We start from the raw sequence: 115,343 nt of genomic DNA, 5'->3' as shown, positions 1-115,343 counted from the left end.
TGCTCAAATGCCATGAAGTCTCGGACGCTTGATGGATTCGGAAGAGGGGCAAGGAGACGGACTTCTTCCAACCCATACGATTGAACGTCTTTACCCAGCTCTTCCAATGCGGACAATGCCTTGCCGCTATGGCGAATGAAATCCAGCATGGTGGTGATTTCTGTTCCATTCAAGTCCAGGGATATGGGATAGACCTTCCCGCCCTCAATGTATCCGGCCTGTTGTTGATTGTCTTGGTATACAAAGGTAACGAACTTCAAATGTGTTCTCCTCCTATTGTGTCACTGTACTTCCTGAAGGGCAGGGGCTGGCCCTGAAATACCGCTGTATTTTTGAAGGATCCCGTTGCCCTGGGGACTCAAGATCACCTGGCGTCTCCATAGCCCCTTTTCAATCAAGAAGCCCTGTTTGATGAGTTTCGACAATATTGCAGATGCATGCAGAGAATCAAACCCGGTCTCGCGAATATATTGATTCAGCGCTCCCATCCCATGTCGGAGCTTTTGCAGGAAGATAAAGTCTTCTCCGGTCAGCTGATCATCAGAATAATGCAGGCTGGAGCCTTTCAAAAATAATTCTGGAGCCAGGCCCTTCTGGATGTGGAATGTATAGAATCCGGGACCCGAGTATTTTTTCCGTCCGATCAGGTGCCGCTTGTCCAGATTTTCGATGATTTTATTGCTGACAGACGAATCCACACCGAGCATGTCACTGATCTCAGCCATTGTGTCATATCCGTAATGAATCAGGGTCATGACCTTCTTCTCTTCTTCGGTCAATGTGCCCGTCGGACCGACCGGGCCATCAAATCCTTTCAAAGCATAATAATCAGGTTTTGTCAGGAGGCTGATGATCACCGTGGTCAGTACAGTGGCGATGAGCCCGACCACCCCGACATGGGTATAAGCTCCAAGTGGAAAGACTTTCGTCAAGTCCAGCACGGTGAATACAGCGGTTGCGGAAATCCCGACGACTGCTCCATAGAAAGCGCCTGTCTTCGTCGTCCGCTTCCACCACATTCCAAGAAATACAAGAATGGAAGGAGCTCCAAGCCAGGCAGTGGAAAACGCAAAGAGATAGAGCGGCCCGCCCGGATAGAAGCACAGAAGCCACACGATCAACCCCAAAGCGAGCGTGATCAATTTGGACGGAACAGTCAGCTCTTTAGAGGTTGCGTTCGGTCGGACATACCGCTGATACAAGTCACGGACTGCAGTACTGGAAGCCCCTATCAGCGCAGTTGTTGAAGTGGAAATCGAGGCAGCAAGCGCTCCGAGTAAAGCGAATGCAGCCACTACGATTGGCAGCGCTTTCAAAACTACGCCGAAAGCGGCTGTCGGATCGACGGTTCCGTAGGGGAGGAATTGATCACCCATTGCGGAACCCGCATACAAACCGGTGAATGCCAGAATGAGAATGGGAACGAAAACGAGCAGCAGTGCTCCGTAGACGAACGAAAGCTTGGCAGTCCGTTCACTTCTGGTTGAAGATACACGCAGCCAATAATAATTGTTCCCCCACACTAGGAAGCAGGCGAACAGAATACCAAACGTCAGGACACTCGGATACTGCAGGGACAAGACCGGCAACTGGCCGCCGCCAATCCCGCTCGTCCAGTAACTTCCGGGACCTGCCCAATTTGACCCGATGAAGGACATGCCGCCAAATTTCGATATGATGGTGATCAACATAACCGGCAATGCAATCAGACCGATGCACATCTGGACAAAGTCTGTCAGAGTGACTGCCCAGAACCCGCCGATGTACGTAAACAGAAGGAACATGGCAAAGATTGCGGAGAGTGTCCCAATTAATGACCAGCCCGTAAAGCTGGTGGTTACGATCGCCATGGACATGACGTTGTTCGCCATGATGCCCAGGAGACCCAGAATGGTCGCCACTGTGACGAGCGTCCTCGTCCGTTTATCAAACCGCATTTCCAGCCACTCGGACAACGTATGGGCTCCGGAGCGGCGGATGTATGGCGCAAACAGCAAGCCATAAAGAGCCAGCCCGCCAATACCATAGATCAGTCCGAAACCAAACGATCCCCAGAAACCGGTCATGATGGCGAGCCCCGGGCCAAGTGTGATGATTGTGCCGGCGAATCCGATGGCGGCCACCCCGAAGATATTTACGAGGAGCCCAACTTCCCGGCCGGCGATAAAGTAGTCATTTGAACCGGTCACCCATTTGCGTGTCACCCATCCTCCCGCCAGAAGAACGGCGATGAAGGCAACGAAGAAGAGCAAGAACACACTGTTGAAGCTCATTCAAATCCCCCTTTATTCGAATATCGCAACCGGTCTGGCCCATCCTGCACTGGCATTTTTAATATTGATGGGGAAGGCAGCCACCTTGAAACCATGTTTTTTTGGCAGTTGATCCAAGTTTGCCAGCTTCTCGATTTGGCAGTATTCGGCTTCCTTCCCGACGAAGTGTGCGGCCCAAAGAATATCATCTTGCGGGTTCTCCCGGTACTGCTGAGCCTGCAGGGGGAGGGGGATATCCCAGCCCCAAGCGTCAATCCCCATCACTTTAATTCCCTCGCTTATCAACCAACGGGTCGCATCTGCGGAAACACCTGCGTGGCAAAACGCATAGTCTTCCTCGTAGAAACGTTTGTCGGCGTCTGTCCGAACCAACACGATGTCATAGGGTTTCAAAGCATAATCCATCTCTGCCAGCCGCTCTTTAAAGTCACTTACTTGAAGTTCGTAACCGGCCGCTTTATCACTGAAATCGAATAGGACCCCGTCTCCATAAAACCAATCCAGCGGCAGCTCATCGATTGTGCGTGAGCGTTCACCTGCCGTTTGATCTGCATAATGCCAAGGTGCGTCCACATGTGTACCGGTGTGGGTCGTTAGCGTCAGTGTTTCAACCGCCCAGGCCTTACTATCCGGGAAATTGCTTTTCTCCAGTCCCAGAATGGCTGCAGCCTGTTCCGCACCCCTTTCGTGTGCCTCGTACTCAATTTTCGGCGGGAACGGCTCCTTCGCGTTTGCGTCCATCGGAACGCTTAGATCAATCACTTTTCGTTTGTTCTCCCCCATTGGATAATCCCCCTTTGAGTAATGGTGTTGAAGATTCGGCCCTCCTTGTTCTTTAGTTCTATAGAAGTCAGTCATTGATGCCGATTAAAAACGATTCAGCAGTCTTTCAAATTGATCGCCGTATTGTTTAACGAGCTCCTTCGGGAAGTCTTTGACAACCTGATTGATGTAGATGTCATGCCTAATATAGTTAATGGTTGTCCGGATCAAGGCGGCATGGCTGGAGATGATCGAATGGGTGTCCGCTCCGGCAGAATGGAGAATGAATACTCTCCGGTCATCGACTGCGCAAGAGAGCTCTCCGATATGACGTTTATCGGAAAATGCACCTACATGGTGATGATAGTGATGCCACGTAACGGGAGCTTCGGGCTGATCAAATGAAATGGAGACCACTTTGACGCCACGGCTTTCCGCCTCTTTCAATTCATGCATCAGATGGATTAACTCCTCATTCCAGCAACTAATGTAAATGTTGTCGGCAGCCCCGTTGATCAACTCCTTTAAAGCTTCAAGAGAAGCTGCATACCCCGAAATATGATAAAGCTCGGACCAGTCTACATTGTTTTTTGTGGAGAGATTTTTGAAATAATCATCCAGCAGTTCATGGTCTTCCTCGAATTCTGCTTTCAATGACTGAAGCAATTCATCATAGGGAAGCGGCGAATATAGTTTCTTGTTCACCACCGTACCTTCCGAAACGTTAAATATGACGTTTCGATCGGTCAGGCGCTTTAACGCTTCATATACTTTGGGATTTGGAACGCCTGACTGAGTGGCGATTTCGTTCCCGTTAAGGGGGTGCCGCTCAAGCAATGCCATGTAAATCTTTGCTTCATATTCAGTAAAACCGTATTTTTTCAGTGTCGATAAAGCCTTATCAGTTTTCATTTAACTCCTCCTGAACTAAATTTACTACCTGGGTAGTAGTAAGTCAATGAGTGTTTTAAATTTTCCGTTTACTTTTTAGCGTGATCATCAATCAAATCAAAAAGCGCCCGCAGCAGGACGCTTTTTGCTGCTTATTCATCAATCTCATCATCGTTTCGCCTGAAGACTCATGACAGGGCTACCAGGAGGAGGTAGTGACTCAGAGGAATTAGGTAGCGATTCAGGTGTGTTAGGTAGCGACTAAAGGCCCGGAGGTAGGGATTCGAAGGGGATGGGTAGGGACTCGTCCCTCGATCGTAGGGTTTCACCGGAACTGCCAAATTTCAATTTTGCTCCACAACCCAAACGGCCTCCGAATCCGTTTATCCGCGAGAACTTGAAGCGAAACAATCAAAAATTCACACACCATCCGAGCGTCCCGAAATTCAATTTCCGGGTAAATTCCGTACTCAAATTCAAAAATTGCCGGTTGGCCCACTTCACCAGTCCCTTGCTATGCTGGGGGGCAAGGGGGGATGGCATGTTCGTGGCGAGGGGAAGGTCGGTTGAGTTGCATGCGCTGGAGCGGCTGCTGGTTTTGCTGCCCGATTCCCATGAGAAGCAGAATGAGATTCAGGATGCAGTGTATCGGGCGAAAGCCGGCAGGGCCGGTGAGCGCATGGTCGATAAGTATGTGAGGCTGACGCGAATCCCGGGACCGGCCAAGGTATTGACCGATTTGGAGCTGGAAATCGGGCCGGACCATATCGTGCAGATCGATACGGTGATCTTGACCCCAAGGGGAGCCTGGATTCTGGAAGCGAAGCTCTACAAAGGGATTCTGCGCTATCGGCACAATCCCCGCAGACTGGAGCGAGTTGACCAAAACGAAGAAATCACCCCGTTTCCGTGCCCGATTATGCAATTGGACACACAAATGAAGGGACTTGAACGATGGCTCACAGATCGGGGGATTGTGCTCCCGGTGAATGGAAAAATCGCGTTTGTCTCGAACAACCTGTGGGAGGGGCTGCCTGATGAGGCGCCGATCATTCCGGTCCGCGAAGTGTCACTCTATCTTCAGCAATCGTTTGACCACATGCGGGACTCGATGAACGTTTCCGAGTTCAATCATTTGGTCAGCTTGCTGGCGGAGGAGAAATACCGCTTCAATCCATTCCCGCTCTGCAAGCGTTTCGGGATCAATCCGAACGACTTGAAACGGGGATTCCTCTGCCCGGTCTGCCACGCTCGGATGCGGTTTGTCACTGAGCGCACCTGCCGCTGTGACGACTGCAGCGTCCAGACAGCCCCCGACTATGGCCGGGCCATCCTCGACTGGTTCCTTCTCATCCATCCGACGATCAATAACCTGCAGTTAAGGAAATTCCTCGGCCTCAAAGATAAATATGCCGCCACCCGCATCCTGGCGCTGTTCGACCTGCAACGAGTCGGCACTTCCGTGAACACAGCTTATACCATTGACCCATTCCGGGGATTAACCAACATGCAGCTGAGGCGGCGGGTGAAGGTGGGAGGGACGGACGGGAGGTAGGGACTCGGAAGTGATAGGTAGAGACTCAACAGCAAAAGGTAGCGACTCACAGGGGAAAGGTAGGGACTCGAGTGCGAATGGTAGGGATTCGACCGCAATAGGTAGGGATTCGTATCACTCATAGTAAGCGGAGCCCATCCCTCCGGATGGGCTTTATACATTCTCGCTCTTTCTAGAAAGGTAGGGATTCGGGAGGAAAAGGTTGTGATTCATCGATGAAAGGTAGCGATTCGACCTCAAATAGTAGCGATTCAAACTTGATAGGTAGGGATTCGACCGCAATAGGTAGGGATTCATATCACTCATAGTGAGAGGAACTCATTCCTTTTGGGATGGGTTCTGGTTTTTCTTTATTGTAAAGGTAGGGACTCGGAAGGGAAAGGTAGGGGCTCGAGCACAAAAGGTAGGGATTCAACCGTGATAGGTAGGGATTCGGAGGCGTTTGGTAGGGACTCGCCGCCTCGCCTATATAAAAGCCCATAAAAAACAAGCACAGAGCGCACTCTGTGCTTGTTTCTGGCACATTGATCTCAAAACACACTCCGCACCAGTCCGCCGTCGATCCGCAGGGCGGAGCCGTTGACGGCGGAGGAGAGAGGGCTGCTCAGGTAGGTGACGAAGTGGGCGATTTCTTCCGGACGGATGAGTCGCTGGATGATCGAGGTGGGCCGGTTTTCTTTCATGAAGTGTGTTTCGGCTTCTTCGATCGACAGGTGTTCATCCGGGTACAGAGTCTCCAACATCGTTTCCACGCCTTCTGTCAGGGTGGAGCCCGGCATCACCGTGTTGACCGTCACTTTCGTTCCCTTTGTCAGTTCGGCGAGGCTGCGGGATAGGGAGAGCTGCATCGTTTTGGTGGCGCTGTAGTGCGCCATTTCCAGGGAAGGCATGATGGCGGCTTCGCTGGCGATGAAGATGACGCGGCCGTCGCCTTTTTCAATCATTTGCTTCAGGTAGCGGCGGGTGAGCCGGACGCCGCTCATGATATTCGTTTCAAACATGCGGAACCACTCTTCATCCGGGATGTCGAAATACTCGGCAGGCTCGAAAATCCCGAGGTTGTTGACCAGAATATCGACTTCGGGATACGCTTCAAAGATTTCCTGGCATCCTTGTTCCGTCGCGAGATCGGCGATGGCCGGATGAAGGACCGCCTCGGGATGTTCGGCTTGGATGTCCCGGATGGTTTCGGTCACTTTTTCTTCGCGCCGCCCGTTAATCAGCACGTGAACCCCTTCCGCCGCCAATGACGTCGCGATGGCTTTGCCGATCCCCGATGTGGAGCCCGTGACCAATGCGGTTTTTCCGTTTAAGTAAAGTTCCATGCAAGTCCCTCCCTGGTTTGTTCGTTTATTAATAGGACGGGCAGCCCCACATCAAGCGGGACTGCCCGGTATTTCACTACAGATTAAAAGTCGAAGTTGTCCGGATCCGGCCCGACGCGGTGGTCCTGGTTCAGTCCGTCGATGGTCTCCATTTCCTCTTTCGATAATTCGAAGTCAAACACATCCGCATTCTCTACGATGCGGTGCTCTTTCGTGGATTTCGGAATGACCACAACGCCTTGTTGCAGATCCCAGCGCAAAATCACCTGTGCAACCGACTTGCCGTGCTTGTCGGCAATCCCCTGAAGGACATCATTGTCCAGGAGCTGACCTTGCATAAGCGGGGACCACGCTTCAAGCTGAATCCCGTGCTCTTGGCAAAATGCCTGCAGTTCTTTTTGCGTCAGACGCGGATGGCGCTCAACCTGATTGACCATCGGTTTGACTTCAGCGTCTTTCATCAGATCCTCCAGATGATGGATCTGGAAGTTGCTCACGCCGATCGATTTGACGCGGCCTTCTTTGTAGAGGGTTTCGAGGGCTCTCCAAGCGTCTTTGTACTTGCCTTCAACCGGCCAGTGGATCAAGTACAGGTCCAGATATTCGAGGCCGAGTCTCTCCAGGCTCGCTTCATATGCGGCAATAGTCGACTCATAACCAAGGTCGCTGTTCCATACTTTCGACGTGACAAACAGGTCTTCTCTTGTAATGCCGGCTTCTTTCAGGCCTTCCTGAATCCCTTGGCCGACGCCTGTTTCGTTTTCATAAATCGCGGCGGTGTCAATGCTGCGGTAACCGTGTTTAATTGCGGTTTTGACTGCATTCACCAGTTCGGGGCCTTCCTCAACTTTAAATACGCCAAGGCCGAACCAAGGCATGTTGACGCCGTTGTGCAATGCTGTCGTGTCTTTCAAATTAGATGCTGTCATGTGTAGTCCCTCCAAAATGTTTGATCGTTTCTTGATCTTTCCGTTCCAGGATCCGGCTCCAGCCGGTCAGGACGGCCGCTGCCGCAACCATGATCGCGCCGACCCAGGTGGTATGAATCAGACCGATCGAGTGCGTGATCAGTCCGCCTAAATAAGAGCCTAACGCAATTCCGGCATTAAATGCAGCAATATTGATCGCAGATGCCACATCGGTCGCGCTGGGAACATAGCGCTCAGCAAGCATGACCACCGATACTTGCAGGCCGGGCACGTTCATGAAGGCCAGCAGTCCCATGAAGAAGATCGTGATGAGACCGGCGATCTTGAATGGAGCCGTGAACATCAGGATCAGCAAAACAACCGCCTGTACGATGAACATATAGAACAGAGCGCGGATCGGATCATGGTTCGACAGTTTCCCGCCGACCGTATTCCCGATCGCGATGGCGATTCCGTAGGCAAATAGGATAATGGCCACCGTTCCCTCTTTGAACCCGGTGATGTTCTGGAGCAACGGGGATAAGAAGGTGAACACGACAAATGTTCCGCCGTAGCCGAGTGCCGTAATGATGAACAGGAGCAGCAGCCGGCTGTTCGTCACCAGTTTAAACTGATCACGGAATGATGACTTGGCCCCTTTGCGCAAATTACCGGGAAGCAATACGCTGTTTGCGATGAAGGCAATCACGCCGATCACCACGATCGTGGCAAACGCAGCCCTCCAGCCGAACTGCTGTCCGATGAAGGTACCGAACGGGACACCGGTGACCGTGGCCACGGTCAGGCCTGTAAACATTATTGATATCGCGCTCGCTCTCCGGTTTTCCGGGACCAGGTCTGCTGCGATGGTCGAACCGATCGACATGAAGACCCCGTGAGAAAGGGCGGAGATGACGCGTGCGGCCAGCAAGACCCCGATTGTCGTGGACAATGCGGCGAGCGTATTACCGACAATAAAGACGACCATAATCCAAAGCAGCAATGTCTTGCGTGACATTTTGGATGTCAGGGAAGTCAATACAGGCGCCCCGAATGTGACGCCCAGGGCATACAGGGAAACGGTCAGCCCCGCGGTGGTCACCGGGATATTTAAGTCGCCTGCAATCAAAGGCAGCAGGCCGACGCTGATGAATTCAGTTGTGCCGATGGCAAATGCACTGACTGCCAAAACAATCAATGCCAACGTGCTTTGTTTCTTTCCAATATCCATGTTCTACCCCCTTTTCTGTGTTGTATTCTGCAGCACAAATGTTATTATGATATCTACAAGCGGATATGGAAAGTACGCACTTTAAAGTGATATAGGAACACAAAAGTAACATAGGTACTTTTTAGTGCCTATGACAGGAGGAATTATGGATGCACAGAAAAAAATACAATATTTCCGTTGAGGCCACATTGGAAGTGATCGGCGGGAAGTGGAAATGCGTGATTCTCTGCCATCTGACCCACGGAAAAAAACGCACGAGCGAGCTCAAGCGGCTCATGCCGAACATCACCCAAAAAATGCTCACCCAACAGTTGCGTGAGCTGGAGGAAGACGGGGTCATCAACCGGATCGTCTACAATCAGGTCCCCCCGAAAGTCGAATACGAGCTCAGCGAATACGGACAAAGCCTGGAAGGCATCCTGAACTCGCTTTGCACATGGGGAGAACAACATCTGACGAAAGTATATGGAGACAAGTCCTCTGTATTGGAAGAAAGCGTGTTGAACGAACCGTCGGTGTGAGGGAGAGAGACACAAAAGCGAGCCGGGACATCCGTTACCCGGCTCGCTTTCTCGATTACCTTCTATAATAGTTCGACACTGTTAGACTTCGAAAGAGACTTGCCCGCACAGTAAAAAGAAATTTTTATAGTCCACCTTAATTGAGCTCAGCCCAAGCCTGACTGGCATCAGCCACACCTTAACGAAATCACAATCCAGAATATTAATTAAATTTTTTGCGCCATTTTAGGTGAAATGGATTATAATGTAGGAGATTCTACAGAGAGAGACAAAAAACGATGGGAATAGGGGAATAGCAAATGGCAGAAAAAAGAAGGGGCCGTCGCAAGAAAAAGCGGATCTGGCCGTGGATTGTCGGGCCGATTGTCCTCATCTTGCTGGCGGTCGGCGTGTATGCCGGACTGGTATACAAAGAGTTGACGGATACCGCAAAGGAGATCCATTCACCATTGGAGCGGAAGGCCTCCGATAAGCGGCAAAAAGCAGTGGAGCTGGACAAAAAAGAGCCGTTTTCGGTTCTTGTCCTTGGTGTGGATGAGCGTGAAGGAGACAAAGGCCGTTCGGATACGATGATTGTACTTACAGTCAATCCGAAAGAGAAAAAGACGACGATGGTCAGTTTGCCGCGGGATACATACACTGAGATCGTCGGGAAGGGCGTCAAGGACAAGATCAACCATGCGTTCGCGTTCGGCGGAGTGGAAATGTCCATGGCGAGTGTTGAAAATCTGCTCGACATTCCGATTGATTACGTCGTCCAGGTGAACATGGAGAGCTTCAAAGAGATTGTCGATGCGGTCGGCGGGATTACGGTGGATAACGACCTTGCCTTTTCTCAGGGACAGTACACATTCCCTGAGGGCCCTGTCCAGATCAACGGGGATGAGGCACTGGCCTATGTGCGAATGAGGAAACAGGACCCGCGTGGAGACTTCGGACGCCAAGATCGGCAGAAAGACGTCATCCAAGGCGTGATCAAAAAAGGCGCTTCGCTCGACAGCCTGATGAATTACCGCTCGATTTTCGGGGCGATCAGCAAAAACGTCCGGACCAATCTGACGTTCGACGAGATGAATGACCTGCAGAAGAACTACCGGGATGCGACGCGCAACGTTAATCAGATTATCGTGGAAAAAGGCCAGGGCCAGAAGATGGACGGCATCTGGTATTACCTGATGAACGACGAGGAACTTGATTCGATTTCCTCTCAACTGAAACAGCAGCTCGAAATCACATCATGAAACAGCAACAGCCGGCCCATTTGATGGCCGGCTGTTTTGTATCTTCATCTTTATTTACCCGTGAAATAGTTGATCAGTGCGCCAGACCATGTGTCAATTCCTTTTTCGGTCAGTTTGTAGTCGGCATCCACATACTCAAGGATTTCATCTTTTCCGGCGTCCGGCCACTCTTCCCAATGGTCGATATAAGCAATCTTCTGGTCGTCGGCAAACTTCTGCAGAGCATTGATCTGAGTTAGATAGTAGTTCGGATTATGAATCGCCTGCGGCGGGGTGATGAAGAACGCTGCATCGTCCACTTCTTCCTCGGCCCGGTTTTTCACCGTCAAGATGTCCTGATGCTCCTCTTCAATGATCACCTGACCGTTATTGTTCAGTGTAAACGGTTCATAGACGACAAGGTCATACCCTTTCTTCCAATCGACCGCGTCCAGTTCCGACTCAATGAACTGTTCCGACGTCCCGTCAAAAGTGTAAACGTCCGGCTCGATGAAACCTCCATAGGCCTGCTGAACCTCTGACGTGAATTGACTCGCCGGTGCATCAAACGAAGATGAGCCAATCACAAGCAACTGAGCTTGCTCTCCGTTGTCCAGCCGATCGGCAAGCATGGCCGCAGCACTCTTCGGCAAGTTGGCAGTCAACTCCTCCAGCTGCCCGGCGGACAGATCCGATCTCGCACTGACATCTTCTTGCTCACCTTCTTGCTCATCCTGGACGTCATCATTCGATGATGCTTCTCCTGAACCTGATTTGATCACTTGCTGGGCGGCACCCTGTTCGACTCTGGACGTCCATGCGTAATAGCTAAAGCCAAGAATGAGTGCACAAATAATAGCCACCGGCAATAACAATTTCAGTCTCATTCGCTTTCACTTCCCTTCTGATATAGACTTATCAAATTATCACATAAGTAGACTTATTCTAATCTATTTTAACAGAGAGTTGTAATAATCGACACAATTCTTACCAAACTCATGCTATACTGAGGGAGTGAGTGTTAGATATACAGTTATTAACAAAGTAAAGGGGCACAATGGATGGAAGAGACAATCAGTTTGCAGGACCTGTTCAAAACACTGCGGAAACGGCTGACCTTAATCCTGCTCAGTGTTTTACTGACGGTGACGGCGGCGGGGGTCATCAGCTTCCTGGTCATGACGCCAATCTACCAGGCCTCCACCCAGATCTTGGTGAACCAGACGGAAAGAGAAGCATCCCAGTTCACTTCTCAAGATATCCAGACGAACCTTCAGCTCATCAATACATACAATGTCGTCATCAAAAGCCCCGCGATCTTAAACAAAGTGATTAAAGAATTGAACCTGGATGAGACTGCCTCTTCGCTCAACAGCAAGATCTCGGTGAGCAGTGAACAGAACTCCCAGGTGATCACAGTGGCCGTGCAAGATCCGAGCCAGCAGCGTGCGGTGGAAATTGCCAACACGACGGCCAATGTTTTTGAACATGAAATTCCGACATTGATGAATGTGGATAACGTCAATATCCTGGCTCCTGCTGTCATGCCCGCGTCTCCTGCTCCGGTGAAACCGGATCCGATTTTGAATATGGCGATCGGCGCTGTGATCGGTCTCATGCTTGGAGTGGGTCTGGCGTTCCTCTTGGAGTATCTGGATACGACCGTGAAAACAGAAAATGATATCGAAGAGCTGACCGGCCTGCCGATCATCGGCCTGATCAGCCCGATTCCGGATTCTGATGTGAACCTCTCGAACGTTGTCCGATCACAAAGGAGGCGCAAATGATGCTGAAGAGAAAAAAGAGGAAAAACCAGCTTGAGCAGCGCGCCCGAAAACTAGTGGTTTCTGCAAGTCCCCGTTCCGTCGTATCCGAGCAATTTCGTACGCTCAGATCGAACATCATCTTCTCTACGGTGGATGACGAGCTGAACACCCTTCTCGTCACATCGGCGACTCCCGGAGACGGGAAATCGACCGTGTCAGCGAATATCGCGACTCTTTTTGCGCAGGACGGCAAGCGTGTCCTTCTCATTGATGCGGACATGCGCAAGCCGACTGTGCACTATACGTTCAACCTGGTTAATAGTGCCGGTCTTTCCAGTGTCCTGACGCAGCAACAGACTGCCAATGAGGCGATCCGCCAAACAGAAATCTCGCCGAATCTACATATTATGACGAGCGGTCCAATCCCTCCGAATCCTGCAGAGCTGCTCGGTTCCAGGGCAATGACCCGGCTTGTGGATTCGTTGAAGCAACAATATGAAATGATTGTTTTTGATGCGCCCCCAACTCTTTCGGTGACAGATGCGCAGATTCTGGCAAACCAAAGCGACGGGACTATTTTCGTGGTGAATTCAGGCGCTACGGAGAAGGAAAACTTGGAAAAGGCTATTTCCCTTTTGGAAAAAGCACGCGCACGCGTTCTTGGCACGGTTCTCAATAACTATCAGATCGACAAAGACGGATATTACCAATATTACGGAACACAGGAGTAAGAAGAGCGGGCCTTCTTGCTCTTTTCCTGTATCTACAGAAGGAAAGGAAAGGGAAACATGATCGATATCCATACGCATATCATTCCCGACGCGGATGATGGGCCGACAGACCTGAAAACTGCGGTCGACATGCTGAAACAAGCAGAGAAGGAAGGCATCACTCATTTAATTTCCACTTCCCATGTTTGCCATCCCCAGTTCCATGTATCAAAAGAAGCAGTGGAAGATGGACTCGGAAAGCTGAGGGCGGCTGCAAAAGAAGAGAGCCTTCAGATCGAGCTTTCATCAGGCCATGAAATCAGGCTTTGTGACGATCTGGTTGACCGGCTAAAGAGAGGAGAGTTCTGGACACTCGCAGAATCCCAATATCTTCTGCTGGAACTCCCGTCCCAAAGCATCCCGAATTATACAGTGGGAGTGATCCAGGGGTTGATGAACCACAAAATCACCCCAATCATTGCTCATCCGGAGAGGAACAAGGCGATTGTTGAAAAGCCTGAGCGCCTGTTGCGACTTGTCAACCATGGTGCGCTTTCCCAAGTGACGGCAGGAGCCGTCAACGGTTCATTCGGCTCCACGATCAAGGAAGCTGCCCTCCGGCTGATTGATGCTAAACTCGTTCATTTCTATGGTTCTGATGCCCATAACACAGAAAAACGGAAGTTCTACTTTGATGCAGGTCTTACCTACCTGGAAAAGAGGGGCCGGGCAGATTTTGTCGATATAGCACTGGAAAACAACGCCAGGGTAATAGAGAAAAGAGACGCCATTGTGTTGGAACCGGAGGTATTGGAAAAGAAGAAAAAATGGTTTATTTTCGGGTGAACTGTCGGATTTTGCAATTAAATATACCAAAGGTTACTAGTTGAGAGGTATAATAGACTCAAGTGTTGCTATGGCTTTCGAATTAAGAGGAGGTATTGGCAAATCAATGAGTTACCCTAAACGACTTGCAGGTTTGGCAACGATCGATTCATTTATTGTGTTTTTGTCGATTTATGTAAGTTTTCTACTTTTAAATCCGACACCTGGCATCATCCAGTCTAAAACCTTGCTCATCAGTGCCCTAACCATTTTTGTCGCGCACCATGTGACTGCGTCGTTTTACGGTCTGTACAAAAAAGCGTGGGCTTACGCTTCGGTCGGAGAGCTGAAGGCAATTATAAAGTCAGTAACCATTACGATTGCCGTAGTGTCTGTCGTTCAATTGATTGGTGTCCAACACATCTATTTCCGGGCACTGATGATTACATGGATGCTTCACCTAATGTTGATCGGCGGCTCTCGGTTCGTATGGCGGATGTATAGAGACTCAAAAGTCAAGCGGACGAACGGGGAATTCAAGCCAACGATGGTCGTCGGAGCCGGTCAAGCCGGTACAATGGTTGTCCGACAAATGAACCAAAACCCGGAGAACGGCCTCAAACCGATCGTTTTCGTGGATGATGATCGGACAAAACAACAACTCGATATATACGGTGTCAATGTCGCCGGGGGCCTCAAAGACATTCCCAGGTTAGTTAAAGAACATCAAATCGAGAATATTGTCATCGCTATCCCGTCGATGCCCAAAATGGATACAGCCGAACTGACAAAGCTTTGCATCGACACAGGTGCCCGTACTCAGACGATTCCGCGTATCGAGGACCTTATGACCGGGAAAGTATCGGTGAATGACATTCGTGACGTGAAGATTGAAGACCTGCTCGGCCGCGAAGAAGTTGAACTCGATATGAAAGCCATCGCGGACAAGCTTGAGAATAAAACGATATTGGTGACCGGTGCAGGAGGCTCGATCGGCTCGGAAATTTGCCGACAAGTCATGAGATTCCAGCCAAAGAAGCTTGTTCTGGTCGGTCACGGAGAGAACTCGATTTATCTCATTGACCGTGAACTCAAAGGAATGGGACAAAACACAGAGATCATCCCGGTTATCGCAGACGTCCAGGACCGCAACCGGATCTTCGACATCATCTCTGAACTAGCGCCGGACGTGATCTATCACGCAGCTGCACACAAGCACGTCCCGCTCATGGAAGCGAACCCGTTTGAAGCGGTGAAGAACAACATCTTCGGCACGAAAAATGTTGCAGAAGCCGCCGACACATTTGGTGTTGGCTACTTTGTCCTCGTCTCGACAGACAAAGCCGTCAATCCGCCGAATGTCATGGGCGCAACGAAGCGCTTTGCCGAAATGGTCGTTCAAAACCTTGCGAAGACGAGCAACACAAAATTCGCCGCTGTCCGGTTCGGCAATGTCCTCGGCTCCCGAGGCTCGGTCGTTCCGTTGTTCAAAAAACAAATCGCGGCAGGCGGCCCGGTCACCGTCACCGACGAGCGCATGACCCGCTACTTCATGACGATCCCGGAAGCATCTCGGCTCGTCATCCAGGCCGGCACACTCGCAAGTGGCGGGGAAGTATTCGTCCTCGACATGGGCGAACCCGTCAAAATCACCGACCTCGCCCGCAACCTCATTAAGCTGTCCGGCTATGAGGTAGAAGACATCGGCATCGCCTACTCTGGCATCCGGCCGGGCGAGAAACTGTATGAAGAACTTCTGGATACTTCTGAAATCCAACAAGAGCAAGTCTTTCCGAAAATCCATATAGGACGCGCGACGCCAATTGCGGAATCAGAACAACTTTACGTCCTTAGCACGCTATCTACGATGAAGGAAGAAGAATTAAAGCTAACGCTCATCTCTCTCGCAAATCGAAAAATTCCTGAGTCTCCGTCCAAATCACTTACAAAAGTATGATCTAGAACTTTAGATCCTTGAAAAGATTTAGGAGATGAAAATAACTTTAGATTTAAAGAAGAATATTCCTTAGTGAGAATAACTTTAAAATCGGACAGAAATGGATAGTTAAGTTATTTAAGAAAGAGACTGTTTTGATGAAATCTATAATGAAAAAAATGAGCTGGATATTTATAGCAAATGTTATTTCCGCATTTTCGAAATGGCTTATTATTATTGTGATTGCTAAGCAATTATCAGCAGTTGAAGTAGGACTCTATTCTTTAGCGCTTGCGGTAACAGCACCAATTTCTTTGCTGGGTAACATGAAATTGAGATCCCTCTTTATCACGGAACAAAACAACAATGTTGGGAACTATTTAAGAACTAGAAGCATTACTAGCTTACTCTCTTTAACTATTATGCTTTTTGTTATTATGGTTTTTTACAAGGAATACTTTTTCTTAATGTTTTTCGTAGGACTAATAAAGATATTAGATTTACAGTCAGACATGTATTACGCGATTCCGCATAAAGAAAACAACTTGAAGTTAGTAGCAAAACTAATTATTTGGAAACAGGTCGTTCTTTTATTGGTATTTTCCATCTCATTATTTTCTGTTAAAAATATTCTCATTGCTTTATTTATACAAGTGATAGTCCAATTTATGTTCTATATGTTTATTGAGAAGGTTCTGATGAAAAGGAAATATCACCCACTTTATACGACGTCAATTAACCTATCAACGGTTAAAGATATTATTAAGTTAGGAATTCCGTTGGGGATCGTTCAGTTCTTGTTTTCACTTAATGCAAATATTCCTAGATACTTTTTAGAGCTCTTTACCACTCCTGTCAAGTTAGGGATTTTTTCAGCCATAGTATTTTTACTGAACATATCTAATACATTTATGAACTCAATGACGCAAGTGTTTCTTCCAAAACTTTCAAATTTGTATAACGAAAATCAAAAAAAAGAATTTAGGAAAGTATTATTTGGTCAATTAACAATTATATCAATAGCAATTAGCTTATTGATGCTTGTAATTGTATTCTTCTTTGGAGAGTGGATATTAGGGGCTATTTACGGAAAGGAATACTCTGATTATAAAAACTTGTTTATTCTTATAACTTTATCCGTTTCAATTAATTCCATTAGTTGGAACATGGATAATGGTCTTATGGCTGCCAGGTGTATAAGAGTTCAACCAATTATCACCCTCATTAGCTTAGTAATAAATATAATTACGAGTATGTGGCTTATTAGAAAATACGATATTATGGGAGCGGGAGTTGCATTGATTATTTCGTCGAGTGTGTTGCTAACTCTAAGGATAGTGTTTTTAAGTAGGGAATTAAAGAGAGAAAAAGAATGAACATTAGAAGTATTAGTGCCAGAAAGATTTTCTACCCCCTTTTAAGTTTTTTTATATTTGGCGTATCCCTCCTTGTTGCAATATATATAGCTTATACTCCTATCCAAGCAGGATACGAGAAGTTATATTATCTCCCGTTACTATTCGGCAGTTTGTACTTTGTGTCAATATTAATTTTGAGAGAAAAAATAATTAACTTGTTCATGTTTGTTTTTTTGGGAACTAGTTTTCTTAGATATGTAATCCTTCCATTTTTGATCACTAGTACATCGTACTATGGAGGGAGGTCAAACATCCCGCCTACCTCAAGCTCTCTTGATTATGCTTTGCAGTTAATGGTTTATGAATTAGTTATAGTTTGGCTATTTATAACAATATCATTTAAAGTGTTTCTGAAATTAGGGAATGTAAACTTAACCTATCCTAAAAATCATTTCGTTTATATTTTATTCATTGGCGTTTCGATCGTTAGTGCCTTTCTTTTTCCTTCTTCATTGAATGGTTTCTCTTTTGGAAAAATAATTGTGTCAAAAACAAATATTTATGATTCAGCTATGGGTAATTTAATTACTTACGTGCTTGTAATTTCTAAATACTTGGCTTTTGTTTTAATCATGTCTTATTTAAGTAATTTGTATAACAAAAGAAAACAAAAAAAAGTAATTCTCATAGCTTTTATGGTGGTTATAGTTAGTATTTTATTGGTTTTTGGAAACAATCGGATGGATTATGTAATAACAACAATTGTTACTGTTGTATTTTTCTATAAATTATTTTCGAAAAGAACTTTGATTTTTATATTACCGCTCATTTTTGTAGGAATATTCATCACAAGTTCTATCACTGAACAACGTAATTATATGACAGCAACGAACGGCCAAGACCCACTTACAGACTTAGCCGAAACATTACAAGTATATTTAGCTGGCCCGTATAATGTTGCGATAGCAATTGAGGCAAAGAAAGTATTTAGTCAAGAAATTCATGACATGAATATTTTCTATGAGATTTTTCGTTCCACAATAGGTTTTAATGTCTTTTTAAAAAATATGGAACTAAAGACTGGTAGCGAAATATTTAACGAAAGAATTTATTATAGTGATCATGTTTCTCAAATACTTCCAATGATTGGGCAAGGCGTAATTTATTTAGGAATTGTTTTATCCCCTCTACTATCCTTAATGTTCATTTCTTTAGCTATTTGGCTCATGAACATTCGCAATGGTAGTAGCAGAGTAGAACTTCTGTTTTTTTTGAGTATAGCTATTGCACGGTTAGGATTAGTCAACGCACAGAACGGGGCAATCTTGGCTAATGACATTTCATTTTTCTTATTTCTGTTTTTAATAATTTACTTTTTGAATGATAAAGTTTCTTGGAGGTGAATTCATTGAGATTATTATACGCTCATGATGTAAGAATAATAAAGAATAATCAATTATATTATAGTTATACATTTGATTACTCACTTTGGAAAAGATACTTGAAAGAATTTGAAAGTATGATTGTAGCTTCAAGACAGATTGAACTAGATCAGTTGCAGCACGAAGTACCCCTTTCTAGCGGAGAGAGGGTTGAGTTTATAGAAATACCATCGCTAAATAATAATTTCTCTAAATATTTCTGGAATAGAAATAGAGGAAAAAAAATAATCAATGATATCTTAAATAAAGTTGACTGCGTGATTGTTCGTTTGCCTAGTTCAGTTGGGTTATTAACTTATCAATTGGCTAAAAAGAAGAATATCCCTGTTGCGGTTGAATTAGTGGGATTTCCTAATGATGCTTTTCGGTATCATGGAAGTTTACTTGGAAAAATGTATGCACCATTAGCAACATTTAAATATAAAAGAGTATTAAAAAATGCAACGCATGCAATTTATGTTACTGAGTATGCTCTTCAAAAGAAGTTTCCGACTTTAGGATTTACTTATTCTGCATCTAATGTTGTTATAAATCGAGAATATCAGAATCGCTATTTGGACAGCCTAGATAAAAGAATACCAGAGCGAGAAGAAATTAAAATAGGTTTAATTGGACAAGTAGATATTTATTATAAAGGTGTTGATACTGCATTATTAGCGCTGAAGAGAATAATAAAAAAAATGCCTAACCTAAATATCAAATTGGAAATAATCGGAGGGGGCGATTTATCAAAATGGAAACAATGGATTGAGAACAATAAAATGAAAAACAATGTTACTTTCCTTGGAAAATTAACTAAAAATGAAATAGATAAATGGTTTGAAAGTATCTATATCTATATCCAACCTAGCAGGACAGAAGGGCTTCCTAGATCGGTAATAGAAGCTATGAATTTTGGTCTGCCGATTGTGGCTACAAATGTGGGTGGTATTCCTGAGTTAATTGATAGTCGATTTTTACATAATTCGGGCGATTATAAAGCATTAGCAACACTTATACTGGACTTGCTGAATAATGAAGATTTAAGGATTGATCAATCGAAAAGAAACTATAACCGGGCTGGAGAGTTTATGGTTGATCACTTAGATAGAAAAAGAAATGATTTTTATCATGATTTCAAGGAATTCATCAAAAAATAAAAACTGAGGAGTTTTTAATTTGAAGGTAATGATTACTGGGGTTGCGGGATTTATTGGGTTCAACTTGTCGAAGCGGCTTTTAAAGGGAGGATATGAAGTAGTTGGGGTTGATAATTTAAATAATTACTATGATATCAAACTTAAACAAGATAGGTTAAAAGAAATTGAGAGTCATGAGAAGTTTGAATTCTATAATATTGATTTGATTGATGAGAAGAGATTAACTCTTATTTTTGAAGAACATGAAATTGAGACAGTGATTAATTTAGCAGCTCAGGCCGGAGTGCGATACAGTCTGGAAAATCCCCGAGCATATGTTGATTCAAACATAGTGGGATTTATGAATGTCTTAGAAGTCTCGCGAAACTACAAAGTACAACATTTACTTTATGCATCATCTAGTTCTGTATATGGGGCAAATGAGACATTGCCGTTTTCTGTACAGGATAATGTTGACCACCCACTCAGCCTCTATGCTGCTACAAAAAAAACAAACGAACTCATGGCACATACATATAGCAGTCTTTATACTATTCCTACTACTGGTCTACGTTTCTTTACAGTTTACGGCCCTTGGGGACGTCCTGACATGGCGCTCTTCAAGTTTACAAAGAACATCATTGAGGGGAAGCCAATTGATGTTTATAACAATGGAAACATGCTGCGCGACTTTACGTATGTAGATGATATCGTCGAAGCGATTTCACGTCTTGTTGATAAGCCGGCAAAGCCGAATCCTTACTGGACAGGAAAGAATCCAGACCCGGGGACAAGTTATGCACCATATCGGGTTTATAATATCGGGAATAACAGCCCTGTTAAGTTGATGGATTTTATTACAGCTATTGAGGATAAGTTGGGGATCGAAGCGAAGAAGAACTTCATGCCTCTCCAGCCCGGTGATGTGCCTGAAACTTATGCAGATGTTGAAAGCTTATATAGAGACATTGATTTTCGACCGCAAACGTCCATTAAAGAGGGCATCGGTAAATTTATTGATTGGTATTTGGATTATTATCAAATCAAGTTATAAGGGGTTTTTGAGATGGAGCTTAAAATTGCAGTTGTAGGTCTCGGATATGTCGGGTTGCCGGTAGCTGTTGCTTTCGGCAAGAAGCATCCTATTACAGGATTTGATATTAGCTCTCGCCGTATTGAAACTCTTAAGGCGGGAATTGATTATACAAATGAAGTGGAACCGAAAGATCTTAAGAAGGCAGAGATTGATTTTACGAATGAAGGAGAAAAACTTAAGGCGGCTGATTTCATTATCGTTGCTGTTCCAACACCGATTAATCAGCATAATCAGCCTGATTTAACTCCCCTTTTGAATGCTTCTGCAATGGTGGGTCGAAACCTATCGAAGGGAACAATCGTTGTCTTCGAATCTACCGTATACCCGGGAGTAACCGAAGATGAATGTGTTCCCGTTTTAGAAAAAGCATCAGGCTTGAAGGCTGGAGAAGATTTCTTCGTGGGTTATTCTCCTGAACGGATTAATCCAGGAGATAAGGAGCATACGTTTACAAAAATTTTAAAGGTCGTTTCCGGCCAAACGCCCGAAGTATTGGATACAATTGCAGAGGTTTATAGTAGCGTTGTTGAAGCAGGTGTACATAAAGCGAGTTCAATCAAAGTGGCAGAAGCAGCCAAGGTAATTGAGAATACACAACGAGATGTAAATATCGCGCTTATGAATGAATTGGCGTTGATCTTTGACCGGATTGGCATTGATACAACAGAGGTATTAGAGGCAGCGGGCACTAAGTGGAATTTCCTTAAGTTCTCCCCTGGACTCGTTGGTGGTCACTGTATTGGCGTGGATCCTTACTATCTTACACATAAAGCGGAATCGGTGGGCCATTACCCGGAAGTCATACTTGCAGGTCGTCGGATCAACGACGGAGTCGGCCGTTATATAGCACGCACGGTCGTCAAGAAACTTATTCATCACGGTGTAGTCATCCAAGGAGCAACTGTGACTGTGCTCGGTCTAACATTCAAAGAGAATGTACCCGATCTCCGCAATTCGAAAGTGATAGATATCATCCGGGAGCTCAAAGAGTTTGGTGTCTGCATTCAAGTGGCTGATCCTCAGGCAGACGCAGACGAAGCGTATCGTGAATATGGAGTGAACCTCATTCCGTTCAATGAACTTGAGAAATCAGAGGCCGTCGTTATAGCGGTGCCACATGATGAGTACAGAGATTTAGATTGGGAGGGTATCTGCCAGCTACTGAAAGAAGATACGAGTGTTATAGCGGATATCAAGAGTGTTCTTCCATTAGACAAGAAACCAGAAGCAGTTGATCTATGGAGACTATGAACGAGCAAAAAAAGATTCTTCAGATATGTGCAATTGACTTAAGTGCCGATGCCCTATTGAAGCCATTGATCAAACGTTCTATGGAAGAAGGGTTCGTAGTACATACTGCATGCTCTGATCAAGGCCGTTTTGCTGCCCTTCGGTCCGAGGGGATGGTCATGATTGATGTACCCATCGCGCGGGAGATAAATCCGATTAGCAATATGAAGTCAGTAATGGCTCTTTATAAATTGATGAAGCGGGAGAAGTATGACATTGTCCATGTCCATACTCCGGTTGCCGCATTGCTTGGTAGGATGGCTGCCAAACTTGCTGGTATTAAAAATATTGTCTATACGGCGCATGGATTTTACTTTCATGAGGAAATGACGAAAAAGCAGTATAGCTTATTTTTCAATATTGAAAAGTACGCTGCACGCTGGATGACAGATTGGTTGTTGCTTCAGAGCCGAGAGGATTATGACTTAGCACTGGAAAGTAATTTTAAATCTAGGGAGAAAACAATCCACTTAAGCAATGGCGTGGATATTTGGAAGAAGTTTAGCCCTGAACTGTTTACAGAGGAAGATAGGCAGTCATTAAGGAGAGATTTAGGGTTAAATGAAAAGGATATTATTTTTTCCTTCATCGGTAGGATGGTTCGTGAAAAAGGGGTATTTGAACTGATCTCTGCCTTCAAGAGGGTTTCCAAACGACACTCCAATGTAAAGCTGTTATTGATAGGCGGGTTGCCTGAGAGTGAACGTGATCTTTGTAGTTATCAACAACTACTGAAGGACTTGGATTACCCAAGCATTAAGCACTTAGGGTTCCGAACAGATACGCCTGAACTTCTGTCGATCTCAGATTGTTTTGTACTTCCTTCACATCGTGAAGGGTTACCGCGATCAATTATTGAAGCAATGGGCATGAGAAAGCCAATTATCGCTTCAAACATCCGGGGCTGCCGAGAAGAGGTATTTCAGAAGGAAAACGGTTTCCTTTTTGAAAAAGGGAATGATAAAGAGTTAGAAATAATGATTGAAAGAATAGTGGAAGACAGCGAAGCCAGAGAATCATTTGGCAAGAGAAGCCGTGAAATTGTTGAACAGTTTTTTGATGAAGAAAAAGTACTGCAGAAGCAAATTAACTTGTTTAAGACACTTTAAAGGTGGGTGTGCGATTTGAAACGCGTGTTTGATACGGTAATTAGTTTGGTCGCCCTCATCTTACTGTCACCGATCATTGGTATTACAGCTTTCCTTATTCTTATGAAAATTGGTTCACCAGTTATCTTTAAGCAACAACGACCTGGGCTTTTGAATAAGCCATTTAATGTCTATAAGTTTCGTACGATGACGGACAAGAGGGATGAGAGAGGGGAGTTGTTGCCGGACGCCTTCCGATTAACTTCTTTTGGAAAGCTAATCCGTAAGCTGAGCCTAGATGAGCTCCCGCAACTTTGGAATGTTCTTAAGGGAGATATGAGCTTTGTCGGTCCCCGTCCATTATTGATGGAGTATCTCCCGCTGTATAGTGACCGGCAGGCAAGACGTCATGAAGTCCGGCCAGGTATAACCGGGTGGGCTCAGGTTAAAGGGAGAAATGCGATCTCTTGGGAAGAGAAGTTTGAGTATGACGTATGGTATGTAGAGAACCAGTCCTTTTGGTTGGATATGCGTATTTTGTTCATGACCGTGCTGAAGGTGTTTAAAACAGAAGGCATCAATCAGGCTGGCCAGGCGACGATGACGAAATTCACTGGAACTCCTGCAACTTTGGAGAAGGAGAAGGAGCGTGTGCGATGATCAGGGTTGTCGTCATTGGGGACAGTGGCCATTCAAAGGTGGTAGAAGATCTCGTAAACGCGAATCCGGAAGTGTCTCTTTTAGCTAAACTGGATGATCGATATGATGAAGTGTTTGAAAGGCATGGAATCATTCGTGGGCCGCTTTCATATCTGAAAAGGATAATTGATCCTGATACCAAAGTAGTGTTCGGCATCGGGTCAAACAAAGTTCGTCAGAAATTGGTCGAGGAGTTCGGGATACCTCTAACATCGTATATTACATTGGTTCATCCTTCTGCAACCATCAGTCCAAGCGCTTCCGTAGGAAGGGGAACGGTCATCATGCCGGGGGCTGTGGTGAATGCGGATGCAGTTATCGGGGATCATGTCATCTTGAATACGGGGTGCGTGGTGGAACATGACTGCAAGGTTGGGGACTATGCTCACATTTCCCCGAGGGCGTGCTTGACTGGCGGAGTGGTGATAGGTGAAGGAGCGCAAGTCGGTGCTGGTGCTTCGGTTATACCACAAAAAGCGATCGGGAATTGGACTGCAGTAGGAGCAGGTGCAACAGTAATAACGGATATTCCTGAGCGTGTAACGGCGGTCGGGGTACCCGCAAGAGTGATCAGGAAAGAAGGAACCTAACATGGCAGATCGAATCCTACTTTCCGCTCCTCATATGAGCGGGAATGAGCAGAGGTACATAAATGAAGCATTTGAGACAAATTGGATTGCGCCGCTTGGTCCGAATGTGAACGCATTTGAAGAGGAACTTGCATCTTATGTCGGAATGAAAGGTGCTGCTGCTCTATCATCAGGGACGGCAGCCATCCATCTTGCCTTGGAGCTGATAGGGGTCGGGAAAGATGATCGAGTCTTTTGTTCAAGCCTGACATTCATTGCTAGCGCAAATCCGATTGTTTACCTGGGAGCCGAACCGGTGTTTATAGACTCGGAGCCGGACACATGGAATATGTCTCCAAATGCATTGAAGCGTGCATTTAAGGATGCTGAGCAGGAAGGGCGGCTTCCGAAGGCGGTCATTATTGTAAACCTATATGGGCAGAGCGCCAAGATGGATGAACTCCTTGAAATCTGTGAGCAGTACGATGTGACGGTGGTTGAGGATGCGGCAGAATCACTTGGTTCTGAGTATAAGGGGAAGAAAAGTGGGACATTCGGCAAGTATGGGGTGTACTCATTTAATGGGAACAAGATCATTACCACATCCGGTGGGGGAATGCTTGTTTCAGATGATCTGGAGGCATTGGAACGAGCGCGCTTTCTCGCTACTCAGGCAAGAGACCAGGCGAAGCACTACCAGCATAGTGTGACGGGCTACAACTACCGCTTGAGTAATATCCTGGCCGGAGTGGGCCGTGCACAGCTGGAAGTGTTGGATGACCGGGTAAAAGAGAAACGAGAAATTTTTAATCGATACGTAGAGGGGCTTGGGGATATCGAAGGTCTTGAATTTATGCCTGAGCTGGAAGGTACTTTTTCGAATCGCTGGCTTTCTGTGATTACCTTGGATCCTGAAAAGAATAGTGTGTCTCCCTATGAATTGATTGACGCACTGGAAGCTGAAAACATCGAAGCGCGTCCTGTGTGGAAGCCGCTGCATATGCAACCGGTGTTTGAGGGCAACAAATTCTTTGTTCATAGCGAAAATGACACAGTCAGTGAGCGGTTATTTATCACAGGTGTTTGTTTGCCGTCGGGTAGTGCGATGAAAGAAGATGAGCAAGCCCTTGTTATTTCTGTTATAAGAAAAAAACTAATGGGAGCAACATAAAAGTCCTATTGTAGAAGGTGACTCTAGTAATGAAAATATATGATTATGCACCTATTGCTCTACAAAATATTGCTGTCTCTCTTAAAGGTTTGCAACTCAATAAACAAAGATATAATGTAAATTACTATAATGAATTGGAACTCCTAAGAAAGAATAGTGAGCGAAAAGAGGAATTTCAGCTTAACAGACTTAGAGAATTCATTGCTTATGCTAAAAACAATAGCGAGTATTACAGTGAAGTGCTGCAAGAGATCAATCCGTCAACATTCTCGCTTCAAGAATTGAGTAGTATTCCAATACTTGAGAAAGAGACCTTGCGAACAGAAATTGAGCGGTTACGAACGACTGATCAGAATGTAATTGTTGGCAAGACTGGAGGAAGTACAGGGAAAAGTTTAACTTTCTATACTTCTGCATTTGACATGTCCAGAAAAATAGCTTTTCTTGATTATTTTAAGGAACAACACGGTGTAAAGAAGGGTATGAAAAGAGCAAGCATCGGTGGACGGGAAATAGTTCCTAATTCACAAAAGTCAAAAGTTTTTTGGCGGTTTAACAAGTCATTAAATCAGATGCTATTTTCAGCATACCATGCTGATGGAGAAAATCTTTATTACTATATAAAACAGTTAAACAAATTCCAACCACAGTCTATCGATGGATATACTGCTACTATTCATCGAATTGCAAAGTTTATTTTAGACAAAAATATTAAGTTGAGTTTTTCACCTTTGGCTATTTTTCCTACGGCGGAGACATTAACAGAAGAAATGAGAACTGATATGGAACAGGCCTTTGGCTGCCCGGTTCGAAACCAGTATGCTTCATCTGAAGGAGCTCCATTTATTACTGAAGATCAAGGTGGTGTTCTTATTCCAAACATTGAAACTGGAGTTTTTGAATACCGTCCCTTATATGATAACGTTTATGAACTAATAGTTACTGCATTTTATACTACTACTACGCCTCTAATTAGATATAGAATCGGAGATGCAGTTGAACTATACGATGATCCTAGTAAAGTAAAGGTAACGAAAATAAAGAAAATTATAGGGCGCTCCAATGACTTTCTTGTTTCAAAAGAGCGTGGAGTCGTAACTAATGTGAACCTGTCAACAGCTGTTAGAGAAGCAGATAGGAGGATTATAGAGTCTCAATTTATCCAAAATGAACTGGACAGAATCAAAGTTTACTTAGTTGTTAGTGAGAAAGATAAAATTCAGCAAATAGAATCAAGATTGTCAAGATCTTTGAGAATCCGGTTTGGGGAGTCAACTATATTTGATTATGAATATGTTGAGGCAATACCAAAGACAACTGGTGGTAAACGCCGTTTTGTCGTGAATAATTTAAATGATTGACATAGACTAGACCTCTCCAAGTTGGTGAGGTCTATGTTTATATAAGGGGTTAAAACTTGGAATAAACTAGCCAGTTGGGAGGAGAGCAATGGAGCAAAGAACTGAGTTAAAAAAGACGCTGAAGCCTCACTGGGTTTGGGCGATTGCCCTTGGATCATCAATCGGCTGGGGAGCATTTGTTCAGCCAACCAATTGGATTGCCCAATCTGGGCCGCTTGGCGTAATGATCGGTTTCATCATCGGCGCACTCTTGATGATGCTTATTGCGGTCAGCTATGGATTTCTGATACGAGAATACCCGGTGTCGGGCGGGGAGTTTGCGTATGCTTACATAAGTCTGGGCCGGACCCATGCATTTATCAGTGGCTGGTTTCTCACATTGGGTTACATCTGTATCGTCGCACTCAATGCGTCAGCGTTGGCACTGATGTTCAAGTTTGTTTTTCCGACAGTTATCGAGAATTTTATGTTGTACACGGTCGCTGGTTGGGATGTCTATATGACTGAAATCTTGGTGGCCACAATCGGACTTCTGATTTTTGCATACCTGAATATTAAAGGAAGCGGTTTGACGGGAAGTATGCAATTCGTCTTTTGTGTGGTCATGTTGCTGAGCGTGTTCTTGCTGACTGGAATGGTGGGAGCTGCACCGGGAACAGGATTGGCCAACGTACAGCCATTTTTCAATCCAGAAATGACGACATTCGCATCCATCATTTCAATTGTCGCAATCGCTCCTTGGGCATATGTAGGATTTGATAATGTTCCACAAGCAGCAGAGGAATTTAACTTTTCTTCCCAAAAAGCATTTGGGCTGATCATCTTCGCATTGATGGCTGCCGCCCTGTTGTACTGTTTTATGATTCTGGCGACAGCGATGACTGCCCCCTGGCAAGACCTGATAGGTCAGAACGGCGTATGGGGAACAGGCGACGCCATTCAGCGTGTGTTGGGGAACGGCGGGCTTGCTATCCTGGTGACTGCTCTCAGTATGGGGATCTTCACGGGGTTAAATGGTTTTATCATTTCTTCGAGCCGTTTGCTCTTCGCGATGTCCCGTGCAAAGATGTTGCCACGGGCTTTCTCGAGACTTCACCCGCGCACCCAGACACCGTACGTGGGGATCGCATTCACGGTCGGACTATCAATGGTTGCCCCATGGTTCGGCCGGGAAGTACTCATGTGGGTCGTGGACATGTCCTCTATTGGAGTATCCATTGCCTATTTTTACACGTGTTTCACAGCCTATAAGCTATATGGCTGGTCAGCAGACAGCGAGCGTACATCATCAGTGTTTGTTGTTTCACCGATTAAAAAGTCCATGGCGCTCCTTGGAGCAATAGCCAGTGCAATCTTTGTAGCATTATTACTGGTACCGGGCTCACCGGCAGTCCTGGGAAAAGAGTCTCTGATCGCCTTGCTGATCTGGACAGCATTGGGAGGGATTTTTTACTTGGTTAAGCGTCAGGAATATTTACTTATTCCAGAGAGAGAACTTAATTACCTGATTCTTGGGAAAGAGGCTGGGAAAGTAATGAGGCAAAACTGTTCGGAAGTGAATACTGAAGAATTTATGGGATGACGGGCAAAAAGAAAGACGGGCTGATGAGACCGTCTTTTTCTAGACTGATTAATGGCAAATGCACAAAGCTTCCCAATGAACCCGCTGTACTTAAACCTTAAAGCCTGACTCTGCTGCCACTCTCTGCCTTAATCACCGGATACACTCCGCAAACAATAACAATTTGAATAGAAGATCTAAGCGCCAACTGGACACTCCACATCGGCAGAGTGAGTGGAAGATTGTGATGGCTCCGTTCCAATATATAAGGGCATATCGAATTCTCCCCAAAAAGGTAAAAAGGGATTGCTTACATGTATTTTTGATCGGTGTAAGAGATTACCCATCATTGGGCGTGAGCTATCAAACCAGTTCGGAACACGCTGTCTAGAATGGCTCTTGCGCTGGGTATAATGATTGATAATCATGTCTGTTGCCCTCTGGAAAAGAAAGTTGGTCGGAATGCAATTAGCTTATAAATAACGATAGAAAGAACGTGTTACCTATTCCATTTATATATACTTTGCTGTGGACCGCTCTCATTGTCATCTCTACATGCACAAGCGATCCGCATGCCTTTTTATATGAACGTACAGTGAATTTTCATTTTGAATCTGCACCAAACGTTCATGACCTTCTCATCATGGATGATATTAAACTGAACAGTACCTTTTACTTGATTCAAAAGATCGGGCATTTTTTATCTTTTGGAATCCTGTATGGATTGCTTTTAGCATGGATTAAACGGCCTGGTAAGGCGTTTGTTCTAAGTGGACTCTTTGCGTTGTTCACAGAAGTTCTTCAGCTGTTCTTCCGTCGGAACGGCCGCCTTTTTGATGTCGGCATTGATTTGCTTGGGATCTTTTTGGCTATCAACTATGCATGTATCTAGATAGACGAAAAACTGTGGATGAACATTTGTATTGATATCATTCGGCTGAATTTTGTACGAGAGGTTGCTTCTATTGGTGGATCTCAATGAGAGTGTAGAGCTGCCCTGTATGGTTGCTTATCCTATACAAGGTTAAGTGATTAGGTCGCATTGGTTTGTCTAATAATCCGGATGGGAAGCTGACTCGTTTCCATCCGGATTTTTATTCTTGCTCTTCTTTCTTTCTATCCAAGAACCGATTCTCTCTGGAGGTACCAGATCTAGTTGGACCTGGGTATGAACTATCTGCTCGGCGTCAGTGCCCTCAGGCTGCCAAATGGCTGTTTGAGGGCACTGTTACTCGTTATCAATAAAGAAAGCTTCACCCGTTCCTCACCTGGTTTCACTAACATGTTGGACATTTTATAGAGGTAGTTGCGGATGTTAACCTCAAAAGACTCAAATTCAAGATTGTCAGTCATTAGGAATTCTGCTAAACTATATTTAGTTCTTATTTACTAAGTTGTTTTCTTAAAATCCCATGTTTGCTAATTGTTATTCATAAAAAAGGGTAAAAAGTATTGGGTTAATAGTAATGCTTTATTTGGCGGGAGGAATTGTAATGTTGCCGGCAATGAAGAGTGAGTGGGGGCAGGTTGCCCAGGTGTCTGTAAGAATAGGCCGAGAAGGGGACGGGATGAGCGTGACTCCACAGAAACCGTTTTGGAGCGCTGAGGGATGGTCGGAGAGGCTTGAGATTGTCGAGACCGGTTGGGCAACCGAGCGGGAGTTTATCGTGGTTCTGGAGGCAGAAAAAGAAGAATTCCTTCAGAGCGAGGGTGCCCAGGCATATGCCGGAGTCGTGGCAGGAAGAAGACGATGTAAAACGGCGGTCCGTTCCGGTTCCATTGAAGAAGGGGAAACACTTCCGTTTAAGCGAGCTTTTTTGTTTACCCGGTGAGCCATCGAACTGAATCCTTGCTGTGTTTCACTAAATAGAGAGAACACAAACGCCTCCTCCTGCAGAACGATTCTGCGGGAGGAGGCGTTTGTGGTTTATTTAAGAAGGCTGGCCATCTTGGCTTGTGAAGCCGGTCCGAAGTAGCCGTCCGCCTCAAGTTTATATTTCTTCTGGAACTCGATGGCCTTCTGGCGAGAAGACGGTCCGTAGCTGCCGTCGACGTCCATCTTGAATCCGACTTTGTTCATGTCCTGTTGCCATTGCTTGATGTGCGCTCCGGTCTGACCGAACGAGAGGACCTTTCCGTAGATGAGGCCGTTGGATGGAACCGTCGGCTTCGGATCGCTCGGTTTCGGGTTGGACGGAGCCGTTGCACCGCCGAGCAGGCTGGCCATCTTGGCCTGTGAGGAAGGACCGAAGTAGCCGTCTGCCTCAAGCTTGTACTTCTTCTGGAATTCGATGGCTTTCTGGCGAGAAGCCGGTCCGTAGCTGCCATCGACGTCCATTTTAAACCCGACTTTGTTCATGTCCTGCTGCCACTGTTTGACGTGTGAGCCGGTCTGTCCGAGCGAGAGGACCTTTCCGTAGATCAGGCCGTTGGACGGCGGCTTTGGATCAGACGGTTTCGGGTCGGATGGGGCAGGGTTGCTGGCTCCCTTGAGCAGGCTGGCCATCTTGGCCTGTGAGGAAGGGCCGAAGTAGCCGTCTGCCTCAAGCTTATACTTCTTCTGGAATTCGATGGCCTTCTGGCGTGAAGCTGGCCCGTAGCTGCCATCGACGTCCATTTTAAACCCGACTTTGTTCATGTCCTGCTGCCACTGTTTGACGTGTGAGCCGGTCTGTCCGAGCGAGAGGACCTTTCCGTAGATCAGGCCGTTGGACGGCGGCTTTGGATCAGACGGTTTCGGATCGGATGGGGCAGGGTTGCTGGCTCCCTTGAGCAGGCTGGCCATCTTGGCCTGTGAGGAAGGGCCGAAGTAGCCGTCTGCCTCAAGCTTATACTTCTTCTGGAATTCGATGGCCTTCTGGCGTGAAGCTGGCCCGTAGCTGCCATCGACGTCCATTTTAAACCCGACTTTGTTCATGTCCTGTTGCCACTGCTTGACGTGCGAACCGGTCTGTCCGAGCGAGAGAACCTTTCCGTAGAGGAGACCGCCGTTTGCAGGCGGTGTCGGTGGTGCAGAATCGATCCGCTTCAAGTAGTCTCCGCTGACATAGGCGGTATTGCCCTTGAAGGAGAACTGATACCAGCCGTTCGACGTAATACCGGTCACCTCGATGCGGTCACCTTTGTTAAGTTTTCCGAGCGAGCGGTACTGGGTGGTGTTGCCGCTGCGGACGTTGAGGCTGTCGGTGGTGGACTCAAACGTGCCGGACATCTTCTGGACCCGGATGTCCCCTGTCTGATCCACACCGCCCCCGATGGTCGGAGGCGTGGCGTTTTCTTTGAGCGACAGGTCCATCGCTTGTGCGACGCCGAGTGTGATGGCAGAAGCCATGTCATTCATGAACTGATTGTTCTTCAGGTGTGCCGCATCTCCGGGATGATCGACAAACAAGATCTCAAGAAGGATGGACGGCATGTCCGACTCGCGGAGCACGTGGAAATTCGCTTTTTTCTCGCCCCGGTTGTTTAGCCCGTATTGGCTGAGAACCCGTTGGACTTCCTTGTTGATCTCCCGCTGGACTTCGCGGTCTTTTTCAGTCGTGTTGGTGGTATGTATGTAATCCTCATATCCCGAACCCCCGGAGGAGTTATGGTGAATGGATACAAACAGATCGGCTCCCCATGCATTGGCCATATCGGTCCGGCCATTGAGAGAGATGAAGACGTCGGAATTCCGGGTCATCCGGGTTTCGACTATGTAGGATTTATTTAGCTTCTCATTGACCAGTCGGGACAATTTCAGGTTCAGGTCTTTCTCATACAGACCATATCCGAGGGCACCCGAATCGCTCCCGCCATGGCCCGGATCGACCATAATCTTGCTTGGAGAAGCAGCCAGCGGCACGAGTGGTGCAGAGAGTGAGAATGCAACAGTAAGTGCAATGATTTTTCGTGAAAGTTTTGTGTTTTTCATCTGATCCACCTTACATTTTTGATTTTGGGCTCATTGAGATTGTGGGCAGATACTGATTATTTAACAATAGTCTAGCAATCTTTTAATCATGATATCAATAGAAACCGGCTTCATTATAACATAGTTTTCAACACAGTTAATTAGGATGGAAGATTTATTTTTCATGAATTGGAGGAGAATAACAAAAGAGCGGTAGGAAAAAAGGTGGAATTTTGAAAAGGGTGTAGAGGTGGATGTTGGTATAAATGTTGCTTCTCTGGAGAAGGGGGGAATGAGCCGGTGATATTGGAAATGGTTGCGATTCAAAAGTGATTGGTAGTTATTCGAGGGGGATTGGTAGCGACTCGGAACCGTTTGGTAGGGACTCAAAAGTAAAAGGTAGGGATTCAAGAGGGAAAGGTAGGGACTCGACACAGTTTTGTAGGGACCGAAGGATAGGGGGGCAATACAGTTTGGTAGGATCCAAGAAAAAGGGGTAGGGACTCACCACTGTTTGGTAGGGACTCAAGCAACATTGGTAGGGGTTCAACGCAGTTTGGTAGGGACTCAGGCGTAAAAGGTAGGGATTCATCCTGTTTGGTGGGGACTCAGAGGTAAAAGGCAGTGGGTTCGCTCATACGGCAGCCAACTGTCGCCACGGATACCTTCAGTATCCGGACAAGAGCGGTGCAGACGATGTCAGGACTTACGATTGATTTCCGAGTATGGATGTGTGAAAAAAAGAGGGCTGATAACCGAATTCCCGCCAAATGAATAAGATGAGGGGAGGTTCAAGGAGGGGGATTGACGATGAGCAGCAGTTTTGGTCAATGGCCGGGGGCACAAGACGACGTACAGTGGCACGTAGGTCCTGACTTTTCCATTCCGTATTCATCCGGACACTCAGAGTATCGGGATAGGGGGCGGCACAGGCAAATGGGTCCTTTCTATGCCGTGCCGCCATTTCCGCAACAGGGCGGGCATGAGTGGCAACAGCCGTGGAGTGATAATCATCCACCCGTGTACGGTCAGGGTCATATGGGGCCGGTATACGCCGTACCTTCTTATCCATGGCAGCAATGGGACAGCTATGGAGCAGACGGCGGGCACGGGCATTCTTCTCAAGGATGGATGCCCTGGTGGATGTATGGATCGCACCCAGACTATCAATGGATGCATCCAAACTTCGGGTACTAAACGGACCGGACGACGAAACCCCACCTTTCATCCAAGGTGGGGTTTCTCTTCGTCATTATGGTTGGCGTTGGCTGCGGAACAGATGTCTGCTGCAGGGCATCGGGAACAATCCCGTGGTGATTCGTTTCGATCCTTGCCAAGTAGCATTTTGGCGAATAGAACTGTTGGATTTGGTGAATCCGCCGATTTCAAGTTGTTCACCCAGCTCACGTGATTCTCTCTTCTTCCAGGTTCCTCCACAAATGATGCGCTTCCCGGGCGATGTGCTCCAGCAGATCCGGCGGCGACGTCGTGACGGCGGCGCAAGTTTTGACGAGATCGTCCAGCTCCAGTTTAAACTCCTCGAGGCTTTTGGCTTCTTTGATGATCATGTTCTTAAATTGGGTCAGGACCGGCAGGGTTTCATTTCTCGGAGTCCGGATCATGGTTTGCAGGGCAGTCGCCTGCATCTGCAAACGCTCAAACTTCTGCATCATTTCCGTCACCCTGAAATTCAAATCGTAATTAGACACATCTAAGTAATGACGGATGTAGCCCAGGTGGTCGGCCATTTGCCTGATCCAAAAAACGCATTCATGGATGATCGCATCGGATGGGGAAATCTTGGCCCCGCTTTCAATCAGTTTATAAACCCTTTGGGATTCCTCGGATTCTCTGACCATATGGTCCAAGAGGGAAACCGGCGTGGAGATAATGACCTCACAATGCAGCGACTTATCCATCGTGTACGCAAGCAAACTATGGAATTCCTTTGTCGCATGACGGGCCTCGTCAATCAGCTTGCCCACATCGCCCTGCTTCTTGACCGCCTTCTCATAGACTTTCCCCAAACGCTGGATATTGTTCAGGTTCGCCCGGGCCAACTCCGTTTCATAATGGCTGATCTCCCGGTCAAAAAACCGGCCATGATCATAATCATTCTGCAGCCAAAAGGCGATAATCCCATAGGCATCCCGTTCATAACGATCCGTATACCCCATGTACCCGACCCCTTCCTTCCCGGTTATGGCACAGCCTTATGAATTGTATTCATGAGGGGACGGGGCTATGTGTAGCGGGAAAGGAGGAGGAATTGTCATGATTACGAGAATCGTGACTGTTAATGGCACATGGTCGAATAACACTGTAGCCCCGCATCTCAACAATGCCGGGCTGATTTCATTACACCGTCTGTCCCGAAGCATCGTCACCGGCTGTTCCCTGGAGCAGAGTATGGTACGTCCCCTTCTGTTCAGCTTTGGAAACACACCTGGCATGGGCGGAACAGTTGATGGAGACGATAACGCGGCCGCCGGCAGGGATGGGGACGACGATGGAGCACCGGCCTTCCTCAATCAGCTGATTAAATTTCGGTCCATAAGCATTCTCGGATTTTCAGCAGCATTTGTAAATTTGTTGAGTACCATTTCTTACTCGCCGTCATGTGGCATAGGTTAAAGCAGCCGATAATGTAACGAGCCGCAGGATAGTAGTTGTAAATGCGGTCGGAGGGAGTGTCAGTAGAATGCCTGAGAACGAATTTTAGTTAAAATATTTAATAAATTCTAAAGAGTTTGTTGACAAGCGTTTCTTGATTTGAGATAGTGATAGCAAGAACGTGGATGCGCTTTCTCTTCGAAAACACGAAGGAGAGAGCGCGTCTTGCATTTTATCATTAAAGGACATTAAAGGACCTTTCCTTAAAAGGAGGTGTTAATTTGAACGTCAAAATCGGTTTTATTGGGAACGATATTTTGATGCCGACTTTGAATAAGGTAGCTAAGTCCTTGAATGGAGTAGAACTCAGTTTTTACTTTTACCATGATGAGCAAGAAGCAATCAATAAAGTGATAGAGGCTGAGAAAAAGGAAGATGTTCTGTTGTTTGGCGGTCCTGTCCCTTATTTTAGAGTGAAAAATACCTACCAGAGTCCTCTTCCTATGATTTATCTCTCTTATGATGGTTCTGCTTTTTATAAAGGTCTAATGCAGGTTGCTTTTATGGATGGATGTGATTTAGAAAGCGTCAGCATTGATGGTATTTATGAAGAAGCCGTAAGGGACATTTATAAAGAGCTTGGTTTATCAGCAGAGGCGATTCATTGTTATAGCATTCCAAACGAAGAGCAAAAGAAACTTAGAGCGTTTCATGAAGATCTTTACAAGAAAGGAAACTCCACTTGTGCAGTCACATCGGTGAAATCCGTCCATGAGTATTTGCGAAAAAAAGGAATCCCGTCAGTCCTTATTCTGGCTACGGAGTCCTCGATCAAGGTAGGTATCCAGCATGCTGTGCTTGAGAGCCGGTCAGCCTATTTCAAGAAGTCGCAAATTGCTGTAGGCTATATTCGTTTTTTTGACGAGGCAGATCTAACGGGTTATAAGAAGCAACAACTGCATTTGGAAAGACATCAAAAATTGTTGGAGTACGCTAAGAAATTGAGTGCCGATTTATTTTCGCTTAGTGAAGGCGAGTTTGTCTTTTATACCACCAGGGGGATGATTGAGCGAAGAAATAACGACTTTATTGAACGTTTGTTTAGTGAAATGCATGCCAGCAATGAAAATAGGGTGATCAATGTTGGGCTAGGATTTGGCACTTCTGCTCAGGTGGCTGGAGACCGAGCTAGGAAGTCGCTCGCCTTTTCTGCGAAAAAGAGGGGGAATCAATGTTTCTTGATACAAGATGAAGAGACGGTGCTCAACCTTCTTAGCAAACAACAAATCGAATATCGGACAAGTGACCGATATATTTATGGGCTTGCAACGAAGTATGGAGTATCCGCGATGGTGATTCGTCGTATCCTTGAGGCCATGCAGATACTCGGAAAGAACCGAATCACCGCAGAAGAATTATCAAAGGAACTTAACCAGACGGTCAGGAATAGCCGAAGGACCTTAAATGAATTTGTTGAAAAGGGTCTTGCTGTCCAGGCGGGTGAAGAACATTTAGGAGGCAAAGGAAGGCCTAAAATTGTATACCAACTGCTGTTGGACGATGAGGGGGATGGAAGCAATGAAAAATGTAAAGTTAGCCAACAATACAATTAAGAGCACAGAGCACCACTCAAATCTTCTGAGTTTTTTAAGCAAAGATGCCATCGAGCCCGTCATTCAATTCCATAAAAGCTATGAAGGTTATGACGAGACACCGCTCATAAGGCTCAAAGATTTGGCTGGGAGTATCGGAGTAAAAGACATTTATGTAAAAGACGAGTCAAAACGGTTTGGGTTAAATGCTTTTAAGGTGTTGGGAGGCCTCTATGCAATAGGCCGATACCTTGGTGAAAAAGCGGGCATCCCCATTGAAGAACTCACTTTAGAAAAGTTACTTTCGAAAGAATTAAAAGAGAAAGTAGGCGATGTGGTCTTTGCTTCGGCTACAGACGGCAATCACGGAAGGGGAGTTGCCTGGGCAGCAAAAAAGCTGGGGTTTCATGCAGTGATTTATATGCCAAGGGGCTCTTCCTTACTGAGACTAAAGCATATTACTGATACAGGTGCCGAGGGGACTATTACAGAGTGGAATTATGATGACACGGTACGTTATGTGGCAGAACAAGCAGAGAAGAATGACTGGGTCGTCGTACAGGATACTGCATGGGATGGATATGAAGAAATTCCTGAATGGATTATGCAAGGGTATTCCATGATCGGGGCGGAGCTTGAGGAACAACTAGGGGATGAAAGACCAACTCATCTTTTCTTGCAAGCTGGTGTTGGTTCGTTTGCAGCGGCAGTTTTAGGCTATATGGCACTGTTGTATGGTGAGGAATTGCCTAAAACCTATATTGTAGAGCCAGACGTCGCAGACTGCTATTACAAGTCATTTAAAACGGATAGCAGCAACTCAGTGACAGTTGGTGGAGCCATGCAAACTATTATGGCTGGTCTTGCTTGCGGAGAACCAAATGAAACAGCTTGGCGCATCATCTCGGAATATGCTCACGGTGGATTTTCGTGTGATGATGAGATTGCTGCATTGGGTATGCGAGTACTCGGGAACCCAATGGGCACAGATGATCGAATTATTTCAGGGGAATCGGGAGCAGCTCCGCTCGGACTCGTATATGAACTTATGACTGCAAAGGATTCTCGCGAAATCGCTGACGAGGTTGGGTTGGATGAAAAATCGGTGATACTTGTTATTAGTACAGAAGGAGACACAGATCCACAACATTATCGAAAAGTTGTTTGGAGCCATACAACTTTAAAAAGCGAAGTAGGTGTTGGTTGAAAATGACACATAACGGCTGGAAAGAGCAGCTCCTCAAGATGTGCCAGAATCTGATCCGGAAACAGAGTTACTCCGGGGAAGAAGGCGATGTTGCAGAAGCAGTTAAAGGAATGTTCCAGGAACTTGGATACGATGAAGTGCTAACAGATGAATATGGAAATGTAATCGGCAGAATCATAGGTGAGAAACCCGGACCAGTTGTTCTGTTTGACGGACATATCGATACGGTTCCGGTTAATGAAGATAGCTGGACAGTTCCTCCATTTGAAGGGATCGTAAAAGACGGAAAGTTATATGGCAGGGGAGCAACTGATATGAAAGGGGCCGTTGCTTGCGCAATCGCAGCAGGAGCAGCGTTTGCAGAAGTGAATGGCAGGGCATTTGCCGGAGAAATTGCAGTTTCCTGTAGCGTGCATGAAGAGTGTTTCGAAGGCGTAGCCACCAGAAAAGTCAGTGAAGCAATAAAGCCTGATGTCGTGATTATAGGAGAAGCCTCTGCTTTGACCATCAAACATGGGCAGAGGGGGCGTGCGGAAATCGTCGTTGAGACTTTTGGCGAACCTGCCCATTCTTCGAATCCTCAGGAAGGCATTAATGCCGTCAATAAGATGATGAAGTTAGTTGAAAAGATCAATACACTCAAGTGTCCTGCACATCCTATTCTTGGCGAAGGAATATTAGAGCTTACTGATATTAAATCAAGTCCGTATCCGGGGGCTTCTGTTGTTCCCCATTATTGCAAAGTGACCTTTGACAGAAGAACACTCGTGAATGAAACGAAAGAGAGTATTTTAGCCCCAATACAGTCTTTAATCGATGAGCTTTCAGGTTCTGATTCGACCTTTAAAGCAAAAGTCTCATTTGCATCGGGGGAAGCAAAATGTTACACCGGAAACTTGATACAAGCAGAACGTTATTTCCCGGCCTGGCTGTTGGACTCTGATGATCCTTTAATCCATGCTCTGCAGAATGAACTAAAATCAAAAGGATTCTTAGGGGAACCTTCCTATTACGCATTTTGTACTAACGGCAGCCACTTCGCGGGAGAAGCGGGTATCAAGACAATTGGATTTGGACCGTCTTTAGAAACTTTGGCTCATAAGGATGACGAGTATATCGAACTGGCACAGCTATACGGAGCTTTTGAGGGTTACGTTACTATATTCGAAACTCTTTGCCTGCAACCAAATCCAAATCTGAAGGGTGGACACCTTTATGTATGATCTTTTGCTGAAAAACGCCAAAATCATAGATGGCACTGGCTCACCGTGGTATTACGGAGATATTGCAATCAAAAATGGACGGATAGAGAGAATTGGAAAGCTCGATGTTACGGCAAAACAGATTATCGATGTTATGAAGAAGGTAGTCAGTCCAGGTTTCATTGATATGCACACCCACTCTGACTTGGTAATTCTAGATCGTCCGTTGATCGAAGAGAAAATTCGTCAAGGTATCACGACTGATCTCCTAGGTCAGGATGGCATTGCTGCAGCCCCGTTACCTGTTGAATATCTAACAGACTGGCAAAATAACTTAGCCGGACTTGATGGCACACCGCCAATTGAATGGAACTTCACAACAATAGATGAGTATTTAGAACAGATCGAATTAAAAGGGCCAAGCTATAACCTTGCTACACTTGCCCCACACGGAAATATTCGTATGGAAGTTATGGGGCTTGTCAATCGCCCTGCAACTGACGAAGAGATTCACCAAATGAAAGAAGTTCTACGCCGATGCTTGGAAGAAGGAGCGGTTGGTCTTTCAACAGGCCTAATTTATCCTCCTTGCTGTTTTGCTGAAATGAAAGAGTTGGAGGCACTCTGCCAAGTGATAGCAGAATATGGAGCTCCTCTAGTAATTCATCAGCGAAGTGAAGGTGATGAAATTCTGGAGTCAATGGATGAGTTAATCGAAATGATGAAACGCTGTGGCGCACATCTTCATTTTTCTCATTTGAAAAACTGTGGTAAGGAAAACTGGCATAAAACTCCAGACGTACTACAGAAAATCGATAAAGCGCGTGAAGAAGGACTGGAAGTAACGTTTGACCAATATCCTTATACGGCGGGGAGCACGATGCTTAGTGCCATACTTCCCCCTTGGGCCCATGATGGTGGAACAGAAGCGATGCTCGAACGGCTCAAAGATGCCGCTCTTAGAGAGCGGATAGTATCTGAAATGGCCACGGCAGTGAAAGGCTGGGACAGTATGTCGAAATGGGCAGGTTGGGACGGAATCGTTATTACATCTGTTGCTTCATCACTACGTCAGTCATATGTTGGGAAGACTATCAGGGAGATTACTATAAAAGAGGGACGGGACGACTATCCATATGTTGCTCTGGATCTAATTTTGAATGAGCGAAATGCTGTAGGCATGATTGACTTTGTGATGAATGAGGAATCTGTCAAACAAATTTTATCACACCCTTCCGGCACAGTTGGCAGTGATGGCCTACTTGGCGGGGAACCCCACCCAAGAGCCTATGGCTCCTTCCCGCGTATCATAGGTAAATATGTGAGAGAGGAACGCATCACCAGTTTGGAAGAAATGATCCGCCGGATGACCTCCCAACCGGCCCGCATTATCGGCCTGCAGGATAGAGGAATTATTCGGGAGGGGTTAGTAGCAGACTTGGTGATCTTTGATCCTGATACGATTTCTGATCGAGCAACTTACGAGAAACCAAGGCAATATAATCATGGGATTAGGTTTGTAATCGTAGGTGGCCGGGTTGTAATAGACGGGGAAAATGCAATTGCTCAAGGTTCAGGAGAGGTTATTCGACGAGTGTACAGTATAGAAAGGAATTCTATTCTGGAGCAAATCCGATAAGGACACCCAAAAGGGAGGGAAACTGAATGGGGACGAATATGGTGGTCATTTCCGTAGTGATAGTCTACCTTGCTGTCATGGTCCTGATTGGTTATTTGGCATCCAGAAAGATACAAGATAATGAAGACTTCTTAGTAGCTGGCAGAAAGATGGGGCCATGGTTACTTGCTGGAAGTCTTGCTGCAACAGAAGTAGGTGGCGGTTCTACAATGGGAGTCGTCGAAAAGGCTTATGGTGATTGGGGATTCTCCGCATTTTGGTATGTAAGTGCTATGGCCGTAGCATTTATCGTCCTTGCCTTCATCGCACCTATGCTCCGCAGAGCGATGGTCAAGACGGTTCCGGAGTATTTTACAAAGCGTTATGGTAAGAAAAATGGGCTGGTCACAGCGATTATCATGATGTTGCCCATGGTTGGTCTGACGGCAGTTCAGATTATTGCATCATCGACGATTTTATCAGTAATGACAGGTTGGGATTATGCACTTTCAGCATTCATTGTCACCGTAGTAGTAGCTGTTTACAGTGTAATGGGTGGTATGTACAGCGTGGTCTATACAGACGTTGTACAGTGGCTGTTCATCTTGGTTGGAATGGCACTGATCATACCGTTTGCTCTGAATGCAGGCGGAGGGTTTACGGCATTGACAGCCAATGTACCAGAAGCCAAATGGAGTATGACTGACGGTACTGGAATCTGGACAATTATTGCATTGGTGATTATGTATATTGCTTCATTTACTGTCGGACAGGAAGCGGTCCAACGCTACTATTCGGCAAAAGATGAGAAATCCGCACGAAACGCTTCAATTATTACCTCGATCGTATATGCCATCTTTGCTTTTATCCCTGCATTTATAGGGATTCTGATGTATGGCATGGTACAGAACGGTCTAATCGACGGAACCGTTATGGCAAATCAAGGAGCTAACTATGCATTGCCTCTAATGGCAGTAGAAGTCCTCCCCTCCTTTGTCGTAGGAATGCTATTTGCAGCGTTAATCTCCGCAACAATGTCTAGCGCTTCCAGTAACTTGCTTGCAGCAGGATCAATATTTACTAACGATATTTACAGTCAATACTTCAACAAAAATGCTGATGATAAACACCTTTTGAAAATGATTCGCTGGACAATGTTTGTTGTGTGTGGACTAAGCTTATTCATTGCAGTAGCTAACTTTACAGACATTATTACACTGCTAGTGTTTTCATTCACTCTACGTGCGGGAGGGGCATTTATCCCATACTTGGTGGGGCACTTTTGGAAACGCGCAACGGCAGCAGGAAGCATGACGTCTTTAATTTTTGGTAGCATTACAGTCGCTCTTGCGGAAAATGGCTTTTTGAGTTTTGGTGGTTTGGATCCTATTTATCCGGCGTTGGTTGTCAGTGCAATTAGTTTCATTGGCGTATCACTCCTGACAAAAAATAAACCCGCTGAAGACACTGAAAATATCAAAGATGAAAAAACAGACATCGTAAATATTCAACTATCTAAAACACTGAAGTAAATTGAAAGCGGTTTCCTTTGTGAAAAGGAAATAAGAGAAGCTATTTAATGGACGTTTCCCGTGTAGTTAGGTTGACTATTCGTTCAGGGAAGGCGTCCTTTTCCTTTTCATAAACATATCTGAATACCTCCATGGCTTCCTCTATCATTCCCTGTCCAATCATCTATAATGGATAGACAATTCTGCTTTTTTAGCATGTAGGAGGGAAGTAGGATCATGTTGCAATCCATGTCCGACAAAGTGACTAAACTACTGGAGCTGAATAAGATTCTCACACGTTCTCTTCAGTTGAAAGAGGTTTTAGAAAACTTAGTGCATGCTGCTAAAGAACTGGTGAACGTGGCGGATGTTTTTATTATTTACTTGTACAACGAGGATACCGACACCTTGTGTTTTGCTGAAGGAGCAGGGGTTAACAAGGAATACATGGAACGTCTGTCTTTCCGGTCGGGTGAGTCGATCGCCGGGAAAATCTTTCAGCAAAAAGCGGCCAAGTTATTCACTTCAGAAAGAGAAATTGACGATTATATGGAAAATATGACCGCGGACAATTATCGGTATTACTTTGAAGGTGTAGGGCGCCGAAAGATCAAAAGTGCATTTTGCATTCCGATTGTAAACAAAGAAACTTGTCTTGGCGTCGTGGCGGTCAACAACTTTAATCACAATGGCGTGTTCTCCACGGACGATATGCAGATCATTGAGATGCTGACAGATCAGAGTGCCATTGCAATCGATAACTCCAATGTGTACCAGGCATTAAAAGAAAAAAACCACCTATTGAAACAGTCGTTTGCTATTCACGACCGGTTTTACAAGACCTTGCTTGACGGTCGGGGTGTAGAAGAAGTGCTGTCCCTTTTAAAGGGCATGATTTCATCAGAGGTGAGGTTTCACGAGAATCAGTATGGGAGACAAGACGGCTTTTTGTTTCCGGTCGGGCGAGATACGGACCTGCTGGGACAATTGGAGCTAGAGAAGCCGTTCGGTGCATTTTCAGAAATTGAGCAGACCGCAATCGAGCAGGCAAGTCTCGTGATTGCTTTGGAGGTTATTAAGGAAAATGCCATCCATGCTAAGGAAATTCATTTCCGGGAAGAGGTTTTTAACCAGTTGCTTGACGGGGACCTGTACCAGGCGTTGCAATACATCCGATGGAATCCCCGGTGGAATGTTCAATGCCTGATCGTGGAAGGAAAAGAAGCGCCACTCTGGAATACCGATCGTCTGGTTGACAAAGAATCATTTGTAAAGTCCGTCGAGCATCTTGCCTTATCTATCTGCCCGGACAGCTTGATTTTTACGAAAGCATTTCAGTTAATCATCATTGTACCGGTGTTCAGTGACTCTGCCATCCGGGATATGATTGAAGGAAGCCGGTCATTATGGAGCAGACAAAAAAAGTTTTACTTTGGCATTGGACGTCAGACTTCAGTTAACGAGTTGTCAATTTCATACAAGGAGGCCATGCGATCGGTAAAGTATGGCAAACTCAATGACCAAGATATCGTGGAATACACGATGCTAGGGATTGAGCGTCTTCTTTATGAAGTCAATCCTGAAATTCTCGCGATGTTCGCAAATGATAAGCTGGGTAAGTTGAAGGAAATGAATCATGCCTATCTGGAGACGCTTCAATGTCTGATCGAGACGGACAAGAACCATAAGGAGACAGCGGAACGGCTACATATACATCCCAATACACTTTATTACCGACTGAAGAAAATTGAAGAGACGTTACAGGTCAACATGAACCATGGCCAGGAGTGGATGGACTTGGTCATTGCTTTCAGGCTCCTTGTGTCAGGCGGTGAAAAAGAGCAGTAAAATTCGTGGGTCTCCACATTCTTTTCTTGTCTTATTCAAACTATTATGCAAATAAGGCGAAAAGAGAGGAGACAGCACAATGACCGAAGTTTATTATAACTACATTAACGGCGAGTGGACGCCGTCCGTCACAGGGGAAACCTATGAAAGCATCAATCCTGCCAATAAAAGTGAAGTCCTCGGGTTTTTTCAGTCCTCAAATGAGGAGGATGTGGAAACTGCCATCGCTTCCGCGGAAAGCGCTTTCCCATTGTGGGCCCATACCGCAGTGCCGGAAAGAGGGGACGTTCTGTTCCGGCTGATCCGTCTTCTGGAGGAGCAACGGGAAGAGTTGGCCAGGATTATCACACTTGAAGTAGGAAAGTCACTCCGCGAGGCCAAGGGAGAAGTCAATAAGACGATCGAAGCCATGAAACAATTTAGCGGCGAAGCTACTCGGATGGCCGGCGAGACTGTGCCGTCACATGATCCCGACATCTTTGCCTATACGATTCGTGAGCCGCTTGGCGTAGTCGGGGTGATCGCGCCATATAACTTCCCGCTTGGAATTGGAATTTGGAAGATCGCGCCGGCCATTGTTGCGGGAAATACCGTGATCTTCAAGCCGGCGAGTAATACATCCCTCATCAGCGTGAAAATAATGGAACTGTTTGAGGAGGCAGGTGTACCGGCGGGAGTGATCAATATGGTTACAGGTCCGGGCGGCGTCATCGGCAATGCGATTGGCAATCACCCGAAGATCAAGGCAGTATCGTTTACCGGTTCTACAAGTGTCGGAATGGCGCTCGGCCGTGCCGTGGGCGGCCGAGGAGCGAAGATGCAAGCTGAGATGGGCGGTAAAAATCCATCCATCATCCTTGAGGACGCTGATTTGGATGAAGTGGTAGAAAACCTGGTCATCAGCAGTTTCCTGGACAACGGCCAACGCTGCACCGGGACCAGCAGAGTCATTGCGCTCCGAACAATCGCAGAAGAATTGACGGAGAATTTGGTGGCACGAGCAAAGAACCTGGTGATCGGCAATGGAGTTGAAGAAGGTGTCGACAATGGTCCGGTCATTGACGAGGGACAACTCAACACGTACCTCCGTTATGTCCGTTCTGCGCAGGAAGAAGGGGCGATGTTGGTATTCGGCGGCAGGCAAATTACCGAAAACGGACTGGATCGGGGATACTTTGTCGAGCCGACCATTTTCAGCGGAGTAACAAAAGACATGACGATCTTCAGGGAAGAGATCTTCGGTCCGGTCGTCGGCATTACAGTTGTGGACACCTTCGAGGAGGCTCTCGAACTGGCGAATGACAGTGACTTCGGATTGTCATCAACCATCTACACAAACAACCTGAAAAAAGCGATGTATTTCGTCAAACACATCGAATCCGGTGTGACACACGTGAATATTCCGTCCAACTACTTCGAGAATCAATACCCGTTTGGCGGCAAGAAGGAATCCAGCATCGGTCCGCGAGAACAAGGCTCGTCTACACTCGATTTCTGGACGGATTACAAGACGGTATACATCAAGGCTTGATTCAGGGAGGTGATGTGCATGGAGCGAATTGGCGTAGTGGGCTGTGGCCTGATGGGGTCAGGACTTGTGAAAAATTTGATCAAACATCAATATCGGGTTTATGTGTTTGACGTTAACAAGGAAGCCGTCAGACGTGCAATTGATATGGGAGCCTCTGTATGCGAGACAATCCCGGATCTCGCTGGAAAGGTCGAATGCATGATCCTTTCCCTTCCAAGTCCGGAGCTCGTGGAACGAACAATGGAAGAGGCTTTCCCGGAGATAAATGAGGGCACAGTTGTCATGGATATGAGTACGAATGACGTAGGGTTAACACGGAAGCTGGCATTGAAAGCAAGTGAACGCAAAGTTAATTTCTTTGATTGTCCGCTCAGCGGCGGGCCGGCCGGGGCCGAATCAGGAACATTGACGGTTATGGTGGGCGGGGACGAAGAAGGACTACCGAACGCCATGCCGGTTTTGAGGGCAATCGGCTCTCATATTGAATACTTAGGAACGAGCGGGGCCGGCCAGATTGCTAAGCTCTGCCATAACATGGTCGTCGGGGGCGTGATCTCGCTGCTCAGCGAAGCCTTTATGACCGGTGAACAGGCAGGCGTGCCAAAAGAAAAGATTGCAGCTGTTCTTCAGAAAGGAACGGGCCAGACACGGGTCATGGATGTATTCGGTCCGAATCTGCTGAAGGAAAGTTTCGCGGAAGTCATTTTTTCTCTCAGCAACATGAGGAAAGACGTTACTCTTTACCGCAGCCTGGCCGAGAGTGTCGGCGTCCCGACTATTTCCAGCGAACCATCCAGACAGCTTCTGGACATCGCTGCCCATTTGAATAATGAACAAAAAGATGTAACAGCTGTTTATGAAATCATTGAACAGTTCACCGGGGGGAAAGAACAGAGACGCCGTCTGTTCAATAAATAGAATTGGAAATGGGGGATGGCCATGAACGAGAACGCCAATCAGGTACACGGCCTTTGGAAAGACTGGCGCCTGCATGTGCTTGTGCTGCTGACCGTCATCATCACAGAAGCCATTGGAACATTCCGGATCCCACTTGGGCCGGGTGTCATTCTCTTGCTGCCGATGCTCTATGCGCTGATTATTGGATTACTGCTCTATTTCACTCCGCTCGTCAAGGAAAAACAGTCCAAAACAGCAGAGCCGATCATCGTGCTGGGCGTTGCGCTCCTCCTGGCAAAAATCGGAGTCATCATTGGCCCCTCTCTGCCAGATGTCATCGCCGCCGGGCCAGCGCTGTTGTTGCAGGAACTCGGAAACTTGGGGACGATCTTCTTAGCATTGCCAGTAGCCATTTGGCTTGGAATGAGACGGGAAGCAATTGGGATGACCCACTCAATCGGCCGAGAGCCAAACGTCGGGCTGATCATGGACAAATACGGCATCAGTTCTCCTGAAGGACGCGGAGTCATGGCCATGTACATCTTCGGAACGGTGTTCGGCGCAGTCTTCCTTGGGTTGCTCTCCGGGTTGCTAGCAACCATCACCCCACTAAGCCCGCTATCATTCGCAATGGCATCAGGCGTGGGGAGCGGAAGCATGATGGCAGCGGCAAGTGGATCTCTGATCGCGGCATTCCCTGAAATGGAAACCCAGATCATCGCTTTTGCAGGAGCAAGTAACCTCCTGTCGCTCTCGACCGGGTTATGGGTAAGCATTTTCATTGGGCTTCCGCTAACCGAAAAACTGTATACCATCATGACCCGGAAAAGGGGAGAACAGTGATGCTGAAAAATATTCAGGAATGGATACTGTTACTCGGTGTGTTTGGCATAATCGCTATCATCGGAAACTGGATCGGCTACGACATTCTACCGGTAAGCGCGTTGCCGGGGATGATTGTCCTTGTCTTAATCTGCCTGTCCGGCTTCATTTTAAGAGACCTCATTCCAATCAACTTCCCTAGCATCGCTTATATCTCCATTATTGGGGTTCTCGTCTCCATGCCATGGATGCCAGGTTCTGAAAAGGTGGTTGAATGGACGAGTCAGGTAGAACTACTAGCCCTGGCCACTCCAATCTTGGCCTACGCCGGGATTGCCATTGGCCGGTCATGGACGGACTTTACTAAGTTAGGGTGGAAAACGATCATCGTGGCAACGTTCGTCATGGTCGGTACGTTTATTGGATCTGCGCTGATAGCGGAAGTGATTCTGAGGGTGCAGGGGATTATTTGAGAGAATGGGTAAGTTATGGGGCCTCCGGAGCGGGTTGCTGCGGGGGTTTTTGTGTGTCGTTTGGAATTTTCATTTCGGCAGAATTGCTTCTATACGGATGTGAAACAGGATCAACATCGATCTGGCAGTCACCGGAAAAACCGCATTGCTCCTCTCGTTTGATGAGCTGAAAGAAGGTGCGGAACTGGATAAAGAATTAGAAGCAGGAATTAAGCGGGCAAATGGAAAAAACCGCACCAAAGGTTTGCGCTGGATCGGATCTACCCGGTTGCATCCTGAAACATTGAACGGTAAAAAGCTGGAGGTCCCGATCCGTAAACTGTTGCTCGCATTTGAAGCCGAACGCGTGCTTAATGCAGACCCCGCAACTCTGAACCCACCTACTATCGTTATTGAACTAAAAGTGCTGATTACATAGGTTAAAAAATCTTAAAAACACACTGATAATGACAACTAAAAATTAGAACCATTGGTTACATTTATGATATTATAAATGGAACCAATATACTTAAAATTATGATTTCTAGAGGTGGGATTGTATGAAGATTACTGAGGCAAGGTATCTCGACAATGGGGAAATTCATAAAATTGCACTTGAACAGATGACAGTTCGTAAATATGAAAATTATTACAAAGGTAAACTATATTGCCCTACACCCGCTTGTACTGCTCGTGTTGCATTCTGTGCTGGCCGTACTCCGTACTATAAAACATGGAATCTGGATAACCATTCAGACAACTGTCTACATAAGTTCGATAGAATACCAAAGCAAATTGGAACCTATTCCGGCGAAGTTTTCATTGTTAATATCAGCAGGAAGCGTCGTAGTGATGCACTGAATGAGGCATTTAGATTATCGCAGATGACAGATGAAGAAATAGAGGAAGCAAAAGCCAGAAGAAAAGCTTCAAGGAGAAACAAACAACAAGAAACAATGAGTAATAAGAAGATAATAAAACCTTCTATACAAACTTCATTGTTTGATGGTGAAGAAGAAGGGAAGTTAAAGATTCGTGGTAAAAATATTATGAAACGAGACGTTGATCGTATTACGCAGAATGACATAGGTAAAATTCGCTTAGTAACTGGCTTTGTAGAGAAAATCGAACTACTTGATAACGTTGCTACTTTTAAGGTGATGAAGAATGGGGTTACAATTAAAGTATTATTCGAAGAAGCCTTCGTTGCCGAACCGGAAAATAAGGCTTATCTTAATAACTTCCATGTTCCTAAGATATATATCAAGAAAAGAGGAGTAGCTATTTTCAATGGTATTGGTGAGATCAGGACAAGGGATGATCATCTTATACTAACGGTATATCATGGAAACGACTTCTATTTTGATGGTCATAATATGCTTAGATTGGGTTTTGTGTAAACCTCAAACCGCTACCGGATTGAAGGGTAGCGGTCTATTTACAATTCACTCCTGAAAAGCCCCTCCAACACCACCCCAAACAGCACGCGTTGCTCATCCTTCAATGAAATTTTCCCCCGGTTCAGACTCCAGTTATAAAGTACTCCGCGCATCGCATGAATGAGCACCGTGACAATGTCATGGGCCGTATAGCCCGGTTTGAATTCTCCGTTGTCGATTCCTTCCTGGCACAGATCCAGCAGGATGCCGTATAGCGGCCGGTCGGGGTTGAGGAAGTAGGAGGAGCGTTCGGTGCTGAGTTCTTGTTCGTAGATGGTGCGGGTGACGTCCCAGCCGATTTCATTTTGGATGTAGGTCATTTGAAGATCGAGGAACTGAGCCAGCCGGTCCATGACCGGTTTTTTTGCGTCCAGCTGGGGGACGAGGTGGTCGACGTAGAACTGGTCGATCTGCTTGAACTGTTCGGCGAAGACTTCATGTTTGCTGGCAAAGTGGTTGTAGAAAGCGCCTTTGGACGTATTTGTTTTCGTGACGATTTCATCGACGGTGACGTTGTTGAACCCGCGTTCATGGAACAGGGCGATGGCGGTCTCGGTGATTTTTCGTTTCGTTTTCTGGCCTCTTTTTAAACGCGCGTCCATATAATCACATCTTTCGGAATAATTTAATTAATTCATTGACAAGCAGACTATGGTCTGTCATTTTATTAGTTACAGACTACGGTCTCTTTATTATTTCGGAATTTGGCAACCTTGTAAAGACTGTTGAAAACGGTTCCATTCCAATGGAGGAGACCGAGCAAAGGGGAGGAGTTGAAGGGAGCGGGACAGGCGGGACAGCCAACATGCCTTTTCAATTAGAAAGGCTAAAGTGCCCTTACTTCCGTTCCTGCAATGCAGGGGAGAAATCAGTATTGCCGATGGGATGCAACAGTCACCGGGATGGGTTAAAAAGAATTCAGAACGAGGGGGAAATCGCATTGAACCAGGCGGAAGTCAATAGAATTGAGAAAAGCACGGTTTCCAAGACGATGAAACGGATTTTGCCGTTTATTCTGCTGCTGTATGTCATTGCTTATCTGGACCGGGTCAATCTGGGGTACGCCGCACTGGAAATGAATGCGGATTTGGCCTTGACCGCCGAAGTGTTCGGTCTGCTGTCCGGCATTTTCTTCATCGGTTATTTCTTCTTTGAAGTTCCGAGCAACATGATCATGAGCAAGGTGGGGGCGAAGCTATGGATCATGCGCATCATGGTCACCTGGGGGATCGTCATCATCCTGACCGGTTTTGCGCAGTCCGCCGCCCATCTGTATATTCTCCGGTTCCTCCTCGGGGTGGCAGAGGCCGGTTTCTTCCCGGGCATCATCCTGTACCTGACGTACTGGTTCCGTTCGTCCGAGCGGGGACGGGCGACGGCCGTGCTTCTCCTGGCCCTGCCGATCGGCGGGATCATCGGCGCGCCTTTATCCACTTGGATCATCGACAATATTGCGTGGGCCGGGATGGAAGGCTGGCGCTGGATGTTCATCCTGGAAGGGATTCCAGCCGTCGTGCTCGGAATCGTCGTCCTGTTCTATTTGACCAACCGGCCGGCGGATGCGAAGTGGCTTACGGATGAGGAGAAGGACTGGCTGGAGGGTGAACTTGCGGCAGAGCAGAAAGTCTCTTCTTCGATCAATAAAGTGTCGAAGCTCGAGATGATCAAGGATCTCCGGGTATGGAAGCTGTCCCTCTTTTACTTTGCCGGATACAGTGCGGTTTACGGATTATCGTTCTGGCTGCCAACGATCATCAAGTCGCTGTCCGTGAGCACCACCACGAATATGGAGATCGGCTGGCTGGCGATGATTCCGTCTCTGGTCGGCATCCCGGCGATTCTGTTCTTCGGCTGGAACGCCGACCGGACGGGGGCACATAAGGCCCATCTGATGTTCGGTTTCCTGATCGCGATCGCCGGGTTCATCGGCTGCGGCCTATCGAGTTCCGTTCTCCCGGTCGTGTTCATGCTGACGATCACTTCCTTCGGACTTTACGGATTCACCGGATGCTTCTTCGCTTATATGACGTTCTTCTTCACGAAAAGCACGGCACCGGTCGGCATTGCGCTTGTGAATTCATTCGCCGCGCTCGGCGGATTTGTCGGGCCGATGATTTTGGGAATGGTGACGCTGCAGCAGGGGATGTTCATCCTTTCCGGCATGCTCGTGGTCGGCGCGATCACGCTGCTGTCGCTTAAACTGGAAAAGAACATCGCTAAAAGAGAAGTGATCAAGGCAAAGGCATTGGTTTAAGAGGAGGTAAGTGGATATGACGGGGAACACACAGGGAAAAGTCATCTGGACGCCGTCAGGAGAGCGGATCGAGAAATCGGTGATGACGGATTATATGGACTGGCTGAAGAAGGAAAAAGGCGTGCAGGCGAAGGATTACACCGAGCTGTGGAAGTGGTCGGTGGACGAGCTCGAACCATTCTGGGAAAGCATCTGGCAGTATTGCGGAGTGGCCGGCAATCGGTCTTATTCGAACGTCCTGCAGGGGGACTCCATGATCGGGGCGAAGTGGTTTTCCGGTGCCACGCTGAACTTCACCGAGAACATCTTCTCGGAGCGGAACCCGGGCCAGACGGCGCTTTACTTCCGTTCGGAATCAACGCCGACCCGTTCGATCAGCTGGGGCGAACTGGAGAAACAGGTCGCCTCTGTCGCGAAAAAGCTGAAGGACATGGGTGTGAAGGCCGGAGACCGGGTGGCCGCCTATCTGCCGAATATCCCGGAGGCGGCGATTGCCTTTCTGGCGACGGCCAGCGTCGGTGCCGTCTGGTCCATCTGCTCGCCTGATTTCGGATCGAAGAGCGTCATCACCCGGTTCGGTCAGATTGAACCCGTCGTGTTCATCGCGGTGGACGGATATTCCTATAACGGGAAGACATTCGACAAGCGGAGCGATGTGGAAGAGATCCGGAAACAATTGCCGACTGTGAAGCAGGCCGTATTCGTCCCGTACATCGGGGAAGGAGTCCCGGAATCCTACATGGCCTGGGAGGAGCTGCTTGAAGAGGACGTCCCGCTTGCTGCCGAACCGATGCCGTTCGACCATCCGCTTTGGATCGTCTATTCTTCCGGCACGACCGGCCTTCCGAAGCCGATCGTCCATAGCCACGGAGGCATCGTGCTGGAGCATAAGAAATTGATGGCAATCCAGCATGATCTGGGACCTGACGATGTCGTCTTCTGGTTCTCCTCGACCGGCTGGATCATGTGGAACCTGCTGATCGGGAGCTGGCTGGCCTGCCCGACCATCGTCCTGTATGACGGCAGCCCGTCGTCTCCGGACTGGGGCATCCTCTGGGAACTCGCCGAAGAAACGGGCATCACCTTCTTCGGGACGAGCGCACCGTTTATCGCCGCCTCCGCGAAAATCGACGCCCGACCGAAGGAAAAGTATGATCTTCACAAGCTCAGATCGGTATTTTCCACTGGTGCACCTCTGACGGCAGACGGCTACGAGTGGATCTACGAACACGTGAAATCGGATGTGTGGCTCGTCTCGGTCAGCGGCGGAACAGACATCAGTGCCGCGTTCGTGGGCGGCGTCCCGATCGAGCCGGTGCGCATCGGGGAGATCCAGGGGAGGTCACTCGGCGTGGCGGCGGATGCGTTTGATGAAGAGGGGAATTCCCTGATAGACGAAGTGGGCGAACTCGTCGTGACGAAGCCGATGCCGAGCATGCCGCTCTATTTCTGGGGAGACGAAGGAAACGAGCGGTACCACGAAAGCTACTTCGATCACTACCCGGGCATCTGGAAACACGGCGACTGGATCAAGATCGACGGAGAAGGAAGATGCATCATTTACGGCCGGTCCGACTCCACCATCAACCGATCCGGCGTCCGGATGGGTACGAGCGACCTGTACCGGGTCATCGCCGGCGTCGATGAAGTGTTCGACAGCCTCGTCATCGATCTGGAAGTCATCGGGAAAAGTGCATCCCTGCTGCTGTTCGTCGTTTTGAAAGAAGGAGCAGAACTGAACGAGGACCTGGAAGCGCGGATCAAGCAGGAAATCCGGGAGCAGCTGTCCCCGCGATTTGCCCCGGACCGGATCTACCAAGTTGAAGACATCCCCAAAACGCTGAACGGGAAAAAGTTGGAGGTCCCCATCCGGAAGCTGCTGCTTGGATTTGAGGCAGAACGCGTGATTAACGCAGACTCCATGAGCAACCCGGAGTCCTTGCCATTCTTCCTGGAACTGGCGAAGGAGTTGGAAGCGGAGCGGACGGAGAAGTTGTTTTCGTGAGGGAATGAGTCCTTTTTCATTAATAAAAGTTAATCCGAATGCTTCAGCACACGTTTTAAGGAGTCCAACCAAATCACCAGCAGATAACAGCTCGGGATCCTTCCATATATTAAAGCACCCCTGCCCAGCCAATTGGCTGAGCAGGGGTTTCTCTTTGATTGAATTTAGAAGGAACTGTGCAAAGTCACCGAATGGCCGATGTGGTGCTCTGCTTCAGTTCGGCAATCACTTCTTCGGTGACTTCGAGGAAACGTTTGGCGGCTTCCTGCCTGGCGCCGTTTTTCAGCGTGACCAGGTTTAGCTTTGAGCTGACGGATGGGCTGTCGATCCGCGCAAGCGGTGGCAGGTCAACTCCGTGAATATGGAGCAGGAGGGCGGGGACAAACGCAACGCCCAGGCCTTTCTTCACCATTTCCAGCATAGGGAAAGTTTCCGCGCCCCAATAGATGATCGATGGTTCGAACTCCTGCTCGCTGCATTCCTCCATTATATAGTCGGCGATTCCGAGTCCAATCGAGGTGTAGGGCATGAGGAAGTCATCGTGCTGCAGCTCATGCAGGTTGACCTGGTCTCTTCCGCTGAGCGGGTGGCCCGGCGGGAGGGCGGCGTATACCGGACCGGTCAGGAGGGCGGTCAGATTCAGGTCGGCTCTGTCAAATGTATTGCCGATCAGCCCGATGTCCATCCGGTGCTGCCGGAGCTGATCGAGAATATAGGCGGTGTTTCCTTCCATCACCCGGACCGTGATCCGGTAATCCCGGTCGCGCAGCCGCTTTACGACTTCCGGGATGATGGTGAGGTTGGCGATTGTCGAGCAGCCGACGGTCACTTCTCCGCGTTTGCCCATGATCCGCTCCTTCATCTCTACCTGGAGGGCATCCGCCGAAAAGAGCAGTTCCTTGCTCCGCTTGTAGAAGTATTGACCGGTTTCATTTAAGATCAGGCGGTTTCCCTGTCTGAAAAAGAGCGGTACCCCGAGTTCTTCTTCCAGTTTTCGGATCGAGATGCTGAGGGGCGGCTGGGTCATGTTCAGGGAGACGGCTGCTTTGGAAACCGACCCCTCCTCGACCACACGGACGAAATATCGTACTTTTTCCAGATCCAATCGCAATCCCCCCTTCTATATACGAGATGTATAGTGACTAGTTTAATTATATATTTTACATGTAGTATAGGCTCCTATAATATTAAGAAAAATTGTTCAAGTCAAATTAATAAGGGGAGTTATCCATGAATGTGAAAGCGGTTGCGATATTGGGAGCAGGCAACGGGGGCATCACCGCAGCGGGGGATCTGTCCGGCCGGGGCTTTGATGTCCGGCTGTATGAAACGCCTCAATTCGCCTCGAATCTGGATGGAATCCGGGAAAAAGGCGGTGTCCTTCTGAAGACGCTTGAGGGGGAGTCCTTCCATCCCGTCTCAGTCGTGACGACCGATCTGAAAGAGGCGGTGTCCGGCGCAGAGGTGGTCATGCTGACGGTTCCGGGTTTTGCGATTGAGTCATTCGCCGAGCTGCTGGCGCCTTTATTGACCGAAGATCAGGTCGTTTTCCTGAACGGAGCGGCGGCAATGGGCTGTGTTCGATTCGTAAGACGCGCACGGGAACTGGGAATTGAGACCCGCATCAAAATCGGCGAGACGAATTCCCTGACTTATGGAACCCGGGCATTCCCGGAAGAGGCGGTTGCGGAGATGTCCCTCCGGGTTAAAAAGCTGTTCTTTTCTGCTTATCCGGCAGAGGACACAGGTGCTTTGCTAGAGATCTGTTCCCAGTTGTACGACTGCCTCGTCCCTGCGGAGAACATCTGGCAGACGACGCTGGAGAACGGGAATCCGGAAGTCCATCCCGGGCCGAGCCTGCTGAATGCGGGGCGGATCGACTATTCCGGGGGTGAGTTCTGGCTCTACAGGGAGGGCATCACGGAACATACGGTGAATGTGCTCCGTGCCATCGAGCAGGAGCGGCTCGCCCTCGGCAAAGCGTTCGGGCTGAAGGTCGAGGGAGCGGTGGAAGCCCGGTACAACCGGGGTTATTTTGATAATGACCGGGAAGACCTGCAGACACTATTCAATAAAAGCGAAGTGTTCACGCAGATCAAAGGTCCGGTCAGCGTCACGGGCCGTTACTTTACTGAAGACATTTCGAGCGGTCTCGTATTGTGGTCGGATCTTGGCAAGGCGTCAGGTGTCCCGACGCCGAACATCGATGCAGTCATCACATTGGGCGGAACGTTGCTGAAACGCAATTTTTATGAAGAAGGGCTCACTCTGAAAAAGCTCGGGTTTGACGGACTGACGGTCAACGAGATGATTTCAGAAGTTTGATGGAGGGGGAGCGGGAACTGATGCGCACTAAACGCAGACCGACAATTTGGGAAGCCGTTTCATGCTTGCTCGTGATGGGGGCCGTCATAGGCGTGGGGTTTGGCGTCTACGGCATTGGCATACAGATTTTGCTTTTGGTATCGGCGGCCTACGCGGCGTTCATCGGCTGGCGCGTCGGGCTCAGCTGGGATGAAATGGAACGGGGGATCGCCGTCCGCCTCGGCAATGTCATGCCGGCAGTCTTCATTCTTTTTGCAGTCGGGATTGTCATCGGCAGCTGGATCTTCTCGGGCACTGTGCCGATGCTGATCTACTTCGGGCTGAAGGTCATCAATCCGTCCTTCTTCCTCGTGACCGCGTTCATCATCGTGGCGGTCGTCTCAACGGCCACCGGCACTGCATGGGGATCGACAGCCACTGCAGGCGTCGCGCTGATGGGCGTTGCGGCACAACTCGGCATCCCGCTTGGCATGGCGGCCGGCGCCGTCATTGCCGGCGGTGTGTTCGGCGATAAAATGTCCCCTCTGTCGGATACGACCAATCTGGCGCCGCTCGTCTGCCGCGTGAACTTGTTCGACCATATCCGCCACATGCTCTATACGACCGTTCCGGCGTCACTCGTGGGAATCATTGTTTACCTGGTAGTGGGCATGAAGCTGTATGGCGGACAGGAGGCGGATGCTTCTGGGATACAGGCGATTCTGAGCCAGCTGGACAGCATCTTCAACTGGAATCTCTTCATGTGTCTGCCGTTCATCATCATCATCTGGGGAGCGCTGAAGCGGAAGCCGACTGTGCCGATCATGTTGCTTTCGGCTGTTGTTGCGGTCATCGTCGGAGTGTTTTCGAATGGATTCAACCTTGTGGATGGCATGCAGTCCATGGTAAACGGATTTAACCTGTCGATGGTACAGGCCTCGGGCTTTGATCCATCCGCCATTTCCGATACGGTGTCGAATCTGCTCGTCCGCGGAGGGATTTTCTCCATGACGACAATTGCCGTCACAATCATCTGCGGTTACACATTCGCGGGGATCATGGAGGTTTCCGGCTGTCTGGATGTGATCCTTGAGGCGTTCCTGGGCAAAGTCCAGAAAACATGGCAGCTCATCGGTGCAACCATTGCAGGCAGCCTCGCACTTGTGTTCACTGCAGGGGTCGCGTCGATCTCGATCATCATGATCGGCACCCTGTTTAAGGATGCGTATACGAAGATGGGGCTCAGCCGCCTGAACCTGTCCAGGACATTGGAAGACTCGGGAACGATGATTCTCCCGTTCGTTCCGTGGGGGGTCTCCGGGATCTTCTATCTGGAAGTCCTCGGTGTCGGCCCCGGTGACTATTGGATGTGGGCGGTCTCCTGTTATCTGTGCATCGTCTTTGCGATGCTCCTGGCCTTCACCGGAATCGGAATCAAAAAAGCGGATCCGGAAGAGCAGGCAGGCACGGAAGAGAACAAAGGGGAACCCGCGAATCTCGCCGTTCAAAAAACGGTCTGACTTTGGCTGGCGCATATGAAGACGGGCACCGCGTGTGAAGCGCGGTGCTTTATGATGGGGGGAATGCAATGTGACGATGGGCCTCGTCTTCCACTCAATCGGGGTCATCACGTTGATGATCGGAATCGGAGTGATCCTGAGCAGGACGTTCAACTTTAATGAAGATACGAGAAACGCTTTTATCAGCCTGATCACGAATGTCGGGATGCCTTGCATCATCCTGTCGAGTATTTTTCAGGTGGACATCGGTGGAGACCTGTTCGGGCAGATCATTTTCGTATTCCTCGTGTCCATCGCCATCAACCTGGCCGGCATCGGGTTGGGCTATCTGTTTGCGGTTCTATTTCATAAAAAGGTGAACCGGGCAAAGGAACTCGCAATTCTATCGGGGCTCGGCAACACCGGATTCATCGGCATCCCGCTGTGTGCGGTGCTGCTCGGGCCGGAAGGGGCACTATACGCCGCCATGTTTGATGCGGGTGTTGATTTCACCATCTGGACGGTCGGCGCCCTGTTGCTGCAGCAGAAAAAACAGGTCGGCCTCGGCATGCTCCGGACCATGCTGAACGTGCCGATCTTGTCCATCGTGATCGGGCTGACCCTGGCGTTCTTCAACCTTCGGCCGCCTTATCTGCTCACAGACCTGTTCGACCGGCTCGCGGCAATTGCCGCACCGCTTGCGATGTTTTACATCGGCATCATGATCATGAGCCTGCTTCGACAGCCATCCGCCGCCGGCCGGCTTGCGGGGACCCGAAATACGCTCTGGCTCCCGGTGACCGTCAAACTCGTTCTGTTGCCTGTGCTCGCGGTCCTGGTCGGAATCGGCCTGTCCGTGGATCGATTGATGCTGCAGATATTGCTGATCCAGGCGGCCATGCCGACCCTGACGCTATCGTCGATCTTATTTGCCAAGTATTCGGCGGACGAAGAGATGGGGGCGTTCGTCACCATCTGCTCGACGGCCGCCGCACTCCTCACCATCCCGGGCATGATTTATCTGATGAACCTTTGGGTGGCCGGGGGGTGAATCAGCGCTGCATCAGGTTGGTAGGGACTCAAAGGCAATAGGTAGGGACTCGGGAGTGAGTGGTAGGGACTCAAAGGCAATAGGTAGCGACTCGAGGACGATTGGTAGCGACTCACCAGTGAAAGGTGGGACTCGCGGTCGATAGGTAGTGACTCGTACACCCTCGGCAATAAAATGAACACCCCTGTGCAGCGAGTCCGCCGCACAGGGGTGTTTTCAATCCATCAGTTCACCGGAATCTTCCCGGCCGACGATGCGATGAGTTCTTCCTCTTCCTTCCGGCTCTTCGCAACGGCCAGTCCGATCAGGAAGCCGATGGCGCCCGTCATGATCCAGCCTGCGCCGTTCTGGAACAGGGGGATGAAACCGAATGCGTTGTTGATGGCATCCGGGGCAATGTTTGCGTCTTTCAATGCATCCAATACCGCCACGATCCCGACGCCGATCATTGTGCTGACGTAGACGGATCGGTGGCCCTTGAACAGGTTGTTCGCAAAGATGAGGACGATCAGGGCGATGGCCAATGGATAAAGCAGCAGCAGGATCGGGGAAGCGAGTTCCAGAATCTTCGTCAGGCCGAAGTTGGTGATCGTCAATCCGACCGCCGCGAAGATGATCAGCCATTTCTTGTAGGAAACGGATGGAAGGATCCGTTCGAAGTATTCCGCCACCGCAGACAGGCAGGCCACGTTCGTCGTGATACCGGTCAGCACGATGACGGTTCCGATGATGAAGATCCCGACTTGGCCGAAGAGGGCGACCGCACTTTGTGCCAGCACTTCACCGCCGTTTTCCTTGGCGCCGATCTGGTCGAGGCTCGTTGCCCCGATCCACGCCATGGACACCTGCAGCAGGACCAGGCCGATGACCGTGATGACGCCGGCCTGGATGAACACTTTGGAGACTTCCTTGCTCGACTGGATGCCGAGCGCGGCGATCGATTTGATGAAGATCCCGCCGAAGACGAAGGCCGCCAGGACGTCCATTGTGTAGTAGCCCTGTGTAAACCCTTTCAAAAATGCACCGCTGGCGGTGACATAGTCTCCGGTCGGTACGCCGAATCCGCCCATCGGCGTGATCAGGGACTTGACGATCAGGAGAAGGAGCAACATTCCAAAGATCGGGGTGATGATTTTCCCGAGCCGGTCGACAAATTTGGTGGTGTTCCATGAGAGGATCACTGTCAATACGATGAACACGGCCGAGAAGGCGAACAGGATGGCCCCGGTTTTGGCGGTGTCTCCGAGCAATGGATGAATGGAGATTTCATACACGACCGAAGTGGTCCGCGGAATGACGTAGATCGGTCCCAGTGTCAGGAACAGCAACACGGAAAAGACGACCGCAAAGACCGGGTGGACCCGTCCTGCCAGTTTCTCCACCGTTCCTCCGCCACGTGTCAGCCCTATGATGGCCAGAAGCACAAGCCCCACACCCGTCAGCAAGAAACCGCCCATGGCGATCCAGGTGTTCGTGCCTGCCTGCTGGCCAACCATAGGGGCAAAGATGACATTGCCGGCACCCAAAAACATCGCAAACAGCATGAAGCCGATGGCAAAGATCTGGCCCGTTTTCACTTGTTGCATCTTCATACCCCCTATTGGTTGTCAGTTTATATGAAAGAGCGGGTCAGCGTCTTGTTCTCTTGCTGATTCTGCCGAGCAAGAAGGCGCCGACGCCCAATCCGATCATGGTATTCGTTTTCTTGTTGAATGTCTGTTTCACGATGAGGTTCAAGTTCTGCGGGCGTTCCGCGAGACGGCGCATGAAGTAGCCGTACCAGTCGATGCCGAACGGTACGTATGTACAGAAATTGTAGCCTTCTTTCGTGAGTTCGAGCTGCATGTCGGTCCGGAAACCGTACAGCATCTGGAATTCAAATTTATCATTCGGGATTCCGTGTTCGCTCACGAATTTCTTCACGTGATTGATGACGTGGTGGTCGTGGGTGGCAATCGACGTGAACGGACCATTCAGCAGGTGATATTCGATCAGCTTGATGTAGTTCGCATCGATCGCTTCCTTCGTCTGGTATGCCAAGTGTTCGGGTTCTTTGTAGGCGCCTTTCACGATGCGGAGACGGTAGTCTTTAAATTTCTCGATATCCTCCTCCGCGCGGAAGAAGTACGCCTGGATGACAGTGCCGACATTATCGTAATCACCGTGAAGTTCTTCCAGGAGATCGAACGACGGCTGGAGGTGGGAGTAGTCCTCCATATCGAAGTTGACAAAAATGCCGTATTCATGGGCTGCCGCGACGATTTCACGCAAGTTTTCGCGGCAGAAATCAACGTCCACATCGAGGCCGAGCTGGGTCGGTTTCAGTGAGATGTGTGCGTCCAGCTTGTGCTGGTGGATCGCTTCGACCACGGCAAGGATTTGTTCCTTCGCCTGCAGGGCCTCTTCTTTTTCAAAGACGAATTCGCCCAGGTTGTCGATCGTGGCAGAGATGCCGTTCGCGTTCAGTTTGCGGATGCTGTCCACCATTTCGTCGATCGTCGTGCCCGCGACGACGGATTGTGCCCCGAGTTTCAGGCCCCATCGTTTGGCGGCTCCGTTCAGCATCCTGTTTTGGGACAACATGATAAAGAAATCTTTTGCTACACTCATTTTTCCTGACCTCCGATTATTTTAATAAAAACCCTTCGCTGAACGGATCGGTTTCATCCAGCGTGAACTGGTGCACACCCGTGATCCAGGCGGACCCAGTGATTTTTGGAATGATCGCTTCATGATCGCCGACCGTCGCTTTGCCGATGATTTCGCCTTTGAACCGGGAACCGATGATGCTCTCCTGGATGATTTCCTCGTTTTCTGCCAGACCCAAAGTGGCGAGCTTGGCGCAGGTGCCTGTTCCGCAAGGGGAGCGGTCCACCTGGCCGTCTCCGAAGATGACGGCATTCCTGTAGAGGCGGTCGCTGCGCTTCAGGGAGAACTCCACAAGATCCACCGTGTTGATATCGGGGATTTCGGGGTGCATGATCGTCAGTTGCTCGTTCGCCGCCTTGCGGATGGCCATTCCGAGCTCTGCCAGCTTGTCCTGCTCGTCGATGGTTAAGTTAAGGCCGAATTGTCCGGCGTCCACAATGGAGAAGAAGCTCCCGCCGAACGCGATGTCCATCGGGATCTCACCGAAGCGTTCCGTGGATACCCGGACGTTTTTCATGAGGACAAAGGCCGGCACGTTGATGAAGGATACTTCCTTCACCTTGCCGTTTTCGTAGTGCACATCACAGGTGACAATCCCGGATGGCGTATCCAGCAGCAGCCTGTCCTTCTTTTCGACCAGCCCCTGATTGATTGCCATCGTGACCGTGGCGATCGTGCCGTGCCCGCACATATTCAAGTAACCGCCGCTGTCCATGAAGATGACCCCGAGGTCGCAGGACGGTTCGCACGGCTCCGCCAATATGGCACCGAACATGTTCAGGTGGCCGCGTGGCTCATGCATGAGTAATTTCCGGACCGTATCCAGATGGGTCTGCATATATTGTTTCTTCTCCATCATCGTGCGTCCCGGGATTTCGGGGAGGCCGTCCACCACGATGCGGGCGGCTTCTCCCATCGTATGGGCGTCGATGGTTCGGATGAAATTCTGCGCTAATACCATAGAGACTCCTCCTTCAAAAAATCTACCCTCAGATATCTCTATGCAAGAAGCGTGCCAACTTTAATTGACTATCAGAATGGCGATTTTCTTCAGAAGATGTACACTTAATTAACAATCATGTAAACTGTAAATGTTCTACCGAAGAAGGAGAGGATCCGATGCTTGACCCAACGCCGACGCGCTATTCGTTTTATTTACAGGCGCTTCTCGATACGAGCAATGATGCCATTTCCATCATCAACTCGGATGGAGTGGTCGAGTTCTGGAATGAACACGCAGAGAATCTGTACGGTATTCCGTCCGGGTCCATCCTCGGAAAAAAGATGAATACCTTTTTCAAGAAAGAGGATTTGAAGATCCTTGAGATCCTGAAAACACAGGAATATGTATTCAACATTTATCATCAGCCCCGCCCCGACAAACACATCATGATCAGTGCTTCACCCATCTTTAACGAGACAGGCGGGCTGCTCGGAGCGCTGTCGATCGATCAGGACATCTCGAACATCGTCGAGCTGAATGACAAACTGACGCTGACGACGTCGGAGCTTCAAAAGATCAAACACCAGTACAACGAGCAGAACCTGCATGACCCTTTATCGACGATCAAAGGAAACAGCCCGGCACTGCAGACCGTGAAAAGCCTGGCAATGAGAGTCGCGAAGACCGATGCGACCGTCCTGATCCAGGGGGAAAGCGGAGTGGGGAAGGAATTGTTCGCCAAGGGGATCCACGAGGCAAGCCCCCGCAAGGACAAGCCGTTCATCGCCGTCAACTGCGGCGCCATCCCCGAAGCGCTGTTCGAAAGCGAGTTTTTCGGATATGAGAAGGGTTCCTTCACGGGGGCAGATAAAAACGGCAAGGCCGGAAAAGTGGAAATGGCGACATCCGGCACACTGTTCCTTGATGAAATCGGAACACTTCCATTGGATATGCAGGTGAAGCTGCTGCGTGTCCTGCAGGAGCGGGAAGTGTACCGGATCGGCGGCCACTCGCCGATCAAGGTCGATATCCGGATTGTCGCGGCCACGAACAGCGATCTGGAGGAGATGGTCCGGCTCGGCCAGTTCCGGGAGGATCTATATTACCGTTTGAATGTCGTCACGCTTGACATCCCTCCGTTGAGGCGGCGGGCAGATGACATCCCGGCGCTGATGGAATCGTTCATCCAGGAATTCAGCTATCATTACGACAAGGAGCCCCCCGACTTCACGGAAGCGGCGATGGCGGCCTGCTGTCAATATGACTGGCCGGGCAACATCCGGGAACTGCGCAACCTGGTGGAGCGGCTCGTTATCCTGATCGATTCACCGACGGTCAAGCTGTCCGACCTGCAGCTCATCATGCCGCATTTTGCAGCGGAGACGAAACGGCCGACGCTTTCGCTTGAGAAGGATCAGCTCGAAAAGAACCGGATCACCGAAGCCCTTCAGGAAACGTACGGCAACAAAACCGCAGCCGCCAAAAAGCTCGGCATTTCCCGCGTCAGCCTGTATAAGAAGATCAAGCAGTATGGGATTGAATGTTGAACGTGAATGGATAGGAATAAGGTCACATTGCATGGAGATAGCGCCGGAGACCCATTTCAAGCAGCCTGCGGGCTGCTTTTTGGTGTTTGCGGAATATGGGAAGTGAGCCGGGCAGTCAATGGACCCGCTGCGAAATCGCTTTGTGAGGCTCGATACAACAAACCCAGAAAGCCCCATCAGCATGCAGCTAGCGCAATATCCAATCTAAAACCAAGACTTCAAATCCTCCGAAAATTAGTTTGACTCACCCCAATCATACAGTTAAAATTATTGTCGAATAAGAATGAAAAGATAGCCCTTTTTGTCTATTGTAGCCGGACGGATGGGATTCCTCTTATTCGATATAGAGATAGATGGGGGAAAGAACGTTATGCAGACAAAGAAGAAACGGCGTTTCGAGATGCCGGATGCGTTCGTCATCATCTTCGGGATTCTCGTACTGGCCGTATTGCTGACATACATCGTGCCGGCCGGGGAGTTTCAGCGCGAGGAGGTCGATGGACGGAATATTGTAATCGACGGGACGTACGAGCGGATTGAGAGTCAGCCGGCGTCATTATTGTCGACGTTCACGTCGATTCAGCAGGGTCTGGTCGATTCGGCACCGATCATCTTCATGGTGTTGATCGTCGGAGCGGCAGTTGCGGTCATTGACCATACCGGGGCGATCAACTCCGGTGTGAATGCGCTCATCAGCAAGACGAAGAATCAGAAATACTTGTTGGTGGCGGCGTTCATCTCGATTTTTGCGATCCTGGACTTTTTCGGCATCAGCGGAAACGTCATCATTGCCTTCATACCGATCGGGATCGTCCTGGCACGGGCACTGAAGCTGGATCCGATCGTCGGGGTGGCGATGGTCTATCTCGGGCAGTATGTCGGGGTGGCGACGGGGACGTTTGACCCGGTCATCACCGGGCTGGCGCAGTCGATCGCGGAACTGCCGCTGTTCTCAGGCTGGCATCTCCGGCTGACCGCCTTCTTCATCCTGATCATCATCACGATGATTTACATTCTTCGGTATGTGAAACGGATCGAAAAAGACCCGTCGAAGCGAATCATCACGTTCGCCGAAACGGATGGGGGCGTACAGGGGCCGGTCGAGGAGTTCGGACCGTTCACCGGCCGCCATAAAGTCGTGCTTCTGACGGCGCTCGTCTTCATGGGGTCGTTCATCTACGGCGTGTTCAAGATGGAGTGGAGCACGAATGAGCTTGCCGGGATCTTCATCATGATGTCGATCGCGGTGGCGATTGTGGGCCGCATCCATATGAATGATTTCGTAAAAGTGTTCATCAAGGGTGCCCAGGACATCGTCTACGGTGCGCTCGTAATCGGACTGGCGCGTGCGGTCGTGGTCGTTCTCGAAAACGGGAAGATCCTCGATACGATCGTCAGTGCGGCAGTCCAGCCGATGGCAGAGATGCCGATGTTCCTGGCTGCCGAGTCGATGTTCGTCTTCAACTTGCTGTTCAACCTGATCATCACATCCGGTACCGGGCAGGCGGCGATCGTCATGCCGTTCATGGTGCCGCTTGCGGACATGCTGGACATCACCCGGCAGACCGCGGTGCTTGCGTTCAAGATGGGTGACGGGATCACGAATATCATTGCGCCGACATCAGGCGTTCTGATGGCGGTTTTGGCGATCGGGAAGGTGCCTTACGCCAAGTGGTTCAAATTTGTCCTGCCGCTCGTGCTCATGTGGTCGGTCGTCGGCCTCATCATGGTCGCGATTGCAGTCATGACCGGTTATAACTGATTGACAGGGGGAGGACGGATCGCGTTCTCCCTTTTGTCATTGGCGGTGAAAACTGAAAGGAGTGTTCAGAATGGATGAAGTGCTGAAGTATATGGAGGAGCACCGAGATGAGATGCTTGCGGACATCCGCAGTCTGGTCGAAAGTGATTCGCCTTCTTTGGACAAAGAGCGGATGGATCTATGCGGGGAGCGGATCCAGGAACTGCTCCAGCGGCATTTCGGCAGGCGGGCGGACGTGATCCCCGAGGAGCAATACGGCGATCATCTGAAGTTCGAATACGGGGAAGGGGAAGAAGCGCTGCTCCTCCTGTCCCATTTCGATACGGTTTGGGATCCGGGCGAACTGGAGTACCGGACGGACGGCGACCTCGCTTATGGTCCGGGAATCCTGGACATGAAGGGCGGGCTCGTCCAGGCGATCTGGGCGCTCAAGGCGGTCCGGGACCTGGGGCTGCCCCTGTCCAAAAAAGTCGTCCACCTGTTCACGAGCGAGGAAGAGCTGAGCAGCCCGGTGTCCCGGGAAGTGATCCGGCGGGTGGCGGAAGGCAGTTCCTGCGTACTGGTCACGGAGCCGCCGGTCGTCGGGACAGGTGCCCTCAAGACTGCGAGGAAAGGTTCCGCCCGGTACACGATCCGGTTCGGGGGGAAGTCGGCCCATGCCGGCAACAGCCACAGCGAAGGGGCCAGCGCCATCCGGGCGGCGGCCCGCGCGACGGAATACCTGGAGTCGCTGACGGATTACGAAAAAGGCACGACGCTCAATGTCGGCCTCATCCAGGGCGGCGGGAAGCTGAACGTCGTCTCCGACCAAGCGGAAATTGGCGTCGATGTCCGGGCTGTAACAGTCGGAGAGCAGGAGCGCATCGACCGGACCATCAAAGGGCTCAAGCCGTTCCTTGAGGGGACGACCCTTGAAGTGAGCGGCGGCATTTCCCGCCCGCCGATGGAGCGGACTGAAGCGACGGCGGCGCTCTTCGGACTTGCAAAGGAGGCTGCCGGCGAACTCGGCTTCGAACTCGACGAAGCATCTGTGGGAGGCGGCAGCGACGGCAACCTCACCGCCGCGATGGGAATCCCGACACTCGACGGACTCGGGGCTGTCGGTGTCGGCATCCACGCACGGAACGAACAGATCGTGATCAGCGAACTCCCGAAAAGAGCCGCCCTCATGGCGAAACTGCTGACCCGGGTGTAAAGCATGGCGAGCGGCCGATAGGAGTTTGTTTGTTCTCGATAGGTGATGAGTCGTTCCTGTTTGGTAGGGGTTCGTTGGGATTGGTAGGGACTCGATCTTGATTGGTAGGGATTCGTCCGGGATTGGTAGGGTCTTGCTCCGGTTAGGTAGGGACTCAACCATGATTGGTAGGGTCTCAAGAGGAAAAGGTAGGGATTCACCGATGATTGGCAGCGACTCATGTGCATTTGGTAGGGACTCAGCTGGATGTGAGTAACGGAAAAGAATGATAGGCAATCAACAATAGTGGGGCCCCGTGCAGTCATCCCGGCTGCGCGGGGCCTTTCATTTAATGCCTGCCGGTCAACAGAACTGATTCGTTAGAATTATTAAAATATTTATAAAAACGCATTGACTCGACGGGGGCATGTCAGTATACTAAGTGAAATACTTTCGTGTATAACATTATAACTTTTGATGGGTGATAACGTGGAAATCAATAAAAATACGGTCATGCCGTTGTTTTATCAAATCAAAGAGAATTTAAAGGCGAAGATTCTCTCCGGGGATTGGGAAGTCGGCCAGCAGATCCCGACAGAGAAAGAATTGGCCGCGCAGTTCAAAGTGAGTACGATCACGGTAAAGCGCGCGGTCCATGAACTGGTTGCAGAAGGCATGCTATATCGCCGGAGCGGAAAAGGCACGTTTGTGATCCGCCAGGAGGAACAGAGCCTGTCCAAACTCGTGACTCTGAAGAACGAGGCATGGGAAGACCATCACCACCCACACAACCTGATCCGTTTCACAATCGACAAGACGGAACAGGGCGTCCGACCGAAGCTTGAACTGAACGGGAATGAGAAGGTTTATTCAATTCACCGGGTGAAGACAGAGAACGATATTCCGCTTGCAATCGAGTTTTCGTATCTCCCCGTATCGCCTTTCCCGGACCTGACAATCGAGATGCTGGAAAACCAGTTGCTGTATAACCTGATCACCGAACACTATCAGATTGAACTTGGGAAGGCCAAGGTTTATTTCTCGTCGATTGCCGCCACCCAGTATGAAGCGGAACTGCTGCAGGTTCCCCTTGGGGAGCATTTGCTTATGCTGGAACGGTGTACGGCGGCCAAGGACGGCCGGATCCTCGAGTACTCGAAGTTCATATTGAAAGACACTCAATCCAAGTATTTCCTTGAGATTGAGCTATGAGCTTCTTTTTAGGATATAAAGTTATAACTTTATATATTATAAAACAGCAGGGGTGGTTGTCGAAAAGAAAAACAGCCTTGAAGTACCGGAGCCAAAGAAGGAGGGGGAAATATGCAGACGTTCAACCAAACTGTAAACCGGAATGAAGATTTGTATTTAGACTGGTTGCTCGAAGCTTGCCGGCAACCGAGTGTTTCTGCGACAAATCATGGAATGGCTGAGATGAAAGAACACGTAAAGAGGCTCTTGGGCAAAGTCGGCGCCACGATTACGGAGATCCACACCGGGGGCTATCCGATCATTTATGGAGAGTTGGATTACAACAAGGAGAAAACCCTGACATTTTATAACCACTATGATGTACAGCCCGCCGATCCGTTGAGTGAATGGGAAAGTGATCCTTTTGAGCCGGCTTTGAGGGACGGGAAACTATTCGCCAGGGGAGTAGCGGATAATAAAGGGAATCTGGTTGCGAGGATTTGTGCGGTGCATGCCTATCAGCAGGCACATGGAGAGCTTCCCGTAAATATCAAGTTCATCTTCGAAGGGGAAGAGGAAGTGGGAAGTCCGCACCTCGAATATTTTGCTGAAAACCACCGGGACAAGCTGGAGACGGATGCGCTGATCTGGGAAGGCGGCCTGAGGGACGCCGTCAACAAGCGTCTGCACGTGGGGCTGGGCGTGAAAGGGATTTTTTATGCCGAATTGGTCTGCAAAGGAGCGAACACTGACCTGCACTCTTCGGAAGCGGCGATCATCGAAAACCCGGCATGGAGATTGACCTGGGCACTGAGCACGCTGAAGGATCCGTCCGAGCGCATTCTGATTGAGGGGTTCTATGACGATGTCAGGGAACTCAGCAAAGAGGATCAGGAGTTTATCCGGACGATCGACTATGACGAAGCCGGAACTCTCCAGCTGTATCAACTGAATCAATTTAATCAGGGACTCACCGGCGAAGAGCTGAAGACGGCGTTGATCGCCTCCCCGACATGTACAATCTGCGGATTGGAATCCGGCTACACCGGCGAAGGGGCAAAGACGGTCCTGCCGGCGGTTGCGACAGTGAAGCTGGATTTCCGATTAGTTCCTGATCAAAAACCGGAAAGAATCCATGAACTGCTGCGGGCTCACTTGGATCGGCATGGGTTCTCCGATATTGAAATCCGCCCGGCGAACCACTTGACGCCTTTCAATACGAAGTCAGATCATCCCTTCGTGGACACTGTGTTGAAAAGTGTCGCGGAAACGTATGAGGAGAAACCGATCATTTACCGCAACCTGGCAGGTTCAAGTCCGATGTATAACCTGTTAAAAGGCACGGACATCCCCGCTGTACAAGTCGGGGTCGCGAATACCCAGTCACGTTTTCACGCGCCAAACGAAAATATCTTCGTCGTTGACTATTTCCAGGGCATTAAGCTCACAGGATCCGTCATCAAAAATTTTTCGATTAAAAATACTGAAGATTTGAAAGAGGGGGTTTATTGTGAAGAAGTGGAGAATTAATGCCTTGCTTGTCGTGTTGCTGATGGTCGTGGCGGGTTGCAGTGATAAAGAAGCATCTACAGGCGGAACATCCGGATCCGATTCAAACGATGGGACACTCGTGATTGCACAGGCTTCCGATGTGACGACGATGGATCCGCAAAACTCACTGAGCACGACGGGGGACCGGGTGTTCCGCAATATGTTCAGCAGACTGTTTTACTGGGACGAAAACATGGAACTCCAGCCGGAAGTCGCCGAATCATATGAGCAGACGGACGATACCACCTGGCACTTCAAATTAAAAGAAGGCATCACGTTCCATAACGGCGACCCGCTCACGGCCGAAGATGTGAAATATAGCCTTGAGCGGGTCATGACGGACGACACCCTGAAGGAATTCCCTTACTTCAAACAGCTCAAGCAAGTGAATGTCCTGGATGAACACAATGTTGAAATCATTACGGATGGCCCGATGCCGACAATGCTCAATGTATTGGCGAAAAGCGGGGCGGATATCATCCCGAAACAACACATCGAAGAAGTGGGGATGGATGAATTCATCAAAAATCCGATCGGGTCGGGCCCTTACAAATATGTCGAATGGGTGAGGGACGACCGGGTGGTCATGGAGCCGTATGAAGACTACTTCAACGGAACGCCCAAATGGAAAAAAGTCACTGTCCGTGCGATCCCGGAAAGTTCGACTCGTGTTGGCGAACTGATCACCGGAGGAGTGGATGTCATTACAGATGTTCCGCCGAACGAGTGGGCACGGCTCGACTCTGAAACTGGTGTCGAACTGGTCAAAGGAGAAACCACCCGGGTCAATCTTCTCATGGTGCGGACAACAGAAGGCACTGTAACTGCCGATCCGAAGGTCCGGGAGGCCATCGACCTGGCGATTGATGAGCAGGCGATCGTGGATTCCCTGTTCCAGGGCAACGCCGTACCGGTCAGGACACGGGTTCCGAAGGGAGTATTTGGTGCCAATCCGGACCTGTACGACACGAACGTCTACGACCTTGACCGGGCAAAGAAATTGCTGGAAGAGGCCGGGCATCCGGATGGAGTGGATCTGACGTTCACCGCATCCAAAGGGCGTTACCCGCTGGACGGGGAAGTTGCCGAGCTGATCACGGCGATGCTTACGGAGGCCGGTTTCAATGTCAACCTGAAGCTGCTCGAAACGAGTGCATTCATTGAAGACTACAACGCCAATAAAAACGAAGAGCTGATCATGATTGGCCTCGCTGACGGATTGCTCGATGCCTCTTACTCGCTTGTCCACTACACGAAAGAACGCGCAGCCGGCCAAACCGACTACTTCAATGAAGAAGTTGAAAACCTGTACAAGGAAGCTGGACGCAATCTGAATGACGGGGAACGGGCGAAACAGTATGAACGGATCCAGGAGATCGTTGCAGAGGAGCGTCCTCACATCTTCCTGTTCCAGCAGGGGGCCAATTACGGCATCCGGGACAATGTTCAATTCACCCCGAATCTGAACGAAGTCATTTTCTTCGATGATATGGACAAGAAGTAAAGGGTCAAGCATCTGATTCCGATGTGATTTTGATAAAAGGGGGCCGCCATGAGAAAGTACCTGATCCGAAGACTGCTTCAAATTATTCCGGTTCTGTTCATCATCACTTTCGTTGTATTCGTCCTGGTCTACAAGGCGGGTGATCCGGTAGCGCTCATGCTGCCGGAGGACGCCTCCGAAAGTGATCGGGCGGCTATGAGGGAAGCACTGGGGCTGAACGAGCCGTTCCTGGTCCAATATTTCAGCTTTGTGGGAGACCTGGTGAAAGGTGACTTCGGCACTTCCTTCCGCTCCAACCAGGAGGCACTCCCCCTAGTACTGGAGCGCCTGCCGGCAACGCTGGAACTGGCAGCCGCCTCGATGATCGTGGCCATTATCCTGGCGATCCCGCTGGGGATTTATTCGGCAAGGAAGCAAAACACGTTGACTGACCTGTTTATCACGGGAGGCTCGGTGCTTGGGAAGGCCATGCCGAACTTCTGGCTGGGGATCATCCTCATTCTCCTCTTTGCGGTGAATGTCCAGATGTTCCCGGTGTCAGGCAGGGGGAGCCTCATGCACCTGGTTCTCCCCGCCATCACCCTGGGAACGGGGATAGCTGCGGAAATGACCCGTTTGATCAGGTCAAGCATGCTGGAGATATTCAACCAGGACTATATCAGGACCGCCAAAAGTAAAGGTGTCAGCAATTCTGTTCTCGTGTATAAGCATGCTTTCCGGAACTCGCTCATACCGGTCGTGACCATTATGGGACTGCAGATCTCCCACCTGGTGAGCGGGGCGCTGATCACCGAAACCGTCTTTGCCTGGCCCGGAGTCGGCCAACTATTGATCCAGGCCGTGAACGGGCGGGACATGGCGGTTGTCCAGGCTGCTGTATTCGTGATCGCCCTGTTGGTCATCATCGTCAATCTGCTGACGGATTTAGCGTACAGATTGCTCGATCCGAGAATTCATTACTCGTGAATCCACAAACTGCTTGAGAATCTTCGCGAAGGGGGAGAACCATGGAAGCTGAATCGAAACCCGTCATGACCCTGCCCAGAGTCAATGCCGGAATGAAAACGTCAAGCCATCCGTTGAAGCGCTGGACCAAACTGCTATTGCAGAGCCGGACGGGGACCGTCGGAATGATCATTGTGCTGGGCGTCATTTTCGTCGCCGTCTTCGCCGATCTGATCGCCCCGCACAATCCTGCGGCCAACAACTTGTCCAATATCATGCAGCCTCCCGCATGGGTGGCAGGAGGCTCATGGGACTTTGCGCTGGGCACGGATAATCTGGGGCGTGACATTCTGAGCCGGATCATCGTCGGAACCCGTGTTTCCCTGCTCGTCGGGGTATTCTCGGTCGTGCTGGCCGGTTTGATCGGTCTGGTTGTCGGGATTGTGGCCGGGTACTACGGCGGCTGGCTCGATAACGTACTGATGAGGCTCGTCGACTCCTTCCTGGCCATACCGAGCATTTTATTTATCCTCGTGTTCCTTTCTGTGTTTGAACCGAGCATCACGCTTCTGATCGTCGTGATCGGGCTTACCAATTGGGTCACCTATGCGCGTGTGGTCAGAGGAGAGGTTCTGAGCATAAAGGAACGCGAATATGTCAAAGCATCCAAGTCGATCGGAACCAGCCACCGGACCATCATGCTGCGCCATATCCTTCCCAATATCGTGTCCTCTTTCATCGTCATTTCTGCGCTGAGCGTCGCGACCACGATCATTCTGGAGGCATCGCTGAGCTTCCTCGGACTGGGCATCCAGCCGCCGGATGTATCGTGGGGAGCCATGCTCACGGACGGCCGGAACTACCTGGCCACCAACTGGTGGGTTGCGACATTCCCTGGCGTCGCAATCGTCATCACCGTGCTCGGGATCATCTTCTTGGGCGACTGGCTGCGGGATGTACTCGATCCGAGAGCACAAGTAAGCAGGAAAGGAGGAGGGAAGTGATGAGTGAGCCGCTTCTGGAAGTCAAAAGCCTGAGTACCCACTTTTTCACGGAAGATGGCATCGTGCCTTCCGTCAGAAATGTATCTTTTACTGTCAATAAAGGGGAGATCGTCGCCATCGTCGGTGAATCCGGCTGTGGGAAAAGCGTGACATCCCTTTCCATTCTTCAACTGGTCAGCAAGCCCGGGAGAATCGTAGGGGGAGAAATCTTATTTAACGGCATGGATCTGACGAAAATGACTGAGCGGGAAATCCGGAAAATACGGGGCAATAAAATCTCGATGATTTTTCAGGAGCCGCTCACTTCACTGAATCCGGTTTTTACAGTCGGTAACCAGATTACCGAAACGATCCGCCTGCATCAGGCGGTCGATAAAGAACAGGCCAAGAAGTTGGCGATCGAATTATTAAAGACCGTTGGGATGCCGAATCCCAAGAAGCAATATTCTTCTTTTCCCCACCAGCTGAGCGGGGGGATGAGACAGCGCGTCATGATCGCAATGGCTTTGTCCTGCAATCCGGAACTGCTCATAGCGGATGAACCGACGACGGCACTGGATGTGACGATCCAGGTCCAGGTCCTTAATCTGCTCAGGAAGGCACAGCGGAAATTTGATACTTCGGTGATCCTGATCACCCACGACCTCGGTGTGGTCGCGGAGATGGCCGATCGCGTCATCGTGATGTACGGCGGTGAGATCGTTGAGCAGAACGACGTCTATAACCTATTCAAAGAGCCGAAGCATCCTTATACGAAAGGGTTGCTGAACAGCACACCAAAAATACACCAGCTGGAAGATTCATTGGAGTCCATTGAAGGGAACGTACCGACGCCCGAAAATATGCCTGCCGGCTGCAAGTTCAACACGAGATGCCCATTCGCAATGCAGAAATGCATCGAGAACAACCCGGATCTCGAACGCAAGGGGGACGGATCGTACATCCGGTGCTGGCTGTACGAGGACTCGGAACAAGAGAAAGCCGAAGCGGTGGTGAGTCTATGAACATGCCGGTTGAAGTGAAGGAAACCCCAGAGGGAAAGACAGGGCATCTGCTCAAAATCGAAGGGTTGAAGAAGCATTACGTTCTATCAACCAATCTTATGGGAAAGCCGGTCAAGTCACTGAAAGCCGTGGATGAAGTGACTCTGACGATCCGAGAAGGGGAAACGCTCGGGATCGTCGGTGAATCGGGCTGCGGCAAATCCACATTGGGCAACATGATTACCCGCCTGATTGAGCCGACCGGAGGGAAAGTGGTCTTTGAAAACCGGGATTTGCTGAGCATGTCGGAGAAGGAAATGCGGAATGTCCGAAAAGATATCCAGATGATCTTCCAGGATCCGTTTTCATCGTTGAATCCGAGAATGCGTGTGTTCGACATCATCGCAGAGCCGCTCAGGACCCACGGTGTCGCCACCGGGGAATCTTTGAAGAAGAGGGTGGAGGAGCTTCTGGAGATTGTGGGGCTCAACCGCTCACAAGGCAAACGATTCCCGCATGAATTCAGTGGCGGACAGCGGCAGCGCATCGGCATCGCCCGTGCCATCGCCCTGCATCCGAAGCTCGTCGTATGTGATGAACCTGTATCTGCATTGGACGTATCGATCCAGGCGCAAATCTTAAACCTGCTGATCAAATTGCAGAAAGAATTGAACCTCACCTACATTTTCATCGGCCATGGAATCCCGGCGGTCAAGTATATCAGTGATCGGATTGCCGTCATGTACATGGGAGAAATCGTCGAGATGGCTTCAAAGGAAAACTTGTTCAAGGCGACCAAACACCCCTATACCCAGGGATTGATCGATTCCGTTCCGATACCGGATCCGCTGTTGAGGAGAGACCGGGAGGAGCTGTTGATCAAAGGGGAAGTGTCCGGTGAATCAGATCCAGGAGAAGGTTGCCGGTTCTATCCGCGTTGCCCGTTTGGGACAGAAATGTGCAGGATTGAAAAACCGTCACTCCGGGAACACGCGCCTGATCATTTTGCAGCTTGCCATTATCCGTTGTCTTGAAAACAAATTAAGGAGTGATGAAGTGAAAGTAGCCATCATCGGATCGGGAATCGTCGGTTCCAGCGCCGCCTATCATTTAAGCAAAAAGGAAGGCATCGAGGTTGTCCTCATCGACAAAGAGCAGGACGGAAAAGCAACTTCTGCCGGGGCAGGGATTGTCTGCCCCTGGGTCTCAAGTGTAAAGGATCCGGACTGGTACAGGCTTGCGAGGGAAGGAGCCAGGTTTTATCCTGGCTTGATTGACCGCCTGGATAAAGACGGCGAGACCCAAACGAGTTATAAACGGGTGGGCGCTCTTTGCATCAGCGAAGGGTCCGAGGAACTGGATCAAATCGAATCGGATGTCCGGGCCAAGCAAGCGGATGCGCCCGAATTGGGGGAGATCCGCCGGCTGAGCAGCGAAGAAACGAGACGGCTCTTTCCGCCATTGCATGAAAACCTGGAATCTGTTTTCGTCTCCGGAGCCGCGAGGGTGGATGGAAGGCAACTTCGTGAAGCCATGAAAAATGCGGGGGTGAAAAACGGCGTCCGCTTCGTCAGTGGCGAAGCCAGCCTAGTTTTGGATGGAAGACAAGTGACCGGCGTATCGGTGGATGGAACGGATCTGGGTGTGGATGAGGTGATCCTCACTGCGGGCGCATGGGTTCCGGAGCTCTTGAATCCGCTGGGTGTACATTTAAATGTTGTGCCGCAGAGAGGCCAGATTGCCCATATCGAACTGCCGGATATGGATACGTCGGAATGGCCGGTGATCCTGCCGCAAAGCAGCCATTATATGCTTGCTTTTGACGATTCAAGGGTAGTGGCCGGGGCCACAAGAGAAACAGGTTCCGGTTTTGACTATCGGCAGACGGTAAGCGGGGTCCAGGAAGTGACGAATGAGGCCCTGCGGGTGGCTCCGGGTCTCGCTCAGGGCACGCTCAAAGAGGTGAGGATCGGCTTCAGGCCGATGGGAGAAGACATCCTGCCGTTGCTTGGAAGGGTCGATGAACTTGGGAACGTCGTGATTGCGACCGGATTAGGTGCTTCCGGTCTGACGATGGGCCCTTATGTCGGGTATCTTGCAGCGTGCCTCGTTGCGGAAGAGGACATCGATATCGACTTGGCTCCTTATCATCCGATGCGTTCGATGAAGGTGAACGAGCAGGTCTGATATGGAAAAGTTACGAGATCAAAAGATATAACATTATACTCCGGGTAGGTGAGGAACATTTGGTGTCTGTTCAGCCACAAGCATATGTAAGCTTTTCATTTAACGGAACGGAAATGAGGGCACTGAAAGGACAGACGATTGCTGCGGCACTGTTGGCAAACGGCATCCGGAAGCTGGGAGTGAGCCGGAAACTCAGACAGCCCCGCGGGATATTTTGTCATACCGGAAGATGTTGCAGCTGCTTTGTAACGGTCGATGGAATCGACCATGTGCTGAGCTGTATGAAACGGATTGAAGAAGGCATGAAAATCGAGCCTGGTACATCGGATCCGGTCGTCTGGAGGAGTGGAGATGGAGACTGATGTGCTCATAGTCGGCGGGGGCCCTGCGGGTCTGACAGCGGCTTGCCGATTGGCTGAAGGTGGGGCAAAAGTGGTCTTGGTGGATGAGGGTTTTGAGCTTGGCGGTCATATGCACCATCAATCCGCTGTTGTCCGGTCGCTTCCTGACTCCTATGAAACGATGACAGGAACAGAATTCATCGAACAGCTGATCGGACGGGTGAATGCATTGGAGATCAGACAGCTGCTCAGCCATTCGGTTGTCGGAGTATATCAGAACGGGGATCTGGGTGTGACGGACGGAAACAGGACATTTCCGATCAGTGCCGGACAAGTCATTCTCGCAACGGGCGCTGCTGAAGACGCAGCCCTGTTCCCGGGATGGACTTTTCCCGGTGTGATGACATTGGGTGCGGCCCAGCTGCTCATTAACCGGGAGCGGGTCAGGCCCGGAAACACAGCCCTCATAGTCGGGCTGAACCAATTTACACTGGAAGTTGCCGATTTATTCAGCAAAGAAAATGTGAGCATCGCCGGAATCATCGAAGAACGGGACCGTTCAGCGGTCCCGGAAGAATGGATCGCCCGCATCCACGAAGAGCGGATCCCGGTCTATTTCTCGAGCCGGATCCAAGCCGTCCTCGGGAACGGTGAAGTGGAAAAGGCGATCATCCAAACTTCGGGCGGGGAGAAGGTCATGGAAGCCGACATGATCTGTATCAGTAATGGGATGAGCCCGATTACAGATCTGGCAGAGCTGCTCACTTGCGAATTGACTTACAATGAGTCGCTGGGCGGGCAAGTTCCGATATATAACGAGGGATTCGAGACAACCGTTCCTTCCGTATTTGTGATCGGCAATGCAGCAGGTGTGACATGTGCCGGCGGTCTCTTATTGACTGCGGAGATTGCGGCCAATCAGGTATTGAAGAATCTCTCCCTCAGGACCCGCGAGGAATACCTGACCCGGAATCAATCACTCTGGGAGGAGCTCCGTAAAACCGAAAATCAACATTCCGGAATCGTGCATGAAGAACGGGCAGGAATCATAAATGAATCAGTTCAGGAGAACGCCTATGGATAAAAGTGTAATCGTCTGCAAATGCGAAGAGGTCAATATCGATGAAATTGAGACGGCGTTGAAGACGGGTGCCCGCCATTTCGATGATGTCAAAAGGCTGACACGCTGCGGGATGGGGCCTTGCCAGTCCAAGCTATGCGGCGGTCTCGTCCGCAGGGTCATCAGTGAGTATCGAAACGTTTCAATCAGTGAGGTGGAGCCGCCCAAAAAAAGAATGCCGATCAGCATGATCAGGCTGAAGGCGCTGGCCACTGATAAAGAAGCCACAAAAGTGATATCTGTGTTCAAGGAATCGGTGTCGGGAGTGAGCCGCTCATGAGCCGTCAGTATGATGTTGTCGTGATCGGGAGCGGAGTGGTGGGAAGTAGTATTGCTTACCATCTTTCCGAACGAAAGACGAAAAAGGTTGCTGTGATCGACAAAGGGTTCATTTTAACCGGAACATCCGGCTCCACGCAGGCATGGGTCTGGGTTCACAACAAGACGCCTTCATGGTACGGGGAACTCAGCATGTACAGCGCTGAGCTTTACCCGACGCTGAAGAAACGGATAGGGGACGTCGAATACAAAAGAACAGGCGGCATCGCTCCTTTCTTTGACGAAAAAGACAGGGAACACGCCCTGCGGCTCGCTGAAATGCAGGAGAAGGTCGGGATTGATGTAAAAGTTCTGACGAGAGAAGAATTGCTTGAAAAAGAGCCTTTCCTGTCCGAGAAAGCCGCGGGGGCCACCTACAGTGATATCGACGGAAATGTCAATCCTTTCCGGCTGGTGGAGCTGTATACGAAGGCTGCCAAGAAAAACGGAGTGGACTTTTCTTTTTACAATCCCGTAACCGAGATCCGGAGAGACAAAGGCTATTATCAGATCCGTACGGAAAAAGAGGGCGTTTTTACCGCGAAGCAGATCGTGTTGGCCGGAGGAGTCTGGACGGGGGAACTCGGCAGGATGTTGGACATCACAATTCCCGTCAAACAAGTCCGAGGTCAAATATTGGTGACGGAGCCGCTGGAGCCGTTTATCCAAACGACGATCGCAGGTGTTCGGCAGGCGGAAAACGGTGAAGTGCTGATCGGTTACTCAAAGGAAGAAGTAGGATATAACCGGCAAACGACATTGGACGTCATGCAAGAAACTGCCGGAATGGCCCTTGACTATTTCCCGGTGTTGGCGGAAGCGAATGTGGTGAGGTGTTTTTCCGGGGTGAGGGTTATCCCGAAAGACGGGCTTCCGATACTGGGCCAGATCCCGGGAATGGAAAATGCGTATGTTGCAGTAACGCATAGCGGCGTTACACTATCTCCTTTGATCGGAACGTTGATGACCGAACTGGTCATGGACCGGGAGACTTCTTTGGATCTGTCGAAAATGAGCCTCAGCCGGTTTGAACGATCTGCTGCAGGCGAACTGATTGTGTGAGAAGAAAGGGGAATGGGGATGTACAAGGAAATCGGCAAATTGAAAGTTGCACAGACGCTCTGCGAATTCATTGAAGAGGAAGCGTTGAACGGAGTAGGCGTCGACAAAGGTTCCTTCTGGAAGGGCTTTGAGCAGATTGTTGAGGAATTTGCAGGAAGGAACAAATCGCTGCTCGAAGAGAGAAAGCGCCTTCAGAAAATAATCGATGACTGGCATGAAAAAAATGAGCCGTTCGATCCAGGACGCTATCAATCGTTTTTAAAAGAGATCGGATATGTTGAAGATGAAGTGGAAGATTTCACGATTTCCACAAGTGGCGTTGATTCGGAGATTGCCAACCAATCGGGTCCTCAACTGGTCGTCCCGCTGGATAACGCCCGCTTCGCCTTGAATGCTGCCAACGCCAGATGGGGCAGCCTGTACGATGCGCTGTATGGAACAGATGTGATCGGCGGGGAAAGTGGAGAGGGACCGACCGCGGGATATAATCCGGTGCGGGGCAACAAAGTGATCGAGTACAGCAAGGCGTTTCTGGATGAAGTCATTCCATTGAAAGGGGCTCAGCACCGGCAAGTTGTCCAGTACTCCCTTTCGGATGGTTCGTTGAGCGCAAAACTGAGTGACGGCTCAAATACGTCCCTGATAAACCCGGAAGCATTCATTGGGTATCAAGGCGATGCGGCCGATCCCCATACATGGCTCTTTAAAAACTACGGAATTCATATCGAATTGAAAATCGATCGGGATGATCCGATCGGAAGCACGGATGAGGCAGGGGTTAAAGACATTCTGCTTGAAGCCGCGTTGACGACGATCATGGACTGTGAAGATGCAGTGGCGGCAGTGGATACAGAAGATAAACTGAAGATCTATCGAAATTGGCTTGGCCTGATGCAGGGAACATTAAGCGCCTCCTTTGAAAAGGAAGGAAAACGGATCACCAGGGTGTTGGCGGCAGACCGTGAGTATCAATCCGCAAACGGAGACCCGTTCTCCTTGAAAGGACGCTCATTGCTACTGGTCCGCAATGTCGGTCATTTAATGACGAGCGAAGCAGTGATGACCGCCAATGGAGAAGAAGTTCCCGAAGGAATCATCGATGCTGTGGTGACCAGTCTCATCGCGATGCACTCGTTCGATGAAAAATCGGCCTATGGGAACTCTGCCGAAAAATCGATCTATATCGTAAAACCGAAAATGCATGGTTCAAAAGAGGTGGCATTCACCAATGACCTGTTTGACCGTGTGGAAGACCTGCTCGGTCTGCCCCGCCACACCATCAAGATGGGTGTGATGGATGAAGAACGCCGGACATCCCTAAATCTGAAGAACTGTATCTTCGAAGCGCGGGAGCGGATTGTCTTCATCAACACAGGGTTCCTGGACCGGACCGGGGATGAGATCCATACAGCCATGAAAGCAGGGGCCATGATCAGAAAAAATGACATGAAGACGGCCAATTGGCTGCAGGCTTACGAACGTTCGAATGTACTGCAGGGTCTTCTGGCAGGCTTCAGGCAACGTGCCCAGATCGGCAAGGGGATGTGGGCGATGCCGGATCAAATGAAGGCAATGCTCGAACAAAAGATCAATCAGCCGCTTTCCGGCGCCAGTACGGCATGGGTCCCGTCTCCGACCGCGGCCACATTGCATGCGATGCATTTTCATCAGGTCAACGTGCAAGAAATCCAGCTGCACATCACCGGAAACAGGAGCGAACTCAGAACGCAGATGCAGGAAGTTCCTTTGTCTGATCATGTCTGGTCGGATAAGGAGATTCAAGAAGAACTCGAGAATAACATCCAAGGGATTTTAGGGTATGTGGTGCGTTGGATCGATCAGGGGATCGGGTGTTCAAAGGTGCCGGACATCCACGGCACCGGACTGATGGAGGACCGGGCCACCTTGAGGATCTCCAGCCAGCATCTCGCCAACTGGCTCATGCACGGAGTGTGCACGGAAGAGCAGATCACCGGGATGTTAAAGAAAATGGCGAAAGTCGTGGATGAACAAAACATTCAAGATCCGAATTACCGGCGTATCGGCGACAACTACGACAACTCCCTTGCTTTCAAAGCTGCCCACGAACTGATTTTCAGCGGCGCCGAGCAGCCAAACGGCTATACGGAGCCTATCCTGCATTACTGGCGTAAAGAGGCAAAGAAAGAGTATGCCAAAACGGGCGTTTTGAAATGAATTAATATCGAGGAAGCCGGAGAAAGTGATGGCTATGCTGAAAAGAGGAACGCCCTGATCTGACCACGATGCGGTCAAGTCAGGGCGTTCTTTTTCCATCGCTTCCTTGATGTAAGCATTCGGTTCTGAGATGGCGAGAACGCAAGTGATGGTGAACTGAAAATCGGAAGCCTTATCTGCCGAACTTCTCTTTCACAAACACCAGCGATTCAGCCAGGTCCCGGTCCAGCTGTTCCTCGCGGGTGTCCGCGGAGAGTTCCCGCCAGACCCGGATATCCCGGCCCACCTGTCCGCCTGTTTTGACGAATGGTTCCATCACTACGTAGCCGGTGTAGTCGATCTCCCGGAGGGCATCGCCGATTTCCTGCCACGGGATGGATCCCTTGCCCGGGACTTTCCGGTTCGCTTCGCCGATATGCAGGTGGCCGAGGTGGCGTCCGGCCAGGCGAAGGGCATCGGCGATGTTGTCTTCTTCGATATTCATATGGAATGTATCGAGCATCACTTTGACGTTCGGTTCATTGACTTCTTCCACATAGCGCATCGCTTCCTGTGCGTCATTGAGCAGGAATTGCTCGAAGCGGTTGAGGGTTTCGACCAGCAGGATGATGTCGTATTGTTTGGCGTAGCGGGCCAGCTCTTGCATGCTTTCGATGCTATGCCGGCGTGCGGTTTCTTTGTCGACCGGTCCCGAGTAGTCTGCCGGCCAGTAAGAATAGATGGTTCCGCCGACCCGGTCGATCCCCGCTTTGTGCATGGCATCCATCACTTTCTTCATGAAGGCGATTCCTTCTGCACGGACGGAGGCGTCAGAAGAGGATACGTCATATTGTTTCGGAAGGCCGATGCCCGCGGTGAGCAAAACTTCATGCTCTGCAGCGAGCTCTTTGAGTCGCCGGAGCTTGCTGTCCGGCAGGCTGACGAGGCCGAGTGCGGCCACTTCCAGCACGTCGAATCCGAGATTCTTCACTTTTTCGATATAAGGTTCAAAGTCCGTGTCCCATTCATTTTCCCAGTATGCAAAGTAGACCCCGTATTTCATTTCATCCCCTCCGATTTTTGCTAGGTTCCTTTGTAATGATATTGCGATGTAGTGACTAAATGATATAATATTGAAAGCGATATCTTTCCGTCAAGTGTGAAGATTCGACTTAATATATTTTGATTGGCAATGAGGTGCAGGCATTGAACAAGTTAGACAAAAGTGTTCCGATTCCCCTTTATTTTCAGCTGAAGGAATTGATCTTAAAGCAAATTCAGGATGGTACGTATCAGGTCGAGGATGCCATCCCGACAGAAAAAGAACTCAGTGAAATCTTTGATATCAGCCGGACGACTGTCCGCCAGGCCATTACCGAACTGGTCCAGGAAGGTTGGCTGTACCGGGTCAAGAGCAAAGGCACGTTCGTCAGGACACCTAAAATTTCGCAGAGCTTCATCCAGGCACTCGGATCGTTCAACGATCAGATCCGGGCGCTCGGGATGTCGCCATCCACGGAGATCCTCGACTTTGAAGTGATTTCCGCGCCGGAGCAGGTGGCGGAACATCTGAAACTGCAGCAAAAAGACAAAGTCATCTATATCCACCGGAGGCGCTTCGCGGACAACGAACCGATCGTCATGGTGAAGACGTACCTGCCGTACAAACGGTGCAAATTTGTATTGGACCATGATCTGGTGAAGGAATCCCTTTATCCGGTCCTGGCCATGCAGGAAGACACATCCATCAACAAAATCCGGCGGTTCATCGAAGCGGTCGAGGCCAACCCGTATGACCGTGAGCACCTGAGCGTGGAAAGCGGGAGCGCAATCCAGAAGTTCGAGTCGATCGGATACAACGTAAAAGACGAACCGATCGAGTACTCAGTCGCCCGTTATCGGGGAGATAAAAACCGATTTGAAATCGTGATCACAGCAAAATAAGACGTAACGAGGGGGAAGTCGTGTGGGACAGTACATTTTGGCGCATGACCTGGGGACATCGGGAAACAAGGCTTCTTTATTCACGGCGGAGGGACGGATGGCCGGAAGCCGGACCGTCTCTTATGGCACCCGCTATTTCAATGAAAAATGGGCGGAACAGAATCCGCAGGACTGGTGGGAAGCTGTCTGTCGGTCCACGAAAGAACTGATCGCGGAGCAGGGAATTGATCCGTCCGATATTGAGGTTGTCAGCTTCAGCGGACAGATGATGGGCTGCCTGTGCGTGGATGGCGAAGGCCGGCCGCTGCGGGATTCGATCATCTGGGCGGACCAGCGGGCGGTCAGGCAGGCGGAACAACTCGGGGAGCACCTGACCCAGGAAGAGTTCTACCGGATTGTCGGTCACCGCAATACGCCGTCCTACGGAGTACAGAAATTGATGTGGATCCGTGAACATGAGCCGGAAATCTATGAACAGACTTATAAAGTCCTCAATGCGAAAGATTACATCGTTTTTAAGCTGACGGGGGAATTCGTAACCGATTATTCGGATGCAAACGGCATGGGCTGTTTTGACCTGAACAGCCTCGATTGGTCGGACCGCATTGTCAAAGCGAGCGGCATCGATCCGGCCAAGCTCCCCGAGCTGCGCCCGTCGACTTACATGGCGGGAGGCGTTACCCGGCAGGCCGCGGCAGAATCGGGAATGGCCGCCGGAACGAAAGTGGTGATCGGAGCCGGAGACGGCGTGACTGCCAACATCGGTGCGGGATCGGTGGAAGAAGGGAAAACGTACTGCTCGCTAGGCACTTCCGCCTGGGTGACGACGACTGCGAAAGCGCCCATTTTCGATCCGGAGATGCGGACGGTCACTTGGGCGCATGCCATCCCCGGATACTACGCTCCGAACGGAACGATGCAGTATGCGGGCGGCGCGGTCAGCTGGATGAAAGATGCGGTCTGCACAGACGAGCAGGCAACGGCCGACCGTGAGGGGCGCAATGTCTATGACTCGATCAATGAACAGGTTGAACAGGCTCCGGCCGGCTCGAACGGACTGCTTTTCCTTCCATACTTGCTGGGGGAGCGGGCACCAAGATGGGATGCTGCCTCGAAAGGGTCGTATATCGGCATCACATCCGAAACAACACGGGCTGAACTTCTCCGCAGTGTGATGGAAGGGGTCACGTATAACCTGGGCATCATCCTGGACGTTCTGCGGAGCCACATCGAGATCGAGGAACTGATGCTGATCGGCGGCGGGGCGAAAAGCGGAGCGTGGCAGCAGATCATCGCAGATGTGTTCGGCCTGGATGTTTCCGTACCGACGATCCTGGATGAAGCGGGCTCTATGGGGGCGGCCATCATCGGAGGTGTCGGAGCCGGGATATTTGAAGATTTCCGGGTCGTGGACCGTTTCCTTGAGGTCCATCATTCGGTTGAGCCCAACCCGGATCACCGGGCGGTCTATGACCGGGCCAAGAAGCGGTTCGATGACATGTATTTCGCCCTGCGCCCGGTCTTTGAACAGCACCAGTCGAAGGGAGAATGGAACTGATGACGCTTGTGACGACGAATGAGATTCTCCGGCATGCGATGGAACATGGCTACGGTGTCTGTGCGTTTAACGTCGAGAACATGGAAATGGTGCAGGCTGTTGTGGATGCGGCGAAAGAGACTGCATCCCCGGTCATCATCCAGACATCCGCCAATACCGTGAAATATGCGCCGATGGATATGTACATGGCGATGGTATCGGCAGCCGTCAAGGATGCGGATGTGCCGGTTGCGCTCCATCTTGATCACGGAGACGGGGCCGGACTGGCGCTGAAGGCGATCCGTGCGGGCTACACATCGGTCATGATTGATGCCTCCAAGCAGCCGTTTGAAGAGAACTTGAGGATGACCGCCGAGATCGTCGGACTCGCAAAACCGGTCGGTGTATCGGTCGAGGCGGAACTCGGGAATGTCGGCGGAAAGCCGGGGGACCCGGAGTACGGAACGGACGGCTATACGAAAGTGGAACAAGCGGTACGATTCGTCGAACAGTCGGGGGTGGATTCGCTCGCGGTGGCGATCGGAACGGCGCATGGCGTGTATCACGGGGAACCGGTCCTCGATCTCGAGCGGCTGCAGGAACTCCGGGATGCACTGGACGTGCCGCTCGTCCTCCACGGGGCATCCGGGCTTACCGAACAGGACGTCCGGAATTGCATCCGGCATGGGATCAGCAAGATCAACTATGCGACGGAACTCCGGATTGCGTTCACCGAAGCGGTCAAGGAGTACATCGGCATGAATGAAGACTTTGTGGATCCGAAGAAATTCACCGGCTATGCACGGGACCGGGTGAAGGCAGTGGCCATCGAAAAAATGAAGTCATGCGGGAGCCATTCCCAGGCCACCGGATGGTGAGAAGGTTGTGAGCGAAGATGAAACGATTATTGCTTGGAATCGACATCGGCACTTCTTCGTGCAAGGTGGCGGTATTTGAAGAAGACGGAACAGTTGTGGTCCAGTCCTCTTCGAATTACCCGCTCTACACGCCGGAGACCGGATGGGTGGAACAAGAACCCGATGAATGGTGGGAAGCGGTCTGCCGGTCAGTGAAAGAGTGCCTGGCGGATGAAGCCGTTGATCCCGCCGACATAGCGGCCATCGGTCTAGCAGGGCAAGGGTGGTCCGTGATTCCGGTCGACCGGAACGGTCGGGTGCTCGGCCGGACCCCGATCTGGATGGACACACGGGCTTCGGAGATCGTCGGGCGGCTGAAGCTTGAAATCCCGGACGAGGAAGTGTTCTCGGTCTCCGGGAATTCATGGTCCCCGTCCTACTCGACGCCGAAAGCCGTCTGGCTAAGGGAAGAGCGGCCGGATGTATTTGAACGGACGCATAAGTTCCTGCAGAGCAACGGGTTCATCGGGATGAAGCTGACCGGCCGGATGACCGCCGACCGCAGCCAGAGCTACGGCTGGCACTTTTATAACCCGGTGACGTTCGACTATGACCGGGACATGGCGGCGCGGATCGGCATCCCGATGGAGAAGCTGCCCGATCTCGTCGCCTGCGATGAAATCATCGGAACCGTGACGGAGAAAGCGGCTGCCGAAACCGGCCTGCGGGAAGGCACCCCCGTGATTGCGGGCGGCCTGGATGCCGCATGCGGGACGCTCGGGGCAGGCGTGATCCGTCATTACGAAACACAGTTGCAGGGCGGCCAGGCAGGGGGCGTCAGCATCTGCCTCAACGAGCCGAAAACCCATCCGAAGCTGATCTTTTCTCCGCATGTGGTGCCGGATCGGTACCTCCTCCAGGGCGGGACAGTCGGAGGCGGAGGCGCTCTCCGGTGGTTCCGGGAAGAATTTGGCGAAGACCTCGGTTTTGACGAGCTCACACGACTCGCTTCAGAGGCGCCGGAAGGATCGGGCGGGGTTGTGTTCCTTCCGTATCTATCTGGTGAACGGAGTCCGATCTGGAACCCGAGAGCCAAGGGGGTCTTTTACGGCCTGAGCTACAAGGAGAAGAAAGCCCATGTCACCCGCGCGGTGCTGGAGGGTGTTGTTTTTTCGGTTTATCACAATCTGCTGACGGCGGAAGAAGCGGGCGTCCGGATCAGAGAGCTCGATTTCCATGCGATGGGCGGTGCCGCAAACAGCGAGCTGTGGATCCAGATGTATGCGGACGTGACCGGATGCCCGATCAAAGTGCCTGGATCGGATACGGCGACGACTCTCGGTGCGGCCCTGCTTGCCGGAGTGGGCGCCGGCATCTACCGGGACTACGAGGAAGCGGTGGAGAAGACGGTTGACGTCCAGCGGGAGCACACGCCCGATCCGGAGAAACGGAAAAAATATGAGCCGTCTCTGGATCTGTATCTGAATCTGTCGAAAGTGTTGAGCGAGGGCGTATTTCAGTGAACGGAATCGATGAAAGAAGGTATGTGTGATGAAGGCCGGTGTGTTGCATGGCAAGGAACAAATCCTCTTTGAAGAAGTGGAAACCCCGGTACCGGGTCCGGGTGAGGTCCTGGTGCGGGTGATGTACACGGGAATTTGCGGCTCTGACATCCCGCGGGTGAACGGGGAAGCGGCCCATTATTATCCGATCATCCTCGGACATGAATTCTCCGGGGAAGTCGTGGAAACGGGAGAAGGCGTATCCGGAGTCCGGCCGGGGGACCGCATTGCGGGCGCTCCGCTTTTGCCCTGCATGAACTGCGAACACTGTGAAAACGGGGACTATGCACTTTGCGGTGATTACAGCTTCATCGGTTCGAGACGGGACGGAAGCTTTGCCGAGTACGTCGTGCTTCCTGAAGCGAACGCCATCCGGTTCGATGAGTCGGTCCCTTATTGGAAGGGGGCCTTCTTCGAGCCGATCACCGTGGCGCTCCATGGGATCCGGCGGCTGCCGTTCAAGCCCGGCTCGTCCGTGGCCGTGCTCGGCATCGGGAATATCGGCTTCTTCACGCTTCAGTGGCTGAAGGCGCTGGGCGCCGGTTCCGTGACGGTGTTTGACATCAATGACGAACGGCTGGAGCTTGCCCGTCAGTACGGTGCAGATGAATGCATCAATACCTGTGATCCGGATTTTGCCGTGCAGCTGCAGGACGGACAGGGGAGGCGCAGGGAGTTCGATTTTGTGTACGAGACGGCGGGCAACACGGCGACGATCAAGCAGACATTCGGCCTGGTGAAAAAGAAAGGGGCCGTCTGCCTCATCGGTACGCCGACGAGGGAGCTGACTTTCTCCGTGGAAGAATGGGAAGCGCTGAACCGGAAAGAGTTCACGCTCACCGGCTCATGGATGTCCTACAGTTCAGGCTTCCCGGGCCAGGAATGGAAAGAGACCGCCGAGGCGATCCGTTCCGGCACCATCCGGTTTGATGAATCGCTGCTTTACCGGGTGATGCCGCTGCAGGACATTTCCGATGCGTTCGGGATGTTCCGCACACCGGGCAAGGTAAAGGGAAAAGTTCTCATCCAAAGCGGCAATCAAGAGGGCCTTCAATGATTTTGACGGTTACGCTGAATGCAGCGATCGATCAGACGTACCGGCTGGAGCGGCTGTACGCGGGAGAAGTGAACCGGGTGGCCCGCGTCATCCCCAGTGCCGGCGGCAAAGGGTTGAATGTCGCCCGTGTGGTCCACTCGCTGGGGGCGGAAGTGCGGGCAACCGGTGTCCTCGGCGGACGGAACGGTGACAGGATCCGGGACCTGCTGGAGCAGGAGCATATACCGAATGATTTCTTCGATGCTCCGATCGAGTCCAGGATCTGCATCAATATCATCGACGGAGACGGCACTTCCACTGAACTGCTCGAACCGGGAGATGAGGTTGACAATCGGACGGTGGAGGGCTTCATCGGCCACTTCAAGGAACTTCTGAAAGATGCCCGGGTCGTCACGCTTTCGGGCAGCGGCCTGAGGGGCATGCCGGACAATATGTATGCCCTGCTGGCGGAGGCGGCGCATGAGGCAGGCAAACCCGTGATCCTTGACTCGAGCGGGCGATGGCTGACCGAAGGGCTGAAAGCCGCGCCGACCGTGATCAAACCGAACCGGGACGAGCTCGTGCAGCTTGCCGGAATGGAGCTGGATGAGCCGGGCGTGGTCAGATTCTGCCAAAACTATATCCGGGCGGGGATCCGCCATGCGGTCGTTTCGCTTGGGAGTGAGGGCGCCATCCTCGTCAGCCGGGAAGGAAGCTACCATGCCCGGCCGCCGAAGCTCAGCACCGTCAATACGGTCGGCTCCGGGGACGCCATGGTCGCCGGTCTCGCCGTCGGACTCATGAATGGCAGCGCCCCCGAAGAACTGCTTCGCCGGGCGGTGGCAGTATCGGCAGCCAATACGCTGACTGAACAGACCGGCTTTGTCGTCGAAGAAGAAGCGGGGCGCCTGTATCAGGAAATCCGGGTGGAACGGCTGGGCCATTAACAAACAGATCAGGGAGATGACAAACGTGGATATTCTGAAAAACCTGTTTTCACTTGAGGGGAAAACAATTTTGGTGACCGGGGGCGCACAAGGCATCGGCCGTGCGGTCGCCGATCATCTCGCAGGAGCGGGGGCGAACATTGTCATCTTCGACCTGCAGGGGGAGAAGGCGGAGGCGGCTGCCGGGGAGATTGCGGAAGCATACGGCCGGAAGACGTTTTCCCGGCAGGTGGATGTGACGGACTATGACGGCATCCGGAAGGCACTAGAAGAATCCGTACAGGAGATGGGGCAGATCGAAATGCTCTTCAACAATGCGGGCATCGTCATCCAGAAGCCGGTCATTGAAGCCACTCCGGAAGAATGGAAAAAAGTGATCGACGTGAACCTCAACGGCGTCTATTATGTGGCGCAGCTGTTCGGCAAGTATCTGATCGAAAACGGCATCAAAGGGTCGATCGTGAACACCGCGTCCATGTCGGGGATCATCGTCAATTACCCGCAGCTTCAGGCGTCCTACAATACGTCAAAGGCGGGCGTGACGCATCTGACCAAATCCCTTGCCTATGAATGGGCAGAGCACGGAATCCGTGTCAACTGCATCAGCCCGGGATATATGTTTACGGAACTCACTTCCTATGTCCGGGAAGACTGGCGGGCAAAGTGGGCGGAATGGACGCCGATGCAGCGTCTCGGGAAGCCGGAAGAGCTGGCCGGCGCAGTCATTTATCTTCTCTCGGATTCCGCTTCATTTACTACAGGGGCAGAGCTGGTAGTGGACGGCGGCTTTACGATCGTCTAAAATGCTTGCTGTTTTGAGTTAATTTTCCATTCAGAAAAATATTTAAAATACTATTGAAAACGCTAACAGTTGATTGTATAGTATTAATACATTGTATTGTCACTACATTACAATACAGCGACGTAATGAACTTACCGAATGGGGGATAAAAAGATGAAGAAGTGGTTGGGGTTTGCGTCTGCAGTTTTGGCAACATCGTTGTTTGCTGCCGCATGCGGCGACACGGAGGGCGGCGGATCTGCCGAAGGCGGGAAAGACGGGGAGAAACAGCTTGAAGTCGGATTTGCTCTCAAAACACAAGATTCGCCTTACTTCGTATCACTTGCCGATAAGGTAGAGAAATATGCAAAAGAGCAAGGCTGGAAAGTGACGATCCTGGATGCAGGCGGCGATGTCCAGAAGGAAGCGGCCAACATGGAAACGTTCATTGCACAGGGCAAAGACTTGATCTTCCTTGATGCGATCGAGCCGGACGCGGTTGTGCCGAGCATCGACAGCGCGGCGGAAGCCGGCATTCCGGTCATCAACCTGGACAGCGGCGTTGCGGAAGAAGCGAATGACGTGACGACGGTTTACTCGGATAACCGCCAGAACGGCCGTCTTGTCGGTTTGGAATATGCCAAGAAGATGGGCGATGAAGAGATCAAGGCAATCGTCCTGAGCGGTGCGAAGGGGAACGTTGCAGGCTACGAGCGGCGCACCGGGCTCTTTGCCGGGATCATCGAAGGGAAACTGGGTGTTTCCGAAGATGAAGCATGGAAGCTCGCCGAAGAGTTTGAATCCGCGCTCAGCTCGAAAGGCAAGGCAACGAACGAGGAAGCCAAGTTCTCTGTTGTAGGCCAAGGCTGGGGCAACTGGACTGAGGAAGAAGGCCTGAAGGCTGCGGAAGACCTGATCACCGCCAACTCCGATCTCACAACGGCCCTGGGCGAGAACGACCAGATGCTCTTCGGAGCGATGACTGCGCTGGATAATGCAGGCATCAAGGATGTGGATATCGTGGCAGCTGCGGATGGCGCCGTTGATGCGTTTGACCGGATCAAAGAAGGCGGCTACTTTGCAACAGGACTCAACAGCCCGACGCTTGTAGCTGAAAAGGGAATAGAAATCGCCAAGGAAATCCTGGTGGACGGAAAAGATCCGGAAAGTTATGAAGAAGTGACGCTGACGGAGCCGGCTGCGATCACGAAAGAAAATGTGGAAGAGTATTACGATCTCGGATTCTGATCAGTTTCCGATTCAGTGAGCAATGATCCTCCCGGCTTCCGGGAGGGTTTCTTTGCGAAAGGGACAGAAAAAAGCCCGGAACGTGCGACCTTGAGAAAGGAGAGAGGCTGTATATGACTCCTGAGTATATTGTCGAAATGAACCATATCTCAAAACACTTCGGAGGCGTCAAAGCGCTGCAGGACGTGCACCTGAACGTGAAGCGCGGGGAAATCCATGCGCTGATCGGTGAAAATGGTGCCGGTAAATCCACCTTGATGAAAATCCTGGCGGGGGCCTATCCGAAAGACGAAGGGACCATTCTGATTGACGGTGCAGAAGCCACGACGGCCACGCCGCGTGCCATGCTCGATATGGGCGTATCCGTCATCTATCAGGAATTCATGCTGGCACCGGATCTGACGGTCGCCGAAAACATTTTCATCGATCATATGCAGCAGGGTCTCTTCATCAATTGGAAAGACCTGAAGCGCCGTGCAAAAGAACAACTTCAGAAAATCGGATTCGGCAACATCGATCCCGGAAAGAAAGTCGGAGAGCTCAGTGTCGCCTATCAGCAGATCGTGGAAATTTGCAAGTGTCTGGCGAAAGATTCAAAGGTGCTCGTCTTTGACGAACCGACTGCCGTCCTGACCCATTCCGAGACCGAGAAACTGCTGGAACTGATCGTCAAGCTCAAGCAGGAAGGCGTGACGATCCTCTACATCTCACACCGGCTGGAAGAGTTGTTTGCGATCAGTGACAAAATCACCGTCTTGAAGGACGGGAAGTATGTCGATACCGTCGAAACCGCCTCCATCACGAAGGAGCAGCTGGTCACGATGATGGTCGGCCGGGAAATCGAGCAGCTGTTCCCGGAACGTAACGCCGAGATCGGGGAGGAAATCCTCCGGGTTGAGAACCTGGCTGCGGGAGACCTCGTTGAAGACGTGTCCTTCTCCCTCCGGAAAGGCGAAGTGCTCGGATTCAGCGGGCTTGTCGGTTCGGGCCGCACGGAAACGATGCGCGCCATCTTCGGGGCAGATAAAAAGTCTTCTGGAAAGGTGCGCTATTTTGGAGAAGAAGTCAACTTCAGAAGTCCGAAGCAGGCAATCCGGAAGGGGATCGGCCTTCTGCCTGAAGACCGGAAAACGCAGGGGCTCCTGCTGAAGCAGCCAATCCGGTATAACGCGACACTCGTATCCCGCCAGGGGAATGGCTTCATTAACCATAAAAAAGAGCAGCAGGAAGTCCGTGAGCTTCTCGCGCGGATCGCCACGAAGTACGGATCCACGGAAGACAACGCAGACAGCCTGAGCGGCGGGAACCAGCAAAAAGTCGCCTTGGCCAAATGGCTCGCGGTCGACACGAAAGTCATCATTCTGGATGAGCCGACCCGCGGCGTGGACGTGGGCGCCAAAACAGAGATTTACCGCATCATCAATGAACTGGCCGAAAGCGGCGTCGGCGTCATCATCATTTCTTCGGAGATGGCCGAGATCATCGGTGTGTGTGACCGGGCAATTGTCATGAGGGAAGGCCGGGTGACCGGCGAAGTTCCAAAGGAAAACCTGACTGAAAACCATTTAATCAAACTGGCGATGGGGGTTTAACATCGATGGAAGCAACTAGAAAGAAATTCGACTGGAAAGAATTCATTATCAACAACAATACGTTCATTATCCTGTTGCTGTTGGTCATCGTCAGTGCTTTCTTATCTGATACATTCCTGACGACGATGAACTTGCGGAACATTCTCCTGCAGCAGGCCGGGCCGATCTTGGTGGCCATCGGGCTTCTGTTCGTCATCCTCGCCGGCGGCATTGACCTGTCAGTCGGCTCGATCATGGCGGTCGGAGCCACCGTCTCTGCCATTCTGATCACGGACCTCGGAATGCATTTCTCCGTTTCGATCGGTGTTGCATTGATCATCGGCCTCGCATTCGGCCTCTTCTCCGGCATCCTGGTCGCATACGCCGGCATTCAGGGCTTCGTTGCGACGCTTGCCACGATGACCATTGCCAGAGGGGTCGCGTTCGTCCTGACGGAAGGGCGTCCGGTAAAAGTGGAAGCCGGCACGATCAGCACGCTCGTCAGCAAAGATTTCATGTACCCGATCATCTGGATCACCATCCTTCTGATCATTGTCTTCACCATCGTCCACCGATACACCGGCTACGGCAGGAAAGTCATCGCGATCGGAAGCAACGAGACCGCGCTGAAGCTTGCGGGTGTCCGGACGAAGCAATACATCATGTCGACCTATGCGCTTTCGGGAGCGCTTGCCGCGCTTGCCGGTGTGTTTGTCGCAGCCCGGTCCTCGACTGGGAGCGCGACGGTCGGCACAGGGCAGGAACTGGATGCCATTGCGGCAGTCGTCATCGGCGGGGCCAGCCTGATGGGCGGCCGCGGATTTGTTCTCAACACCGTCGCCGGTGCCCTCATCCTGGGGCTGATCGGCAACATCATGAACCTGATGGCCGTCCCTTCCTATCCGCAGGACATCATCAAGGGTGTCATCATCATCGCGGCAGTGCTTCTGCAGATTGCCACGAGCAAACGGGATCGCACGATTTAAGGAGGGCAACCATCCATGAAATCATTGGTAGTGAACCAGGACGGAAAGCTGGAAGTCCAGGAAGTGGACATGCCTGAGATCACTGAACATCAGGCATTGGTCAAAATGCTCAGCTGCGGCATCTGCGGGACTGATGCGACGATCGTCCAAAGGACGTTCAAAGGGTTTGGGACAGAAAATTATTCGTTGGTCTTGGGTCATGAGGGCTTTGGTGAAGTGGTCGAAGTCGGTTCGGCGGTCACCCGGTACAAAAAAGGCGACCGGGTCATCCTCCCGTTCGTCCCGGCCCCGCGCCAAAACGGACAGCAGATCGGCTCCGGCTGGGGAGCATTCAGCGAATACGGGATTGTGGACGATCTGGATTCCTATCCGGCGGATGCTGCACCCGAGACGGCCCTGGCCCAGCAGGTGCTGCCGGAGTCGATCGATCCTCAGGAAGCTCCGGTGATCGTGACGCTGCGTGAGGTGCTGAGCACGATCCGTTATTTCAACATTGATCCGGACGAAACCGTCCTCGTGTATGGAAGCGGCCCGGTTGCGATGGCGTTTGTAAAGCTCCTCCGGCTGTCGGGCGTCTCTGATGTCGTCTCGGTTGTCCGGAGTGCAGAGAAAGCAGCGCTGATGCAAGGATTCGGTGCCACCCGCTGCATCAATAGCAGGGAGGAAGACATCGGGATTGCCGTAAAAGGACTTTATCCGGACGGCGTTAAATATGTGCTCGATGCCGTAGGATCGAAGGAAATCCTGAATGAGGCGCTTACCTTGCTGAAAGACCGGGGCGAAGTATTGTGCTATGGAGTCCCCAAAGCGAATGCCATGGAACTGGACTGGTCTTCCGCGCCGTATAACTGGAAGCTGAACTTCCAGCAGATGCCCTACAAGGAAGAAGAGGCGCAGTGCCATGATCAAATCATGGAATGGCTGGGACAGGGAACGTTGTCCCTCTCAGAATTCATCTCAGAAATCGTCGATTTCGAAGAGGTGCTGGAAGCATTCGGGCGGTACCTGGACGGACAGACATCGAAAAAAGTAGTCGTAAACTTTAACTGATGGGGTGACCGATATGAAAATGAGACAGGCGGTTATGACACAACCCGGCACAATCGAATTTCACGAAACAGACATCCCGGAACCCGGTGAACGCCAGGTCCAGATCAAAATCAAGAAGATCGGCGTCTGCGGATCGGATATCCATGTGAACCACGGGACGCACCCGTACACCTCTTTCCCGGTCGTCCAGGGCCATGAGGTATCGGCGGAAGTTACGAAGCTCGGAACGGGCGTGACGGAATACAGTGAAGGGGACCGGGTCACCGTACAGCCTCAAGTGGTTTGCGGCCGGTGTTTCCCTTGCCGGAACGGCATGTACCACGTATGCGAAGACCTGAAAGTAATGGGCTTCCAAACGACCGGAATGGCCAGCGATTACTTTGTGGTCGATGCGGACTGGCTGACCCGTCTTCCGGAAGGAATTACATATGATGAGGGCGCCATGGTGGAACCGCTCGCGGTTGCCGTCCATGCGGTCCGGAGGATCCGGGACCTTGAAGGGAAGAACGTGCTCGTCATCGGCGGCGGGCCGATCGGAAACCTTGTTGCCCAGACTGCAAAAGCGTTCGGTGCCGAGAAAGTGGTCGTTTCCGAACTGAGCAAAGTCAGGCTCGAAATGGCGGAAGAAGTGGGCCTGCACACGATCAACAGCAAGGAAGAAGATTTGGATGCGGGCATCAACCGGCATTTCGGGGACCGGAAAGCCGATGTGATCTTTGAATGTGTCGGATCCAGCTACACGGTTGCACAGGCGATTGAAAAGGCCCGGAAAGGAAGCACGGTCGTAGTGGTCGGCGTGGTTTCGGCATTGACGGAAGTCAACATGGGGTTTGTCCAAGACCATGAACTGACCGTCATGGGCAGTGCCATGTACCAATCGTCCGACTTCGATGGAGCCGTAAAGCTGATCACGGAGAAGAAAGTCCAGCTGTTTCCGCTGATTACGGATCATGTGGATTTCGAGGCTTATGCCGATGCATATACTTTGATCGAGGACGAGAAGGACCGTGTGATGAAAGTGATCATCGATATGGAGTAAGGAGGCGAATGCTGACGCCGGCGGATCGTCCGCTTGTGTCTTTCCTCCTATTGTAATGTCATGACATAATAATGTACCTTAAAAGTGAATATATACGAATGAGGTGGACGAATGGATAAAGTGCTCATTACTCCGAAATCGTTTCACAAGTATAAAGAGGAACCGCTTCGCATGCTGGAGGCGGAAGGATATGAAGTCATTCTCAACACTTCGGGAAAGACATACTCCGAAGAGGAATTGATCGAGATGGCGCATTCGGGCGTCAAAGGAATCATCGTCGGGGTCGACCCGCTCAGTGCCGATGTGCTCGATGCATGCACGGATCTGAAAGCCGTATCCAAGTATGGAGTCGGGATGGACAACATCGACTTGGAGCGTGCGAAGGCCCGCGGCATCCACGTGAAAAATGCGGTTGGCACAAACAGCATTTCTGTCGCGGAACTGGCGATCGGATTGATGTTTGACAGTGCACGCCTGTTGTCCGCCCATATCGAAAGGGTCAAAGCCTCCAATTGGGACCGGGTCATGGGGATTGAACTGACCGGGAAGCATCTGGCCGTAATCGGCGGGGGGCAAATCGGCAAAGAGGTGGCCATGCGTGCCAAGGGCCTTCAAATGCAGGTCACGCTGTATGATCCGTTTTTCAAAGACACGCAGTTTTTGGATGAGTACGGGATCGCGCGTTCGGAAGACTTTCTGTCACTCGTAGCGGACGCTGATTTCATCACCCTCCATCTGCCTGCCACAAAAGAGACCCGCCATATGATGAACGCGGAAGTCTTTGCAAAGATGAAGCCGACGGCGATTCTCATCAATACTGCCCGGGGTGAACTCGTGGATGAGCCGGCGCTGTATGAGGCGCTCGTCAACGGTGAAATCGGCGCTGCGGCACAGGATGTCTATTCGAAAGAGCCGCCGGAAGAGGATGACCCGCTTGTCGCCCTTCCGAATTTCCTCCTGACCCCCCATCTCGGAGCATTTACCGGAGAAGCCGTGGAGCGAATGGCCGTCACCTCCACAAGAAACTTGCTGGAGATGCTCAAGGAGCGCAATGACGCATGACTCAGGAACTGCGCATTACAACGGTCAGGGGAAGCATCCATCCGGAAGAGATGGGGGTCTGCCACAGCCATGAACATCTGTTCATCAAAAAGGGCCAGCCGGAGAAACTCGACCGGGCGTTGAGGCTCGATGACTTCAGTAAAACCCAAGAAGAGGTTGAGCGCTTCAAGAAAGTGGGCGGGCGGACGATTGTCGATGCCCAGCCGCTTGGAAGCGGACGGGATGTGGCCAATCTCGTGAAACTGGCAGCCGATACCGGCATCAACATCATCGCTTCGACCGGGTTCCATAAGTCCGGATTTTATCCTGACTCGCACTGGATCCGGGAAAAGTCGGTCGGGGAGCTGGCGGACTTATTCATATCCGAAATCCATGAGGGGATGTTCGCGGACGGGGAAGAAGGATGGCCGCAAATGAGGACGACGGCGAAAGCCGGACTGATCAAAACGGCAGCCGATCTGGAAGGACCCGTCGGAAGATACGCAGAGATGTTCGAGGCCGCTGCGATCGCTTCCGTGGAAACGGGGACACCGATCATGAGCCATACGGAACTCGGCTACAAGGCAATGGAACAGGTCGTGTTCTACAGTACCCGGGGAGTGCCGGTGAGCCGGCAGATCATCTGCCATCTCGACCGGAGGATGGAGAATGCTGACGATATGCTGAGGGTTGCCGAAACCGGCGTGTATCTGGAATTGGATACAATCGCCCGCTTCAAGTATCACTCGGATGAAGAGGAAGTCCAATTGATCCGGATGCTGATCGATCACGGGCACGAGGACCAGATTTTGCTGGGCCTGGACACGACCCGCAAAAGAATGAAAAGCTACGGCGGCGAAATCGGGCTCGACTATCTGATCGGCACCTTCCTGCCTCTGCTGGCCGAATCGGGCGTGACCGAAACCCAGGTCAAGAAAATGATGATCGGGAACCCGGCGCGTGCCTACAGCAAATGAACACCAAGAAATGAGCACCGAGAGAGGAGCATCCGAATTGATCCAGATTGAAAAAGCGAAAGTCCCGACGATGTATTTCATCGGTGTCACGACGACCAAGTCATCCATCATGAAGCTGTTCCCTGAATGGGCAAAAGCGCTTGGACTGAACAATGCAGTCCTGAAGGGCATCGACCTGGAGATACATGCGGATCCGGAAGAATACCGGGAAGTGGTGAAGTTCATCAAAGAAGACGAGCTGTCACTCGGCGCGCTCGTCACCACCCATAAGATCGACCTTTATGAGGCCGCAAAAGATCTGTTTGATGAACTGGATCCATATGCCCGGATGTTCGGAGAGCTGTCGTCGATCTCCAAAAAAGACGGAAAACTGTGCGGACATGCCAAAGACCCGATCACGAGCGCACTGGCGCTGGAGCGGTTCGTCCCCGAAACGTATTGGCAGGACCATGAAGGGGAACTGCTGCTGCTCGGGGCAGGCGGAAGTGCGATTGCCATCTCCTCCGCGCTGCTCGATCCAAAGCACGGTGACAACACGCCGTCCAGGGTGGTCATTACGGACATCAACGAGTCCAGGATGAATGAAATCAGGCACATCATCCAGAAAGTCAATCCGGCCATTCAGGTTGATTATCACCTGGTTGGCGACACGGAGGAAAACGGCAGATTGCTGGAATCCCTGAAGCCGCATTCCCTCGTGATCAATGCGACCGGAATGGGGAAAGACCGGCCGGGTTCCCCGCTTCCCGGGAATGCCAAGTTCCCGGAGGACAGCCTCGTCTGGGAACTGAACTACCGGGGAGAACGCGAATTCATGCATCATGCGCTTGACCAGAAAGAAGCGTTGAATCTACATGTCGAGGACGGATGGATCTATTTCCTGCATGGCTGGACGCAGGTCATTGCGGAAGTCTTCCATCTTCCGATGACAAAAGAGCGGTTTGAACGGATCGAAGATACATCTGACAGCATGCGCTGAACCGAGCACCGATTAAGGAAACGGAGGAATCATCATGACGAAAACGAATCTTGCAAATGCAACTCTGTTTGACCTGAACACCGGATTATCGAACGAGGAAGAAAGCGTAAAGAGACATCTGTCCGACATGAAGAAACTGTTCCATGATACGGAAGCGCTGGAGCAGCAGCTGGACAACGGCGACAACCCGCTCATCTATGAATACTATGCACTCGACCTGCCCAATACGGCCGGGGATATCCAATACGGGACGAGCATCGTCTATCCAGGCACGCTGAACGGTGAATATTACATGACGAAGGGCCATTTCCACGAAATCCTGGAAACCGGAGAAGTTTATTTCTGCCTGAGCGGACAGGGATACATGCTCATGGAAAGCCCCGAGGGCGAATGGGAAATCGAAGAACTCGTACCGGGCCGTGCCGTCCAGGTTCCACCGCGCTACGCTCACCGGAGCATCAACACAGGCAATGAACCGATGGTGACATTCTTTACCTTCCGTGCGGATGCAGGCCATGACTATGGCTCGATTGAAACAAAGGGCTATCGCAAGCTGGTCGTTGAAAAAGACGGGAAACCCGAAATCATCGACAATCCGAAATGGGCACTTTAAGGGGAACGATGCAGATGCGCAAGGGAGAAATCTTATCGAGAATCGAAGAGAGCGGACTGGTCGCGGTTGTGCGGGCAGACAGTTCCGACCAGGCAAAGCGGATCACGGAAGCGGCAATGAAAGGCGGAGCCGCTGCGATGGAGATCACGTACACGGTCCCCGGGGCAACGGAAGTCATCCGTGATCTTCAGGAGGAATTTGGAGATGAACTGATCGTCGGGGCGGGCACCGTCCTGGATGCAGAAACCGCCAGGATCGCGATTCTTGCCGGAGCCCGATATGTCGTGAGCCCTTATCTGGATGAGGACACGGCACGGCTTTGCAATCGGTATCAGATTCCGTATATGCCCGGCGTCATGACGATCAAGGATGTGATCCGGGGACTTGAATGCGGTTCGGAAGTCCTGAAAGTCTTCCCGGGTGAACTGATGGGGCCGAAAGTCATCAAAGCGATCAAGGGGCCGGTCCCGCAGGCAAACCTGATGCCGACCGGCGGGGTCACCGTTGACAATGTCGGCGACTGGATCCGTGCCGGGGCCGTCGCCGTCGGGGCGGGCGGCAGCCTGATTGGAAAGCCGGAAATCGACGGCTATGAGAAAATCACAGAAAAAGCCCGGCAGTTCATCGGGAAGATTCAGTCCGCCCGAAATGAATGAGCAGACCAGATACCCGGATCATGCATCAAGCCATGATCCGGGTTCACTTCATGTGAGGAGGCTGTTGGAATGGACAGTATTATTTTTGATCTCGATGGCACCTTGTGGGATTCGAGGGGAACGGTGGCCAAGGCCTGGACGCAGGTTGTCAAAGATTCGGACAGTGTGCGCAGGGAAGTGACAGAGAAGGATCTGAAAGGGACGATGGGCCTTCAAATCCACGAAATCGCAGATGTCCTCTTTGATGACTTGAGCAAGGAAGAACGGATGAAACTGATCCGGGCCTGCTGCCGGCAGGAGCTCCCGGACCTTGAGCGGGACGGCGGAGAACTGTATGAGGGACTCGAAGAAACATTGAGCAAGCTCGCTGAAACATACCGGCTGTTCATTGTCAGCAACTGCCAGGAAGGCTATATCGAGTCATTCTATGCGTACCACGGGCTGGGCCACTATTTTGAGGACTTCGAAAACCCGGGAAGGACCGGCCTCAGCAAAGGAGAAAATATCCGGCTGATCATCGAACGCAATGGATTGCAATCTCCGGTTTATGTGGGGGACACGGAAGGAGACCGGACGGCCGCAGAATTTGCGGGCATCCCCTTTGTCTTTGCCTCCTACGGATTCGGCCAGCCCCGAAGATATGATGCGCGGATCGGGAGTGTGGGCGAGCTGGTGGGGTTGAGGTTTTAGTATTGTTGCTGCTTCTATCTGATACCGGACAGTGACTCAAGGTGATATAGGTAGGGACTCAAAACAATTTTGGTAGGCGATTCAAGACCGATACGTAGGGACTCAAAGTGAATTGGTAGGGATTCGGTATGGATTGGTAGGGACTCGGCATGGATTGGTAGGGACTCGACGATGCTTGTCCGCCGCATCCGCATAAACCGCCGATGGACCGGGTACTGTATCTGCATAACCGAAATGAGGTGATCAGATGAAGCAAGAGGAATTGGAGACGCTGAGGGACCTGATCAAAGATGTGGACACGGCAATGCTGACGACGGTATCCGATGAAGGCCTTGTATCCCGGCCGATGAAGACGCAGGAAGTCGAGTTTGACGGGGACCTGTGGTTTTTCACGAAGAAAGAGACCGACAAGTACAGGGAAATCCTGCATGAACAAGACGTGAACGTGGCATATGCCGGCAAGTCCTATGTGTCCGTGCGGGGACGGGCGGAAATCGTTGAGGACCTGAACAAGAAAAAAGAACTGTGGAGCAAAGCATACGAGAAGATCATGCAAACGACCTACGATGATCCCGATGTGATCCTGATCAAGGTTCAGGCAGAAGCCGCAGAATACTGGGAAACAGGCAGCCTCATCAAAAACATTGCATTTATGTACAAGCGGATGAGGGGGAAGGATGCGGAGTCGGCGGGTGTGAATGAGACGGTGCAGCTGGACGATAAATGATTCAGTCCGAAATATAGGGAGGGGGCGGGATGCTCTCCTCCCTTTTATAATGCTTGCAGAAACTCCACATCCTTCTTCCGGCGCAGAAGGCTATGATAAACTATGGAAAACATCTGTGAAAGAGTCTGGAGCGAAAATGCCGATGCCGAATTGTCTGCACTGCGAAACATTACTTATGGATCAGATTACTTTCCCCGAGGTTCTTAAATATGGAAAATAAGCTATTGACCAAAGATGAAGTCGGTGAAATCGGTTACGATTACAGCGATTTAGAGATGGCTCCCCCTGATGACGTTTTGTTTATCACAGAAGGAGATTCGATGGATGACTGGGTGCCGGTCACGGGTGTGGTGTACGATTTAGATGACGACGGGGAAACCCTGCTTTATTACGGAGAATACGAGTCCGGTCTTCCCCATGGAATATCTGTTGATTTCCATTCCAACGGGCGTTTGAAGCGGAAGTGCCACATTTTTCACGGGGCGATTCATGGGGAGGACCAACAATGGGATGCTGAAGGTAAACTCGTGTTTCAAGGCGAGCACGTCCATGGTGTCTTGGCATGGTATAAAAAGTGGAATTCTGCCGGCGAGCTGATTGAGCAGCAAAAGGAGCCGGCTGACGATATGTTAAACCTGATTGAAACACAACGGAAGTTTTATGAAAACCGTGACTGGAACCTGCGGTAGGCTGAGGTGATCAAGCGTGGATGAGCATCTACTGAACAGAGAAGAATTAATCGAAAAAGGGTACGACTATGATGATCTGGAGATGGTCCCGTCAAGCGACCAATTGTTTGTTCGGACCGGTGAGGAAGGGGACGACCTGGTTCCGGTCAATGGACTGGTTTATGAGCTGAGCGAGGGGGACGGATCGCTCCTGTATTACGGGGAATTCGAAAACGGCCTGCCTCATGGGATCTCCGTTGATTTCCACCCGGGCGGCGGGGCGAAGGAAATTCACGCTCATTTTCATGGGCCGATCCACGGGGAGCGGAATAGGTGGAACAAGGAGGGCTGTCTCGTGTTATGGGGGGAATATGCGCATGGTCATGAGCTAAGGTTGAAAATATGGGATGACTCCGGCCAACTGGTTGAGGAGAAAAAGGAGCCGGATGACAGTCAGTTGGGCATAATTGAGAAGAGCCGTGAATTCTATAGAAGGCATTATGGAGGAGATTGAGCGTGTACACACCTGTTCTATTGAATGGCGTTCTGTATGGTGACTTCGTTTGAAGAGTGGATGGATGACGGGCAGGGTGGCGAGAAACTCAGGGCATTCTGTTAGGAATGCCCCCTGCCGTTTGGCAGTTATTTTATGTTCTTCGTGCAGGATTTCCTGACGGCCGGTGGCCAAAAAGAACTGGCCGGATGAAGCGTCCGGACTCAGCTATGATTTTCTTGAGAATAATGGCTGTCCGGAATGTTGAGGAGGATTCAAGCCGTTTCATCGGAGAACAGACCGAACCGGATAGGACAGGCTCAGTCTGAACAGTTCTCAACGTGATACGATGGGAATCGTAGTTCTGTCGCCCTGAATCAGCAAAGGAAGTGGGAAATGTGCAGTTGAATGACGTCTATTCCCTTCGGACGGAGCCGGAGGAATTTATTCATATCCAGGAACGGCTGGCGGGACAGATTGATGTAAGCCGGCCGTTGCGGCTGGATGACCTCCGGACAGTCGCCGGCGTGGACTTGGCATACGCGGGTGAAGAAGAAGGTGAGACCGGTTTCTGCCATATTGCCGTGTTCGATGCAGCCACGATGCAGGTGGTGGAGCGAGCTGAGGCCGTCGGCAAGATCGACGTTCCGTACATACCCGGTTTTCTGACATTCCGGGAACTGCCGCTCATCGTTGAAGCTGCGCGGAAACTGGAAACGGTGCCGGATCTGTTCCTGTTTGATGGGAACGGGATTCTTCACCCGAGGAGGATGGGGATTGCGGCACATTCGTCATTCTTCCTTGGCCGGCCGACCATCGGCGTGGCCAAAACCTATTTCAAAGTCCGGGAGACGGAATATGTTGAGCCGGAGCGGGAGAAGGGCAGCTGGACGGACATCATCGTGGACGGGGAGGCCTTGGGACGCGCCGTCCGGACATCTGCCGGCGTGAAGCCGGTCTTTGTTTCGCCGGGCAACGGGATTGATTTGGATTCAGCGACGGAGGTGGCCCTGTCGCTCACCGGTTCCGAAAGCCGCCTGCCCATTCCTGTGCGGGAAGCGGATATGGCGACCCGGAGGATGCGCCGCAGATGGGAAGAGGAACAGAAATCATGCCCGTGATCCCGTATGGGCGCCAGGGGTGTTGCTCGTTCGGCGGGCTTGGCCTGCTTGTGGCAACTCATGAAGAAATGGTCATGCGAATAAAATGGATTGCCCGATTTGGGCAATCCATTTTGTTTTGAATCGGTTCTTATTGAATTTCAGACGCTCCCTAGACTACAGCCGAAATATCCACCCGAATCTCATCGCCGTATCCAACACGCGCGATCATCCAATTCTCTGATAGCATCTGTTCCATACCGGCCAGCTGCTCCTGATCCAAGACAAGGTCCCTGATGCCGGTTTCCATTAATTCATAGTCCGTGCCCGGCTCGATTCCATACCGTAGCCGCAACAGGTTCTGCAATCCTTTGAACGTGACGAATTTTACGCGGTAGCCGAGTGAAAGGATGGCTTGAAACCCCTTCAGGTTCTGTTCAGCCAGCATCGCCAGCTCACTGAAATCAAAACGGGCGTTCAGTTCTCTCCAGTTATCCGTATCGCCTTGCCTGGCCTGCGCAAGGATCTCCTCATCGGAAATTCCATTGCTGCGCAAGGTTTCAATCAGGTAGGCGTCCATTAAAGAGATGCGTGGAAGCTCCAATTTAAATCCCCCTTAATTGTTCTCTGAAGGTACCGGTGTTCCGTGATGAATCGGGTAGAAGCATGAAACGAGATGTTCTGTGTTTTCGTCTTTCGGTTCCAGGCAGGGGATCTCCATTTTGCACCGGTCCTGTGCAAGCGGGCATCTCGTATGGAACACACATCCCGAAGGCGGGTCGGCGGGTGACGGAAGTTCCCCGCCGAGCACCAGGCGCCGGCGTTTTTTTTCTTTTTCAGGGTCAGGGAACGGAATAGCCGAAAGCAGCGCATTGGTGTATGGATGCCGGGCATCCTGGTAGAACGATTCGCTGTCTGAAACCTCCATGATTTTGCCCAAGTACATGACGGCAACCTGGTCGGCAATATGTTTGATCACGGACAGATCATGGGCGATGAACACATACGTCAAACCGAGTTCTTTCTGCAAGTCTTCCAGCAGGTTGATCACCTGTGCCTGGATGGAGACGTCAAGGGCACTGACCGGCTCATCCAATATGATCAGTTTGGGATTCAGCGCCAATGCCCGTGCTATGCCGATTCGCTGCCGCTGGCCGCCGGAAAATTGGTGGGGGAATTTAGCGTAGTCCTCCGCTTTCAATCCGACGCGGTCCATTAATTCCTTGACCCTCCGTTCCAGGTTATCGGTCATCCGATAGGCCTTGAGCGGCGCAGCGATGATTTCCCCGGCTTTCATCCGTGGGTTCAAGCTCGTGTAAGGGTCCTGATAAACCATCTGGATGTCCTTTCTGAGCTGATGCATCTGCTTTCGGCCGGAACCGAGAATGCTTTTACCCTCAAACAATATATCTCCCGCGGTCGGTTCCAACAGGCCGACTAAGGTCCTGGCCAGCGTGCTTTTCCCGCAGCCGGACTCGCCGACAATCCCGAGTGTTTCCCCTTTGTTCACCTTCAGATTGACCCCGTTCACCGCTTTGACGAAATCCTTCTCTTTTTGAAACACTTTCCCTTTAACCGGGAAGAACATCTCCAAATTCCGGATTTCCAGTATTGGTTCAGGCATCGGTCAGCGCACTCCTTCCATCTTCACTGCTTCCCATTCCTTTTTCTTTTCATTGAATTCTTCTTTCGTCAAAACACAGGCCGCCTGATGGCCCTCGCCTCTGGGGCTCAATGCCGGGTCGACCGCCAGGCATGTTTCCGTGGCGAACGGACATCTTGGAGCGAAATTACATCCCTTCGGCGGGGCCAGCAGATTGGGCGGATGTCCTTCTATATGGATGAGGCGCTGATGCCCGCCGTCAATCCGGGGAAGTGAACGGAGGAGTGACCATGTATACGGCATGGCCGTGCGGTGGAAGATGTCATTCACCGTTCCCTCTTCCACGACTCTGCCCGAGTACATGACCAGCACCCGGTCAGCCATTTGTGAGATGACGCCCAAGTCGTGGCTTATCAGGATGATCGCCATCCCGTACTTCTTTTGCAGTCCGAGCAGCAGATCCAGGATCTGTGCCTGGATCGTGACGTCGAGGGCGGTGGTCGGTTCATCCGCGATCAGCAGTTTCGGGTTGCCGGCGAGTGCGATTGCGATCAGCACACGCTGTCTCATCCCGCCCGAAAATTGGTGGGGATAACTTTGCATACGCTGTGCTGCGTCCGGTATTCCTACGTCCTGAAGCAGTTCAACGGCCCGTTTCCTTGCTTCTTTTTTCGATATCTTTTGATGGGTCAGGATCGCTTCTTCAAGCTGTGCGCCCACTTTGAAGACCGGATTCAGGCTGGACATCGGGTCCTGGAAGATCATCGCAATCTCGTTTCCGCGGATCTTGCGCAGTTCTTTCTCCGACAGGGTCAGGAGATTCCTGTCTTTATAAATGATTTCACCCTCCGGGTAAAAGGTCGGCGGCTTTGGGTTCAACTGCATGACCGAATGCGCCAGCACACTTTTCCCGCTGCCGGATTCTCCGACGATTCCGAGTGTCTCGCCGGCGTTCACCCGAAAGGAGATGCCGTCAACGGCTTTGACGATCCCTTCATTTGTTTCAATCTGTGTTTTGAGATGGTTCACCTCAAGCATGTGGGGAATTCTCCTTTCCGGTTCGTTTATCGTGCACTGACGGGTGTTTTTAACAGGCCTTTTTTCTTTTTTATCTTTTCTTTTGCATGTGGGTCGAACGCTTCACGCACGCCTTCGCCGAGCATGTTCAGGGAAAGGACGGTCATCATGATCGCAATTCCCGGGAAAATGGAAAACCATGGCGCGATCGTAATGTACATCTGGGCTTCCTGCAGCATATTGCCCCAAGTCGGAGTGGACGGTTCAACACCGACGCCGAGGAAGCTAAGTGCGGCTTCCGCCAGGATCGCTTTTGCAAAGATGAACGTTCCCTGGACGATGATCGGGGAAAGCACATTCGGCAATATATACCGTGAGAGGATGACGGGATCACTGACGCCCGATGTCTTGGCAGCCTCTATAAATTGCGCGGACTTCATCTGCAGGACCGCAGAACGGACGATTCGCGTCATCACGGGCCAATAGGAAAAGGAGAGGGCGATGATGATGTTCGTGACACTGCCTCCGAGGGCGGCCACGAGCGCCAATGCGAGAAGCAGGGAAGGGAAGGCGAGCATCCCGTCGATGATCCGCATGATGACGAAGTCGGCCTTCTGATAAAAGCCTGCGATCAATCCGGTGACCGTGCCAAGCACAGTGGCGATCAGCGCCACTGTCAAACCGACGAACAACGAGACGCGTGCGGCCATCACGGTCTGCCCAAAAATATCTCTCCCGAAATGATCGGTTCCGAACCAATGGGCCGCAGACGGTCCGTTCAGCCGCTTGGTCGAATCGATTTCCAGTGGCGAAACGGGCAGCCACCAGAATGCGGTCAGGGTGGCGACGGTGAGCAAGAGCAGGGTGCCTAATGCAATCAGATTTCGTTTTTTCTTTAGCATTCGGAAATCTCCTTAGCAAGTATTCAAATCGTAGGTTCAGTCGTATCGGATTCGCGGATCAAGCAACGCGTAGAGAAGGTCGATGAGCAGATTGACCAGGACATACACGACTGCGATGAACAGGACAACCCCCTGGATGACGGGATAGTCCCGGCGGTGGATGGAGTCAATCAAAAGCTGTCCGACGCCGGGAATCGTGAAGATCGTCTCGATGATCACCGTGCCGCCGAGCAATCCGGCGATCGTCAGGCCGACAACGGTCGTCGTCGGGATCAGGGCATTGGAGAACACGTGCTTCATCAAGACGGTGCTTTCCTTCAGCCCTTTGGCGCGGGCTGTTTTTGTGTAATCCTGATTAACCGATTCCAGCATGCTGTCCCGAAGCATTCTCGCGATGAGTCCGACTTCCACGGTTGCAAGGATGATCGACGGCAGCAGCAGATGATGCAGCCAGCCACCGACTCCCGCTGAAATCGGGACATACCCTGCAACCGGGAAGATCGGCACCGCTACGCCAAAGCCCAGGACGAGCAGCATGGCAAACCAGAACTCCGGAATCGACGCCCCGACAAGGGAAGCGGAAGTGAACAGGGGATCCAAAACCGTATGGCGGCGCCAGACAACGAAAATTGCAGTCGGAATGGCAATGATCAGTGTCAGTACAATGGATGTCAGCATCAGGCTGAACGTCGGACCGACCCGTGCGAATATCACGTCAGTCACCGGTTCGGAAGAGTAGACCGACTCACCCAGATCACCGGTGACGATGTTTTTCAGCCAATCGACAAATTGCTCTGCCATTGGTTTGTCGAGACCCAGCTGTGCCTCGAGCTGTGCGACCGCTTCTGGAGAACTGTCTTCGCCCAGGATCAGATAGGCCGGGTTCCCCGGTGTTAAATGGACGATCAAAAAGACGATGACACAGACAACGAGCAGTACGGGGATGATGGAAACCAATCTGCGAATCGTGTATTGCAGCAACATGTACCCTCCTCAATTCATGCGCATTTACAAAAAGAAGGGAAGTCACGTCATTCACCATGCATGACAAGACTTCCCGTGAAAACTTTATTCACTCTTCCATGTGTTCCAGAATCGTTGACCCACCCAGCTGTCGTAAGCCGGAATGTGAGCGCTCTTGATATCCAATTTTGTCTCGTTTGCGATTTTGATGAACGGCAGTTCGTCATTCACGGTTTGGTTCATGTCGGTCAGAATGTCTTTTCTCTCTTCGGATGATGCCGCGAGACCCCAGGCGTAAAGCTGGCTTTCCCATTGCTTGCTCTTGTACCAGCCGCTGCTTGCCGTGTCTTCGATGAGCATCCCCAATTCGTTCGGCGAGAACCGGGTGGACCAGCCGACAACGACCAGGTCCCAGTTTGCAGGATCTTGCCATTTCTCCAGATACGTTGCCCAGTCATACGGCACGAGTTCCACTTTGAAGCCGACCGCTTCCATCTGCTGTTTCATGATCTGGGAAATGCGCTTATAGGTTTCGGTGTCATTGGAGTACATGATTTTGATCGGCTTGCCGTCATAACCGGATTCCTTCAGCAACTGCTTCGCCTTTTCCTGATCGAAGGAGAGATAGTCATCTGTTCCGTCTTTGCTGTACAGTTCCGTCTGTTCCGGATCAAACAAGGCCCCGTCCATGCTGTAGAAATCTTTATTGCCATAAGCGGACTCCGCGATCACTTCTTTGTTCAGCGCGTGGTTCAACGCCTGGCGGACTTTCAGGTCATCGAACGGCGGCTCGGATTTGTCCGGAGTGGTGACCGTGTAACCGTTGATGTAGGTGACCGGGTCAATGTTCGGGTCGCTTTCAACGACTTGGTACAGATCGGGCGGGATCGTTTCGGCATAGTCATAGATTCCCGTCTTCAGACCGTTGATCATCACTTGCGGGTCCTTGACAATGAGGAATTTGATCTCATCGAAATACGCCACTTTCTTCCCGGTCAAACCGCCCCAGTCTTCTTCTTCCCGGGCGGAATAATCGTCGAAGCGTGTGAGGACAATCTGGTTTCCGCGTTCCCAGCTCTCGAATTTGTACGGGCCGGTGCCGATGTATTGTTTTGGCGTCAGCGGTTTTTCACCAGCGGCTTCGGCTATCTCCTTCGGAATGATCATCAGTGCCGATTTCGGTGCAGTCATATCGGAAATGAACGCGTTATACACTTCGTTCAATTTGATCTCCACGGTCAGTTCATCCAGTGCCTTCACCGACTCTATGTATTCATCGGCGATCGTTCCTACGGAAGAAACGGTTCTCCAGCGATTAATGGACGCTACCACATCGTCCGCAGACACGGTCGACCCATCATGAAACTTCACGTCTTTGCGAAGGGTGATGATGTACACTTTCTCATCATCGCTTTTCTCAAAGCCTTCCGCGATCATCGGTTTTGCCTGAAAGTCTTGGTCCAGTGCGAACAACGTCTCGAAGATGTGCCAGCTGACATCCCGTGTGGGGGAGGCGCCGGTGGACATCCAGTCCAGCGTATCCGGATCCGCTCCAAACGCAACCTTCACCGTACCGCCCTTTACCGGCTCTTCGGATGCTTGATTCTTTGAATCGGATTTCTTGTCGCCGGATGCATTGCTGTCGCCCGAACCTTCACAACCGACCAAAAGGATGGCGAAGAGCAGGGCGATGACCAGCAGATAACTTCTTTTCATTAAGAAATATCCTCCTATTCCTGGTATTTGATGTCCGCCGCAGCTTCAGACTTAATAACCAGAAAAATTATTCGATATAAAACTAGAGACTATAATATCCTTACTAATCTTAGTTGTCAACTAGGCTTTGGAGCGTGGGTTTGCAATCGTGATTCTTTTGTAGGCATCCAGTGACGATTGGCAGGCAGGGATTCGGGGTCGATTCAACGGTGAAAGGTAGAGACTCGGCATCGATTGGTAGGAATTCAGGCGAGAAAGGTAGTAATTCACAGGCTAAGGGTAGGGGCCCTGGAATGATCGGTAGCGATTCGATGGCGAAAGAACAGGAACAGCGCTAACGGATGAGATGTAGAAGTTCATCCAAGAAAGGTAGCGATTCATTAGTGAAAGGTAGGGATTCGAGGAGGATAGGTAGGGACTCAACGACGATTGGTAGGGACTCGACAATAAAAGGTAGGGACTCGACAACGCTTGGCAGTAACTCAGTCGGGAAAGGCGGCAAATCTACGAATTACGGATAGGGCCACCGCGATATTCCTGATCCTTTACAAGAGTTTAACACGGACCGTATATCGGCTTTACAAAGTCTCCTTATAGTAGACAGCGTATGGAGGTGGTCAGTTTGCTGCAACTAGAGCGGATCAGCAAACAGTTTAACGGGAAGACCGTGCTGCACGGAATCGACGCAGAGATCGGGACGGGTGAGATTGTCTCGCTTCTCGGCAAGAGCGGAAGCGGGAAGACGACGTTGTTGAATATCATTCTTGGAATGGAAAGTCCGGACAGCGGCCGTGTGCTGTTCAATGGGGCAGATATGACCCGTGTGCCGGTGAAGGATCGGGGATTCAACATTGTTTTTCAGGATTATGCACTGTTTCCCCATCTGAACGCCTACGAGAATATCATTTATGGACTCAAGAATCGGAAAGTCCCGTTAAACAAACGAGAAATCCAGGATTATATCGACTTCCTGGAACTTGGCCCTCACTTGCTGAAGAAGGTGTACCAGTTGTCGGGCGGGCAGAAACAGCGGGTGGCACTGGCGCGCACGCTCGTCATGAAGCCGCAGATCCTCCTGATGGACGAGCCGCTCAGCGCGCTTGACGGCGTCATCAAGGAATCGATCAAGGCCCGTATCCGTTCCATTGCCAAGGAGTTTAATCTGACGACGATCATCGTCACGCATGACCCGGAAGAGGCGCTGACGATGTCGGATCAGATCATGATCATCGACGAGGGAAGGGTCGTGCAGTTCGGGACACCGGACAACATCATCCATTCGCCGGTCTGTCCGTTTGTGGAGAGCTTCATCCTCCGCCAGCTGCACATCAAGCGGGAAAACATCTACGCGCTGTTCGGTGTCGCGAAATGACCGGTGAGCGCAGGGGGATGCGGGGGCTCTATATTGCGCTGATCGTGCTCCTGGCCGTTCTTCTGGCTGCGCCGCTCGCCGTTCTCGCCTTCCGGTCATTCCGGACTGATGCGGGTACAGGCCTGGATAACTATCAGTCGGTCCTGACGGATTCCGGGCTGGTCGGCGCATTCTGGAACAGTGTGAAAATATCCGGCCTGACCGCGGCGGTGACCACAATCCTCGCATTCCTGCTTGGGTATGCCCTGCACTGCACCCGGCTGCCGGGACGGTTCAAATCCGTGGTGAAGACGGGCATTCTCGTACCGATGCTGCTTCCGACCATCACCTACGGGTTTGCCATCATCTATTCGTACGGCAATCAGGGGCTGATGACCCGACTCTTCGGCGGAAACGGTCCGGATATTTACGGGTTCGGAGGATTGCTCATCGGCTATGTCATCTACACGCTGCCGCCGGCGTTTCTCCTGATCCAGGATGCGTTTAAATATGTCGACCGGAAATTCATCCTCGTCTCCAAGCTGATGGGGGACTCGCCTCTCCGGAGTTTCGGGAACACGATCGTCCGGCCGATGGCGGGTGCGGCGGGCGGTGCATTCGTTCTCAGCTTCGTCCTCAGCTTCACGGACTTTGGAATCCCGGCTTCGATCGGCGGAAATTATGAAGTCGTGGCAACGATGCTGTATCAGGCGATGCTCGGCTCGATCCCGGACTTTGGAAGGGGGGCGGTCATTGCAATCGCCATGCTGCTCCCGGCCTTGTTCTGCATGTTCCTCCTCGGATGGCTGGAGCGGTTTAACTTCAGGCATGAAGCCGGATCGGAAACCGGGCCGCCTCAAAACCGCCTGAGGGATGCCGGTTTCGGGCTGGTCTGCCTGCTCACTTTGGCGGGCATGGCATCGGTGTTTGCGGTCATGTTCATTTCGCCGTTCATGGGCGGCTTCCCGTATGATCTGAACTTCACCTTCAAGCATGTGAAAAAGGTGTTTGCCTCACGGGACCTGCTGCACAGTTTCCGGAATTCCGTGGCCGTCGCCATCCTGACCGCGGTGATCGGGACGGTCATTGCCTATGCAGCTGCGCTGCTCAGTGCCCGGACACCGCTCCGCGGAAGAAGGGTCTTGGACGGTGCATCGATGGTCACGAACGCGGTTCCCGGCATGGTGCTCGGCCTCGCTTATCTGATGCTGTTCAGCGGAAGTCCGCTAAAGGGGACGCTCATCATCCTCGTCCTCTGCAACCTGGCCCACTTTTTCACGACGCCATATCTGATGGCGAAGAATGCCTTTTCCAAGATGCCCCCTTCCTATGAGAAGACCGGGGAACTGCTGGGCGACAGCTGGACCAGGACCGTGTTCCGTGTGCTCGTGCCGAATTCGGGCGCGACACTGACGGCGATGTTCGGCTATTACTTCATCAATTCGATGGTGACCATTTCCGGCGTGATCTTCCTCGTTTCCGCAGACACGAGCCTGGTTGCGAGCAAGATCAAAGAGCTTCAGCATTTCGGGCAGTTTAATGAAATTTTCGTGCTTTCTCTGCTGATCTTCTTCACCAATCTGGCGGTCAAGCGGGCGGGTGACCGCATCGAAGCACAGTTTCTTGCATCGGCGGCCGGAACGGCATCCGGAGGGGGGAAATCCCGGTTCCGCGTTGCCTTGCCGGCGGCCATTGCCATTGTGTTTCTGTCGTTTGCCTTCCTGGGCGGACCGGGAAATGCGGCGCGGGCAACGATCACGATCCAGACGAACGGGGATGAAGAAGCGGTCAGCGCCATGAAGACCGCCCTAGACGAAGCGGGATATGAAGGTCGTTATCAGGTCCAGTCGCTCGGCACCTCGGAGCTCGGCGGGAAACTGCTTGCGGAAGGCAAACGGATCGATGCGGATATTGTCACCATGAGTTCCTATTTCCTCGAGACGGCCCAGCAGGAGCACGGGATGTTCGCAGAACTTGCAGGGACCGGCAGTCCGCTGGAGAAGCAGCCTGCCTATTACCGGCCGATCCTGGCACTCACGGGCTCGATCTTCATCAATCCGGCAGTCTTGGAGGAGCGGGGCCTGCCCGTCCCGGAATCAGTTCTTGAACTCGCCGATCCGGCCTATCAGGGGCTCATCTCCATCCCGAATCTGCTCGATTCCTCGACGGGGTGGCTGCTTGTCCAGGCCGTGATCCATGAATACGGTGAAAAAGAAGGACAGAAGATGTTCCGGCAGCTGCTCGAAAACGCCGGACCCCATCTTGAAAGTTCGGGATCCGGCCCGCTCAAGAAAGTCCTGGCCGGAGAAACGGCAGCCGGCTTCGGATTGCGCAATCAGGCGATCGCCGCAAACAAGCAGGGTATGCCGGTCGAGACGGTGGACCCTGCCGAAGGAAACTTCTCCATCACGGAATTCGTGGCGGTGATTGACCGGGAAGATGAACAAACCGATCTGGCCAAAGAAATGGCGGCTGCGCTGATCGAATACGGACGCGAAGAACTGCTCCGCCACTACCCGGTCCCGCTATATGAAGGAGAAAAAGTAGCGCCGGAAAACCGTCCCGGCCATCCGAAGGCTTTCGGACAACCATTGACGGTCGAACTCTTGGAAAGCCATCAGCAATGGTTTATCGATGCCAAGGACAGACCGTAAACCGAGAAGGAGTGACAAACGATGAATCACTATAAACTACTCACCCCGGGGCCGCTCACAACGAGTGAAACGGTCAAGGCCGAGATGATGATCGACCGCTGTACATGGGATGACGACTACAAAGTCATCACCCGCAAAATCCGCACCCGCCTTTTGGAGCTTGCCGGGGCCGATGAATCAGCCTATACATCGGTCCTCATGCAGGGCAGCGGCACATTCTGCGTCGAGTCCGTCATCACGTCGTCGATCGGCAAGGAAGACAAGGCGTTGATTTTAACGAATGGCGCCTACGGGGAACGGATTGTCCGGATCGCACAGATGGCCGGCATCGCCCATACTGAATTCAAGTTCGCCTATGACGGGCATCCGGACGAAGCAAAGCTGCGGGCCGTCCTGGAAGCGGATCCCGCGCTGACCCATCTCGTTCTCGTCCACTGCGAGACGACGACCGGCATCCTGAATCCGCTCGACCAGGCATCCCGGCTTGCCGAAGAATACGGCAAAATCCTGATTGTGGACGCGATGAGCAGCTTCGGCGGCGTGGAGATCGACGTGCCCGCCCTCGGGATCGATTTTCTCATCAGCAGTGCGAACAAGTGCATCCAGGGCGTTCCGGGATTCGGATTTGTCATCGCCCGCCGAGACCTTCTGGAAGCGTGCAACGGACGTTCGCCGAGCCTGTCGCTGGATCTGTACGACCAATGGCGGGTCATGGAAGCCGACGGGAAATGGCGCTTCACTTCGCCGACCCATACAGTGGCCGCCTTTTCGAAGGCGCTCGATGAACTGGAAGAGGAGGGCGGCGTGGCTGCCCGGAACAGCAGGTATGCGGAGAACAACCGCAGGCTCCGGGAACGCATGGAGGCCGCCGGATTCAGGCCGTACATATCCGCAGACAAGCAGTCCCCGATCATTACGGCGTTCCGTTACCCGGATGAAAACTTTCACTTTGACGCGTTTTATGATTACCTGAAGGAAGAAGGGTTCGTCATTTATCCTGGGAAGCTGACCGACGAGGATACATTCCGGATCGGCAACATCGGGGAAATCTATCCGGCGGATATCGAACGTCTCTGCGGGCTGATCGAAAATTACGGGGGAGTGATGGCATGATGGGAAAAGTGGAAGGCGTCATCTTTGACTGGGCCGGCACAGCGGTCGACTTTGGATGTTTTGCTCCGGTCCGCGTGTTCATGGACATCTTTGAGAATGCGGGTGTCCCGGTCACGGCGGACGAAGCGCGCAAACCGATGGGCCTGCTGAAGATCGACCACATCCGGGAAATGCTGAACATGCCGCGCATCACAGCGGCATGGGAAGACACAAAGGGACGGGCATGGACGGAAGAAGACGTCCATTCGCTGTACGCGGAATTTGAGCCCGCCCTTCTGGACAGCCTCCACCGGTATGCCGATCCGATCCCGGGAGTCCCCGAAACGGTCCGGACCCTCCGCGAACGCGGTGTGAAGATCGGCTCGACCACCGGTTATACAGACCGCATGATGGCCATCGTCGCATCCGGTGCCAAAGAAAAAGGGTATGAACCTGATGCAATTGTCACGCCGGATGATACCGGAGCCGGGCGGCCTTATCCGTATATGATCCACCGCAACATGGCCCTGCTCGGCCTTCTTGATGCGGGAGCCGTCGTCAAAGTCGGCGACACCCTGTCCGACATCCGGGAAGGACGCCATGCGGGGGTATGGTCCGTCGGCGTCGTGACCGGAAGCTCCGAAATGGGGATGAGCCAGGAGGAATTCAGTGAA

At 50.9% G+C, this 115,343-nt stretch carries 102 protein-coding genes (2 of these 102 only partly in view); 80 read left to right on the top strand and 22 right to left on the bottom strand.

Annotated elements, in window-relative coordinates:
• The 4 genes from B0B07_RS05060 to B0B07_RS05045 form a co-directional block, all read right to left on the bottom strand.
• Positions 1-260, bottom strand: the beginning of a protein-coding gene (locus B0B07_RS05060) for a fumarylacetoacetate hydrolase family protein (protein WP_076757244.1). 643 nt of this gene lie to the left of the window's left edge; the window shows 260 of its 903 coding nt (coding positions 1-260); its start codon is at positions 258-260; the stop codon falls past the left edge of the window.
• Positions 261-281: 21 nt separating this feature from the next.
• Positions 282-2,273 carry a sodium:solute symporter family protein gene (locus B0B07_RS05055; RefSeq protein ID WP_076757243.1) on the bottom strand — a complete coding sequence of 664 codons (1,992 nt, stop codon included), beginning with the start codon at positions 2,271-2,273 and terminating at the stop codon, positions 282-284.
• A gap of 12 nt (positions 2,274-2,285) precedes the next feature.
• A complete protein-coding gene (locus B0B07_RS05050) occupies positions 2,286-3,056 on the bottom strand; it encodes a cyclase family protein (protein WP_076757242.1) in 771 nt (256 codons plus the stop codon).
• A gap of 84 nt (positions 3,057-3,140) precedes the next feature.
• Complete coding sequence (locus tag B0B07_RS05045; protein WP_076757241.1) at positions 3,141-3,947, bottom strand: TrmB family transcriptional regulator; 807 nt, start codon at positions 3,945-3,947, stop codon at positions 3,141-3,143.
• Between the two features lie 520 nt (positions 3,948-4,467).
• Between B0B07_RS05045 and B0B07_RS05040 the strand changes: the two genes are divergently transcribed.
• On the top strand, positions 4,468-5,481 hold the full coding sequence (locus B0B07_RS05040) for a nuclease-related domain-containing protein (RefSeq protein WP_159438420.1): 1,014 nt from the start codon (positions 4,468-4,470) through the stop codon (positions 5,479-5,481).
• A 530-nt stretch (positions 5,482-6,011) separates the two neighbouring features.
• Here the strand turns inward: B0B07_RS05040 and B0B07_RS05035 are convergent.
• The 3 genes from B0B07_RS05035 to B0B07_RS05025 all read right to left on the bottom strand — a co-directional run bounded on the left by B0B07_RS05035 (position 6,012) and on the right by B0B07_RS05025 (position 8,945).
• Complete coding sequence (locus B0B07_RS05035) at positions 6,012-6,806, bottom strand: SDR family NAD(P)-dependent oxidoreductase (RefSeq protein ID WP_076757239.1); 795 nt, start codon at positions 6,804-6,806, stop codon at positions 6,012-6,014.
• Positions 6,807-6,889: 83 nt separating this feature from the next.
• Positions 6,890-7,735: an aldo/keto reductase gene (locus tag B0B07_RS05030; RefSeq protein ID WP_076757238.1), complete on the bottom strand. Its 846-nt coding sequence runs from the start codon at positions 7,733-7,735 to the stop codon at positions 6,890-6,892.
• Positions 7,722-8,945 carry an MFS transporter gene (locus B0B07_RS05025; RefSeq protein ID WP_076757237.1) on the bottom strand — a complete coding sequence of 408 codons (1,224 nt, stop codon included), beginning with the start codon at positions 8,943-8,945 and terminating at the stop codon, positions 7,722-7,724. The genes B0B07_RS05030 and B0B07_RS05025 overlap by 14 nt, the downstream gene beginning before the upstream one ends.
• 149 nt (positions 8,946-9,094) lie before the next feature.
• Between B0B07_RS05025 and B0B07_RS05020 the strand changes: the two genes are divergently transcribed.
• Entirely contained in the window at positions 9,095-9,466 is a 372-nt protein-coding gene (locus tag B0B07_RS05020) for a winged helix-turn-helix transcriptional regulator (RefSeq protein ID WP_076757236.1), read from the top strand.
• A 299-nt stretch (positions 9,467-9,765) separates the two neighbouring features.
• The gene (gene tagU / locus B0B07_RS05015) at positions 9,766-10,707 is read left to right on the top strand and encodes a polyisoprenyl-teichoic acid--peptidoglycan teichoic acid transferase TagU (protein WP_076757235.1); all 942 of its coding nucleotides are present in this window, start codon (positions 9,766-9,768) and stop codon (positions 10,705-10,707) included.
• 50 nt (positions 10,708-10,757) lie between these two features.
• Here the strand turns inward: tagU and B0B07_RS05010 are convergent, their stop codons facing one another.
• On the bottom strand, positions 10,758-11,573 hold the full coding sequence (locus B0B07_RS05010) for a hypothetical protein (RefSeq protein WP_144264293.1): 816 nt from the start codon (positions 11,571-11,573) through the stop codon (positions 10,758-10,760).
• 174 nt (positions 11,574-11,747) lie between these two features.
• Here B0B07_RS05010 and B0B07_RS05005 point away from each other — a divergent pair, with 174 nt between their 5' ends.
• From B0B07_RS05005 to B0B07_RS04920, 17 genes are all read left to right on the top strand, one after another.
• A complete protein-coding gene (locus tag B0B07_RS05005) occupies positions 11,748-12,473 on the top strand; it encodes a YveK family protein (RefSeq protein WP_076757233.1) in 726 nt (241 codons plus the stop codon).
• Positions 12,473-13,183, top strand: coding sequence for a CpsD/CapB family tyrosine-protein kinase (locus tag B0B07_RS05000; RefSeq protein ID WP_076757232.1), 711 nt, complete (start codon positions 12,473-12,475; stop codon positions 13,181-13,183). The genes B0B07_RS05005 and B0B07_RS05000 overlap by 1 nt, the downstream gene beginning before the upstream one ends.
• 57 nt (positions 13,184-13,240) lie before the next feature.
• On the top strand, positions 13,241-14,008 hold the full coding sequence (locus tag B0B07_RS04995) for a tyrosine-protein phosphatase (RefSeq protein ID WP_076757231.1): 768 nt from the start codon (positions 13,241-13,243) through the stop codon (positions 14,006-14,008).
• 106 nt (positions 14,009-14,114) lie between these two features.
• A complete protein-coding gene (locus B0B07_RS04990) occupies positions 14,115-15,944 on the top strand; it encodes a polysaccharide biosynthesis protein (protein ID WP_076757230.1) in 1,830 nt (609 codons plus the stop codon).
• A 137-nt stretch (positions 15,945-16,081) separates the two neighbouring features.
• The gene (locus tag B0B07_RS04985) at positions 16,082-17,299 is read left to right on the top strand and encodes an oligosaccharide flippase family protein (protein WP_076757229.1); all 1,218 of its coding nucleotides are present in this window, start codon (positions 16,082-16,084) and stop codon (positions 17,297-17,299) included.
• The gene (locus B0B07_RS04980; protein WP_076757228.1) at positions 17,296-18,684 is read left to right on the top strand and encodes an oligosaccharide repeat unit polymerase; all 1,389 of its coding nucleotides are present in this window, start codon (positions 17,296-17,298) and stop codon (positions 18,682-18,684) included. Before B0B07_RS04985 ends, B0B07_RS04980 begins: the two co-directional genes overlap by 4 nt.
• 5 nt (positions 18,685-18,689) lie before the next feature.
• Complete coding sequence (locus B0B07_RS04975; RefSeq protein ID WP_076757227.1) at positions 18,690-19,862, top strand: glycosyltransferase family 4 protein; 1,173 nt, start codon at positions 18,690-18,692, stop codon at positions 19,860-19,862.
• A 19-nt stretch (positions 19,863-19,881) separates the two neighbouring features.
• Positions 19,882-20,895, top strand: a complete 1,014-nt coding sequence (locus B0B07_RS04970) for an NAD-dependent epimerase (RefSeq protein WP_076757226.1) — start codon at positions 19,882-19,884, stop codon at positions 20,893-20,895.
• 12 nt (positions 20,896-20,907) lie between these two features.
• The gene (locus B0B07_RS04965; protein WP_076757225.1) at positions 20,908-22,188 is read left to right on the top strand and encodes a nucleotide sugar dehydrogenase; all 1,281 of its coding nucleotides are present in this window, start codon (positions 20,908-20,910) and stop codon (positions 22,186-22,188) included.
• Positions 22,176-23,336, top strand: coding sequence for a glycosyltransferase family 4 protein (locus B0B07_RS04960; protein WP_076757224.1), 1,161 nt, complete (start codon positions 22,176-22,178; stop codon positions 23,334-23,336). The genes B0B07_RS04965 and B0B07_RS04960 overlap by 13 nt, the downstream gene beginning before the upstream one ends.
• 15 nt (positions 23,337-23,351) lie before the next feature.
• Positions 23,352-23,975: a sugar transferase gene (locus B0B07_RS04955; RefSeq protein WP_076757223.1), complete on the top strand. Its 624-nt coding sequence runs from the start codon at positions 23,352-23,354 to the stop codon at positions 23,973-23,975.
• Positions 23,972-24,604 carry an acetyltransferase gene (locus tag B0B07_RS04950; RefSeq protein ID WP_076757222.1) on the top strand — a complete coding sequence of 211 codons (633 nt, stop codon included), beginning with the start codon at positions 23,972-23,974 and terminating at the stop codon, positions 24,602-24,604. The genes B0B07_RS04955 and B0B07_RS04950 overlap by 4 nt, the downstream gene beginning before the upstream one ends.
• A gap of 1 nt (position 24,605) precedes the next feature.
• Positions 24,606-25,754, top strand: a complete 1,149-nt coding sequence (locus B0B07_RS04945) for a DegT/DnrJ/EryC1/StrS family aminotransferase (protein ID WP_076757221.1) — start codon at positions 24,606-24,608, stop codon at positions 25,752-25,754.
• Between the two features lie 29 nt (positions 25,755-25,783).
• Positions 25,784-27,115, top strand: coding sequence for a phenylacetate--CoA ligase family protein (locus B0B07_RS04940; RefSeq protein WP_076757220.1), 1,332 nt, complete (start codon positions 25,784-25,786; stop codon positions 27,113-27,115).
• A gap of 88 nt (positions 27,116-27,203) precedes the next feature.
• A complete protein-coding gene (locus B0B07_RS04935; RefSeq protein WP_076757219.1) occupies positions 27,204-28,697 on the top strand; it encodes an APC family permease in 1,494 nt (497 codons plus the stop codon).
• A gap of 475 nt (positions 28,698-29,172) precedes the next feature.
• On the top strand, positions 29,173-29,568 hold the full coding sequence (locus tag B0B07_RS15570) for a VanZ family protein (RefSeq protein ID WP_159438419.1): 396 nt from the start codon (positions 29,173-29,175) through the stop codon (positions 29,566-29,568).
• A gap of 676 nt (positions 29,569-30,244) precedes the next feature.
• Positions 30,245-30,508 (top strand): hypothetical protein, encoded by a 264-nt coding sequence (locus B0B07_RS04920; RefSeq protein ID WP_144264291.1) that lies wholly within the window; start codon positions 30,245-30,247, stop codon positions 30,506-30,508.
• A gap of 95 nt (positions 30,509-30,603) precedes the next feature.
• Here B0B07_RS04920 and B0B07_RS04915 read toward each other — a convergent pair whose 3' ends face one another.
• Complete coding sequence (locus tag B0B07_RS04915) at positions 30,604-32,589, bottom strand: N-acetylmuramoyl-L-alanine amidase (RefSeq protein ID WP_076757216.1); 1,986 nt, start codon at positions 32,587-32,589, stop codon at positions 30,604-30,606.
• A gap of 1,382 nt (positions 32,590-33,971) precedes the next feature.
• Positions 33,972-34,745 (bottom strand): DUF2935 domain-containing protein, encoded by a 774-nt coding sequence (locus B0B07_RS04910; protein ID WP_076757215.1) that lies wholly within the window; start codon positions 34,743-34,745, stop codon positions 33,972-33,974.
• Between the two features lie 97 nt (positions 34,746-34,842).
• On the opposite strand from B0B07_RS04910, the gene B0B07_RS04905 reads away from it, so the two are divergent.
• From B0B07_RS04905 to B0B07_RS04845, 13 genes are all read left to right on the top strand, one after another.
• On the top strand, positions 34,843-35,202 hold the full coding sequence (locus B0B07_RS04905) for a hypothetical protein (RefSeq protein ID WP_076757214.1): 360 nt from the start codon (positions 34,843-34,845) through the stop codon (positions 35,200-35,202).
• A gap of 260 nt (positions 35,203-35,462) precedes the next feature.
• The gene (locus B0B07_RS04900; protein WP_076757213.1) at positions 35,463-36,794 is read left to right on the top strand and encodes a helix-turn-helix domain-containing protein; all 1,332 of its coding nucleotides are present in this window, start codon (positions 35,463-35,465) and stop codon (positions 36,792-36,794) included.
• Complete coding sequence (gene dpaL, locus B0B07_RS04895) at positions 36,760-37,980, top strand: diaminopropionate ammonia-lyase (protein WP_076757212.1); 1,221 nt, start codon at positions 36,760-36,762, stop codon at positions 37,978-37,980. Before B0B07_RS04900 ends, dpaL begins: the two co-directional genes overlap by 35 nt.
• A 2-nt stretch (positions 37,981-37,982) precedes the next feature.
• Positions 37,983-39,203 (top strand): YgeY family selenium metabolism-linked hydrolase, encoded by a 1,221-nt coding sequence (locus B0B07_RS04890; protein ID WP_076757211.1) that lies wholly within the window; start codon positions 37,983-37,985, stop codon positions 39,201-39,203.
• On the top strand, positions 39,196-40,821 hold the full coding sequence (locus B0B07_RS04885; RefSeq protein WP_076757210.1) for an N-acyl-D-amino-acid deacylase family protein: 1,626 nt from the start codon (positions 39,196-39,198) through the stop codon (positions 40,819-40,821). The genes B0B07_RS04890 and B0B07_RS04885 overlap by 8 nt, the downstream gene beginning before the upstream one ends.
• Positions 40,822-40,847: 26 nt before the next feature.
• On the top strand, positions 40,848-42,332 hold the full coding sequence (locus tag B0B07_RS04880; RefSeq protein WP_076757209.1) for a sodium:solute symporter family protein: 1,485 nt from the start codon (positions 40,848-40,850) through the stop codon (positions 42,330-42,332).
• A gap of 216 nt (positions 42,333-42,548) precedes the next feature.
• Entirely contained in the window at positions 42,549-44,159 is a 1,611-nt protein-coding gene (locus B0B07_RS04875; RefSeq protein WP_076757208.1) for a helix-turn-helix domain-containing protein, read from the top strand.
• 79 nt (positions 44,160-44,238) lie between these two features.
• The gene (locus B0B07_RS04870) at positions 44,239-45,690 is read left to right on the top strand and encodes an aldehyde dehydrogenase family protein (RefSeq protein ID WP_076757207.1); all 1,452 of its coding nucleotides are present in this window, start codon (positions 44,239-44,241) and stop codon (positions 45,688-45,690) included.
• Between the two features lie 18 nt (positions 45,691-45,708).
• On the top strand, positions 45,709-46,608 hold the full coding sequence (locus B0B07_RS04865) for an NAD(P)-dependent oxidoreductase (RefSeq protein ID WP_076757206.1): 900 nt from the start codon (positions 45,709-45,711) through the stop codon (positions 46,606-46,608).
• Positions 46,609-46,629: 21 nt separating this feature from the next.
• A complete protein-coding gene (locus B0B07_RS04860) occupies positions 46,630-47,430 on the top strand; it encodes a DUF3100 domain-containing protein (RefSeq protein ID WP_076757205.1) in 801 nt (266 codons plus the stop codon).
• The gene (locus B0B07_RS04855; protein WP_076757204.1) at positions 47,430-47,882 is read left to right on the top strand and encodes a hypothetical protein; all 453 of its coding nucleotides are present in this window, start codon (positions 47,430-47,432) and stop codon (positions 47,880-47,882) included. The genes B0B07_RS04860 and B0B07_RS04855 overlap by 1 nt, the downstream gene beginning before the upstream one ends.
• Before the next feature lie 145 nt (positions 47,883-48,027).
• Entirely contained in the window at positions 48,028-48,300 is a 273-nt protein-coding gene (locus tag B0B07_RS04850) for a hypothetical protein (RefSeq protein WP_076757203.1), read from the top strand.
• A 121-nt stretch (positions 48,301-48,421) separates the two neighbouring features.
• Positions 48,422-49,261 carry a hypothetical protein gene (locus tag B0B07_RS04845; RefSeq protein WP_076757202.1) on the top strand — a complete coding sequence of 280 codons (840 nt, stop codon included), beginning with the start codon at positions 48,422-48,424 and terminating at the stop codon, positions 49,259-49,261.
• 38 nt (positions 49,262-49,299) lie between these two features.
• Here B0B07_RS04845 and B0B07_RS04840 read toward each other — a convergent pair whose 3' ends face one another.
• Positions 49,300-49,902: a TetR/AcrR family transcriptional regulator gene (locus tag B0B07_RS04840; RefSeq protein WP_076757201.1), complete on the bottom strand. Its 603-nt coding sequence runs from the start codon at positions 49,900-49,902 to the stop codon at positions 49,300-49,302.
• A gap of 338 nt (positions 49,903-50,240) precedes the next feature.
• Here B0B07_RS04840 and B0B07_RS04835 point away from each other — a divergent pair, with 338 nt between their 5' ends.
• Both B0B07_RS04835 and B0B07_RS04830 read left to right on the top strand, forming a co-directional pair.
• On the top strand, positions 50,241-51,554 hold the full coding sequence (locus B0B07_RS04835; protein WP_076757200.1) for an MFS transporter: 1,314 nt from the start codon (positions 50,241-50,243) through the stop codon (positions 51,552-51,554).
• A 16-nt stretch (positions 51,555-51,570) separates the two neighbouring features.
• Positions 51,571-53,559, top strand: coding sequence for an acetoacetate--CoA ligase (locus B0B07_RS04830; RefSeq protein ID WP_076757199.1), 1,989 nt, complete (start codon positions 51,571-51,573; stop codon positions 53,557-53,559).
• A 184-nt stretch (positions 53,560-53,743) separates the two neighbouring features.
• On the opposite strand, the gene B0B07_RS04825 is transcribed toward B0B07_RS04830, so the two are convergent.
• Entirely contained in the window at positions 53,744-54,664 is a 921-nt protein-coding gene (locus tag B0B07_RS04825) for a LysR family transcriptional regulator (RefSeq protein ID WP_076757198.1), read from the bottom strand.
• 125 nt (positions 54,665-54,789) lie between these two features.
• Between B0B07_RS04825 and B0B07_RS04820 the strand changes: the two genes are divergently transcribed.
• The 3 genes from B0B07_RS04820 (at position 54,790) to B0B07_RS04810 (ending at position 58,413) form a co-directional block, all read left to right on the top strand.
• Complete coding sequence (locus tag B0B07_RS04820) at positions 54,790-55,884, top strand: NAD/NADP-dependent octopine/nopaline dehydrogenase family protein (RefSeq protein WP_076757197.1); 1,095 nt, start codon at positions 54,790-54,792, stop codon at positions 55,882-55,884.
• A 20-nt stretch (positions 55,885-55,904) separates the two neighbouring features.
• On the top strand, positions 55,905-57,383 hold the full coding sequence (gene nhaC, locus B0B07_RS04815) for a Na+/H+ antiporter NhaC (protein ID WP_076757519.1): 1,479 nt from the start codon (positions 55,905-55,907) through the stop codon (positions 57,381-57,383).
• A 76-nt stretch (positions 57,384-57,459) separates the two neighbouring features.
• Entirely contained in the window at positions 57,460-58,413 is a 954-nt protein-coding gene (locus B0B07_RS04810; RefSeq protein WP_076757196.1) for an AEC family transporter, read from the top strand.
• 224 nt (positions 58,414-58,637) lie between these two features.
• Here the strand turns inward: B0B07_RS04810 and brnQ are convergent, their stop codons facing one another.
• The 3 genes from brnQ to B0B07_RS04795 are packed head-to-tail and all read right to left on the bottom strand — an operon-like array spanning position 58,638 to position 62,023.
• Complete coding sequence (brnQ, locus tag B0B07_RS04805; RefSeq protein WP_144264289.1) at positions 58,638-59,999, bottom strand: branched-chain amino acid transport system II carrier protein; 1,362 nt, start codon at positions 59,997-59,999, stop codon at positions 58,638-58,640.
• Positions 60,000-60,042: 43 nt separating this feature from the next.
• Positions 60,043-61,023, bottom strand: a complete 981-nt coding sequence (locus B0B07_RS04800) for a proline dehydrogenase family protein (RefSeq protein WP_076757194.1) — start codon at positions 61,021-61,023, stop codon at positions 60,043-60,045.
• A 16-nt stretch (positions 61,024-61,039) separates the two neighbouring features.
• The gene (locus B0B07_RS04795) at positions 61,040-62,023 is read right to left on the bottom strand and encodes a proline racemase family protein (protein ID WP_076757193.1); all 984 of its coding nucleotides are present in this window, start codon (positions 62,021-62,023) and stop codon (positions 61,040-61,042) included.
• Positions 62,024-62,181: 158 nt separating this feature from the next.
• On the opposite strand from B0B07_RS04795, the gene B0B07_RS04790 reads away from it, so the two are divergent.
• The 16 genes from B0B07_RS04790 to B0B07_RS04715 all read left to right on the top strand — a co-directional run bounded on the left by B0B07_RS04790 (position 62,182) and on the right by B0B07_RS04715 (position 80,890).
• Positions 62,182-63,552: a sigma-54 interaction domain-containing protein gene (locus B0B07_RS04790; RefSeq protein WP_076757192.1), complete on the top strand. Its 1,371-nt coding sequence runs from the start codon at positions 62,182-62,184 to the stop codon at positions 63,550-63,552.
• A 370-nt stretch (positions 63,553-63,922) separates the two neighbouring features.
• A complete protein-coding gene (locus tag B0B07_RS04785) occupies positions 63,923-65,314 on the top strand; it encodes a YfcC family protein (RefSeq protein WP_076757191.1) in 1,392 nt (463 codons plus the stop codon).
• Positions 65,315-65,384: 70 nt separating this feature from the next.
• The gene (locus tag B0B07_RS04780) at positions 65,385-66,509 is read left to right on the top strand and encodes a M20 family metallopeptidase (RefSeq protein ID WP_076757190.1); all 1,125 of its coding nucleotides are present in this window, start codon (positions 65,385-65,387) and stop codon (positions 66,507-66,509) included.
• A 468-nt stretch (positions 66,510-66,977) separates the two neighbouring features.
• The gene (locus tag B0B07_RS04775; protein WP_076757189.1) at positions 66,978-67,700 is read left to right on the top strand and encodes a GntR family transcriptional regulator; all 723 of its coding nucleotides are present in this window, start codon (positions 66,978-66,980) and stop codon (positions 67,698-67,700) included.
• Positions 67,701-67,811: 111 nt separating this feature from the next.
• Entirely contained in the window at positions 67,812-69,209 is a 1,398-nt protein-coding gene (locus tag B0B07_RS04770) for a M20/M25/M40 family metallo-hydrolase (RefSeq protein ID WP_076757188.1), read from the top strand.
• Complete coding sequence (locus tag B0B07_RS04765; protein ID WP_144264288.1) at positions 69,190-70,734, top strand: ABC transporter substrate-binding protein; 1,545 nt, start codon at positions 69,190-69,192, stop codon at positions 70,732-70,734. The genes B0B07_RS04770 and B0B07_RS04765 overlap by 20 nt, the downstream gene beginning before the upstream one ends.
• Before the next feature lie 48 nt (positions 70,735-70,782).
• Positions 70,783-71,700: an ABC transporter permease gene (locus B0B07_RS04760; protein WP_076757187.1), complete on the top strand. Its 918-nt coding sequence runs from the start codon at positions 70,783-70,785 to the stop codon at positions 71,698-71,700.
• A 92-nt stretch (positions 71,701-71,792) separates the two neighbouring features.
• Positions 71,793-72,683: an ABC transporter permease gene (locus tag B0B07_RS04755; protein ID WP_234982270.1), complete on the top strand. Its 891-nt coding sequence runs from the start codon at positions 71,793-71,795 to the stop codon at positions 72,681-72,683.
• Positions 72,683-73,687: an ABC transporter ATP-binding protein gene (locus B0B07_RS04750; RefSeq protein ID WP_076757185.1), complete on the top strand. Its 1,005-nt coding sequence runs from the start codon at positions 72,683-72,685 to the stop codon at positions 73,685-73,687. Before B0B07_RS04755 ends, B0B07_RS04750 begins: the two co-directional genes overlap by 1 nt.
• A complete protein-coding gene (locus B0B07_RS04745) occupies positions 73,684-74,700 on the top strand; it encodes an ABC transporter ATP-binding protein (protein WP_076757184.1) in 1,017 nt (338 codons plus the stop codon). The genes B0B07_RS04750 and B0B07_RS04745 overlap by 4 nt, the downstream gene beginning before the upstream one ends.
• Positions 74,701-74,722: 22 nt before the next feature.
• Positions 74,723-75,853: an NAD(P)/FAD-dependent oxidoreductase gene (locus B0B07_RS04740; protein WP_076757183.1), complete on the top strand. Its 1,131-nt coding sequence runs from the start codon at positions 74,723-74,725 to the stop codon at positions 75,851-75,853.
• Positions 75,769-76,215: a (2Fe-2S)-binding protein gene (locus B0B07_RS04735; RefSeq protein ID WP_327078163.1), complete on the top strand. Its 447-nt coding sequence runs from the start codon at positions 75,769-75,771 to the stop codon at positions 76,213-76,215. Before B0B07_RS04740 ends, B0B07_RS04735 begins: the two co-directional genes overlap by 85 nt.
• Positions 76,205-77,278 carry an NAD(P)/FAD-dependent oxidoreductase gene (locus tag B0B07_RS04730; protein WP_076757182.1) on the top strand — a complete coding sequence of 358 codons (1,074 nt, stop codon included), beginning with the start codon at positions 76,205-76,207 and terminating at the stop codon, positions 77,276-77,278. Before B0B07_RS04735 ends, B0B07_RS04730 begins: the two co-directional genes overlap by 11 nt.
• Positions 77,271-77,594 (top strand): (2Fe-2S)-binding protein, encoded by a 324-nt coding sequence (locus tag B0B07_RS04725; protein WP_076757181.1) that lies wholly within the window; start codon positions 77,271-77,273, stop codon positions 77,592-77,594. The genes B0B07_RS04730 and B0B07_RS04725 overlap by 8 nt, the downstream gene beginning before the upstream one ends.
• Positions 77,591-78,694: an NAD(P)/FAD-dependent oxidoreductase gene (locus tag B0B07_RS04720; RefSeq protein WP_076757180.1), complete on the top strand. Its 1,104-nt coding sequence runs from the start codon at positions 77,591-77,593 to the stop codon at positions 78,692-78,694. Before B0B07_RS04725 ends, B0B07_RS04720 begins: the two co-directional genes overlap by 4 nt.
• 12 nt (positions 78,695-78,706) lie before the next feature.
• Positions 78,707-80,890 (top strand): malate synthase G, encoded by a 2,184-nt coding sequence (locus tag B0B07_RS04715; protein ID WP_076757179.1) that lies wholly within the window; start codon positions 78,707-78,709, stop codon positions 80,888-80,890.
• A 172-nt stretch (positions 80,891-81,062) separates the two neighbouring features.
• Here the strand turns inward: B0B07_RS04715 and B0B07_RS04710 are convergent, their stop codons facing one another.
• Positions 81,063-81,932, bottom strand: a complete 870-nt coding sequence (locus B0B07_RS04710) for a D-psicose 3-epimerase (RefSeq protein WP_076757178.1) — start codon at positions 81,930-81,932, stop codon at positions 81,063-81,065.
• Positions 81,933-82,075: 143 nt separating this feature from the next.
• Here B0B07_RS04710 and B0B07_RS04705 point away from each other — a divergent pair, with 143 nt between their 5' ends.
• The 22 genes from B0B07_RS04705 (at position 82,076) to B0B07_RS04600 (ending at position 103,392) form a co-directional block, all read left to right on the top strand.
• Positions 82,076-82,813, top strand: a complete 738-nt coding sequence (locus tag B0B07_RS04705) for a GntR family transcriptional regulator (protein ID WP_076757177.1) — start codon at positions 82,076-82,078, stop codon at positions 82,811-82,813.
• A 22-nt stretch (positions 82,814-82,835) separates the two neighbouring features.
• Entirely contained in the window at positions 82,836-84,371 is a 1,536-nt protein-coding gene (gene xylB / locus B0B07_RS04700) for a xylulokinase (RefSeq protein WP_076757176.1), read from the top strand.
• On the top strand, positions 84,371-85,228 hold the full coding sequence (locus B0B07_RS04695; protein ID WP_076757516.1) for a class II fructose-bisphosphate aldolase: 858 nt from the start codon (positions 84,371-84,373) through the stop codon (positions 85,226-85,228). Before xylB ends, B0B07_RS04695 begins: the two co-directional genes overlap by 1 nt.
• A 17-nt stretch (positions 85,229-85,245) precedes the next feature.
• Positions 85,246-86,730 (top strand): xylulokinase, encoded by a 1,485-nt coding sequence (locus B0B07_RS04690; RefSeq protein ID WP_076757175.1) that lies wholly within the window; start codon positions 85,246-85,248, stop codon positions 86,728-86,730.
• Between the two features lie 28 nt (positions 86,731-86,758).
• Positions 86,759-87,826 carry a galactitol-1-phosphate 5-dehydrogenase gene (locus B0B07_RS04685; RefSeq protein ID WP_076757174.1) on the top strand — a complete coding sequence of 356 codons (1,068 nt, stop codon included), beginning with the start codon at positions 86,759-86,761 and terminating at the stop codon, positions 87,824-87,826.
• Complete coding sequence (gene pfkB, locus B0B07_RS04680; RefSeq protein WP_076757173.1) at positions 87,823-88,752, top strand: 1-phosphofructokinase; 930 nt, start codon at positions 87,823-87,825, stop codon at positions 88,750-88,752. Before B0B07_RS04685 ends, pfkB begins: the two co-directional genes overlap by 4 nt.
• A gap of 25 nt (positions 88,753-88,777) precedes the next feature.
• Entirely contained in the window at positions 88,778-89,554 is a 777-nt protein-coding gene (locus tag B0B07_RS04675) for a glucose 1-dehydrogenase (RefSeq protein ID WP_076757515.1), read from the top strand.
• A 153-nt stretch (positions 89,555-89,707) separates the two neighbouring features.
• The gene (locus B0B07_RS04670) at positions 89,708-90,781 is read left to right on the top strand and encodes a substrate-binding domain-containing protein (protein ID WP_076757172.1); all 1,074 of its coding nucleotides are present in this window, start codon (positions 89,708-89,710) and stop codon (positions 90,779-90,781) included.
• A gap of 113 nt (positions 90,782-90,894) precedes the next feature.
• On the top strand, positions 90,895-92,373 hold the full coding sequence (locus B0B07_RS04665) for a sugar ABC transporter ATP-binding protein (RefSeq protein ID WP_076757171.1): 1,479 nt from the start codon (positions 90,895-90,897) through the stop codon (positions 92,371-92,373).
• 5 nt (positions 92,374-92,378) lie between these two features.
• Positions 92,379-93,338, top strand: a complete 960-nt coding sequence (locus B0B07_RS04660; protein ID WP_076757170.1) for an ABC transporter permease — start codon at positions 92,379-92,381, stop codon at positions 93,336-93,338.
• 15 nt (positions 93,339-93,353) lie between these two features.
• A complete protein-coding gene (locus B0B07_RS04655) occupies positions 93,354-94,388 on the top strand; it encodes a zinc-dependent alcohol dehydrogenase (RefSeq protein WP_076757169.1) in 1,035 nt (344 codons plus the stop codon).
• 13 nt (positions 94,389-94,401) lie between these two features.
• Positions 94,402-95,427: a zinc-dependent alcohol dehydrogenase gene (locus tag B0B07_RS04650; RefSeq protein ID WP_234982245.1), complete on the top strand. Its 1,026-nt coding sequence runs from the start codon at positions 94,402-94,404 to the stop codon at positions 95,425-95,427.
• A 111-nt stretch (positions 95,428-95,538) separates the two neighbouring features.
• Complete coding sequence (locus B0B07_RS04645) at positions 95,539-96,489, top strand: phosphoglycerate dehydrogenase (RefSeq protein WP_076757168.1); 951 nt, start codon at positions 95,539-95,541, stop codon at positions 96,487-96,489.
• Positions 96,486-97,445: a phosphotriesterase family protein gene (locus B0B07_RS04640; protein ID WP_076757167.1), complete on the top strand. Its 960-nt coding sequence runs from the start codon at positions 96,486-96,488 to the stop codon at positions 97,443-97,445. The genes B0B07_RS04645 and B0B07_RS04640 overlap by 4 nt, the downstream gene beginning before the upstream one ends.
• Positions 97,446-97,482: 37 nt before the next feature.
• Positions 97,483-98,424, top strand: coding sequence for a shikimate dehydrogenase family protein (locus B0B07_RS04635; protein WP_144264287.1), 942 nt, complete (start codon positions 97,483-97,485; stop codon positions 98,422-98,424).
• Positions 98,425-98,458: 34 nt separating this feature from the next.
• Positions 98,459-99,037, top strand: a complete 579-nt coding sequence (locus B0B07_RS04630; protein ID WP_076757165.1) for a glucose-6-phosphate isomerase family protein — start codon at positions 98,459-98,461, stop codon at positions 99,035-99,037.
• Between the two features lie 14 nt (positions 99,038-99,051).
• A complete protein-coding gene (locus B0B07_RS04625; RefSeq protein WP_076757164.1) occupies positions 99,052-99,693 on the top strand; it encodes a bifunctional 2-keto-4-hydroxyglutarate aldolase/2-keto-3-deoxy-6-phosphogluconate aldolase in 642 nt (213 codons plus the stop codon).
• Positions 99,694-99,762: 69 nt separating this feature from the next.
• Entirely contained in the window at positions 99,763-100,383 is a 621-nt protein-coding gene (locus tag B0B07_RS04620) for an HAD family hydrolase (protein ID WP_076757163.1), read from the top strand.
• Between the two features lie 247 nt (positions 100,384-100,630).
• Positions 100,631-101,110 carry a pyridoxamine 5'-phosphate oxidase family protein gene (locus tag B0B07_RS04615; protein ID WP_076757162.1) on the top strand — a complete coding sequence of 160 codons (480 nt, stop codon included), beginning with the start codon at positions 100,631-100,633 and terminating at the stop codon, positions 101,108-101,110.
• Between the two features lie 209 nt (positions 101,111-101,319).
• Positions 101,320-101,799, top strand: a complete 480-nt coding sequence (locus B0B07_RS04610; protein WP_076757161.1) for a toxin-antitoxin system YwqK family antitoxin — start codon at positions 101,320-101,322, stop codon at positions 101,797-101,799.
• A 16-nt stretch (positions 101,800-101,815) separates the two neighbouring features.
• On the top strand, positions 101,816-102,292 hold the full coding sequence (locus B0B07_RS04605; RefSeq protein ID WP_076757160.1) for a toxin-antitoxin system YwqK family antitoxin: 477 nt from the start codon (positions 101,816-101,818) through the stop codon (positions 102,290-102,292).
• Positions 102,293-102,669: 377 nt separating this feature from the next.
• Positions 102,670-103,392: an endonuclease V gene (locus B0B07_RS04600; protein ID WP_076757159.1), complete on the top strand. Its 723-nt coding sequence runs from the start codon at positions 102,670-102,672 to the stop codon at positions 103,390-103,392.
• 151 nt (positions 103,393-103,543) lie between these two features.
• Here B0B07_RS04600 and B0B07_RS04595 read toward each other — a convergent pair whose 3' ends face one another.
• The 6 genes from B0B07_RS04595 to B0B07_RS04570 form a co-directional block, all read right to left on the bottom strand.
• Complete coding sequence (locus tag B0B07_RS04595; RefSeq protein ID WP_084186545.1) at positions 103,544-103,975, bottom strand: hypothetical protein; 432 nt, start codon at positions 103,973-103,975, stop codon at positions 103,544-103,546.
• A 12-nt stretch (positions 103,976-103,987) separates the two neighbouring features.
• Positions 103,988-104,995 (bottom strand): ABC transporter ATP-binding protein, encoded by a 1,008-nt coding sequence (locus tag B0B07_RS04590; protein ID WP_076757158.1) that lies wholly within the window; start codon positions 104,993-104,995, stop codon positions 103,988-103,990.
• A gap of 3 nt (positions 104,996-104,998) precedes the next feature.
• Positions 104,999-106,012 (bottom strand): ABC transporter ATP-binding protein, encoded by a 1,014-nt coding sequence (locus B0B07_RS04585; protein WP_076757157.1) that lies wholly within the window; start codon positions 106,010-106,012, stop codon positions 104,999-105,001.
• A 26-nt stretch (positions 106,013-106,038) separates the two neighbouring features.
• The gene (locus tag B0B07_RS04580) at positions 106,039-106,893 is read right to left on the bottom strand and encodes an ABC transporter permease (protein ID WP_076757156.1); all 855 of its coding nucleotides are present in this window, start codon (positions 106,891-106,893) and stop codon (positions 106,039-106,041) included.
• A gap of 36 nt (positions 106,894-106,929) precedes the next feature.
• On the bottom strand, positions 106,930-107,877 hold the full coding sequence (locus B0B07_RS04575) for an ABC transporter permease (protein WP_234982244.1): 948 nt from the start codon (positions 107,875-107,877) through the stop codon (positions 106,930-106,932).
• Positions 107,878-107,961: 84 nt separating this feature from the next.
• A complete protein-coding gene (locus B0B07_RS04570; RefSeq protein WP_076757154.1) occupies positions 107,962-109,572 on the bottom strand; it encodes an ABC transporter substrate-binding protein in 1,611 nt (536 codons plus the stop codon).
• Positions 109,573-110,194: 622 nt separating this feature from the next.
• Here B0B07_RS04570 and B0B07_RS04565 point away from each other — a divergent pair.
• The 4 genes in view from B0B07_RS04565 to phnX are tightly spaced (at most 21 nt apart) and all read left to right on the top strand, a layout consistent with a single transcriptional unit that may run on beyond the window.
• Positions 110,195-110,944: an ABC transporter ATP-binding protein gene (locus tag B0B07_RS04565; RefSeq protein WP_076757153.1), complete on the top strand. Its 750-nt coding sequence runs from the start codon at positions 110,195-110,197 to the stop codon at positions 110,942-110,944.
• Positions 110,941-113,577, top strand: coding sequence for an ABC transporter permease subunit (locus B0B07_RS15385; RefSeq protein WP_076757152.1), 2,637 nt, complete (start codon positions 110,941-110,943; stop codon positions 113,575-113,577). The genes B0B07_RS04565 and B0B07_RS15385 overlap by 4 nt, the downstream gene beginning before the upstream one ends.
• Positions 113,578-113,598: 21 nt before the next feature.
• Positions 113,599-114,690 (top strand): 2-aminoethylphosphonate--pyruvate transaminase, encoded by a 1,092-nt coding sequence (gene phnW, locus B0B07_RS04555; protein ID WP_076757151.1) that lies wholly within the window; start codon positions 113,599-113,601, stop codon positions 114,688-114,690.
• A protein-coding gene (gene phnX / locus B0B07_RS04550) for a phosphonoacetaldehyde hydrolase (RefSeq protein ID WP_076757512.1) crosses the window boundary here: on the top strand, positions 114,690-115,343 show its 5' portion. 165 nt of this gene lie beyond the right edge of the window; 654 of the gene's 819 nt are visible here — the first part of the coding sequence; its start codon is at positions 114,690-114,692; its stop codon lies off the right edge, out of view. The genes phnW and phnX overlap by 1 nt, the downstream gene beginning before the upstream one ends.

The sequence above is a fragment of the Edaphobacillus lindanitolerans genome (assembly GCF_900156305.1).
Classification (GTDB): domain Bacteria; phylum Bacillota; class Bacilli; order Bacillales_A; family Planococcaceae; genus Bhargavaea; species Bhargavaea lindanitolerans.
Note: the sequence above shows the minus strand (reverse complement) of the source record. Positions and strands in the feature narration are given on the sequence as shown.

What these genes read in the sequence shown, in the direction of transcription:
- B0B07_RS04845 (WP_076757202.1), top strand. Translation starts at nt 48,422, where the DNA reads ATGAAGATTACTGAGGCAAGGTATCTCGACAATGGGGAAATTCATAAA.
- B0B07_RS04785 (WP_076757191.1), top strand. Translation starts at nt 63,923, where the DNA reads ATGCAGACAAAGAAGAAACGGCGTTTCGAGATGCCGGATGCGTTCGTC.
- B0B07_RS04920 (WP_144264291.1), top strand. Translation starts at nt 30,245, where the DNA reads ATGAGCGTGACTCCACAGAAACCGTTTTGGAGCGCTGAGGGATGGTCG.
- B0B07_RS04720 (WP_076757180.1), top strand. Translation starts at nt 77,591, where the DNA reads ATGAGCCGTCAGTATGATGTTGTCGTGATCGGGAGCGGAGTGGTGGGA.
- B0B07_RS04695 (WP_076757516.1), top strand. Translation starts at nt 84,371, where the DNA reads ATGACGCTTGTGACGACGAATGAGATTCTCCGGCATGCGATGGAACAT.
- B0B07_RS05010 (WP_144264293.1), bottom strand. Translation starts at nt 11,573, where the DNA reads ATGAGACTGAAATTGTTATTGCCGGTGGCTATTATTTGTGCACTCATT.
- B0B07_RS05005 (WP_076757233.1), top strand. Translation starts at nt 11,748, where the DNA reads ATGGAAGAGACAATCAGTTTGCAGGACCTGTTCAAAACACTGCGGAAA.
- B0B07_RS05040 (WP_159438420.1), top strand. Translation starts at nt 4,468, where the DNA reads ATGTTCGTGGCGAGGGGAAGGTCGGTTGAGTTGCATGCGCTGGAGCGG.
- B0B07_RS04960 (WP_076757224.1), top strand. Translation starts at nt 22,176, where the DNA reads ATGGAGACTATGAACGAGCAAAAAAAGATTCTTCAGATATGTGCAATT.
- nhaC (WP_076757519.1), top strand. Translation starts at nt 55,905, where the DNA reads ATGCGCACTAAACGCAGACCGACAATTTGGGAAGCCGTTTCATGCTTG.
- B0B07_RS04660 (WP_076757170.1), top strand. Translation starts at nt 92,379, where the DNA reads ATGGAAGCAACTAGAAAGAAATTCGACTGGAAAGAATTCATTATCAAC.
- B0B07_RS04935 (WP_076757219.1), top strand. Translation starts at nt 27,204, where the DNA reads ATGGAGCAAAGAACTGAGTTAAAAAAGACGCTGAAGCCTCACTGGGTT.
- B0B07_RS04875 (WP_076757208.1), top strand. Translation starts at nt 42,549, where the DNA reads ATGTTGCAATCCATGTCCGACAAAGTGACTAAACTACTGGAGCTGAAT.
- B0B07_RS04730 (WP_076757182.1), top strand. Translation starts at nt 76,205, where the DNA reads ATGGAGACTGATGTGCTCATAGTCGGCGGGGGCCCTGCGGGTCTGACA.
- B0B07_RS04585 (WP_076757157.1), bottom strand. Translation starts at nt 106,012, where the DNA reads ATGCTTGAGGTGAACCATCTCAAAACACAGATTGAAACAAATGAAGGG.
- B0B07_RS04580 (WP_076757156.1), bottom strand. Translation starts at nt 106,893, where the DNA reads ATGCTAAAGAAAAAACGAAATCTGATTGCATTAGGCACCCTGCTCTTG.
- phnW (WP_076757151.1), top strand. Translation starts at nt 113,599, where the DNA reads ATGAATCACTATAAACTACTCACCCCGGGGCCGCTCACAACGAGTGAA.
- B0B07_RS04830 (WP_076757199.1), top strand. Translation starts at nt 51,571, where the DNA reads ATGACGGGGAACACACAGGGAAAAGTCATCTGGACGCCGTCAGGAGAG.
- B0B07_RS04760 (WP_076757187.1), top strand. Translation starts at nt 70,783, where the DNA reads ATGAGAAAGTACCTGATCCGAAGACTGCTTCAAATTATTCCGGTTCTG.
- tagU (WP_076757235.1), top strand. Translation starts at nt 9,766, where the DNA reads ATGGCAGAAAAAAGAAGGGGCCGTCGCAAGAAAAAGCGGATCTGGCCG.
- dpaL (WP_076757212.1), top strand. Translation starts at nt 36,760, where the DNA reads ATGAAAAATGTAAAGTTAGCCAACAATACAATTAAGAGCACAGAGCAC.
- B0B07_RS04980 (WP_076757228.1), top strand. Translation starts at nt 17,296, where the DNA reads ATGAACATTAGAAGTATTAGTGCCAGAAAGATTTTCTACCCCCTTTTA.
- B0B07_RS04655 (WP_076757169.1), top strand. Translation starts at nt 93,354, where the DNA reads ATGAAATCATTGGTAGTGAACCAGGACGGAAAGCTGGAAGTCCAGGAA.
- B0B07_RS04630 (WP_076757165.1), top strand. Translation starts at nt 98,459, where the DNA reads ATGACGAAAACGAATCTTGCAAATGCAACTCTGTTTGACCTGAACACC.
- B0B07_RS04910 (WP_076757215.1), bottom strand. Translation starts at nt 34,745, where the DNA reads ATGGGGTATACGGATCGTTATGAACGGGATGCCTATGGGATTATCGCC.
- B0B07_RS04685 (WP_076757174.1), top strand. Translation starts at nt 86,759, where the DNA reads ATGAAGGCCGGTGTGTTGCATGGCAAGGAACAAATCCTCTTTGAAGAA.
- B0B07_RS04625 (WP_076757164.1), top strand. Translation starts at nt 99,052, where the DNA reads ATGCGCAAGGGAGAAATCTTATCGAGAATCGAAGAGAGCGGACTGGTC.
- B0B07_RS04755 (WP_234982270.1), top strand. Translation starts at nt 71,793, where the DNA reads ATGAAAACGTCAAGCCATCCGTTGAAGCGCTGGACCAAACTGCTATTG.
- B0B07_RS04950 (WP_076757222.1), top strand. Translation starts at nt 23,972, where the DNA reads ATGATCAGGGTTGTCGTCATTGGGGACAGTGGCCATTCAAAGGTGGTA.
- B0B07_RS04710 (WP_076757178.1), bottom strand. Translation starts at nt 81,932, where the DNA reads ATGAAATACGGGGTCTACTTTGCATACTGGGAAAATGAATGGGACACG.
- B0B07_RS04615 (WP_076757162.1), top strand. Translation starts at nt 100,631, where the DNA reads ATGAAGCAAGAGGAATTGGAGACGCTGAGGGACCTGATCAAAGATGTG.
- B0B07_RS04610 (WP_076757161.1), top strand. Translation starts at nt 101,320, where the DNA reads ATGGAAAATAAGCTATTGACCAAAGATGAAGTCGGTGAAATCGGTTAC.
- pfkB (WP_076757173.1), top strand. Translation starts at nt 87,823, where the DNA reads ATGATTTTGACGGTTACGCTGAATGCAGCGATCGATCAGACGTACCGG.
- B0B07_RS04870 (WP_076757207.1), top strand. Translation starts at nt 44,239, where the DNA reads ATGACCGAAGTTTATTATAACTACATTAACGGCGAGTGGACGCCGTCC.
- B0B07_RS04745 (WP_076757184.1), top strand. Translation starts at nt 73,684, where the DNA reads ATGAACATGCCGGTTGAAGTGAAGGAAACCCCAGAGGGAAAGACAGGG.
- B0B07_RS04575 (WP_234982244.1), bottom strand. Translation starts at nt 107,877, where the DNA reads ATGTTGCTGCAATACACGATTCGCAGATTGGTTTCCATCATCCCCGTA.
- B0B07_RS04795 (WP_076757193.1), bottom strand. Translation starts at nt 62,023, where the DNA reads ATGGTATTAGCGCAGAATTTCATCCGAACCATCGACGCCCATACGATG.
- B0B07_RS04860 (WP_076757205.1), top strand. Translation starts at nt 46,630, where the DNA reads ATGAACGAGAACGCCAATCAGGTACACGGCCTTTGGAAAGACTGGCGC.
- B0B07_RS05030 (WP_076757238.1), bottom strand. Translation starts at nt 7,735, where the DNA reads ATGACAGCATCTAATTTGAAAGACACGACAGCATTGCACAACGGCGTC.
- B0B07_RS05050 (WP_076757242.1), bottom strand. Translation starts at nt 3,056, where the DNA reads ATGGGGGAGAACAAACGAAAAGTGATTGATCTAAGCGTTCCGATGGAC.
- B0B07_RS04915 (WP_076757216.1), bottom strand. Translation starts at nt 32,589, where the DNA reads ATGAAAAACACAAAACTTTCACGAAAAATCATTGCACTTACTGTTGCA.
- B0B07_RS04725 (WP_076757181.1), top strand. Translation starts at nt 77,271, where the DNA reads ATGGATAAAAGTGTAATCGTCTGCAAATGCGAAGAGGTCAATATCGAT.
- B0B07_RS04640 (WP_076757167.1), top strand. Translation starts at nt 96,486, where the DNA reads ATGACTCAGGAACTGCGCATTACAACGGTCAGGGGAAGCATCCATCCG.
- B0B07_RS04885 (WP_076757210.1), top strand. Translation starts at nt 39,196, where the DNA reads ATGTATGATCTTTTGCTGAAAAACGCCAAAATCATAGATGGCACTGGC.
- B0B07_RS05000 (WP_076757232.1), top strand. Translation starts at nt 12,473, where the DNA reads ATGCTGAAGAGAAAAAAGAGGAAAAACCAGCTTGAGCAGCGCGCCCGA.
- B0B07_RS04940 (WP_076757220.1), top strand. Translation starts at nt 25,784, where the DNA reads ATGAAAATATATGATTATGCACCTATTGCTCTACAAAATATTGCTGTC.
- B0B07_RS05025 (WP_076757237.1), bottom strand. Translation starts at nt 8,945, where the DNA reads ATGGATATTGGAAAGAAACAAAGCACGTTGGCATTGATTGTTTTGGCA.
- B0B07_RS04670 (WP_076757172.1), top strand. Translation starts at nt 89,708, where the DNA reads ATGAAGAAGTGGTTGGGGTTTGCGTCTGCAGTTTTGGCAACATCGTTG.
- B0B07_RS04865 (WP_076757206.1), top strand. Translation starts at nt 45,709, where the DNA reads ATGGAGCGAATTGGCGTAGTGGGCTGTGGCCTGATGGGGTCAGGACTT.
- B0B07_RS05035 (WP_076757239.1), bottom strand. Translation starts at nt 6,806, where the DNA reads ATGGAACTTTACTTAAACGGAAAAACCGCATTGGTCACGGGCTCCACA.
- B0B07_RS04590 (WP_076757158.1), bottom strand. Translation starts at nt 104,995, where the DNA reads ATGCCTGAACCAATACTGGAAATCCGGAATTTGGAGATGTTCTTCCCG.
- B0B07_RS04620 (WP_076757163.1), top strand. Translation starts at nt 99,763, where the DNA reads ATGGACAGTATTATTTTTGATCTCGATGGCACCTTGTGGGATTCGAGG.
- B0B07_RS04650 (WP_234982245.1), top strand. Translation starts at nt 94,402, where the DNA reads ATGAAAATGAGACAGGCGGTTATGACACAACCCGGCACAATCGAATTT.
- B0B07_RS04800 (WP_076757194.1), bottom strand. Translation starts at nt 61,023, where the DNA reads ATGAGTGTAGCAAAAGATTTCTTTATCATGTTGTCCCAAAACAGGATG.
- B0B07_RS04665 (WP_076757171.1), top strand. Translation starts at nt 90,895, where the DNA reads ATGACTCCTGAGTATATTGTCGAAATGAACCATATCTCAAAACACTTC.
- B0B07_RS04985 (WP_076757229.1), top strand. Translation starts at nt 16,082, where the DNA reads ATGAAATCTATAATGAAAAAAATGAGCTGGATATTTATAGCAAATGTT.
- B0B07_RS05020 (WP_076757236.1), top strand. Translation starts at nt 9,095, where the DNA reads ATGCACAGAAAAAAATACAATATTTCCGTTGAGGCCACATTGGAAGTG.
- B0B07_RS04715 (WP_076757179.1), top strand. Translation starts at nt 78,707, where the DNA reads ATGGGGATGTACAAGGAAATCGGCAAATTGAAAGTTGCACAGACGCTC.
- brnQ (WP_144264289.1), bottom strand. Translation starts at nt 59,999, where the DNA reads ATGCAACAAGTGAAAACGGGCCAGATCTTTGCCATCGGCTTCATGCTG.
- B0B07_RS04820 (WP_076757197.1), top strand. Translation starts at nt 54,790, where the DNA reads ATGAATGTGAAAGCGGTTGCGATATTGGGAGCAGGCAACGGGGGCATC.
- B0B07_RS04750 (WP_076757185.1), top strand. Translation starts at nt 72,683, where the DNA reads ATGAGTGAGCCGCTTCTGGAAGTCAAAAGCCTGAGTACCCACTTTTTC.
- B0B07_RS04810 (WP_076757196.1), top strand. Translation starts at nt 57,460, where the DNA reads ATGGGCCTCGTCTTCCACTCAATCGGGGTCATCACGTTGATGATCGGA.
- B0B07_RS04790 (WP_076757192.1), top strand. Translation starts at nt 62,182, where the DNA reads ATGCTTGACCCAACGCCGACGCGCTATTCGTTTTATTTACAGGCGCTT.
- B0B07_RS04945 (WP_076757221.1), top strand. Translation starts at nt 24,606, where the DNA reads ATGGCAGATCGAATCCTACTTTCCGCTCCTCATATGAGCGGGAATGAG.
- B0B07_RS04690 (WP_076757175.1), top strand. Translation starts at nt 85,246, where the DNA reads ATGAAACGATTATTGCTTGGAATCGACATCGGCACTTCTTCGTGCAAG.
- B0B07_RS15385 (WP_076757152.1), top strand. Translation starts at nt 110,941, where the DNA reads ATGACCGGTGAGCGCAGGGGGATGCGGGGGCTCTATATTGCGCTGATC.
- B0B07_RS04855 (WP_076757204.1), top strand. Translation starts at nt 47,430, where the DNA reads ATGCTGAAAAATATTCAGGAATGGATACTGTTACTCGGTGTGTTTGGC.
- B0B07_RS04880 (WP_076757209.1), top strand. Translation starts at nt 40,848, where the DNA reads ATGGGGACGAATATGGTGGTCATTTCCGTAGTGATAGTCTACCTTGCT.
- B0B07_RS05055 (WP_076757243.1), bottom strand. Translation starts at nt 2,273, where the DNA reads ATGAGCTTCAACAGTGTGTTCTTGCTCTTCTTCGTTGCCTTCATCGCC.
- B0B07_RS04990 (WP_076757230.1), top strand. Translation starts at nt 14,115, where the DNA reads ATGAGTTACCCTAAACGACTTGCAGGTTTGGCAACGATCGATTCATTT.
- B0B07_RS05045 (WP_076757241.1), bottom strand. Translation starts at nt 3,947, where the DNA reads ATGAAAACTGATAAGGCTTTATCGACACTGAAAAAATACGGTTTTACT.
- B0B07_RS04905 (WP_076757214.1), top strand. Translation starts at nt 34,843, where the DNA reads ATGATTACGAGAATCGTGACTGTTAATGGCACATGGTCGAATAACACT.
- B0B07_RS04780 (WP_076757190.1), top strand. Translation starts at nt 65,385, where the DNA reads ATGGATGAAGTGCTGAAGTATATGGAGGAGCACCGAGATGAGATGCTT.
- B0B07_RS04645 (WP_076757168.1), top strand. Translation starts at nt 95,539, where the DNA reads ATGGATAAAGTGCTCATTACTCCGAAATCGTTTCACAAGTATAAAGAG.
- B0B07_RS04770 (WP_076757188.1), top strand. Translation starts at nt 67,812, where the DNA reads ATGCAGACGTTCAACCAAACTGTAAACCGGAATGAAGATTTGTATTTA.
- B0B07_RS04995 (WP_076757231.1), top strand. Translation starts at nt 13,241, where the DNA reads ATGATCGATATCCATACGCATATCATTCCCGACGCGGATGATGGGCCG.
- B0B07_RS04840 (WP_076757201.1), bottom strand. Translation starts at nt 49,902, where the DNA reads ATGGACGCGCGTTTAAAAAGAGGCCAGAAAACGAAACGAAAAATCACC.
- B0B07_RS04570 (WP_076757154.1), bottom strand. Translation starts at nt 109,572, where the DNA reads ATGAAAAGAAGTTATCTGCTGGTCATCGCCCTGCTCTTCGCCATCCTT.
- B0B07_RS04965 (WP_076757225.1), top strand. Translation starts at nt 20,908, where the DNA reads ATGGAGCTTAAAATTGCAGTTGTAGGTCTCGGATATGTCGGGTTGCCG.
- B0B07_RS04890 (WP_076757211.1), top strand. Translation starts at nt 37,983, where the DNA reads ATGACACATAACGGCTGGAAAGAGCAGCTCCTCAAGATGTGCCAGAAT.